At 52.5% G+C, this 115,343-nt stretch carries 109 protein-coding genes (1 of these 109 running past the window's edge); 74 read left to right on the plus strand and 35 right to left on the minus strand.

The window, feature by feature from the left end:
* Positions 1 to 1,775 precede the first annotated feature (1,775 nt).
* From MKJ04_RS07530 to MKJ04_RS07570, 9 genes are all read left to right on the plus strand, one after another.
* Positions 1,776 to 4,043, plus strand: a complete 2,268-nt coding sequence (locus tag MKJ04_RS07530; RefSeq protein ID WP_241640975.1) for a T9SS type A sorting domain-containing protein — start codon at positions 1,776 to 1,778, stop codon at positions 4,041 to 4,043.
* Positions 4,044 to 4,100: 57 nt separating this feature from the next.
* Entirely contained in the window at positions 4,101 to 5,390 is a 1,290-nt protein-coding gene (locus tag MKJ04_RS07535) for a plasmid pRiA4b ORF-3 family protein (protein ID WP_241640976.1), read from the plus strand.
* 47 nt (positions 5,391 to 5,437) lie between these two features.
* Entirely contained in the window at positions 5,438 to 5,848 is a 411-nt protein-coding gene (locus tag MKJ04_RS07540; RefSeq protein ID WP_241640977.1) for a hypothetical protein, read from the plus strand.
* 434 nt (positions 5,849 to 6,282) lie between these two features.
* Positions 6,283 to 7,134, plus strand: coding sequence for an ATP-binding cassette domain-containing protein (locus MKJ04_RS07545; RefSeq protein WP_241640978.1), 852 nt, complete (start codon positions 6,283 to 6,285; stop codon positions 7,132 to 7,134).
* Positions 7,124 to 7,318, plus strand: a complete 195-nt coding sequence (locus tag MKJ04_RS07550) for a hypothetical protein (protein WP_241640979.1) — start codon at positions 7,124 to 7,126, stop codon at positions 7,316 to 7,318. Before MKJ04_RS07545 ends, MKJ04_RS07550 begins: the two co-directional genes overlap by 11 nt.
* Positions 7,319 to 7,322: 4 nt before the next feature.
* Positions 7,323 to 8,060, plus strand: a complete 738-nt coding sequence (locus tag MKJ04_RS07555) for a hypothetical protein (protein WP_241640980.1) — start codon at positions 7,323 to 7,325, stop codon at positions 8,058 to 8,060.
* Between the two features lies 1 nt (position 8,061).
* A complete protein-coding gene (locus tag MKJ04_RS07560; protein ID WP_241640981.1) occupies positions 8,062 to 8,433 on the plus strand; it encodes a GntR family transcriptional regulator in 372 nt (123 codons plus the stop codon).
* A 43-nt stretch (positions 8,434 to 8,476) separates the two neighbouring features.
* Complete coding sequence (locus MKJ04_RS07565) at positions 8,477 to 8,644, plus strand: hypothetical protein (RefSeq protein WP_241640982.1); 168 nt, start codon at positions 8,477 to 8,479, stop codon at positions 8,642 to 8,644.
* A gap of 159 nt (positions 8,645 to 8,803) precedes the next feature.
* Positions 8,804 to 9,589, plus strand: a complete 786-nt coding sequence (locus MKJ04_RS07570) for a pentapeptide repeat-containing protein (protein WP_241640983.1) — start codon at positions 8,804 to 8,806, stop codon at positions 9,587 to 9,589.
* A gap of 171 nt (positions 9,590 to 9,760) precedes the next feature.
* Here MKJ04_RS07570 and MKJ04_RS07575 read toward each other — a convergent pair whose 3' ends face one another.
* The gene (locus MKJ04_RS07575; RefSeq protein WP_241640984.1) at positions 9,761 to 10,324 is read right to left on the minus strand and encodes a hypothetical protein; all 564 of its coding nucleotides are present in this window, start codon (positions 10,322 to 10,324) and stop codon (positions 9,761 to 9,763) included.
* 316 nt (positions 10,325 to 10,640) lie between these two features.
* Here MKJ04_RS07575 and MKJ04_RS07580 point away from each other — a divergent pair, with 316 nt between their 5' ends.
* The 6 genes from MKJ04_RS07580 (at position 10,641) to MKJ04_RS07605 (ending at position 16,757) form a co-directional block, all read left to right on the plus strand.
* On the plus strand, positions 10,641 to 11,366 hold the full coding sequence (locus MKJ04_RS07580) for an ABC transporter ATP-binding protein (protein WP_241640985.1): 726 nt from the start codon (positions 10,641 to 10,643) through the stop codon (positions 11,364 to 11,366).
* 44 nt (positions 11,367 to 11,410) lie between these two features.
* Positions 11,411 to 12,655: an ABC transporter permease gene (locus MKJ04_RS07585; protein WP_241640986.1), complete on the plus strand. Its 1,245-nt coding sequence runs from the start codon at positions 11,411 to 11,413 to the stop codon at positions 12,653 to 12,655.
* 205 nt (positions 12,656 to 12,860) lie between these two features.
* On the plus strand, positions 12,861 to 14,111 hold the full coding sequence (locus MKJ04_RS07590) for an ABC transporter permease (RefSeq protein ID WP_241640987.1): 1,251 nt from the start codon (positions 12,861 to 12,863) through the stop codon (positions 14,109 to 14,111).
* A 139-nt stretch (positions 14,112 to 14,250) separates the two neighbouring features.
* Positions 14,251 to 15,348 (plus strand): efflux RND transporter periplasmic adaptor subunit, encoded by a 1,098-nt coding sequence (locus MKJ04_RS07595; protein ID WP_241640988.1) that lies wholly within the window; start codon positions 14,251 to 14,253, stop codon positions 15,346 to 15,348.
* Positions 15,349 to 15,628: 280 nt separating this feature from the next.
* The gene (locus MKJ04_RS07600; RefSeq protein ID WP_241640989.1) at positions 15,629 to 16,132 is read left to right on the plus strand and encodes a CHRD domain-containing protein; all 504 of its coding nucleotides are present in this window, start codon (positions 15,629 to 15,631) and stop codon (positions 16,130 to 16,132) included.
* A 133-nt stretch (positions 16,133 to 16,265) separates the two neighbouring features.
* Positions 16,266 to 16,757, plus strand: a complete 492-nt coding sequence (locus tag MKJ04_RS07605) for a GNAT family N-acetyltransferase (RefSeq protein ID WP_241640990.1) — start codon at positions 16,266 to 16,268, stop codon at positions 16,755 to 16,757.
* Between the two features lie 157 nt (positions 16,758 to 16,914).
* Here MKJ04_RS07605 and MKJ04_RS07610 read toward each other — a convergent pair whose 3' ends face one another.
* Positions 16,915 to 17,475, minus strand: coding sequence for a DUF4864 domain-containing protein (locus MKJ04_RS07610; RefSeq protein ID WP_241640991.1), 561 nt, complete (start codon positions 17,473 to 17,475; stop codon positions 16,915 to 16,917).
* 137 nt (positions 17,476 to 17,612) lie between these two features.
* Between MKJ04_RS07610 and MKJ04_RS07615 the strand changes: the two genes are divergently transcribed.
* From MKJ04_RS07615 to MKJ04_RS07630, 4 genes are all read left to right on the plus strand, one after another.
* Entirely contained in the window at positions 17,613 to 18,404 is a 792-nt protein-coding gene (locus tag MKJ04_RS07615; RefSeq protein ID WP_241640992.1) for a phosphatase PAP2 family protein, read from the plus strand.
* 47 nt (positions 18,405 to 18,451) lie between these two features.
* Positions 18,452 to 19,714, plus strand: coding sequence for a zinc dependent phospholipase C family protein (locus MKJ04_RS07620; protein ID WP_241640993.1), 1,263 nt, complete (start codon positions 18,452 to 18,454; stop codon positions 19,712 to 19,714).
* Positions 19,715 to 19,954: 240 nt separating this feature from the next.
* Complete coding sequence (locus MKJ04_RS07625; protein WP_241640994.1) at positions 19,955 to 20,467, plus strand: hypothetical protein; 513 nt, start codon at positions 19,955 to 19,957, stop codon at positions 20,465 to 20,467.
* Positions 20,468 to 20,651: 184 nt separating this feature from the next.
* On the plus strand, positions 20,652 to 21,098 hold the full coding sequence (locus MKJ04_RS07630; protein WP_241640995.1) for a hypothetical protein: 447 nt from the start codon (positions 20,652 to 20,654) through the stop codon (positions 21,096 to 21,098).
* A 77-nt stretch (positions 21,099 to 21,175) separates the two neighbouring features.
* On the opposite strand, the gene MKJ04_RS07635 is transcribed toward MKJ04_RS07630, so the two are convergent.
* The 3 genes from MKJ04_RS07635 to MKJ04_RS07645 form a co-directional block, all read right to left on the minus strand.
* A complete protein-coding gene (locus MKJ04_RS07635; RefSeq protein ID WP_241640996.1) occupies positions 21,176 to 21,406 on the minus strand; it encodes a hypothetical protein in 231 nt (76 codons plus the stop codon).
* A 227-nt stretch (positions 21,407 to 21,633) separates the two neighbouring features.
* Complete coding sequence (locus tag MKJ04_RS07640) at positions 21,634 to 22,035, minus strand: hypothetical protein (protein ID WP_241640997.1); 402 nt, start codon at positions 22,033 to 22,035, stop codon at positions 21,634 to 21,636.
* Between the two features lie 258 nt (positions 22,036 to 22,293).
* A complete protein-coding gene (locus MKJ04_RS07645) occupies positions 22,294 to 22,515 on the minus strand; it encodes a hypothetical protein (protein ID WP_241640998.1) in 222 nt (73 codons plus the stop codon).
* 318 nt (positions 22,516 to 22,833) lie between these two features.
* On the opposite strand from MKJ04_RS07645, the gene carB reads away from it, so the two are divergent.
* The 6 genes from carB (at position 22,834) to MKJ04_RS07675 (ending at position 30,820) form a co-directional block, all read left to right on the plus strand.
* On the plus strand, positions 22,834 to 25,647 hold the full coding sequence (gene carB / locus MKJ04_RS07650) for a carbamoyl-phosphate synthase large subunit (protein WP_241640999.1): 2,814 nt from the start codon (positions 22,834 to 22,836) through the stop codon (positions 25,645 to 25,647).
* A 107-nt stretch (positions 25,648 to 25,754) separates the two neighbouring features.
* A complete protein-coding gene (locus tag MKJ04_RS07655) occupies positions 25,755 to 26,123 on the plus strand; it encodes an endonuclease domain-containing protein (RefSeq protein ID WP_241641000.1) in 369 nt (122 codons plus the stop codon).
* A gap of 165 nt (positions 26,124 to 26,288) precedes the next feature.
* Positions 26,289 to 26,567, plus strand: a complete 279-nt coding sequence (locus MKJ04_RS07660; RefSeq protein ID WP_241641001.1) for a DUF4834 family protein — start codon at positions 26,289 to 26,291, stop codon at positions 26,565 to 26,567.
* A gap of 44 nt (positions 26,568 to 26,611) precedes the next feature.
* Positions 26,612 to 29,056 carry a YfhO family protein gene (locus MKJ04_RS07665; protein WP_241641002.1) on the plus strand — a complete coding sequence of 815 codons (2,445 nt, stop codon included), beginning with the start codon at positions 26,612 to 26,614 and terminating at the stop codon, positions 29,054 to 29,056.
* Between the two features lie 89 nt (positions 29,057 to 29,145).
* Positions 29,146 to 30,045 carry a 1-aminocyclopropane-1-carboxylate deaminase/D-cysteine desulfhydrase gene (locus MKJ04_RS07670; RefSeq protein ID WP_241641003.1) on the plus strand — a complete coding sequence of 300 codons (900 nt, stop codon included), beginning with the start codon at positions 29,146 to 29,148 and terminating at the stop codon, positions 30,043 to 30,045.
* A gap of 139 nt (positions 30,046 to 30,184) precedes the next feature.
* A complete protein-coding gene (locus tag MKJ04_RS07675) occupies positions 30,185 to 30,820 on the plus strand; it encodes a DUF4230 domain-containing protein (RefSeq protein ID WP_241641004.1) in 636 nt (211 codons plus the stop codon).
* 314 nt (positions 30,821 to 31,134) lie between these two features.
* On the opposite strand, the gene MKJ04_RS07680 is transcribed toward MKJ04_RS07675, so the two are convergent.
* Positions 31,135 to 31,617: a regulatory protein RecX gene (locus tag MKJ04_RS07680; protein ID WP_241641005.1), complete on the minus strand. Its 483-nt coding sequence runs from the start codon at positions 31,615 to 31,617 to the stop codon at positions 31,135 to 31,137.
* A gap of 202 nt (positions 31,618 to 31,819) precedes the next feature.
* Between MKJ04_RS07680 and MKJ04_RS07685 the strand changes: the two genes are divergently transcribed.
* The 4 genes from MKJ04_RS07685 (at position 31,820) to MKJ04_RS07700 (ending at position 36,922) form a co-directional block, all read left to right on the plus strand.
* Complete coding sequence (locus tag MKJ04_RS07685) at positions 31,820 to 32,689, plus strand: DMT family transporter (RefSeq protein WP_241641006.1); 870 nt, start codon at positions 31,820 to 31,822, stop codon at positions 32,687 to 32,689.
* Positions 32,690 to 32,855: 166 nt separating this feature from the next.
* On the plus strand, positions 32,856 to 33,479 hold the full coding sequence (locus MKJ04_RS07690; protein ID WP_241641007.1) for a hypothetical protein: 624 nt from the start codon (positions 32,856 to 32,858) through the stop codon (positions 33,477 to 33,479).
* 191 nt (positions 33,480 to 33,670) lie between these two features.
* The gene (locus MKJ04_RS07695) at positions 33,671 to 36,259 is read left to right on the plus strand and encodes a DUF5686 and carboxypeptidase regulatory-like domain-containing protein (RefSeq protein WP_241641008.1); all 2,589 of its coding nucleotides are present in this window, start codon (positions 33,671 to 33,673) and stop codon (positions 36,257 to 36,259) included.
* 360 nt (positions 36,260 to 36,619) lie between these two features.
* Positions 36,620 to 36,922: a hypothetical protein gene (locus tag MKJ04_RS07700; protein WP_241641009.1), complete on the plus strand. Its 303-nt coding sequence runs from the start codon at positions 36,620 to 36,622 to the stop codon at positions 36,920 to 36,922.
* 94 nt (positions 36,923 to 37,016) lie between these two features.
* Here MKJ04_RS07700 and MKJ04_RS07705 read toward each other — a convergent pair whose 3' ends face one another.
* Entirely contained in the window at positions 37,017 to 37,967 is a 951-nt protein-coding gene (locus MKJ04_RS07705; RefSeq protein ID WP_241641010.1) for an EamA family transporter, read from the minus strand.
* A gap of 144 nt (positions 37,968 to 38,111) precedes the next feature.
* Here MKJ04_RS07705 and MKJ04_RS07710 point away from each other — a divergent pair, with 144 nt between their 5' ends.
* The 6 genes from MKJ04_RS07710 (at position 38,112) to MKJ04_RS07735 (ending at position 49,908) form a co-directional block, all read left to right on the plus strand.
* On the plus strand, positions 38,112 to 38,915 hold the full coding sequence (locus MKJ04_RS07710) for a hypothetical protein (protein ID WP_241641011.1): 804 nt from the start codon (positions 38,112 to 38,114) through the stop codon (positions 38,913 to 38,915).
* A gap of 57 nt (positions 38,916 to 38,972) precedes the next feature.
* Positions 38,973 to 41,429, plus strand: coding sequence for a bifunctional UDP-N-acetylmuramoyl-tripeptide:D-alanyl-D-alanine ligase/alanine racemase (locus MKJ04_RS07715; RefSeq protein WP_241641012.1), 2,457 nt, complete (start codon positions 38,973 to 38,975; stop codon positions 41,427 to 41,429).
* 467 nt (positions 41,430 to 41,896) lie between these two features.
* Positions 41,897 to 42,148, plus strand: coding sequence for a ferrous iron transport protein A (locus tag MKJ04_RS07720; protein WP_241641013.1), 252 nt, complete (start codon positions 41,897 to 41,899; stop codon positions 42,146 to 42,148).
* A gap of 12 nt (positions 42,149 to 42,160) precedes the next feature.
* Complete coding sequence (feoB, locus tag MKJ04_RS07725) at positions 42,161 to 44,317, plus strand: ferrous iron transport protein B (protein WP_241641014.1); 2,157 nt, start codon at positions 42,161 to 42,163, stop codon at positions 44,315 to 44,317.
* Between the two features lie 917 nt (positions 44,318 to 45,234).
* Positions 45,235 to 48,447, plus strand: coding sequence for a SusC/RagA family TonB-linked outer membrane protein (locus MKJ04_RS07730; protein ID WP_241641015.1), 3,213 nt, complete (start codon positions 45,235 to 45,237; stop codon positions 48,445 to 48,447).
* A 36-nt stretch (positions 48,448 to 48,483) separates the two neighbouring features.
* Complete coding sequence (locus MKJ04_RS07735) at positions 48,484 to 49,908, plus strand: SusD/RagB family nutrient-binding outer membrane lipoprotein (protein ID WP_241641016.1); 1,425 nt, start codon at positions 48,484 to 48,486, stop codon at positions 49,906 to 49,908.
* 197 nt (positions 49,909 to 50,105) lie between these two features.
* On the opposite strand, the gene MKJ04_RS07740 is transcribed toward MKJ04_RS07735, so the two are convergent.
* The 5 genes from MKJ04_RS07740 to MKJ04_RS07760 form a co-directional block, all read right to left on the minus strand.
* The gene (locus MKJ04_RS07740) at positions 50,106 to 50,822 is read right to left on the minus strand and encodes an SAM-dependent methyltransferase (protein ID WP_241641017.1); all 717 of its coding nucleotides are present in this window, start codon (positions 50,820 to 50,822) and stop codon (positions 50,106 to 50,108) included.
* 111 nt (positions 50,823 to 50,933) lie between these two features.
* Positions 50,934 to 51,704, minus strand: coding sequence for an alpha/beta fold hydrolase (locus MKJ04_RS07745; protein WP_241641018.1), 771 nt, complete (start codon positions 51,702 to 51,704; stop codon positions 50,934 to 50,936).
* A 100-nt stretch (positions 51,705 to 51,804) separates the two neighbouring features.
* Entirely contained in the window at positions 51,805 to 52,854 is a 1,050-nt protein-coding gene (gene selD / locus MKJ04_RS07750) for a selenide, water dikinase SelD (protein WP_241641019.1), read from the minus strand.
* 4 nt (positions 52,855 to 52,858) lie between these two features.
* Complete coding sequence (gene mnmH, locus MKJ04_RS07755) at positions 52,859 to 53,887, minus strand: tRNA 2-selenouridine(34) synthase MnmH (RefSeq protein WP_241641020.1); 1,029 nt, start codon at positions 53,885 to 53,887, stop codon at positions 52,859 to 52,861.
* Positions 53,888 to 53,890: 3 nt separating this feature from the next.
* Positions 53,891 to 54,604 (minus strand): pyridoxine 5'-phosphate synthase, encoded by a 714-nt coding sequence (locus MKJ04_RS07760; protein WP_241641021.1) that lies wholly within the window; start codon positions 54,602 to 54,604, stop codon positions 53,891 to 53,893.
* Positions 54,605 to 54,776: 172 nt separating this feature from the next.
* On the opposite strand from MKJ04_RS07760, the gene MKJ04_RS07765 reads away from it, so the two are divergent.
* The 14 genes from MKJ04_RS07765 to MKJ04_RS07830 all read left to right on the plus strand — a co-directional run bounded on the left by MKJ04_RS07765 (position 54,777) and on the right by MKJ04_RS07830 (position 68,145).
* Complete coding sequence (locus tag MKJ04_RS07765) at positions 54,777 to 55,238, plus strand: GatB/YqeY domain-containing protein (protein WP_241641022.1); 462 nt, start codon at positions 54,777 to 54,779, stop codon at positions 55,236 to 55,238.
* A 127-nt stretch (positions 55,239 to 55,365) separates the two neighbouring features.
* Positions 55,366 to 55,884 (plus strand): CvpA family protein, encoded by a 519-nt coding sequence (locus MKJ04_RS07770; RefSeq protein ID WP_241641023.1) that lies wholly within the window; start codon positions 55,366 to 55,368, stop codon positions 55,882 to 55,884.
* 199 nt (positions 55,885 to 56,083) lie between these two features.
* The gene (locus MKJ04_RS07775) at positions 56,084 to 56,653 is read left to right on the plus strand and encodes an anthranilate synthase component II (RefSeq protein WP_241641024.1); all 570 of its coding nucleotides are present in this window, start codon (positions 56,084 to 56,086) and stop codon (positions 56,651 to 56,653) included.
* A 51-nt stretch (positions 56,654 to 56,704) separates the two neighbouring features.
* Positions 56,705 to 57,481 (plus strand): alpha/beta fold hydrolase, encoded by a 777-nt coding sequence (locus tag MKJ04_RS07780; protein WP_241641025.1) that lies wholly within the window; start codon positions 56,705 to 56,707, stop codon positions 57,479 to 57,481.
* On the plus strand, positions 57,478 to 58,143 hold the full coding sequence (locus MKJ04_RS07785) for a CBS domain-containing protein (RefSeq protein WP_241641026.1): 666 nt from the start codon (positions 57,478 to 57,480) through the stop codon (positions 58,141 to 58,143). Before MKJ04_RS07780 ends, MKJ04_RS07785 begins: the two co-directional genes overlap by 4 nt.
* 12 nt (positions 58,144 to 58,155) lie before the next feature.
* Positions 58,156 to 59,544 (plus strand): BamA/TamA family outer membrane protein, encoded by a 1,389-nt coding sequence (locus tag MKJ04_RS07790; protein WP_241641027.1) that lies wholly within the window; start codon positions 58,156 to 58,158, stop codon positions 59,542 to 59,544.
* A gap of 10 nt (positions 59,545 to 59,554) precedes the next feature.
* On the plus strand, positions 59,555 to 60,442 hold the full coding sequence (locus MKJ04_RS07795) for an NAD kinase (protein ID WP_241641028.1): 888 nt from the start codon (positions 59,555 to 59,557) through the stop codon (positions 60,440 to 60,442).
* A 115-nt stretch (positions 60,443 to 60,557) separates the two neighbouring features.
* The gene (locus tag MKJ04_RS07800) at positions 60,558 to 61,553 is read left to right on the plus strand and encodes a DUF6089 family protein (protein WP_241641029.1); all 996 of its coding nucleotides are present in this window, start codon (positions 60,558 to 60,560) and stop codon (positions 61,551 to 61,553) included.
* A 48-nt stretch (positions 61,554 to 61,601) separates the two neighbouring features.
* Positions 61,602 to 62,417, plus strand: a complete 816-nt coding sequence (locus MKJ04_RS07805) for a DUF6089 family protein (protein WP_241641030.1) — start codon at positions 61,602 to 61,604, stop codon at positions 62,415 to 62,417.
* Positions 62,418 to 62,476: 59 nt separating this feature from the next.
* Positions 62,477 to 63,220, plus strand: coding sequence for an isoprenyl transferase (locus MKJ04_RS07810; protein ID WP_241641031.1), 744 nt, complete (start codon positions 62,477 to 62,479; stop codon positions 63,218 to 63,220).
* An 11-nt stretch (positions 63,221 to 63,231) separates the two neighbouring features.
* Complete coding sequence (gene bamA / locus MKJ04_RS07815) at positions 63,232 to 65,715, plus strand: outer membrane protein assembly factor BamA (protein ID WP_241641032.1); 2,484 nt, start codon at positions 63,232 to 63,234, stop codon at positions 65,713 to 65,715.
* Positions 65,716 to 65,730: 15 nt separating this feature from the next.
* Positions 65,731 to 66,393 carry an OmpH family outer membrane protein gene (locus MKJ04_RS07820; RefSeq protein ID WP_241641033.1) on the plus strand — a complete coding sequence of 221 codons (663 nt, stop codon included), beginning with the start codon at positions 65,731 to 65,733 and terminating at the stop codon, positions 66,391 to 66,393.
* 32 nt (positions 66,394 to 66,425) lie between these two features.
* The gene (locus MKJ04_RS07825) at positions 66,426 to 67,034 is read left to right on the plus strand and encodes an OmpH family outer membrane protein (RefSeq protein WP_241641034.1); all 609 of its coding nucleotides are present in this window, start codon (positions 66,426 to 66,428) and stop codon (positions 67,032 to 67,034) included.
* A gap of 76 nt (positions 67,035 to 67,110) precedes the next feature.
* A complete protein-coding gene (locus MKJ04_RS07830; protein ID WP_241641035.1) occupies positions 67,111 to 68,145 on the plus strand; it encodes an RluA family pseudouridine synthase in 1,035 nt (344 codons plus the stop codon).
* A 177-nt stretch (positions 68,146 to 68,322) separates the two neighbouring features.
* Here MKJ04_RS07830 and MKJ04_RS07835 read toward each other — a convergent pair whose 3' ends face one another.
* The 8 genes from MKJ04_RS07835 to mazG form a co-directional block, all read right to left on the minus strand.
* Positions 68,323 to 69,954: a tetratricopeptide repeat protein gene (locus tag MKJ04_RS07835; protein ID WP_241641036.1), complete on the minus strand. Its 1,632-nt coding sequence runs from the start codon at positions 69,952 to 69,954 to the stop codon at positions 68,323 to 68,325.
* A gap of 57 nt (positions 69,955 to 70,011) precedes the next feature.
* On the minus strand, positions 70,012 to 70,956 hold the full coding sequence (locus MKJ04_RS07840) for a PstS family phosphate ABC transporter substrate-binding protein (RefSeq protein WP_245402619.1): 945 nt from the start codon (positions 70,954 to 70,956) through the stop codon (positions 70,012 to 70,014).
* Positions 70,946 to 71,206 (minus strand): hypothetical protein, encoded by a 261-nt coding sequence (locus MKJ04_RS07845; protein ID WP_241641038.1) that lies wholly within the window; start codon positions 71,204 to 71,206, stop codon positions 70,946 to 70,948. Before MKJ04_RS07845 ends, MKJ04_RS07840 begins: the two co-directional genes overlap by 11 nt.
* A gap of 300 nt (positions 71,207 to 71,506) precedes the next feature.
* Positions 71,507 to 72,331 carry an energy transducer TonB gene (locus MKJ04_RS07850; RefSeq protein WP_241641039.1) on the minus strand — a complete coding sequence of 275 codons (825 nt, stop codon included), beginning with the start codon at positions 72,329 to 72,331 and terminating at the stop codon, positions 71,507 to 71,509.
* Positions 72,332 to 72,334: 3 nt separating this feature from the next.
* The gene (locus tag MKJ04_RS07855) at positions 72,335 to 72,862 is read right to left on the minus strand and encodes an ExbD/TolR family protein (RefSeq protein WP_241641040.1); all 528 of its coding nucleotides are present in this window, start codon (positions 72,860 to 72,862) and stop codon (positions 72,335 to 72,337) included.
* Positions 72,863 to 72,881: 19 nt separating this feature from the next.
* On the minus strand, positions 72,882 to 73,487 hold the full coding sequence (locus tag MKJ04_RS07860; RefSeq protein ID WP_241641041.1) for an ExbD/TolR family protein: 606 nt from the start codon (positions 73,485 to 73,487) through the stop codon (positions 72,882 to 72,884).
* A 21-nt stretch (positions 73,488 to 73,508) separates the two neighbouring features.
* The gene (locus tag MKJ04_RS07865) at positions 73,509 to 74,375 is read right to left on the minus strand and encodes a MotA/TolQ/ExbB proton channel family protein (protein ID WP_241641042.1); all 867 of its coding nucleotides are present in this window, start codon (positions 74,373 to 74,375) and stop codon (positions 73,509 to 73,511) included.
* Positions 74,376 to 74,898: 523 nt separating this feature from the next.
* Positions 74,899 to 75,708 (minus strand): nucleoside triphosphate pyrophosphohydrolase, encoded by an 810-nt coding sequence (mazG, locus tag MKJ04_RS07870; protein WP_241641043.1) that lies wholly within the window; start codon positions 75,706 to 75,708, stop codon positions 74,899 to 74,901.
* 368 nt (positions 75,709 to 76,076) lie between these two features.
* On the opposite strand from mazG, the gene glmM reads away from it, so the two are divergent.
* The 3 genes from glmM (at position 76,077) to MKJ04_RS07885 (ending at position 79,422) form a co-directional block, all read left to right on the plus strand.
* Positions 76,077 to 77,468, plus strand: a complete 1,392-nt coding sequence (glmM, locus tag MKJ04_RS07875; protein WP_241641044.1) for a phosphoglucosamine mutase — start codon at positions 76,077 to 76,079, stop codon at positions 77,466 to 77,468.
* Between the two features lie 146 nt (positions 77,469 to 77,614).
* Complete coding sequence (locus tag MKJ04_RS07880; RefSeq protein WP_241641045.1) at positions 77,615 to 78,754, plus strand: cysteine desulfurase family protein; 1,140 nt, start codon at positions 77,615 to 77,617, stop codon at positions 78,752 to 78,754.
* 86 nt (positions 78,755 to 78,840) lie between these two features.
* Positions 78,841 to 79,422 carry a TIGR00730 family Rossman fold protein gene (locus MKJ04_RS07885; RefSeq protein WP_241641046.1) on the plus strand — a complete coding sequence of 194 codons (582 nt, stop codon included), beginning with the start codon at positions 78,841 to 78,843 and terminating at the stop codon, positions 79,420 to 79,422.
* A gap of 185 nt (positions 79,423 to 79,607) precedes the next feature.
* On the opposite strand, the gene hemH is transcribed toward MKJ04_RS07885, so the two are convergent.
* On the minus strand, positions 79,608 to 80,636 hold the full coding sequence (gene hemH, locus MKJ04_RS07890) for a ferrochelatase (protein WP_241641047.1): 1,029 nt from the start codon (positions 80,634 to 80,636) through the stop codon (positions 79,608 to 79,610).
* A gap of 330 nt (positions 80,637 to 80,966) precedes the next feature.
* Between hemH and era the strand changes: the two genes are divergently transcribed.
* The 6 genes from era to MKJ04_RS07920 all read left to right on the plus strand — a co-directional run bounded on the left by era (position 80,967) and on the right by MKJ04_RS07920 (position 84,679).
* Positions 80,967 to 81,854, plus strand: coding sequence for a GTPase Era (gene era, locus MKJ04_RS07895; protein WP_241641048.1), 888 nt, complete (start codon positions 80,967 to 80,969; stop codon positions 81,852 to 81,854).
* A 236-nt stretch (positions 81,855 to 82,090) separates the two neighbouring features.
* Positions 82,091 to 83,401 (plus strand): ribosome biogenesis GTPase Der, encoded by a 1,311-nt coding sequence (gene der, locus MKJ04_RS07900; protein WP_241641049.1) that lies wholly within the window; start codon positions 82,091 to 82,093, stop codon positions 83,399 to 83,401.
* 69 nt (positions 83,402 to 83,470) lie between these two features.
* Positions 83,471 to 83,680, plus strand: coding sequence for a hypothetical protein (locus MKJ04_RS07905; protein WP_241641050.1), 210 nt, complete (start codon positions 83,471 to 83,473; stop codon positions 83,678 to 83,680).
* Between the two features lie 214 nt (positions 83,681 to 83,894).
* Entirely contained in the window at positions 83,895 to 84,086 is a 192-nt protein-coding gene (locus MKJ04_RS07910; RefSeq protein WP_241641051.1) for a hypothetical protein, read from the plus strand.
* A gap of 60 nt (positions 84,087 to 84,146) precedes the next feature.
* On the plus strand, positions 84,147 to 84,329 hold the full coding sequence (locus MKJ04_RS07915) for a hypothetical protein (RefSeq protein ID WP_241641052.1): 183 nt from the start codon (positions 84,147 to 84,149) through the stop codon (positions 84,327 to 84,329).
* 197 nt (positions 84,330 to 84,526) lie between these two features.
* Positions 84,527 to 84,679 carry a hypothetical protein gene (locus MKJ04_RS07920; protein WP_241641053.1) on the plus strand — a complete coding sequence of 51 codons (153 nt, stop codon included), beginning with the start codon at positions 84,527 to 84,529 and terminating at the stop codon, positions 84,677 to 84,679.
* A gap of 54 nt (positions 84,680 to 84,733) precedes the next feature.
* Here the strand turns inward: MKJ04_RS07920 and MKJ04_RS07925 are convergent, their stop codons facing one another.
* Complete coding sequence (locus tag MKJ04_RS07925) at positions 84,734 to 85,303, minus strand: hypothetical protein (RefSeq protein ID WP_241641054.1); 570 nt, start codon at positions 85,301 to 85,303, stop codon at positions 84,734 to 84,736.
* 241 nt (positions 85,304 to 85,544) lie between these two features.
* On the opposite strand from MKJ04_RS07925, the gene MKJ04_RS07930 reads away from it, so the two are divergent.
* Positions 85,545 to 86,624, plus strand: a complete 1,080-nt coding sequence (locus MKJ04_RS07930) for a hypothetical protein (RefSeq protein ID WP_241641055.1) — start codon at positions 85,545 to 85,547, stop codon at positions 86,622 to 86,624.
* A gap of 93 nt (positions 86,625 to 86,717) precedes the next feature.
* Here the strand turns inward: MKJ04_RS07930 and murQ are convergent, their stop codons facing one another.
* From murQ to MKJ04_RS07950, 4 genes are all read right to left on the minus strand, one after another.
* Positions 86,718 to 87,533, minus strand: a complete 816-nt coding sequence (gene murQ / locus MKJ04_RS07935; protein ID WP_410896813.1) for an N-acetylmuramic acid 6-phosphate etherase — start codon at positions 87,531 to 87,533, stop codon at positions 86,718 to 86,720.
* A 117-nt stretch (positions 87,534 to 87,650) separates the two neighbouring features.
* Positions 87,651 to 88,514, minus strand: coding sequence for a hypothetical protein (locus MKJ04_RS07940; protein ID WP_241641056.1), 864 nt, complete (start codon positions 88,512 to 88,514; stop codon positions 87,651 to 87,653).
* A gap of 68 nt (positions 88,515 to 88,582) precedes the next feature.
* Complete coding sequence (locus MKJ04_RS07945) at positions 88,583 to 88,846, minus strand: cytochrome b5 domain-containing protein (RefSeq protein WP_241641057.1); 264 nt, start codon at positions 88,844 to 88,846, stop codon at positions 88,583 to 88,585.
* Between the two features lie 124 nt (positions 88,847 to 88,970).
* Positions 88,971 to 90,134, minus strand: coding sequence for a formimidoylglutamase (locus MKJ04_RS07950; RefSeq protein WP_241641058.1), 1,164 nt, complete (start codon positions 90,132 to 90,134; stop codon positions 88,971 to 88,973).
* A 252-nt stretch (positions 90,135 to 90,386) separates the two neighbouring features.
* On the opposite strand from MKJ04_RS07950, the gene MKJ04_RS07955 reads away from it, so the two are divergent.
* The 9 genes from MKJ04_RS07955 (at position 90,387) to MKJ04_RS07995 (ending at position 100,915) form a co-directional block, all read left to right on the plus strand.
* Positions 90,387 to 92,147 carry an AMP-dependent synthetase/ligase gene (locus MKJ04_RS07955; protein ID WP_241641059.1) on the plus strand — a complete coding sequence of 587 codons (1,761 nt, stop codon included), beginning with the start codon at positions 90,387 to 90,389 and terminating at the stop codon, positions 92,145 to 92,147.
* A 12-nt stretch (positions 92,148 to 92,159) separates the two neighbouring features.
* Positions 92,160 to 92,819, plus strand: coding sequence for a hypothetical protein (locus MKJ04_RS07960; RefSeq protein ID WP_241641060.1), 660 nt, complete (start codon positions 92,160 to 92,162; stop codon positions 92,817 to 92,819).
* Positions 92,820 to 93,062: 243 nt separating this feature from the next.
* Positions 93,063 to 93,497, plus strand: coding sequence for a MarR family winged helix-turn-helix transcriptional regulator (locus tag MKJ04_RS07965; RefSeq protein ID WP_241641061.1), 435 nt, complete (start codon positions 93,063 to 93,065; stop codon positions 93,495 to 93,497).
* Positions 93,498 to 93,520: 23 nt separating this feature from the next.
* Positions 93,521 to 95,923 carry a 3-hydroxyacyl-CoA dehydrogenase/enoyl-CoA hydratase family protein gene (locus MKJ04_RS07970; RefSeq protein ID WP_241641062.1) on the plus strand — a complete coding sequence of 801 codons (2,403 nt, stop codon included), beginning with the start codon at positions 93,521 to 93,523 and terminating at the stop codon, positions 95,921 to 95,923.
* A 123-nt stretch (positions 95,924 to 96,046) separates the two neighbouring features.
* Positions 96,047 to 96,343, plus strand: coding sequence for a GIY-YIG nuclease family protein (locus MKJ04_RS07975; protein WP_241641063.1), 297 nt, complete (start codon positions 96,047 to 96,049; stop codon positions 96,341 to 96,343).
* A gap of 249 nt (positions 96,344 to 96,592) precedes the next feature.
* On the plus strand, positions 96,593 to 97,771 hold the full coding sequence (locus tag MKJ04_RS07980) for an acetyl-CoA C-acyltransferase (protein WP_241641064.1): 1,179 nt from the start codon (positions 96,593 to 96,595) through the stop codon (positions 97,769 to 97,771).
* A gap of 36 nt (positions 97,772 to 97,807) precedes the next feature.
* A complete protein-coding gene (locus tag MKJ04_RS07985) occupies positions 97,808 to 98,167 on the plus strand; it encodes a four helix bundle protein (RefSeq protein ID WP_241641065.1) in 360 nt (119 codons plus the stop codon).
* A 57-nt stretch (positions 98,168 to 98,224) separates the two neighbouring features.
* The gene (locus MKJ04_RS07990; protein WP_241641066.1) at positions 98,225 to 100,018 is read left to right on the plus strand and encodes an acyl-CoA dehydrogenase family protein; all 1,794 of its coding nucleotides are present in this window, start codon (positions 98,225 to 98,227) and stop codon (positions 100,016 to 100,018) included.
* A gap of 156 nt (positions 100,019 to 100,174) precedes the next feature.
* A complete protein-coding gene (locus MKJ04_RS07995) occupies positions 100,175 to 100,915 on the plus strand; it encodes a glycosyltransferase family 2 protein (RefSeq protein ID WP_241641067.1) in 741 nt (246 codons plus the stop codon).
* Here MKJ04_RS07995 and MKJ04_RS08000 read toward each other — a convergent pair.
* Entirely contained in the window at positions 100,907 to 102,406 is a 1,500-nt protein-coding gene (locus tag MKJ04_RS08000; RefSeq protein WP_241641068.1) for a hypothetical protein, read from the minus strand. The two genes, MKJ04_RS07995 and MKJ04_RS08000, sit on opposite strands and share 9 nt — an antisense overlap.
* A 242-nt stretch (positions 102,407 to 102,648) precedes the next feature.
* On the opposite strand from MKJ04_RS08000, the gene MKJ04_RS08005 reads away from it, so the two are divergent.
* Complete coding sequence (locus MKJ04_RS08005) at positions 102,649 to 102,849, plus strand: hypothetical protein (RefSeq protein WP_241641069.1); 201 nt, start codon at positions 102,649 to 102,651, stop codon at positions 102,847 to 102,849.
* Positions 102,850 to 102,979: 130 nt separating this feature from the next.
* On the opposite strand, the gene recG is transcribed toward MKJ04_RS08005, so the two are convergent.
* The 7 genes from recG to mutY all read right to left on the minus strand — a co-directional run bounded on the left by recG (position 102,980) and on the right by mutY (position 109,703).
* Positions 102,980 to 105,079, minus strand: a complete 2,100-nt coding sequence (recG, locus tag MKJ04_RS08010; protein ID WP_241641070.1) for an ATP-dependent DNA helicase RecG — start codon at positions 105,077 to 105,079, stop codon at positions 102,980 to 102,982.
* 292 nt (positions 105,080 to 105,371) lie between these two features.
* The gene (locus MKJ04_RS08015; protein ID WP_241641071.1) at positions 105,372 to 105,692 is read right to left on the minus strand and encodes a type II toxin-antitoxin system PemK/MazF family toxin; all 321 of its coding nucleotides are present in this window, start codon (positions 105,690 to 105,692) and stop codon (positions 105,372 to 105,374) included.
* Complete coding sequence (locus MKJ04_RS08020) at positions 105,689 to 105,916, minus strand: hypothetical protein (protein WP_241641072.1); 228 nt, start codon at positions 105,914 to 105,916, stop codon at positions 105,689 to 105,691. The genes MKJ04_RS08015 and MKJ04_RS08020 overlap by 4 nt, the downstream gene beginning before the upstream one ends.
* A 111-nt stretch (positions 105,917 to 106,027) precedes the next feature.
* Entirely contained in the window at positions 106,028 to 106,651 is a 624-nt protein-coding gene (gene gldD, locus MKJ04_RS08025; RefSeq protein ID WP_410896814.1) for a gliding motility lipoprotein GldD, read from the minus strand.
* Positions 106,611 to 107,981, minus strand: coding sequence for a gliding motility-associated protein GldE (gene gldE / locus MKJ04_RS08030; RefSeq protein WP_241641073.1), 1,371 nt, complete (start codon positions 107,979 to 107,981; stop codon positions 106,611 to 106,613). Before gldE ends, gldD begins: the two co-directional genes overlap by 41 nt.
* Before the next feature lie 26 nt (positions 107,982 to 108,007).
* A complete protein-coding gene (locus tag MKJ04_RS08035) occupies positions 108,008 to 108,505 on the minus strand; it encodes a single-stranded DNA-binding protein (protein WP_241641074.1) in 498 nt (165 codons plus the stop codon).
* A 106-nt stretch (positions 108,506 to 108,611) separates the two neighbouring features.
* Entirely contained in the window at positions 108,612 to 109,703 is a 1,092-nt protein-coding gene (gene mutY / locus MKJ04_RS08040; RefSeq protein ID WP_241641075.1) for an A/G-specific adenine glycosylase, read from the minus strand.
* 336 nt (positions 109,704 to 110,039) lie between these two features.
* On the opposite strand from mutY, the gene MKJ04_RS08045 reads away from it, so the two are divergent.
* The 3 genes from MKJ04_RS08045 (at position 110,040) to MKJ04_RS08055 (ending at position 113,080) form a co-directional block, all read left to right on the plus strand.
* Complete coding sequence (locus MKJ04_RS08045; RefSeq protein WP_161889059.1) at positions 110,040 to 110,345, plus strand: HU family DNA-binding protein; 306 nt, start codon at positions 110,040 to 110,042, stop codon at positions 110,343 to 110,345.
* A gap of 63 nt (positions 110,346 to 110,408) precedes the next feature.
* Entirely contained in the window at positions 110,409 to 111,269 is an 861-nt protein-coding gene (locus MKJ04_RS08050) for a tetratricopeptide repeat protein (RefSeq protein WP_241641076.1), read from the plus strand.
* 215 nt (positions 111,270 to 111,484) lie between these two features.
* The gene (locus MKJ04_RS08055) at positions 111,485 to 113,080 is read left to right on the plus strand and encodes a ribonuclease E/G (RefSeq protein WP_241641077.1); all 1,596 of its coding nucleotides are present in this window, start codon (positions 111,485 to 111,487) and stop codon (positions 113,078 to 113,080) included.
* Between the two features lie 81 nt (positions 113,081 to 113,161).
* On the opposite strand, the gene MKJ04_RS08060 is transcribed toward MKJ04_RS08055, so the two are convergent.
* On the minus strand, positions 113,162 to 113,833 hold the full coding sequence (locus tag MKJ04_RS08060) for a porin family protein (RefSeq protein ID WP_241641078.1): 672 nt from the start codon (positions 113,831 to 113,833) through the stop codon (positions 113,162 to 113,164).
* 74 nt (positions 113,834 to 113,907) lie between these two features.
* Between MKJ04_RS08060 and gldB the strand changes: the two genes are divergently transcribed.
* Positions 113,908 to 114,909 (plus strand): gliding motility lipoprotein GldB, encoded by a 1,002-nt coding sequence (gldB, locus tag MKJ04_RS08065; RefSeq protein ID WP_241641079.1) that lies wholly within the window; start codon positions 113,908 to 113,910, stop codon positions 114,907 to 114,909.
* Between the two features lie 156 nt (positions 114,910 to 115,065).
* Positions 115,066 to 115,343, plus strand: the start of a protein-coding gene (locus MKJ04_RS08070) for a glycosyltransferase family 4 protein (protein ID WP_241641080.1). Its footprint extends 919 nt past the window's final position; 278 of the gene's 1,197 nt are visible here — the first part of the coding sequence; it begins with the start codon at positions 115,066 to 115,068; its stop codon lies beyond the right edge, outside the window.

Here is a 115,343-nt window from a genome sequence, read left to right on the forward strand (position 1 = left end):
ATTTTGGGCGCTGCCGATTGCTCAGTTTAAGATTGTTTAGTTTAGGTATTGGGACTTGCTAAGGAGCGACTAATTAAATATGTATATTAGAACTATTCTATTTAATCGTAGATTTAGGATTGAATTATTTAGCCTCTATGAAAACACGTTTACTCATACTGTTAATTCCTGTATTTGCTCTTTTGCAGCTAACTGCCTATGCGCAAGCGTGGCAATGGGTAAAACCAGGAGTAGCGTACACTAACTTAATCTCCGGCATTGATAATTCCAGACAACGGGTGATAGGTATAGAGGTGGATGTTTTAGGTAATTCTGTAGTGGCCGGAAACTTTGAATCCAGTACGCTTAATTTCTATCCCTTCACGCTATATGGCAGTTTTTCGGGGACCCCATTTTTAGTAAAGTATAGTAAATCTGGAATTCCGATTTGGGCAAGAAAGATTTCGAATTCTTCAGGGGTTGGCGGAAGGACATTGTCTGCTTTGACGACAGACAATAACGGGAATATTTATGTTGTTGGGTATTATAATGGGAGTATAGCTTTCTCTCCCTCCGTTACATTTCCTGACGCAACGTTAAATGGACCCAAAAAAAGCTTTTTTGCTAAATATGATAAAGATGGGAATGTGTTATGGGCTAGAAATCTTGGCGTGGGTGAAATCTATCCGTTAGCTATAACTAATACTGGTGATGAAGTTGTAATAACCGGAAAGTTTCAAGATACAGTCGAATTTGGTACGCAAACATTTAAAACTAATGATCTTGGAGATATCTTCTTAACTAAGTATGACTCAAGTGGCAACTTTAAGTGGGTAGAAGTTATAGCCGGTCAAGATATAGATTCAGGAGAAGATGTAAAAATCGATGGTAAAGGCAATATCTTTCTCGCAGGAGTTTTCTCGTGGCAGTTAGAGTTTGAAGACATTAGTTTATCATCCAATTTACCTAAATCACATTTTGTCAGCAAGTTTTCAGCAGGCGGTAAATTGCAATGGGCAAAGGTGTTTAATAGTAGTAACCATGAGAACTCAATTAGTACTGATAAAGCGGGGAATGTTTATCTCACAGGATCCTGTTCCAAGACTTTTAAAGTAGATGGTTTTGAAATAGTTAACAGAGGGGCGGATTACAGTACAAGTGATGTGTTCATCTCTAAGATCCATACAGATGGTAGTGTGGAATGGATTAAATCTTACGGCAGTTCAGCCAATGAGATTGGTGTAAGCATAGCGACTGACAATTACGGTGATTCTTTTGTATCAGGCTTTTTTAATAAGGAATTTAAGATCGAAGGAGATACTCTGAAAAATGTTCCGTCTACACAGTATGATTACAAATTTGATCTTTTTTTATTTAAAATAGACAGGAACGGTAATGTCAGATGGACAGCTTCTGCGAATTTAAACCTTTCTCAAGCATCCTTCGAGTATGTCAGAGGTTTGGGTATAAGTACGGATAAGGTGGGAAATGTGAACCTTTGCGGAGCGTATTCTAAAGTTGGTGTATTCGATACTACAGAGTTACCTAAAGCAAATTGCAATATTTTTACAGCAAGAATAGTTGATGCAGACTTTGTTCCTCCTGGCTCTGCCTTTATTCAAGGGAGTATTTTTGAAGACGTAAATGGAAACAAAGTCAGGGATGCCTTTGAACGGGGCATGTCTGATATAATTCTAAAAGCAGAACCTGGGCCCTACTACGCAATCTCGAATTCTCAGGGAAAATTTTTTATGGATGTAGAGCCCGGGGCATATACTGTTTCACAGGTTCTTCCTGTGAGCAGGACAAAGATCATTGATCAGGTATACCCTGGAGCTAATCAGTCCTTTACTACTGATATATCAGAGTCAGGCAAGTCCCAACACCTGAACTTTGCCAATCAGGTCAAAGAATGTTCTCAACTAACCGTTGATATCGCCGCTGATCGCCGCCGCCGCTGCTTCCGGAGCAAGACCACCGTTACGTATACCAACGAGGGCACAGCAGATGCCCAGGATGTGAAGATAAAGGTACTTTACCCCAAATACGTCGTGCCTATCAGCAGCGAGGTGCCCTGGACGGCGAAACGTGACTCGGCGCTGGTATTTGACATTGGCTTGGTGCGGGCAGGGGAGCGCAAAAGCTTTGTGATTACGGACTCGACTATATGCGGCAACGAAAGCATCCGGGGGCTGAGCCAATGCATCCAGGCCTTTATCACGCCTAAAAGCACCTGTGTTGTCCCGAGCGATAACCGGGCCTATGCCAGTGTGGCGGTGGCGGGCAGCATTACTAACCAGGAGCAAACGGTGACCTTTTCTATTGCCAACCAAGGCACCGAAGACATGAGCGACAGCACCTCCTATCGGGTATTTGCCAACGCTGCGCTGATCAAGGAGGGCAAGGTAATGCTAAGCCAGGGAGAGCACGTCACGTTAGAACTGCCTGCCCAATCCGTAACTTACCGCCTGGAGGCAGACCAGGTAGCAGACCACCCCGGCAAGAGCCGTCCCACGGCAAGTATTCAGCCGTCATCTGTTCCGGGAGGCGCGGATTCTATTGTAGTGCCCACGCCCATCGATGCTTTTTACCAGGATGATGCCGATGTCGATACAGATGTCTCCTGCCTAACCATCATAGACAGTTACGACCCAAACGACAAGCAGGTGAGTCCGCAGGGTATCACCAGCCGGAGGTATATAAAAGCCGAAGACGACCTGAAGTATCTCATCCGGTTTCAGAACACGGGCACAGACGTGGCCTACAACGTGGTGGTGGAAGACACCATCAGCGAGCACCTGGACATCTCCTCGCTTCGGATTGGCTCCGCGTCGCATCCGTTCACCTATACCGTGTCGGGCAAAGGCAGGCCCGTTGTTACGTTCACCTTCAAAAACATCAACCTCCCGGACGATAAAGCAGACGAGCCGGGGAGCCATGGCTATATAAAATTCTCCATCGCCCAGAACCCAAGTAACCCGGACGGAACAGTGATCCGCAACACCGCCTATAACTACTTTGACTATAACAGCCCGATTGCCACCAATGAAGTGGTGAATATAATTGGGGATACCGTGTTGGCCTCGCCGGTGCCCCTGGTGGTATACGAGTGCGGCAAAGACGAGCCAACCCCGGCACAGGCAGGCGCGGCCATACAGTTGTGCGAAACCAACCAGGCCGTGTTGCAGGCCAACCAGCCTGCCAAAGGCAGAGGCCGCTGGAAGCTGCTCAGCGGGCAGGCAACAATTGTTAACCCGGAAAGCCCAACCACTGCGCTACAAGATATCGGGTATGGCGAAACGCTGCTGGAATGGTCGGTCACCTTGTGCGAGGCGTCCTCCAGGAGCCAGCTGAAAGTTAACCGGTTTGCCCTGCCTCCCGCCCCCGGTATAACTATGCCCGACATCCAATGCGAGGGCGATCAGCTTTTGCCTGTCACGGCCGAGGGGAGTAACATTGCCTGGTATGAGGATGCGGCGAAGCAGCACAGGGTGTTTGCAGGCAACAGCTTTATACCCACGGTGTCTGCCACTACCACGTTCTATGCCACCCAGACAGTAAACGGCTGCGAGAGCCCGGTAAGTGCTGCCGTTGTGCGCATTCATCCCAACGAAGTGGCGGTAACCGCTACCAAGGATACGTTGATTGCGCCGCAGGCAGATAGCTACCAGTGGTTTTTCGAGGATCAGCCGCTAAAGGGAGAAACGAGCCAGAAACTGCTGGCCAGAAACACGGGCCCATACCGCGTGGCAACAGTCACCAACGGCTGCGAAGCGCAAAGCAAAAGCGTTATGCACGTGGTGCAGTTGCCCACATCCATACTCAAACTGAGCCCGAACCCTACGCAAGATGAACTATTGGTGGCATTTGTCTCGAACGCTATCGGGGAGGCGACCATTACTGTCAGGGATCAGTTGGGCAGGCGGGTCATGCGCGTTCAGGTCCGGAAAGCGCATACCGTTCTGGAGCAGCAGCTTGATATGGGATCGCTTGCGCCGGGTATGTATTTTCTGGATATCCGCATACAGCAGGAGGTATACAAGGCCAAACTGGTGAAGCTGTAACATTTCTGTGCGAATCCGCTTATAGGAAAATAGTGCTGTTATTTTAACCCCCTTGCGATGAACAAGATTATACTTCCTGAGCTTCCTGTCTTAGACGACTTCGATCTATACCTCACCTTCCTCCGGACAAACCAGCAGGTGTCCGTTACCGGGAGCAGCGCGCATCTGAAACAGGCAGACCTGTTCCGGCTGAACCCGGAGATGCACTTCCAGGCCGCTTGGGTGACCAATAAAAGCAGGCAGCCGCAGTACCCTTTGCTCGACTTCTTCTATCAGGTGGTGATCGCCGGTAAGCTGGCGCGGGTGCACCACGAGAAAAAAGGCGTATACCTGAAAGTGAATCCCGAGCAATTGGAGAAGTATGACCTGATGACGCGCACCGAACGCTACTTTTTTCTGCTGGAGACGTTGTGGTGCCACCTCAATTGGGAAGAGCTGACAGGTGCCCGGAGCCTGTTTTTTGCAGAATCAGTGTTTGAGTTGCTGGGCCTGATGGCGCTAAGCGATCCCGGACAGGAGCTGGAGGTGCAGGACAGATCGGTGCAGGTGCAGGCTGGCAAGCCGCCGCTTCATCTGTTTAGCCGGAAAGCGTATGAAGTGCTTTGGTTTCTGGGCTTTTTCGATCTGGTGCCAGACCACACGCTCACGAAGCGGCCCGAGAGCCATGAATTTCCATACCGAAAAATAGTAGCCCGCGAGTTGAGCCAGCACCTGGTGCCTGTGCTGCTGGAGCAACGGCCACTGGAAGCATGGAACCAGCCTTTTGACCAGGGGACTGATATGTTTGATGAATTGGAGAACATCTTCAACATGCTGCAGGACGTTGCAGGAGGAGAGGCAGAGGAGACGGAACCAGAGATGAGTAAACCGGATGAGCCTTTCATCGAAGCGTTTAAGCCCCTGTTTGCTCCTGAAGATCTGGAGGAGGATTTTTATAGCCAGCAGGAAACGTTTAAGGACGGTTGCTATACCCTTAAAGTGTCACTGTCCGGGAAGCTATACCGGACCATTGCCATCGGCGCCTCGGCCACGCTGGAAGAGCTGCACCTGGCTATTCAGCACTTCTATAAGTTCGACAACGACCATTTATATGCCTTCTACATGGATGGTAAAGAATGGTCGGACGCGGGCATATTTGACCGGCGCGGAGAACGAGGGCCGTTTGCAGATGAGGTACGGCTAGGCGAGCTGGATTTATATGAGGGCATGCGCTTTGTGTACCTCTTCGATTTTGGCGACTGCTGGCTTTTTGAGTTGTTGGTTCAGAAAATTGAACCGAACGTGCCCGTTACTGGTACGGCCACATTGGTGGAAGAAAAAGGGGATGCACCCGCCCAGTATCGGTAGGAGGATGAAGAAGAGGAGCAATAAGGCTCATAAAAAAACTTATACGAATGGCTAAAAAGAAATCCCCGAAAATGTGGCTGCCCACAACTGGCAAAGCTGTCAAGCCAAAAATAGCGGAGGCACAGAAGCAGCAGGTGGAGGCGCAGTGCCAGGTGCTCATCCAAATGAAAAAGCCCGAGTGGGTGCAGCCGCCAAACAGTGAGTGGGGCTACGTGAGCGATGTATATGGCAAGTGGTACCGCAGCTTCTTTTACTTCTGTGCCACCTATCGCTATGCGTCGCCAGATGCCATCCTGCCAGAGCGGGAGATGAAATTTGCCCGCCTGGAGTATGCTGGTGCCAACACGTTTCATCTGGCTTACTTTCGCCATACCGGACAGTGGTGGCAGGTGTTCGAAAGCCTCAGCCTGCAGGATTGCCTGGAGGAAGTGGAGAAAAACCCGATTTTCTGGCCCTAAAGCTAACAGTGCTCCTCATACCTCCAGACCTCACAGTGTCTGCAAGACCTGTGAGTGTCTGTGCTATACCGAAGCGGCTGTGCTATACCCAAGCGGCTATGCTTACCCAAGCGGCTATGCTTACCCAAGCGGCTGTGCTATACCGAAGCGGCTTAATTATTCCAGGAAACGCTCTGTTATACCTGAGAATTGCTCTTCATCATACCCCGTAGCCACTCCCATACTCCGAAGACACTCACTAGCATATCCCCAAAGAAGCTCTTCATCATACCCCAACATTCCATCCTTCCCAAAGACACTCACAGGTCTTGCAGACACTGTGAGGTCTTGAAGTTCTCTCGATGTAAAAAAATCTCAGGCATTAGTTGGCAATACGAAAACTATTTCTACATTTGTAGTGTACTATGTAACTAATACACTAAGCAAATGAGACTATGGTTGAGTTAAAGAACATTCACTTCAGGTATAAAAAGAAGAAGCCGCTCTTCGAGAACCTGAACCTGACCCTGCAGCCGGGGTTTATCTATGGTCTGCTGGGAAAAAACGGCGCGGGGAAATCCTCGCTCCTGAAGCACATCTCCGGGTTGCTATACCCCGACAGCGGCCAATGCTCGGTGTTTGGCTTCGATGCTTCGGCCCGAAAGCCTGCCATGCTGGAGGATATTTACCTGATCCCGGAGGAGTTTAACCTGCCGCCCATCAGCCTGCGCAGCTACGTGAAGACGAACGGCGTGTTCTACTCCCGGTTCAGTTACAACCAGCTGCAGGCGTACCTGGCGGAGTTCGAGCTGCCAGAGGACGCCAAACTCTCCACGCTGTCGTACGGGCAAAAGAAGAAGTTCCTGATTGCCTTCGGCTTGGCCACCAACGCCCGCCTGCTTATCATGGACGAGCCAACTAACGGCCTCGATATCCCGTCCAAGAGCCAGTTCCGCAAGATCATGGTGTCGGCGCTGGACGAGGAGAAGATTGTCGTGATTTCCACGCACCAGGTCCGCGACCTCGAAAACCTGATCGACAACGTGGTGGTGCTCGAGAACGGCAGCATCATCTTTAACCGCAACATAGCCGAGATCTCAGAGAAACTGGCCTTCGAACACGATGTGGCGGACATGCCTGCAGCAGAGGTGCTGTACGCTGAGGAAATGCGGGGCCGGAAAGCGGGCATCGTCAAGAACGCGGCGGGCCACGATGCGCGGGTAGATCTGGAGTTGCTGTTTAATGGCGTTATCCGGAACGCAGCCGGTATAAACGAACACTTTGCCAGTTACAAGTATGAGTACTAAACACACCGTGCGCCACCAACTGAAGCAGTTGGAGCTCTCCTTCAGCACTCCGCTAATTGCCATGGCAGCCCTTGCCTGTGCCATTCTGGTAGAGACAGAGCAGCTAAACTATACCTATCCGCTGGAATTGGTGCTGCAAGGCATTGTACACGATTCCGCTCTCCTAACCATTCTCGTAAAATAAAACCATGACTACAGAACTGAACCTGAAACGGCTGAGCTTCTTCTTGAGAAGGCAGCTATACCTGAACGTCAACACCATGTGGATCGCCATTGTGGCAGTCCTGGGCGTGCTGCTGATCGTTTCTGCGCTGTTTGCCTACTTTAACCCTGACCCCGACACCCTGCTGAATTTGCGCAATCTATACCTGGTGGTGTTCATGCTGGGGGGGTATATCTTCACCAGCAAGGTTTTCGACGAGATGCACGCCCCGCAGAAAAGCTATATGTTCCTGACGCTGCCTGTGTCGGCCGCCGAAAAGCTTCTGGCGGCCTGGTTTGTCACCTCGCCGGTATATGTGCTGGTGTTCGGGCTGATCATACTGCTGCTCTCTTTCTTCAGCTCCCTGGTGGCAGGCAACCTCGAGGCGTTTCCATACCTGTTCGACAAGAGTTTCTTTGTCGTGATACGGGTATACCTGGTTACGCAGGCCATCTTCGTGCTAGGGGCAACCGCTTTCCGGGGCAACAACTTCCTGAAAACGCTGCTGGCCCTGATCGTGGCGGCGCTCCTGATTAGTGCCTACACCGGAGGCCTTGGCTATCTGCTGTTCGGGCAAAGCAACTACCGGGGAGGCCCCAGCGACGAGTTTAAAGACACCGCAGAATATATCTTTACTAAAATCATCCCGATGCTGTTCTGGTGGCTGTTTGCGCCGTTCATGCTGTTGGTTTCTTATTTCAAACTAAAAGAAAGGCAGGTGTAAGATGGAATTCAGAGAGAACCAAGCCATATATCTACAGATCGCGAACCGCTTCTTCGAGAACATCCTCCAGAAGAAATGGGGCAGCGGCGACAAAGTACCCTCTATCCGCGACATGGCCGTGGAGTTTGAGGTGAACCCCAACACCACCATGCGCACCTTCAACTACCTGCAGGACAAAGGCATCATCTACAACAAGCGCGGCATTGGCTATTTCCTGGCCGACGACGGCTTTGAGAAAACCATCGCGATCAAAAGAGAGCAGTTTCTGGAGGAAGAGCTGCCGGTGTTCTTCAAAAACATGCAGCTGCTGGGCATCAAGCTCGACGACCTGAAGGCCTATATAAGTGCGAAGCCGGAGCTGAATGGCCATTGAGTGTGAAATTTATAAGTTATTTTAAAGCGCTAAAAACATGAACATGAGTAATAAACTTCTGCTGGGCCTTCTGCTGACGATCCTGGTATTTATAACCGTGATGCTCGGCACAGCTAGATTTTACGTTATGGAGGGGAAATTCAAACAGGAACATACGTCTCCCCCTGCCCCGCCTGCCGTGCCGGAGGCTCCTGCTGCCCCAGCGCTTTAATAAGCGTTTTTGGAAGTTCGTTTTGGAAGCAAAGCTTGCACATGCTTCAAAGAAACACTGCTGGTACAAGCGCCCTTTGCAATTTTTATCTCGCGCTCAGGCAACCTTTGCCCTTGCTTCCTTATCTATTAGGCGAACCTTCATTTAACCTATACAACTATGATGAGAAAAATACAGATGGTATGCGTGTTGCTGCTGTTTCCGCTGCTGACCTGGGCACAAACCAAAGTGAACGCCTCCGAGATAATCGAGAAGATGAACCGGGGCGAGGCCGTTTCTTACAAAAATGCAGAGATCGTGGGCAACCTCGACATGACGAAGCTGCAGAACATGAAACGCAAGAGCGGGAAGCAGGACACCGAAGCGTACATCAGCACCGTGACAGCCCCAGTTACTTTTGTGAACTGCACGTTCAGGGGCGATGTGCTGGCATATTATAGCCCAGACAACGGCGCGTCGGGCATGTTTAACAATACCAACCGAGTATATAATACCCATTTCGAGAAAGACGTGCTTTTTGAGAACTGCATGTTTGCGCAGAAAAGCGCCTTTAAGTATGCCGGGTTCAAAGGCAAGGCCTCTTTCCAAGGAAGCCGCTTTACAGAAGAGGCGCTGTTCAAGTATACCGATTTCTCCAAAGACGTGAACTTCAGCAATGTGCGTTTCGAGGAGGCGGCCAATTTCAAGTATGTTGATTTCCCGGATAAAGTGAGTTTTGCCGGCGCTACGTTTGCGGAAGAGGCAAACTTCAAATACACCAAGTTTCTGGAGGGCGCAGACTTTCAGGAAGCCCGTTTCGATGGCACGGCCAATTTCAAGTACGCCAAGATCTCAGACAGCTTTAACCTTCGCGGCACCGACTTCCGGGGCGGAGACGACTTTAAGTATACCCGGCTGAACGATAAATCCGTTTCGCTTTCTGGTTTACAGAGCAGGTATAAATAAGAGTATGTTTAAATTTCGTTTTTGGAAGCGAAAATTGTTCAGGAAGGGTTCTGGCGAAGCGTTTTTTGAGCCGCATAGCAGCGCTATGGGGTGATAAAAAGGCGAAGTCAGGTTCCTTTATGAACAATTTGCAGCCCAAAAGATGAATTTTAAACATGCTCTAAGGCCGTTTTACTCAACCAGCGATAGGATATGGACAAGCCCCTCGCTGGAGTCCAGGTCTTTCACGGGCGGCAGCGCCAGCCATTTTGCCCGCACCTCGTTTATAAAGGGCGTACCGATCACGGTGCCCTCGCTGTTCTTTTTCCTGGTAATCGCCGCGGCGAGGGCTATTTTCAGCACATTGGCTTTCACGCGCAGGGTATACCGGGCATAGCGGCCCGGGTGTATGTGCACATGCCTGCCCGGCACCACTCCCCAGCGCAGCACCCACGCCGAGGCATCTGAGAGCGGGAGCACGCGGTGGGCCGCCCCCGAACTGGCGATATACCGGCGATAGGCGTCGGGCTGCAGCAGGCCGTGCTCCTTTAAAAACTGGAGCACCTCCTCCGCTACCTGCGCTGCCGGCAGTGCCCCTATGTATAAATCCAGCTGTGAGCGGCCGATTGTTCGGAAAGCTGCCTTTAACTCGGCCTCCGGGGCATGTGTCCCGCGCTCCACAAACGCTTTTATATACCCCAGGTGGTGTTTCAGCGGATGAAAGAGGATCGGAGCCGGGAGATGTTCTGAAAACATAGAGGATATGCGCTACTGATGATTGAGGCAGAAGTTTGCGTGTCGAAATTTTGTGCCACTCAGGCAACCCTTCATTCTGTACCTGCATCTGTGTTTCTATAAGTCGATGGGGTATACCCATCACCTTCCAAACCCTGCGCCGGTGCTTATACCAAAATACCGGCTGCCAAATTCCGGATTCGTCGAGTCTGCTACGCTGTAGATCGATAAATTTCCGTTATAAGTATAAAGGAATAAAGTTTTTGTATAACATTCAGTACCTTGTATAACAAACTACCGTTATAAATAAGGACCGCCACCGAAAAAGCCGAAGCCTATGATCGAGCTGAACCACATTCATAAATATTACGCCGTGGGGCAAAACAAGCTGCATGTGCTGAAAGGAATCGACATGCAGGTGCGCGAGGGTGAGTTTGTGTCGATCATGGGCTCCTCTGGCTCCGGCAAGTCCACGCTGCTCAACATCCTGGGCATTCTCGACGATTATGAAGGCGGCGAATATACCCTGGCCGGCACCCGGATCAAGAACCTGTCGGCGGCAAAGGCGGCTTTTTACCGCAACAAGTTTCTGGGCTTCGTGTTCCAGTCGTTCAACCTGCTCTCGTTTAAAAACGCGATGGAAAACGTGGCGCTGCCGCTCTACTACCAGCAGGTAGGCCGCAAGCAACGCAACAAGCTGGCGCTGGAGTACCTCGACAAGGTGGGATTGAGAGACTGGGCCGAGCACTCGCCCAACGAACTGTCGGGGGGGCAAAAGCAGCGCGTGGCCATTGCCCGGGCGCTTATCTCGCAGCCCAAGCTCATCCTGGCCGACGAGCCGACCGGTGCCCTCGACACACAGACCTCCAACGAGGTGATGGAAATTTTCAAGGACGTGAACCGCAAGGGCATGACCGTGGTGATCGTGACGCACGAGAACGACATTGCCGACCAGACCCACCGCGTGATACGCCTGAGAGACGGCCTGATCGTGAACGATGACCACGGGCTGAGTACGGAGGCCGCACAGCCAGACAAGAGGACTGTGGCTACGGGCCATTAGCCCGCAAACACAAACCAGCCATCAACCATTTAACCACTCAGCAGATGTTCGACCTTGACAAATGGCAGGAGATATGGGGCACGATGCAGAAAAACAAGCTGCGTACGTTCCTGACAGCCTTCGGTGTGTTCTGGGGCATCTTTATGCTGGTGCTTTTGCTGGGCGCGGGCAAGGGGCTGGAGAATGGGGTATACAACCGCTTCGGCGACGGGGCCAAGAACAGCATCTACGTCTGGAGCGGCAAGACCGCAGTTGCCCACAAGGGTATGAAACCCGGCCGGGAGATAAAACTCACCAATGAAGACCTCAAAGCCATAAACCGCGAAGTCAGCGACCTGGACATGATGGCCCCCCGCAACCGCGTGTGGGGCGAGTATACCATCAACTACAAAAAGCAGAACGGCTCCTACCAGGTGTTCGGGGCACAGCCGGATTTTCTGGAGCTGAACGGCGAGCGCCCCAACCGCGGGCGCCTGCTCAATGAACTGGACGAGCAGGAAAAGCGCAAAGTGGTGGTGCTGGGCGAGCAGGTGGCGCAGGTGCTTTTCAAGGAACAGGACCCAGTGGGCGAGTACGTCAACATCCGGGGCATATATTTTAAGGTGGAGGGCACCTTTAAGGTGCGTGGCAACAACAGCGGCCGCCGCGAGGAGCGCGCCTATATCCCTTTCGCTACCCTGCAAGGCGCCTTCAACCAGCCAAACCAGGTGCAGATGATGCTGCTCACCTCCCAGAATGACGTTCCGGCCACAGAGATGGAAGACCGCCTGCGGAAGCTGCTGGCACAGCGGCACAAATTCTCGGAGGAAGACGACATGGCGCTCGGGGTGGAAAACACGGAGAAGGAATTTCTAAAAGTGATGGGCCTGTTCAGCGGCATCCGCATCTTCGTCTGGGTTGTGGGCATCGGCACGCTGATAGCGGGTATAGTAGGCGTGAGCAACATCATGCTGATCATCGTGAAGGAACGCACCCGCGAGATTGGCGTCCGGAAGGCGCTGGGTGCCACGCCCGCCTCCATCGTAAGCCTCATTTTACAGGAGTCGGTGGTGATCACGGCGTTCTCGGGCTATCTGGGGCTATTGGCCGGCACGGGGGTGCTGGCGCTGCTGGAGTATTTGCTGGTGTCGTCGGGGGCGGAGATGGCTTTCTTCGCCAACCCCGAGGTAGACCTGAGCGTGGCGCTGTCGGCTACGGTGGTGCTGGTGCTGTCCGGGGCGCTGGCCGGTTTGGTGCCTGCCCTGAAAGCCGCCAACATCAAACCCATTGAGGCACTGCGGGCGGATTGATTTTAATTATGAATGACGGAATACCTGATTTTTGAATGAGAGGTTGAGTGAGTTTTATACTTAGTAAATCTGAAGCTTTCGCCTTACAAGATATAACTAGAGAGCCGCTGTTGCTGCTTCAAAAATGAAGCGTTCATACCATTTTAATCAGTCACTCAACCACTCATTCAAAATTCAATAATCAGTTATTCAAAATTATGTATGCATGATCGACATCGATAAATGGCAGGAGATTTTCAACACCGTGAAGAAGCACAAGCTGCGCACGGCGCTGACCGCCTTTGGCGTGTTCTGGGGCATCTTTATGCTGGTGGTGTTGCTGGGTGCGGGCAAAGGGCTGGAAAACGGCATCACGAGTGAGTTTAACATTGCCAAGAACGCCGTCTTCGTCTGGACACAGCGGACCAGCGTGCCCTATATGGGACTGAAGGCCGGTCGGTTTGTCCAGATGACAAACGATGATGTGGCGGCCATCAGAGCCAACATCCCGGAGGTGGGCGTGGTGGCACCCAGCAACCAGCTGCGGGGCGATTTCACGGTGAACTACAAAGACAAGAGCTCTGCCTTCACAGTGAACGGCGAAACGCCCGATGTGCTTTTTGTGAAGCCGCTGCAAGTGACCTCCGGCCGTTTTGTGAACGAGATCGACATGCAGGAGAAGCGCAAAGTAGCCGTAGTGGGGCCGCGCGTGCTGGAGGTGCTGTTTCCGGGGGAGGAAAATCCGATCGGTAAGTACATCAGCATCCGGGGCAGTTATTTTCAGGTGGTGGGCACGTTTGAGCCGCAGGGCAAGGGCGAGGACATTGTGGAAGACGCCAAGGTGATTTACATACCGCATACCACCCTGCAGCAAACCTATAATCAGGTGAACCAGATCGGGTTTATGGCGCTCATACCTAAGCCCGGGGTGCCCGCTGAACTGATAGAGGAGAAAGTAAAGACCCTGCTAATGCAGCGCCATCAGGTAGCCCCCGAAGATGTGAAGGCCTTTGGCTCGGCAAACGTGGAGAAAGAGTTTCAGGATGTGCAGGGGCTGTTTGCCGGTATCGCCGGGTTTAGCTGGCTGGTGAGCATCGGCACCATCATCGCGGGCATCATCGGGGTGGGCAACATCATGCTGATTGTGGTGAAGGAGCGGACCAAGGAAATCGGGGTGCGCAAGGCCCTGGGCGCCACGCCGTGGTCTATCATCAGCCTGATTATACAGGAGTCTATCGTGATCACGGGCTTTGCCGGGTATATGGGGCTGCTGACGGGCACCGGTCTCATCGCCCTGATTGAGTACCTGATGCGCCGGTTCGATGTGCAGGCGGGCTTTTTCGGCATTCCGGAGGTAAACCTGGGCATCGCAGTGACGGCCACCGTGCTGCTGGTTTTCACGGGGGCTCTGGCTGGCCTCATACCGGCCACCAAAGCCGCCCGCGTCAACCCGGTGGTGGCGCTCCGCGACGAGTAGCGCGTTGCAATTTCCCTGTTGTCATCCTGAAAGGATCTTGTGGGCGTATCGCAACAGCATAACTTCCACAGAACCAGTGTTCTTCTGAATAAGAGGTATGCGAACTGATAAATGATACATGTTAATTGATGAATGAATTATGAAAAAGGTATTGCTAGGTGTTGTCGTGCTGGTGTTTTTAGGCTTGTCTGGGTGGCTCGCCTATTACTTCTATCAGAAAGCAAACACCGACCCTGTGGTATATAAAACGGAGGCTCCGTTCGAAACCGAGATTGTGAAGAAGACGGTGGCCACCGGCTCTATTGTGCCGCGCAAAGAGGTGCAGGTCAAATCGCAGGTGTCGGGTATAGTGGAGGAGCTGCACGTAGAGGCTGGCGAGATTGTGAAGAAGGGGCAATTGCTGGCCAAGATCAGGATCGTGCCCAACATGGTGAGCGTGAACAACGCCGAGACCAACCTGCAAACCGCGCGGCTCAACTTTGAGGAGGCCAAACGCGAACTGGCCCGCTACGATGAGCTGTATGCGCAGAAGGTCATCCCGGAGCAGGAATACCGCCGGTATAAAGCCGACTTCGCCCTGAAGCAGGAGGCGATGCAGGCCGCGGAAAACAACCTGCAACTGGTGCGCGAGGGCTCCTCCCGCAAAAGAGGGCAGCAGTCCTCCAACTTAGTCTACTCTACCATCGACGGTATGCTGCTGGATGTGCCGATCAAGGTCGGAACCTCTATCATCGAGCGCAACAACTTCAACGAGGGCACTACCATCGCCACCGTGGCCGACATGCGCAGCCTGGTGTTTGAGGGCAAGATTGATGAGTCGGAGGTGGGCAAGCTGAAAGAGAACATGGACCTGGTGCTGACTATCGGAGCCATCGAGGGCCGCACCTTCGACGCCAAGCTGGAGTATATCTCGCCGAAGGGCGTGGACGAGGAAGGCTCTATCAAGTTCCCGATTCGGGCGCAGGTGGTGCTGGACGAGAAGGATTTTATACGTGCCGGCTACAGCGCCAACGCCGACATCGTGCTCGACAAGCGCGACAAGGTGATGGCCATCAAGGAAAGCGTGCTGCAGTTCGACAAAGGCAAGCCGTATGTGGAGGTGGAAACTGCTCCCCAGCAATTTGAGAAACGCATGATCAAAACCGGTCTCTCAGACGGTATAAACATAGAGGTGGTATCGGGGTTGGATGAAAAAGAGAAAGTGAAAGTGCCCAATGTTGGCATCGCGCAAACATAAAACAAACTTAATGGTGATGCAGAGAAGCGGGTATAGCCCGCTTTTTTGTTGCCCTCTCACGATCAGTAGCCGCAGTTTATGCCGCTGGAAAACAGAGGGGTACAGGGGGAGTGCTGCCGTAGGGGGTATGCTTTCTGGTAAAATGTGCTTACGCCACCTTCTCATACCAGTTGAAGCCGGATTATACATGCTTCACGGAATAATCCGGTAGGGCACCTAACCATTGGAAAAGGGGATAGTAAGTATAATCAGCTATTTACTTACCTAAAAATCAATGACTATGAATGTGAAAAAAAGTTTACGCACACACAATTTACTGCTGGCAGTGCTGATGCTGCTGGGTACTGTTTTCATGACATCCTGCGAAAAGGATGATATTGACCTGGGCGACCTGCTTAAAGACGACAACTCGTGGAAAGGAGTGCAGCTGAAGGGGGCTAATGAGGTGCCGGCCGTGGACTCGGATGGCTATGGGTTGCTGAATGCCCATTACAACAGCAAAACAAAAATGCTCAAGTATGACTTCGTTTGGACACTGGGCAACCCCAGCGATACCACGGTGGCCATGCACTTCCATGGGCCAGCCACACCGACGATGAGTGCGGGGGTGAAAAGACCGGTTACCGGCTTTGCGGCCAACAGCTCCGGCGGATCTCATTCTGGTGCCGTTGGCCCACTGAGCGATGACGAAGAGAAGCAACTGCTAAACGGCCTGTGGTACTTTAACATCCACAGCAAAACGCATCCTTCCGGCGAACTGCGCGGGAATCTGCTCAAGAAGTAAGAAGCCTGACATGCGTCTAAACGATGCCCGCCACCCATGCAGCAGATTGCATGGGTGGCGGGCATCGTTTTTTGTGGCAGATGACAGAGAGGATGTATACCTTTGCGGTTATCCAAAAAAAAGCGCACCCGATATGCCACAGGAATACACCATGCCGTCGTCTATCCAGATCGTGGATTTCAACCCTTTTTACGCACAGGCCTTTTATGATCTGAACCACGAGTGGATCACGAAGTACTTTGTGATGGAGGAAGCCGATGAGAAGTCGTTGGGCGATCCGCAGAACTATATCATCAACAAAGGCGGCCATATCCTGATGGCGCTTTTTCATGGGGAGCCCGTGGGGGCCTGTGCCTTGCTGAAGGAGGACGAAGAGGTGTATGAACTGGCGAAGATGGCCGTGGCACCCCGCGCCCAGGGCCTTCACATCGGCAGGTTACTGGGCGAGCGGATTATCGAGAGAGCCAGACAGGCGGGTGCCCGCAAGGTATACCTCGTCTCGAACCGTAGGCTTACCACCGCGCTCAGCCTCTATACCCGCCTCGGCTTTGTGGAAGTGCCTATGCCTCCCAGCATTTACGAGCGCGCCGACATTAAAATGGAACTGGACCTGAAAGGAGAATAAAACGCCACTGCACAACCTCGGGGGTTTCATTTCAGGAGAATTTTGGGGCTGACATGGGTACTTGTTTATACCAATATCAATTGATTAGCATCCAGACTCTCTGATGGCGCAAGCGTCCGTTTGTGCCATATAAGAGGTTGTGTGTGTAAGGGGATTCCTAGGTGCGGCTTGTCAAAACTTCTTCCTCCTGCCGCGCAATCCCATCCGTCATCCAGCAGCCTTTGTACGTGCCTTTGCGCTGTTTCGAGAGGATAAACATGTAGGCGCCTTCCCGCCCATCGCGGCCCTCAATCACCACAAGCTGGTAGGCGGTGTTGCCCGTCACCACAAGCTGCCCCCTTTTGTAACTTTTAAAGTTAAGCATAGATTGGTATGCCGGCGCGCGCACCATCATCCGCAGATGCTCTACAGGGCCGATGTGTAGCTTGGTTTTTGGGGAGGAAAAATTAAACACCGTGATCACGCCGCTGTCGCTGCGGTCGTTTTGCTGCAGCGCCTGCAGTTGGATGTGCACCACCTGTTGCGGCGACATAGACTTGTCAGGTTTCAGGAAGGTCCATTTGGCCGAAGAACTGGCGATGGCGTCGGGCATCACATAGGCTGTGGACTGCCGGTCTTCCAGTACAGGCATGGCGGGGAACCGCACCCAGAACAGTACCAGGAGGAGGAGGCCCACCAGAAGCATCAGGAAGTCAAAGGCTTTGTCTTTACCCTTCATAAGAATATGTACTTTGGTTAGATAGGCAGGGTTGTGTTGTTTGCCGTATTTGAAGGGGGATTATCAGAAAGTGTACAAAAAAGTAATCCCCGAAAACAAAGCCGCGCCATACCGTATATGCTTGTTAGCCTCTTTCTATGAAAAACCCACTCTCTGGTTACGTCAAGCAAGCCATCGGCAAACTAAAGCATCAGCCGCTAGTGCGGCGGCTGCGGGAGCAATACCCCGGGCTGTGGCGGTTTCTGATGAACCGCTTCAACACCCGGGTTTTCCTCGGGTTGCCGTTCACGCTGATCTCGCTGGTATTTGTCCTCAACATCGCCCTGCTGTCCGAACTGACCGAGAGCGTGCTGGAGTCGGCATGGATCGTAACCCTGGACGAAACGTTTACAGGCCTGCTGTTTAAGGTGCGCTCGGAGGCGCTGAGCCAGGTGCTGTATGCGTTTACGCAGCTCGGGGAGCAGGAAACGGTGTTTATAGTGGGTGGGGTTGTGTCTGCCATCTTCCTTTACCGCCGCAACTTTGTGGCCCTCTTTGTTTTCTGGTTTACGCTGGCAGGGGTGGGCATCTCTACCCGCTACGGCAAGACTTTCTTCAGCCGCGAGCGCCCCTCTGAGGTGGCCTATTATGCCGTGGAGCATTTTTCATTTCCGAGCGGACACGCCACCACCGTGCTTGCCATGTATGGGCTGCTGGCCTATTTCCTGTACCGGCACTACCATACCCACCCGTGGCGGGAGCTGGTGCTGTGGCTGGCGGGCATCCTCATCGTCATCGTAGGCTTCAGCAGAATCTATTTGGGTGTGCACTTCCTGTCTGATGTGCTGGCCGGTTTCCTGCTTGGCGCGCTGTGGCTGCTGGTGGGCGTGAGCCTGATGGAGGTGATGATCTACGACAAAAAACGAAAAGCCAGGAGAAGGGAACAATAAGGGTGCATCTTTTCCGGGTATGCTCCGTATTTCATATATATAAATATATGGAATTGAAAATATATAAATACCTCGCTTGCCTGTCTCTCCTCCTGTGCCTGTTGGCTGGCGCAGCGCAGCAGGCATACAGTTACAGCGTCCTGACGCACCAGGCAGTGGTAGACGCCGCCTGGGAAGAGGGCCTGAAGGCGCTTTTGCTGAAGCGATATCCAAATGCCACCGAGGAGGAGTTGCGGCAGGCGCATGCCTATGCCTACGGTGGCTGCATCGTGCAGGACATGGGGTATTATCCTTTCGGCAACACCTTCTTCACAAACCTGACCCATTACGTGCGCAGCGGCGATTTTGTGCTCAACCTGATGCAAGCCTCCAAAACAGTGGACGAGTACGCGTTTTCGCTTGGGGCGCTGGCACATTTCAACGCCGACATTTACGGGCACCCAATTGGCACCAACCGCGCCGTGCCGCTGGTATACCCCAAAACAAAGGCAGCGCACGGCGACGTGGTGACCTATGCCGATGACCCGGTGGCGCACGTGAAAACAGAGTTCGGGTTTGATGTGCTGCAGGTAGCCCGCGGTAACTTCGCGCCACAGTCGTACCAGGATTTTATCGGCTTCAAGGTATCGAAAGACCTCCTGAAAGAAGCCTTTGAGACCACCTACGGACTGGAACTGAACGATGTGTTTTTAAACCTGCCGCTGGCCATCGGGAGCTATAGGTATACCATTCGCAACGTGTTTCCGGAGCTGACGAAAGCGGCCTGGATGGCCAAGAAGTCGGAGATACAGGCGGCAAAACCGGGCATAACGCGGCGCAAGTTCGTCTATCGGATGAACCGGGCCGAGTTCCACAAGCACTGGGGCCGTGAGTATGAGCGCCCGGGCATTTTTGCCCGGCTGGCCTCCTGGGTGATCAGGGTGCTCCCCAAAATTGGCCCGCTGCGCCCCCTTGCCTTTAAGCCCCCCACGCCAGAGGCCGAAGCGTTTTTCCTGGAAAGCTTTAACATGACCGTAGATAATTATAGTGCCATGCTGAAACAGATGCGGCGGCAAGACCTCACCCTGAAAAACCTGCAACTCGACACGGGCCTGCCAACGGCACCCGGCGAGTATACCCTGACGGATGAGACTTACGCTGAACTGCTTAAGAAACTCGCCAAGTCGGACTTCAAGCTTCTCACGCCCGAACTGCAAACCGATATACTCCGGTTTTACAAGAAAGCCAAGCCGCCCCGCTCCGGCAAAGACGCTGAAGACGGGGAAAAAATGCAGGAGCATCTGGCGCAACTGAAGGCTGCGCAGTTCTAAGTACCCGGCATCCTGTTTTTGTACTGATTTTATATAGCGAAAGTGATACAATGCCAGCCCCGCCCGCTGCACGGCTCACACGACACTACGTTGGCATTGACGTAAAAAAGTAGCTTCAGGTGTAACTATATCCCTTCGTTATCGATAAAACAATGTATGGTCTTTGCTGACCCGGGAAATGAATCCTGGATGGGGGCAAGGGCCATAAAATTGTATTTTAATTTTAATCAGACGAAAACCATGGAAAATAACACGAATAATAACACGAATAATAAATCACAGGCAACCCCTCAGCATCAAAGTCAGGGCAACTCAACACCCGGCAGTGCCTCCACATCGGCTAGCCATACCTCTGCGCAGGGCAACAGCACCTCACAGCGCAGCATGAGCACAAACAACTCTGCCTCCACAGGCAGCACCAATAGCCAGTCGGCCCAGGGAACAGGCAGCCAGCACCAGCAGGCCACTTCGGGCAAAGACAGCATGAAAAACATACAGGACAAGCTGCAGGAGTACTCAAGACCAATCGCGAAGAAAATCAACAGCCTCTCTACCACCCAAAAGGTAGTGGGCGGATCGTTGCTGGCACTGGGTGCCGGCTGGCTGGCCCTGGGGTCGAGCAACAAAAACAAGATCAAGGCAAAAACCAACGCGCTTACGTCTTCTGCAAAAGAAAAAATAAGCGCAAAGAAGAACGATAAATCCTTCGGCAGGTCGAGCGGAAGCTCTGCCGTGGATGCAAGAGTAAAATAAGCACATTGCTGCATACCTAACAGCGGCACTTCTAAGAGAGCCGGGCTATAGCTAGTCCGGCTCTCTTTTTTTGCCAGCCTTCGGCAGAAATGTGTGCCTCCAACATTGCGTGCAACCTTATGGGCCACTACGGGCTATACATGGGTATTCATTCATCTATTAAATAACCGAAACACTTATCCCAATGAACGATATACTAAAAGCTTTTGCAGGTGGCCTGGCTGGTGCCTGCGTCGTGACGGCAGTGCACGAAACAGTGAGGCGCGTGAACCCCAATGCGCCACGTATGGATGTGCTGGGCATGCGCTCTATCTCGAAGCTGATGCAGAAGGCCGACCTTACACCGCCACAGGATGACAAAAAGCTGCATGCCTGGGCGCTGGTCGGCGATATCATCTCCAACTCTTTATACTATAGCCTGTCTGGCACGGGCAATAGCGCCTGGTGGCGCGGGTCTGTGTTAGGGGCTGCTGCAGGGGCGGGGGCCGTGTTGCTGCCCGGCCCGCTGGGATTAGGCGAGGAGCCAAGCAACAAAACCACCGAGACGCAGGTGCTGGCCGTGGGGTATTACCTGCTGGGGGGCTTGGTGGCCGCCGCTGTAGGGTATGCCCTCAGCAACGACAAAGAGTAAGCACTGCTGAAACAGCGAGGGGGAGACGCCATTACGGTGCCTCCCCCTCGCTGTTTCAGCGGTGCTTGGTTGCCAGCCTACTGGTTGTCTGTCTGCTGTTCGGCGTCCATGCTATTGTTCGTGTCTGCCGTGTCCAGTGGGCTCACGTTTTCTTCAGTCACGGTGCCTCCCTGCGGGTCGTTCAGCTTTCCGTCAACCTCGTTGGTGGTGGTTTGGGTGTCAACTCCGGTCGTGTTCTCGCTGGAGCAACCCGCCAGGCTCATGCTCAGCAATGCGCCTGAGATCAGGAATGCATATGTCTTTTTCATCGTTTTCTTTTTTAGAGGTTAAATTTCTGATTCCTGTTGTACGGCGCGCGCGCAGATTTTGATAGGATGCCGTTTGCAAAAGCTGCCTTTCTGATGGAGGTATAAATTTGCGGAAAAGCGGTGGGCCTCTCGTCGGATACCGTTATATGCCGGGATGTGTCTGGCGAAGTTGGAACAGTGGGAACGCAGCCTCCTTTTTAGAGGTATGGAGGAAAAGATGAGTTGGGTCAGGCTTCCACAGAAACCAGCCACTCGTATGCCGAGGTAAGGTCTTCGAACACCTGTGTTTTGAAGGGAAGCGGATACTGCCTGTTGTTCAGGAAGAGGTGCAACTGTGCTGACGCCTGCTCGTCAAAACTGTTGATGATGGCAAAGCGCTTGAGAGGAAGCTTGGCAAAGCACCTTATGTATTCGTGCATCGACCACTCAATGTCTTCCGGGGAGAGCGGGGGCAGGAGACGCCGGTCTGAAATGGCAAAGGGTATGCGCATCTTCTGGATGTAGCTGGAGGTGTTGGTCACCGCCTCGCGATACTGCTGACTACTGCAGCCACCATACCATTGGCTTACCAGCACGTGGTGCGCCGCGTAGTATTCGAGGTGCAAATATTCAGAGTCGAATAAAGTCATAAGCTGCAGCTTTTTAGGTATTTACATATACTAATATTACTAAGAAGCATGTAAATAACAAAGGCTTTAACTCATTTTAGAGGCCTGTCTATCTGCGATAAATAGCCATTGAGCCTGAAAATCATTAAACCGGTAAGCGTTTTTCGTGCTTTTTCGTAAAAGCCATGGCCCAATACAATGCCCAAGCGGCAGCCCACAAGCACCTGCTTGCCCGGGCTGCCGCTTGGGCATTGTATCAGAAGTAAACGTGTCGGCGGGCTATTTGGTGCGCAGCGTGTTAGCGTTGCTGCCGTCCAGCTCCCGGGTGTCTTCCTCTTTTTTGGCGGCCACGTTCCCGGCTTCCTCCTTGCCCTCAAAGCCGGTTTCCAGTATATCCGTCTCTTCTTTTTTATGGCCGGTCAGCGGCTCCGGGTTCTCCTCGGGCAGTCGCTTGCTCTCATCCGCGTTTGTGATGATGTCCTCGTCTTTTGGTGTATCCATGGGGTTCTTGCGTTAAGTTTCAGTTTGTGTTTACGGAATCAAGGCGATTTGAGTGCTATTTTGGAGGAAGCGCGAACCTCCGGGCAGGGTATAAAAAGGCGGTATGCACAGCTCCAGCGCATGGCATGGCCGTGAATTTACAGTCAGCTGGCATATTTTGGAGGGGCAGATGGAGGGTATAGCGCCTAAAAGGCATTAAAACACCCGTAGTTTTATTAAATTTGCAAAAATTGAGTTGATTTTCAGATAGCAAGATATTCTTTTTGCCTCCTTTAATATTTAGCCCTAACTTTGGGCAATTTATACATACCGACCGAAATGCCTAAAGACTCCAGTATCAAATCCGTTCTTATTATTGGTTCCGGCCCCATCATCATCGGCCAGGCCTGCGAATTCGACTATGCCGGCTCTCAAGCCGCCCGCTCGCTGCGCGAGGAGGGAATAGAGGTAACGCTAATCAACTCCAACCCGGCCACGATTATGACGGACCCGGTGACGGCAGACAACGTGTACCTGAAGCCGTTGGAAAAGAAGTATATCATCGAGATTCTGGAGAAACACCAGATTGATGCGGTGCTGCCAACCATGGGCGGACAGACGGCCCTGAACCTTGCGATTGACTGCGAGAAGGCCGGTATCTGGAAAAAGTACGGCGTGCGCATGATCGGCGTGGATATCAAAGCCATCGAAACGACAGAAGACCGCGAGCAGTTCCGCCTGAAAATGCTGGAACTGGACGTGAATGTGTGCAGAGGCGAAACGGCCACCTCTTTCCTGGAAGGCAAGGAGATTGCGCAGGAAATCGGCTTCCCGCTTGTAATCCGCCCTTCGTTTACGCTCGGTGGATTCGGTGGTGGCTTCGTGCATACCCCGGAGGAATTCGACGCGGCCCTGACGCGCGGGTTGCATGCCTCGCCTACGCACGAAGTGCTGGTGGAGCAAAGCATCCTGGGCTGGAAAGAGTATGAGTTGGAGTTGCTGCGCGACAACGTGGGCAACGTCATCATCATCTGCTCGATCGAGAACTTCGACCCGATGGGCATCCATACCGGCGACTCTATCACGGTGGCGCCAGCCATGACGCTGCCCGATACGGTATACCAAAGAATGCGTGACCTGGCCATCAAAATGATGAACGGCATCGGGCAGTTCGCAGGTGGCTGTAACGTGCAGTTCTCCGTGAGCCCGGATGATGACACCATCATCGCCATCGAGATCAACCCGCGCGTGTCGCGCTCATCAGCGCTTGCCTCTAAGGCCACTGGTTACCCGATCGCGAAGATCGCCGCCAAACTGGCCATCGGCTATAACCTGGACGAGCTGAAAAACGCCATCACCAAAACAACCTCTGCTTACTTTGAGCCTGCGCTGGACTATGTGATCGTGAAGATACCGCGCTGGAACTTCGACAAGTTCCCGGGCGCTGACCGCAAGCTTGGCCTGCAGATGAAATCGGTGGGTGAGGTAATGGGCATCGGGCGCACCTTCCAGGAAGCGCTGCAGAAGGCCTGCCAGAGTTTGGAGATCAAGCGCAACGGCATTGGCGCAGACGGCAAAGAGAAGACGAACTACGACGAACTGATCGACAGCCTGACAAACGCCAGCTGGAACCGCCTGTTCAGTATAAAAGACTCTATGCGCATCGGTATCCCGACCAGCACCATCCAGAACATCACCAAGATCGATCCGTGGTTCCTGGCCCAGATCGAGGAATTGGATATGTTGGAGAAGGAAATAGAGAAGTTCAACCTGTCGAACATACCAACTGAACTGCTGCGCGAGGCGAAAGTGAAAGGCTACGCCGACCGCCAGATAGCGCACCTGCTGCGTTGCAAGGAAAGCGAAGTGCACAGCGTGCGCACAGAGCTGGGCATTAAGCGCGTGTATAAAATGGTGGATACCTGCGCGGCCGAGTTTGAGGCGAGCACGCCATACTATTACAGCACCTTCGACGGCGAGAACGAGAGCATCGTTTCGGACAAGAAGAAGGTCGTGGTGCTGGGTTCCGGTCCGAACCGTATCGGACAGGGCATCGAGTTCGACTACAGCTGTGTGCACGGGGTGTTGGCTGCCAAAGAGTGCGGCTACGAGACCATCATGATCAACTGCAACCCGGAGACGGTTTCAACGGACTTCGACATCTCGGACAAGCTGTACTTTGAGCCGGTGTTTTGGGAGCATATCTATGACATCATCCTGCACGAGAAGCCGGAAGGCGTGATTGTGCAGCTGGGTGGCCAGACAGCCCTGAAACTGGCCGAGAAACTGGAGCGCTTCGGCATCAAGATTTTCGGAACCAGCTACCAGGCACTGGACCTGGCCGAGGACCGCGGCTCGTTCTCATCGCTGCTCCGCGACCTGGACATTCCATACCCTCCGTTTGCCGTGATCGAGACGGCGGAGGAGGCGCTGCAACTGAGCAAGGAACTGAAGTTTCCGCTGCTGGTGCGCCCAAGCTACGTGCTGGGTGGCCAGAACATGAAGATTGTGATCAACAACAAAGAGTTGGAGTCGCATGTGATCGACCTGCTGAAAGACCACCCAGGCAACAAGGTGCTGCTCGACCACTTCCTCGACAACGCGATTGAGGCCGAGGCCGACGCGATCTGCGATGGAGAGGATGTGCACATCTGCGGAATCATGGAGCACATCGAGCCTGCCGGTATACACTCCGGCGACTCCTACGCCGTGCTGCCGCCCTTCGACCTGAGCGAGAAAGTACTTGCCCAGATTGAGGAATACACCAAAAAGATCGCGGTGGCGCTCCGCACGGTGGGTGTGATCAACATTCAGTTCGCCATCAAGAACGAAACGGTATACATCATCGAGGCCAACCCACGCGCCTCGCGTACGTTCCCGTTCATCGCGAAGGCATACCGCGAGCCATACATCAACTACGCCACCAAGATCATGCTGGGCGAGAAGAAGGTGAAGGACTTTACCTTTAACCCCTACAAGCACGGGTATGCCATCAAGGTGCCGGTGTTCTCCTACAACAAGTTCCCGGAAGTGAACAAGGAGCTGGGCCCTGAGATGAAATCCACGGGTGAGGCCATCTACTTCATTGATGACCTTCAGGACGATTACTTCACTCAGGTTTACTCAGAGCGGAATTTATACCTTAGTAAGTAAGGTGCCAATTTTGACCCCTCCCAAGCCCTCCCCTAAAAACAGGGGAGGGCTTTTTTTATTGGGAACAGCCTTGCCGTTTGTTTGTGTTATGAGGCAAACCTAGCATCATGCGGAAAGATCAGTTACACAGTTTGCCTGCTTTAAGGCAAGAGCGTGCTTTGCTGCGGAGCAATCAAACTCCGGCGGAAGAAGAACTTTGGCACTTGCTGCGTAAGCACAGGCTCGGTGGGCAGAAGTTCAGGCGGCAGCATAGCATTGGCAACTACATCGTGGACTTTTATTGTGCAACAGAAAAGCTAATAATTGTGGTGGACGGCGCTGTGCATGACACAGCTGAAGCCATAGCCAATGATGAAGTTAGAGACGAGACCTTGGAACACCTGGGCTATAAAGTTATCCGCATTAGAAACGGAGAGGTTTTTAACGAACCTCAAGCAGTACTGAAAAGAATAGCCGCTGGATTCAGGAAAGCCTAAAATACCCCCGCCTGTTTTTAGGAGGGGGCAGGGGGAGGCGAAATTTATTATCTTTGCGCTACCCATCTCAAGGCCAACAGAACAAAAAACAAGGCAGAAGAGTTGGTATAAGGAATAGGTACTGTTTTTGCAGTGACCACGTTACGTAAGAAAGCATTTCATTAGATGATCAAATACATATTAACCACAATCCTTATTATATACCTCATCCGGCTGGTCGCGCCTTTTTTGTTCAGGTGGCTGCTGGCGATGTTCGTGAAGAAAAGCATCCGCAACGGTACCTTTTTTAACATGAACCCCAACCAGCAACAGCAGGCCCGCCCTAACGGAAGCCAGCAAAACGGCAAGCCCCGCGGCGAGGTGAAGATCGACTACATCCCGGAGCAGCCCGAGCGCAAGGATTTCAACGGCGGGGAGTACGTCGATTATGAAGAAGTGAAATAAAACTGTTAACTTTCAATCTCTATATTCTGAGGTTTTTGAAAGATATGACAACCAGTTCCTTCCATTTCAGGCGTGATGTGCTTCCGCATCTCATTGCTGTTCTGATTTTCCTGATCCTGACAGCGGCGTATTTCTCGCCCGTTCTCTTTGAAGACAAAGGCCTGGCCCAGCACGACATCCTGCAGTTTAAGGGTGGGGCCAAAGAAATACAGGACTACCGCGCCGCCACCGGCGAAGAGGCACTCTGGACAAACTCTATGTTCGGGGGCATGCCCGCCTATCTCATCCAAACCCACTTTCCCGGCGATTGGTCCGGCTATATCCATTCCATCCTGACGTTTAACCTGCCAGCCCTGGCCGGTAATATCTTTATTGCGCTGATCTGCGCCTACATCCTGCTGGTGGCCATGGGTATGAGTTCGTGGCTTGCCGTAGTGGGGGCTATGGCCTTTGCTTTTACTTCCTACAACATCATTATACTGGAGGCCGGGCACAACACCAAGTCGCTGACCATCGCCTATATACCGATGGTGCTGGGCGGACTGATTTACGCGCTGCGCCGCAACCTCTGGATCGGGGCGGCCCTGTTTGCGGTCGGCCTGACGATGAACCTGCACTTCAACCACCTGCAGATGACCTATTACATGCTGCTGCTGGTGCTGATCTTCGGTATAGTGGAGGTGGTTTATGCCATCAAGCATGGCTCTTTAGCGGAGTTACTGAAGCGTGGTGCCCTGTTGCTGGCGGCAGCCATTCTGGCCATAGGCGTTAACTTTGGCCGACTGTCCACTACCGCTGAGTATAGCAAGTACAGCATCCGGGGTAAATCGGAGCTCACGCAGCCGAACAGCAACCAGGAGGTTGGCTCTGGCCTGGACCGTGATTACGCCTTTAACTGGAGCTACGGCATCAGCGAAACCATGACCCTGCTGATTCCGAATTTCTATGGCGGCAGCTCCAGCGCTTCTCTGGATAAAGACTCCGAAACCTATAAGGCCTTCCTGAACATGGGCGTGCCAGCAGGGCAGGCCGAGCAGATCGTGGAGCAGGGCCTGCCAATGTACTGGGGCGCACAGCCCATGACGAGCGGGCCGGTATACGTGGGAGCCATTATATGCTTCCTGTTTGTGCTGGGGCTTTTCATCGTGAACCGCCGCTGGACCAGCTGGCTGGTAGCCGGTACCATCCTTTCTATTGTGCTGGCCTGGGGCAAGAACTTCGAGGCCTTCAACTATTTCATGTTCGATTACTTCCCGCTCTACAACAAGTTCAGAGCGGTTGCCTCGGCCCTGGTGATCGCCCAGATCACGATGCCGTTCCTGGCTATTCTGGCGCTTTGGAAATTACTGCGCGAGCGTGAGGAAATCAAGGACCTGGACAAGAAACTGCTGATTGCGGGAGGTATAACCGCAGGCATCTGCCTGTTGGTATGGCTGTTTGCGGGCAGCGCCAGCTTTGTGTCTGCCACCGACCAGCAGCTGATTCAGGCGCAGTTCCCGATTGACGCCATCCGTGCCGACCGCGAGGGACTGATGCGGGCAGACGCGTTCCGCTCGCTGGTGTTTATCGTGCTGGCGGTGGGTTTGCTCTACTTCTATCTCAAAAACAAACTGTCCTCTACAGTGGCCATTGCCGGTATAGGTGCGCTGATCCTCGTGGACCTTTGGACAGTAGACAAGCGCTACCTCAACAACAACGACTTTCAGGCACAGGTAGAGGCGAATTTCTTCCAGCCAACGCCTGCCGACCAGCTGATCCTGCAGGACAAAGACCTGAGTTACCGCGTTATCAACCTGCCCAACCCGTTCAACGACGCCCGTACCTCATACTACCACAAGTCCATCGGAGGGTACCACGGGGCCAAGCTGCGCCGTTACCAGGATGTGATCGACCGCCATATCTCCCAGAACAACCTGGAGGTATACCGCATGCTGAACACGCGTTACGCCATTACCGGCGATCCGAAACAGCCGGTGCAGCGTGTGCCAGGAGCCCTGGGCAACGCCTGGTTTGTGGAGGAAGTGAAGCCGGTGCAGTCGCCGGACGAGGAGCTGGATGCCCTGACCATGTTTGATGCCGGAGCAACAGCCGTGGTGGATGTGACCAAATTCCCGGTGGAGCGACGCAATTACGTTGCGGATATCGGCACCATCAAATTAACTGAGTACAAGCCAAACTACCTGAAATACGAGTATACCGCCAAGGATGAGGCTCTGGTAGTGTTCTCTGAGATTTATTATGCCGACGGTTGGCAGGCATACCTCGACGGGCAGCCGGTAGACCATTTCCGCGCCGATTATATTCTGAGAGCGATGGAAGTGCCGGAGGGCAAGCATACCATCGAGTTTAAGTTTGCGCCAAAAGTGTATGCCATCGGCGACACCGTATCGCTGGTATCCTCTATTTTACTAATACTCGTTACCATAGGCGCTATCTGGTATGGCGTAAAGAAAACGCGTACTGAGGTGCAGATCGTAGAGAAAGTCTAGGGCTAGTTCCGAGTTATGGGTTCCGAGTTCTGAGTTTAGCATGTATACACATAGCCCCGGCGTATCGCTGGGGCTTCTTTTTTAGACCTATGGAAGCACCCCTGCAACAACTGTCGGACCCTTTGCTGGACGCGCATGGAGTGGAACTGTGGGTAAAGCGTGAGGACCTGCTGCACCCGACAATCTCGGGGAATAAATGGCGCAAGCTGAAGTATAACCTACAAGAGGCAACGCGACAGGGGCACCATACCCTGCTTACGTTTGGCGGGGCCTATTCCAATCACATCGCGGCCACTGCGGCGGCGGGGCAGGAGTTCGGTTTTGATACGATTGGCGTTATCCGAGGGGAAGAGCATCTGCCGCTCAACCCGACACTGCAATTCGCTATCTCCTGTGGTATGCAACTCCAGTACATTTCCCGGGAACAGTACCGCCAGAAAGACGAACCGGCCTTTCTGCAGGAGTTATCGGAGCAGTACAGCAAGCCTTACATCATACCCGAGGGCGGCACCAACAATCTGGCCGTGCAAGGCTGCACCGAGATCATACAGGACATCAACCAAGACTATGACTACATCTGCTGCGCGGCAGGCACGGGCGGCACGGCGGCAGGAATTATAGCCGGATTAAAAGGAGAGAAGCAGGTGCTGGTTTTTCCGGCCCTGAAAGGCGGCGACTTCCTGCAGAAAGAGATTCAGGAGCTTATTTATACCTACTGCGGGCAGGAGTTTAGTAACGGGCACCTGATTACCGATTATCATTTCGGTGGCTATGCGAAAATCAAACCCGAGTTAATGGCGTTCATGCAGGCCTTTCAGGAACAGCACCACATCCCGTTGGAGCCCATTTATACCGGCAAAATGCTCTTCGGCCTTTTCGACCTCATCCGGCAGGGCTATTTCCCCAAAGGCAGCCACATCGTGGCCATCCATACCGGCGGCTTGCAGGGCAACGCCGGCTTTAAGCAGCGCTTGGGGGTAGAGGTTTAGCTGGGTGCCCATCACAGACGGTGTGGCCAAACCAGTACATTTATGAAAAGGATATATGTAACTTATTGGGCATGATTCATGTTGACATAGCATAAAAATAATATACATTCCCACGCATTTTAAACTTACTCCCTCACACATGCCCTTACTCCGTTTCCTGTTCAAACTTCTCCCCTGGATTCTCATTCTGCTGGCCGGTGTTTTCCTGTGGCGTATTTTCGGAAACTTCTTTACTAAGCCGGAAGAGAAGAAGGAGCCGGAGGTAGTCGTGAACTTTAACACCGTGCTGACGTCAGTGGAGGACCTGGGCAAGATGGAGTTGGTGCGCTATAATTTCAGGGATGTGGTGGAGTATGAGAAGTCTGTTTCCCGGTTTGTACCCAATTCTAAACTGGTGCTGATCGTGTCGGGGGAGGCGGTGGGCTGTGTGGACTTCGCCAAAATAACGCAGGCCGATATCCGGTTTCAGGGAGATACGCTGGTGCAGGTGGCCTTGCCTGCCCCCGAGATATGCTATTACAAGGTAGACCACAGCAAGTCCAAGGTGTTCAGCAAGGAGAATACGTATTTTCAGGATGCGGAATTGGTGGAGGAGGGGTATAAGTACGCGGAGCAGAACGTAAAAAAAGCCGCCCTCAACTCCGGCATCCTGCGCCAAACTACCGAAAACGCAGAGCGCATCCTGAAGCCGATGTTGGAAGAGATCACCGGCCGCCGCGTGGTGCTGGTGCCGCAACGCCGCATCCAAAACCCGCAGCCGCCGAGGAAGCGGTAGTTGCTTGCTGGTTGTTGCTGGGCTTTGCTGGTGGTTTGGCGTTTGGCTAGCTTTTATCCAACCACCCCCTGCCCCTCCTTGTCTAAGAAGGGGAGTCTGCTGTTGCCACGGCAAGCCATATGTTCTATAGCTGCTGTTTAATAGTTAGGGTAAACCAGCAATAGCTATAATTATACTCTATAAGCTTTACAGAAGGAGGTATAGAACTCCCTCTCCTGTTTTTAGGAGAGGGCTGGGGAGAGGTAAAACTCCCCGCCTTGGACAAGGAGGGGGCAGGGGGTGGTTTGACCCGGTATTTACACTTTCCCCAGCACCTACTCTTCCAGTCCCTTCAACGCATCCTGCACCAGGTCACCCTCATACCCCTTGCTCATCAGGAAATAGGTTAGCTTTTGGCGGCGGGTGAAGGGGTTCTTTTCTTTTTCAGTGGCGTTTTTCTTCTCCAGCAGGTTCAGTAGGTTCTCTTCGTATACCTCCGGGTCTATTTCTTTCATACCTTGCTTGATGCAGTAATCGGAGATGCCTTTGCTTTTGAGGCCTTGGGTTATCTTGCGGCGGCCCCATTTTTTCAGGGCGTACTTGCCGCGCACGTAGCTTTGCGCGTAGCGTTCCTCGTCCAGTAGCTTCTCCTGGCCCAGGCGCACAATCAGTTCTTCCACATCGTCCGGTTCAAGGCCATAGGAAAAAAGTTTTGTGCGCACTTCCTGCTGCGTGCGCTCCTGGTAGGCACAGTAAGCCGCCACCTTAATCAAGGCTTCCTTGGGGGTATAAAACCGCTGTTTCTTTTGTCGCTCCAAATCTCTACTCTTTCTTTTTAGCTAAACATGCTGCCACGGCACAAGGTTCTGAGGCGGCTAAGTTAGGCAAAGGCCCTATTGCAACGCGGCCAAATTACTTTTCCGCAGAAGCCGGTAGGCATTCCCGCTATTATACTGTCAAAAGTAGCAATCACGCAGCAAAACCACGACCTTCGCAGCTTTAATCAAACTGAAAGCCAAGATGCTGACGAAAGGAGTGAAGTACATGCTGCTGTCTACGCTTTTCTTCTCGCTGATGAACGTCTGCGTGAAGTTGGTGGCGCACATTCCGGCGGCGGAGGTGATCCTGTTCCGGTCCGTTATTTCGCTCGTGATCAGCTATGCCTATTTGCGGCGGGCAAACGTGAGCGTGTGGGGCCACAACAAGGTATGGTTGGTGGCGCGAGGGGTAGCCGGGGCCTCAGCGCTGATCCTGTTTTTCAACACGCTGCAGCATATTCCGCTGGCCACGGCAGCTACGGTGCAGTACATGTCGCCTATTTTTTCGGCGGTGCTGGGGCTTTTTATCGTGAAGGAGCGGGTGCGGCCCTGGCAGTGGGCGTTTTTCCTGCTCTCGTTTGCGGGCGTGCTGGTGATTGAGGGCGTGGAAACCAGTGTGGATACCTTTTACCTGTGGGTCGGGGTGCTGAGTTCTGTGTTTACGGGCCTCGCTTACGCCATCGTGCGCAAACTCAACACGCAGGAGCATCCCCTGGTCATCATCTTTTACTTTCCGCTGGTTGCGCTGCCGGCGGTGGGCCTTTACGCGCTGTTCCATTGGGTGCAGCCCGAGGGCTGGGACTGGGCACTGCTGCTGCTGGTGGGCTTGCTCACGCAGTTGGGGCAGTATTACATGACGATGTCGTACCAATCCGAAGAAATCTCAAAAGTGGCCAACCTCAACTACATCGGAATCATTTATGCCCTGTTCCTGGGGTATGCGCTTTTCGGAGAGCTGTTTCATGCGGGCGCCTATGCCGGTATGGGACTGGTACTGCTGGGCGTGGTGCTGAACATGCGGTACAAAAACCGGCTGGCGAAGCGGGAGGCACTACATCAGCGAGCACACTAATTTTTACATTTTATAAGAATCTACTATATAGTATATTCGGCAATTCAATTACGGTTATCGGCACAACGGTTGTTGGCTAAACGTAATAAGGTACGCATATCTATAAGTTAGGCTAAATAAGCGTTACTGAACCAAAATAAATCAACCATAGAGATACTACCCTTATATGAAAACAAATCTACTTTACCTGCTTTCCTTTGCGGCAGCACTGACCCTCACAGGCTGCCCAGACCCTGTTTGTTTTAATCCTGAACCTGTCTACTCCTTCGCTGTTACTGCTCACTTCACTCCTGAGCAGGACAGTATACAGGTAGGTGACACACTTTACTTAATCTCTGAGTTTCCTTCTACTATGAGACCTGTAGGAGGTCAGGAAGCGGTTGTTTATACTAACTCCACTGGTATAGGAAATACACTTGGGGTTTTAGAACTCACACCTAATAAAAGTACGCTTGATGCTGTCTACAGCTTTGACTACTTTAATGTTGATGGCATGATATATAATTCCAAGAAAATACCAACACCCGAGCGAGCGCAGCAAATTCGGTATAAAGAAGAAGGAGAAAAGTATATTCTAAAAGTGGGTATCATACCGAAAAAAAGAGGGACCTATTCATTAATCATAGGAAGCGGTCTCAGCAATGGCAGGAGGACAGGCGATGAATGCAGTAAAGCTTCTTTCTCAACTTCACTTACTAACACTGATTATCATCAATACCTTTATGAGAGTTGGTGGGGAGAACCTGTAAGTCCAGAACCTGATTACCGTTACCTTTTCAAAGTGTATTAAAGTTGCATAGGCTGCCAGTAGGTTCTTATGCATGTGAAAATATTACTCAGCCTAACCATGCCTATAATTTAGCTTCGCCACATTATAGGCAAGTCCGTTAATCTCCCCCTCACTTAAACGTTCTAGCCCATTTTCTGCGTTATAAAATTACTACTGAAACGAGCCTAATATATACCCTTTCCACATATCCCATGCGCCACTTTTACCTGTTCTTGCTGCTTTTGCTACCTGCCGTCACGATGGCCGGGGTGCTGCATGGGCGTATCACCAATGAGAATGGGCAGGGGCTTCCGTTTGCCAGCATCTACATCAAGGAAACTGCCAGCGGCACTGCCTCCAACGACGAAGGGCTTTACCAACTGCAACTCCGCCCCGGCACCTATGCCCTCGAGTTTAAGTATGTCGGCTACCGCGCCCGCTTCGAGACGGTGACGGTGGGCGAGGGCAGCCAGGAACTGAACGTGCAGCTACAGCCCGAAATCCTGAACCTAAAAGAGGTGGTGGTGCGGGCCGCCGATGAAGACCCGGCCTACGGCATCATGCGCAAGGCCATCCGGCTGCGCAAGTACCACCAGAACGAGGTGAACGCCTGGCGCGCGCGGGTATACATGAAAGGCGTGTACCGCCTGGACAAAGTGCCGCCCAAGGTGCTGGGTATAAAAGTGGTGGACGTGGACACGGGCATTGTATACCTGTCGGAGTCGGTGTCGGAGCTGAGCTTTAAGAAGCCTAACAAGATAAACGAGCGCATGATCTCGAGCAAGGTGAGCGGCCAGAAGAAAGGCTTCAGCTTTAACCAGGCCTCCGAGATGAGCATCAGCTTTTACGATAACCTGCTGAAGGTGGAGGGCCTGAGCGAGCGCGGCTTCGTGTCGCCGCTGGCCAGCAACGCGCTGTTCTACTACCGCTTCGAGTACCTGGGCACGTTTCAGGAAAGCGGCCGCACCATCAACAAGATAAAAGTTATACCCAGGCGCAAGAACGACCCTGTGTTTTCGGGCAATATCTACATCGTAGACGACAGCTGGCGCATCCACAGCACCGACCTGATGCTGACCAAAGCCTCGGGCATCGAGTTTGTGGACTGGATACGGGTGCGGCAGGTATACGCCCCGGTGGCCGAGCAGGTATGGATGCCGGTGTCGCAGCGCTTCAGCTTCGAGGCGGCGGGCCTGGGCTTTAAGGGCGGCGGCTACGCGATGGGGGTATACTCGAACTACAAAGTGCAGCCCGCCTATGCCCGGCCTCCGAAGCTGGAGGAAGTAGAACCGGAGCCAAGCGAAGAAGCAGTCGTGGCCGTTGCGCCTCCCAAGAAAGAGAAATTCAGGCTGGTCAAGCCAAAGGAGGCAGACCCGGAGGCGCAGCAACCGATTGTAGACGAGCAGCTGTTCAGCAAGGAGGTACTGGTGGTGGAGAAGGAGGCCAACGAGCGCGACGCGGCGTACTGGGCATCCGTGCGGCCGGTGCCGCTCACGCAGGAAGAGGTAACGGACTACCATAAAAAAGACAGCCTGGAGGTCATCAAAAAATCCCGCCCCTACCAGGACTCGCTGGACCGCGTGCGCAACAAGCCTTCGTTTGGCAGCTTCCTGGTGGGGGGGTATACCTACTCTAATTCCTTTAAACGCCAATTCTATGGTATAAACCCGCTGCTGAGCGTAACGGGCGGTCCGAGCATTTTGCAGTATAACACCGTGGAAGGTATGGTGGCCGATGTGCGGCTGGAGTATACCAAACGCTTCGAAGACCGTACCCGCTACGAGATTGCGCCTTCGGTGCGCTACGGCTTTTCGAACGAGAAACTGAATGCCAAACTGCGCCTGACGTATAATTTCAACCCGATTGATAACAGCACCATTTCGGTGGAGGGAGGCCGGTATGTGGAGCAAATCAGCAGCGTGGAGCCCATTTCGCCTTTTGTGAACACACTGTATACCCTGCTGGCCGAACGTAACTACATGAAACTCTACCAGCGTGATTTCGGCCGCCTGACATACCGCGGCGAGCCCTGGAACGGCGTGTTCCTGAATGGCTGGCTAGACTACGCGCACCGCATGCCGCTGCAAAACACCGCCGACTTCAGCTTTCGGAAGGGTATGGATGAGGTAACGAGTCGCTTTACCTCCAACGTGCCGGTAAATGCCGAACTGCCCGACGCTTCCTTCCCGGAGCACGACGCCCTGACCCTGACGCTGAGCGTGAGCTACCGGCCCGGGCAGGAGTACATCACCCGCCCCGACAACAAGATAAACCTCGGCTCCAAATACCCCACCTTCTCCCTCGGTTACCGCACTGGCATCAACGCCCTGGGCAGCGATGTGGCCTTCCAGACTGCAGCCCTCCGCATAAGCGACGATATGAGCTTTGGGTTACTGGGCCGCAGCAAATACAGCGTAACCGGCGGCACGTTCTGGGGCAGAAAGAAAATGTCTTTGATCGATTACAAGCACTTCAACGGCAACCGCACGCTGTTTGCCGGGGTATACGAGGGCTTCCAACTGCTGGACTACTTCCGCTACAGCACCAACAACAGCTATCTGGAGGGGCATTACGAACATCATTTCAATGGCTTCCTATTCAACAAGATCCCACTGTTCCGCAAGCTGAAGTGGCAGGAAGTGTTTAGCCTGAACTACCTGCAAACCCAGCAATCGCGCAACTACCTGGAGCTCGGCCTCGGCATCGAGCATATCTTCAAAGTCATCCGCGTCGATTTCGTCACCTCTTTCCAGGAAGGCAACAAAGCCAGAACCGGGATAACGGTTGGGGTTGGGTTTTAGGGGAATCACAGGATTCTGGTGCAGATTGTATCCAACCACCCCCAGCCCCCTCCTTGTCTAAGGCGGGGAGTTTTTCTTGCTTCATTCTCCGCTATAACTTTTAGCTCAGCTTTTTTCTTTATGGAGGTATAAATTAAGGTGCAGTTTGTAAATAAACTCTTCTCCAGAAGCTACAACACATAGCGTTTTAAAACCAACAGCAGACTCCCCTCCTGGGGGTAGGGGCCCTCGAAAAAGACAAGGAGGGGCAGGGGGTGGTTGGACCACTCATAACTCAGAACTCGCGACTCAGAACTCCCACATATAACCTATTAGCGTGCAGACCGTTAAAAATAGCGCAATAACCAATAAAAACTGACTATGAAAAAAGCATCAAATATAATGAAAACAGGTATAGCCGTAGCGTTTGCGGCGGTAACAGGCTTTGGCTGTAACGGCGAGCGCCCCGCAACGAACCCAACCGACGACACCAGCACCTCTGAGGCGATTGTGGACATGACAGACGCCGAGCACCTGAACGAGCCGCGCCCGTCAGCCATTGGTGATACCGCCGTGACCGAGGAGCAGGCAAACCAGTTCGGAGACATGAACTCCAACGTAGACACCACCGCCCGCAAGCTGCACAAGCTGGATATGGAGAGGCAGAAAAGAGAGAAACAGTAAGTTTCTTCGGCAATCAGCGCGATCTCTGGTTGCTTCAAGAGTATATAAAAATCAGTAAAGATAGCCCCGGCAGTTACAACTGCCGGGGCTATCTTTATTTTACCACGGCGGTAGTGCCCACAGGAGGTATAACCAGGCCGTTGCCGTCTTTTTTGCGGCCCTTCAGGTTCAGGTTATAGATGATCACCGAAATGAAGATAATAAGGTAGGCCAGCAGTTGGGTAGGGGTAGTTTTCTCGCCGAAATACAAAAAAGCCATCATGAAGTTGATGATCGGGTTGATGTACATCAGGATGCCGATCGTGCCCGAGGTCAGCTCTTTCAGGGCGAACAGGTTCAGGAAAAGCGGCAGCACCGTGAACCCGGCGCTCAGCAACGCGATGTTCAGGAAAAAGTGCGTGTCCAGTGCCAGGTGGCTGTCTCCTTTGAAATAGGTATAGAACGGTGCCAGCAGCGCAAAAGAGAGTAGCAGTTGCAGCGTGAGCAGCACTATTTTGTCGTAGGCCCGCAGGAGGCGTTGCGTGATCAGGTAAAAGGCATAGCTCAGCCCGATCAGCAGGCTGAACAGCAGGCTCGAAAGCTCGCCCGAGCCCACCAGCACACAACTCAGGCCACTCAGCCCGATGGCCAGCCACTGGTTGGCCCGGAGCTCCTCCTTCAGCAGCAGGAAGCCCAGCACCGCCGTCAGGATAGGACAGAGGAGGTAGGAGAAAGAGCCCGTCTGGATGTTGATGTGGTTGATGACGTAGATAAACGCGAGCCAGTTGACGGTAAGCAGCAGGCCGCCCAGGAAGGTATACAGCGCGAAAAGTTTCTTCTCTCGGGGCACGGCGCTTTTCACCTGCGCAATGGTTTCCTGCAGCTGCCTGCGCCGGAACAGCAGCAGGATCAGCAGCAGCAACACCACCGACAGCGCCACCCGGAACGACAGAATCTGCCCGCTAGGGTATGCCGCCAGCGCCTTCAGCGGAAAAGGAATGAAGCCCCAGATGACGAAAGCCGCGATGCCGGCGGTATAGTATGGTTTGGTGTTCGGTGTTTCCATAGAAGAAGTACGCTGAAAAAGTGCGCAAAAGTAAGGAATTCCCTCAGAAACGAAGCTTGTCTGAGGTACAATTCAGGAGATGTTTTAAACAGATGATTATTATGTATTAAAATATGATTATCTTGTATTATAAATCCTTCCTCTATGAAAACAAATTCCTGCTTACCTCGCCTTACTGGTCTGCTTCTCCTTTTTGTCCTGTTGTGCAGTAACAGGGCGTATGCGCAACAGCAGCAAACCACTTCTGCTGACGACCTTAAAAGGTTTGATTGGGACTTCAGCGCAGACATGAAGTTTCTCTTTAACTCAAACTATGGGCAAGGGGATGTCTTGCTTCGCAAAAACAAGGAAAAACGCCTTAAGACGTGGGGGATGCGCTACACCGCCTTCCGGTACCGTTTACAGTTCAATCATCAAAAGACTACTTCAGACGCACTTGATGACCTATTATCATCCGAAGAGGTGACATCAGGCAACTACAGCATGCTATACTACAGTGACAAAACGCTACAGTCTACCAACCTGAAACTTTCTGTTGGGTACGAGTGGCAGCAGTACTTTGGGCGGTTTATGGTGCATTATGGCAGTGACCTGCAGCTCAGCCGCAGTGTAGAAGAGCGCGAATATTCACTTTACCTCCGCAAGCAAGATGACGTTGAATCGAAAATGTACAAAGACGCATCTAAAAAGAAGTCTACTTCGCTGGGCATTGCCTTGGCGCCTGTTTTGGGTGCGCGTTACTTTTTACATCCCAGGATTTCTGTTACAGCGGAAACGCAACTAAATATCAGCCGCTCCTCAACAGACTATACGGTCACTCCGTCTGAATTGGGTAATCACAACTTTTATTACTATGACCCATATGCAGGAAACAGCAGAGATAAGACTACTTCCCTGCAATACACCCCGGTTTCGTTCTTAGGGATTACGCTTCACTTGGGCAAATAAGGCCGTTTCTCATTCTAGCGCAGGTTGTTTAAATTTGGGCTAGATAAACGCCGTGCCATGCTTGACTTTAACCAGTTATATACTGTTTTTGGGGGGGGACTGCTGCAGCTCGCACAGCCCCTGCCCATCATCCACCTGCTCACCGACAGTCGCAAGCTCTCGCAGCCGGCGGGCACGCTGTTTTTTGCCATCCGGGGGAGGTATAACGACGGGCATAAGTACCTGCATCAGTTATACCTGCAGGGCGTGCGGCAGTTTGTGGTGGAACAGGGCGATGCAGCCGAACTGAGGCAACGCTATCCGGAGGCGAACCTCCTGCAGGTGCCCGATAGCCTGGCGGCGCTGCAGCAATTGGCGGCATGGCATCGGTCCAGGTTTCAGATTCCGGTGGTGGGCATTACGGGCAGCAACGGCAAAACGATCGTGAAGGAATGGCTCGCGCAACTGCTCAGTCCTGACGAGTTGACCGTGAAGAGCCCGCGCAGCTACAACTCGCAGCTGGGTGTGCCGCTGAGCGTGTGGCAAATGGACCAGAACCATACCTTCGCCATCTTTGAGGCAGGCATCTCGCAGCCCGGCGAAATGGAGAAGCTGCAGCGCGTGATACAGCCCACGCTGGGCATTTTCACCAACATCGGCAGTGCCCACGACGAAGGCTTTGCCTCGCACCAGCAGAAAGTAGCCGAGAAGCTGCAGCTGTTTAAAGGCGTAGACCTGCTTTTCTATTGCGCTGACCATACCCTGGTGCACGAGGCCGTACAGGCGGAGGGTATAAAAAGCTTCACCTGGTCGCGCACCCAGGCAGCGGATGTGACCATTTCAGGGACGTCCACGGTAGGCCACAAAACGATCATCGTGTTTAAGTGGCAGGGCCGGAAGGAGCGCCTGGCCATTCCGTTTACCGATGAGGCCTCGGTGGAGAATGCCCTGCACTGCGTGGCCTTTCTGCTATACCGCAACCTGCCGCTCTCCGAGATTCAGGACCGGCTGGACCGCCTGCACCCGGTGGCCATGCGCCTCGAGATGAAAGAGGCTATCAACAGTTGCTACCTCATCGACGATACCTACAACAACGACCTCGCCGGTCTGGCCATCGCCCTCGACCTGCTGATGAACCAACCACAGCGCGGCCGTCATACCGTCATCCTTTCTGATCTGCTGGAATCGGGTTTGCCCGAGGAAAAGCTATACCGGCAAGTGGCGGAACTGGTGCAGGCGCGGGGTGTGGAGCGGCTCATCGCCATCGGCGAGAAAGTCAGCAGGTATAGCAGCCTGTTTTCGGTGCCCACCGAGTTTTATACCTCCACCGCAGATTTCCTGGCGCAGTTTCAGCCGGCACAGTTCCGGAACGAGTTGATCCTGGTGAAGGGGGCGCGCGTGTTTGAGTTCGAGAAGATCGTGCAGGCCTTTCAGCAAAAAGTGCACGGCACGGTGCTGGAGGTGAACCTGGATGCGCTGGTGCATAACCTGAACTATTACCGCTCCAAGCTGGCCCCGGACGTGCGCCTGATGGTGATGGTGAAAGCCTTTGCCTATGGCAGCGGTAGCTTCGAGGTGGCCAACCTGCTACAGTTCCACCGCGTGGACTACCTGGCTGTGGCCTACGCCGACGAAGGCGTGATGCTGCGCGAGAACGGCATCACTTTGCCGATTATGGTGATGAACCCCTCGCCGGACAGCTTTGCCAAACTCCGGCAGTATACCCTGGAACCGGAAATATACTCGGCAGAGCAGTTGGAAGCTTTTGTTAGCTCACTGGAGAAGGGTGCTCCTTCCAAAATTCACCTGAAACTGGACACGGGCATGCACCGGCTCGGTTTTACGGCAGAGGATTTTGACGCGCTTTTCATACTCCTGCAGCAGCACCCACAGGTGCAGGTGGTCAGTGCCTTCAGCCATCTGGCCGGGGCGGATGAGGCCGTGCACAACGATTTCTCGCAGCAGCAAATTAGCCAGTTCAGGGGTATGGCAGCTGAGGTGGAGGCGCGTTTGGGGTATAGCGTCATCAAGCATATCCTGAACTCGGCGGGCATTGTGCGCTTCCCGGAGCACCAACTGGACATGGTGCGCCTGGGCATTGGCATTTACGGTGTAGAAGCGACAGGCACGGCGCAGGAGGCCTTGCGACCGGTCAGCACGCTCAAAACCACGGTATCGCAGGTGAAGCAGATTAAGCAGGGCGAAACAGTAGGGTATAGCCGGAAGGGTATGGCTGCCTCCGATACCACCATCGCCACCATCGCCATTGGCTACGCCGACGGCTACGACCGCCGCTTCAGCAACGGCGTCGGGCATGTGCTTATCCATGGGCAGCGCTGCCCGCTCATCGGCAACGTGTGCATGGACATGTGCATGGTAGATGTAACCGGCCTGCCCGTAAAAGCGGGCGACGAAGCCATTGTGTTTGGGCCACGGCTCACGCTGGTAGAGCTCGCCAAAAGTATCGGCACCATACCCTATGAGCTGCTCACCAACGTCAGCAGTAGGGTAAAGCGAATCTTCTATGCGGAGTAGTCTTTGATTGTTGGATAGTTATCCAATCACCTTACTTGTAATGACCTCTCATAACCTGTACTGACCTCACAGCGTGCGCAGCTCCTGTGAGTGTCTATGTTTCGTTAAGTGTCTACATTTTGTTGAGCATCTACATTTTATTGCGTGTCTGCATCAACAAATGTCTGTATCAAGGTTGTATGATTTCACAACAAGCAAGGCGTTTCAAGAAGATGGACCATGTAAGCCTTCCCTGACCGGTAAAATAGGAGATATTCTGTCGAGGGTTCTGCTTCAGGTGGAAAAGCGCAAAACGGGTAGTGTTTCAAAAGCAGGCTATCCTTCTCCTATGTATTTATACCCCGCTAATTCCCTCATTCCCAAATAACAACATCTCCTCAGCCCCAAATCCTGAATTCTTTTGCTTTAAACCTGAACACCTTGTAACTTGCGGTTGTTTATAAACAGTCTAAATAAAAACAAGAGAGGTGCGAAAAACGGTAGAAGAGCAGGAGGGCCAAAAGAGCGTGCGCGACCTGAAGATAGGGGAGCAAGGCATTATTTGCTGCCTCAAAGACCCCGAAATGGGCTTAAAACTGCTTGAGATGGGCTGTATACCGGGCACACCGGTAAAAATGAACAGCCGCGCCCCCTTTGGCGACCCCATCACGATCATCGTGAATAATTATACCCTCTCCCTGCGTTTAGACGAAGCCGAGACCATATTGCTCAAGCAGTAGTAAAATTCATACATGACTGTCGTAACTACCCAACCTGACATATCACAGGTCGAGCGGCCTCCCTTGCAGCCTGCGGTGGCCAAAATTGCCCTGATTGGCAACCCAAACTCAGGGAAAACCTCCCTGTTTAACCAGCTGACTGGCCTCAACCAGAAGGTGGGCAACTTCCCGGGTGTTACGGTAGACAAGAAAACAGGCTACAGCCAGCTTACGCCCAAATTAAAGGCCCAGATCATCGACCTGCCGGGCACCTACAGTTTATACCCCAAGTCGCTGGACGAGCGCGTGATCATCGACCTGCTCTACGACCCTCAGTCAGCCCATTACCCAGACCTTGTGATTGTCACCGCCGACGCCTCGAACCTGAAGCGCAACCTACTGCTTTTTTCGCAGCTGGCGGACCTGCAGATTCCGGCGGTGCTGGCCCTCAACATGGTGGACGTGGCCGAGCAGGAAGGGGTAAAGATTGACATACCTGCCCTGCACAAGGAACTGGGCGTGCCGGTTATACCCATGAATGCCCGCAAAGGGGTAGGGGTGGCCGCCCTGAAAATAGTGATGACGCAGCAACTGGAGCCCACCAAGACCACCTTTTTCGAGGTGCCCGCGGAATTACAGCCATTGCTGCAAAATATAAAGTCCAGGTTTGGGCTAAAGAACGATTACCTCGCGCTGCAATACGCGCATCATAATAAGAGTCTAAAATTCCTTGGGGAGGAGGACGTGGCGTGGCTGGATGAACAACTGGAAAAAGCCGACTTCCATTCCAATGCGCTGCAGGCCGACGAGACCATCGCCCGCTACACCCGCATCAACGGCATGCTGCTGGACGTGGTTCGCGTGGAGAAGGCCGAGACAAACGAGAAGTTCAGCAACCGCCTCGACCAGATTCTGACGCACAGGGTGTTTGGCTACCTGATTTTCTTCACCATACTGTTTCTTATCTTCCAGGCCATCTTTGCCTGGGCCAGCTACCCGATGGACCTCATCGACCTGGGCATCGCTAACCTGAACAGCCTGATCCAACAGAACTTTGAGGGCCCGCTGGTGAACCTGCTGACCGAGGGCGTGATTGCCGGACTGGGCGGCGTGCTGATCTTCGTGCCCCAGATTGCCATCCTCTTTGCCTTTATCGCCATTCTGGAGGAAACCGGCTATATGGCCCGCGTAACTTTTATGATGGACAAGATCATGCGCAAGTTCGGGCTGAACGGCAAGAGCGTCGTGCCGCTCATATCCGGGGTGGCCTGCGCCGTGCCGGCAGTGATGTCGGCGCGCACGATTGAGAACTGGAAAGACCGGATGATCACGATCTTCGTGACGCCGCTGATGAGTTGCTCTGCCCGCATACCGGTATATACCGTGCTGATCGCGCTGGTGGTGCCGGATAAATACTACCTCGGGTTCCTGAATTTACAGGGCCTGGTGCTGATGGGGCTGTATGTGATCGGCTTCCTGGCTGCCATATTCTCGGCCCTGTTGCTCAAAACGATCCTGAAAGCCCGTGAGCGCAGTTACTTTATCATGGAGTTCCCGGTATACAAGATGCCGCGCTGGAAAAACGTGGGCATGACAATCCTGGAAAAATCGAAGGCGTTTGTGTTTGAGGCCGGAAAGGTGATTGTGGCCGTGTCGATCATCCTGTGGGTACTGGCCTCCTATGGCCCCGGCAACAATTTTGAGCAAGCCCGGGTGCAGGCACTAGCCGAGGCCCAGGCGCAAAACCTGACGGAGGTGCAGACCGAGAACCTGATTGCCTCGCACCAGTTGGAGTCATCTTACGCGGGGCTGGTCGGCCGCGCCATCGAGCCCGCCATCCGGCCACTGGGCTACGACTGGAAGATCGGTATCGCTCTGCTTACCTCCTTCGCCGCCCGCGAAGTGTTCGTCGGCACTATCTCCACAATCTACAGCATCGGTGAGGAAGAGAACGTAAGCACGATCAAGGAGAAGCTGATGGCAGAGAAAGACGCCAACGGAGACCCCTTCTTTACACCAGCCCGCGCATTTTCCCTCATGATCTTTTACCTGTTCGCGATGCAGTGCGTGAGCACGCTGGCCATCGTGCGCCGCGAAACCAAAAGCTGGACCTGGCCCATGGCGCAGCTGCTCTACATGAGCGGCCTCGCCTACGTAATGGCCTTTATCACCTACCAGATCTTCAGCTGATTTTTCCTTCCATTCGTCTACTCCACCCCCCCGCTTCTGCAAGTGCAGTGGCCCAGGCTACCCTGTAGCATCCAACTGCGTAATGGCTTTTATGTATGAAGGTCTTAAGCCGATAGCGCTATAGTATGCATAACTACCTAACATTGGGGAAAGATAATTATTAGATGCATATATAGGATGTTATATATGATTGCATGAGTGCAAGTATCAAATTTTTATTTCAGCAAATTAATCACGCATACTTGGTATCACTCTTTTATCGCTTTACTATTAAAGTTGTAACAAATGACACTGTTTAATAGTAATTTATTTATGAACTCAGGTGAAATTTATTTTTACTTAAATGAGGGAAAAGTATTTTATAAAACAACTAAGAAAAATTGGTGTGATTTGCAATGCTTTAGGGCTTTGAGGCTTATCGAACCCAAAGAAAATGTTATGCATAAGCACCTTACTTATTTGTTAATAAACAATAAATTAGGTAAACTTGGTGTAAAATGATTTAAAAGCACTTTTATACATGAAGAAAACTTTACTGTTAACCTCTTCCTATCAAAGTCAACGTAACCTTTTCTCCGTTATCAAATGCCCTTTCTCTTAGGAGGAGTTGGGCCTGACTGCCAGTGTATGTGCAGGCATACAAGCCGGATTAGCGGCTGTATCTGTGCAATCCCCTCGCTGTAGTCTTTAGCTTTACACAACCGAATACTTTAAGGAACGACTGAATTTTATATAGCATCATTGAAGTATTCTTAATCTAGTTTAGTGCATATTTTCAGTATGTAGTCGCGGATGCCGCTTTTATCTGACACCGCAATTTATTACTACTGTAGACTCCCCTGTCGGGCCAGCCATAGGCTTGTTTCAACTGCATTTTATACGCTAATTTTTCACTCACACTTCAAACAACCAACACAATGAAGAAAATTTTATTGTTAACCTTCTTTCTGGTTTCAGTCCTGCTGCAGCAGGCGATGGCCCAGAGCAGAACAGTAACAGGCGCTGTTACTGACCAGGCGACAGGACAACCCTTGCCTGGTGTTGCGGTTATTGTAAAAGGAACGACTGTAGGTACCACAACAGGCGCTGATGGTGTTTACTCTATAGCGGTTCCGGCAGATAAAAATACGCTAATGTATCGTTTTATCGGCTATACCACCGTAGAGCGAGCGATCGGGAACGCTTCTACTCTAGATGTATCCCTGTCTACGGATACTAAGTTACTTGATGAGGTAGTGGTGACCGCGCTTGGTATTGAGCGTAACAGAAACGAGTTAGCTTACTCTGCGCAGCAGGTAAGCGGGGACCAAATTACCCGTACCAGAAGCAGTGACTTTGTTAATACATTGTCTGGTAAAGTTGCCGGTCTGGACATCAGAACGAACAATACCATGGGCGGCTCTACAAACGTGGTTATCCGTGGTTATTCTTCTATCACAGGCAACAACCAGGCACTGTTTGTAATTGATGGTGTGCCGGTAAGTAATGCGAACAACAATACTGCAAATCAGCAAACTGGTAGAACCGGAACTGACTTTGGTAACGCTGCAGCTGACTTGAATCCGGACAACATTGAGTCTGTGAACGTGCTTAAAGGTGCGGCTGCAACAGCGCTTTATGGGTCGCGTGCAGCAAATGGTGTTGTAATGATCACTACCAAGAAGGGTAAAAAGAATAGCCTGAGTGTTAATGTAAACAGCGGCGTTACCTGGAGCAGCATTGACAAGAGCACTTTCGTAAAATACCAGAATGAGTATGGTGGAGGCTATTTCCAAGGTTTCCGTACTGCTAAAGATCTAGGTAGTGGAGAAGCCCCTGTTGTGAGATTTCAGGATGACGCTTCTTACGGACCTAAGTTTGACCCTAGCCTGATGGTATATCAGTGGGATGCAATTGACCCATTCTCGCCAAACTTTGGCAAGACAAGGCCTTGGGTTACTGCTGAGAATGACCCTAGTACTTTCTATGAGACAGGTGTTAATTCTAACCAAAGTATAGTAGTTAGTGGCGGTGGAGAAAACACTACGTTCAATGTAGGGTATACCCGCAACGACATTAAAGGTAACCTTCCGAACAGTACCATTGATAAAGACCTTTTCAACTTTAACGGTACTTTCGATGCCACAGAGAAACTAAAAGTAACCGCATCTGCTAACTATGCCCGCACAGTAGGTGTAGGCCGATATGGTACCGGTTATAACGGCCGTAACCCTAACCAGCAGTTCAGGCAGTGGTGGCAAACCAACGTGGATATCAGAGAGCAGGAAGAAGCTTACCACAGAAATGAGCAGAACGTTACCTGGAACTGGAACAGCTCAAACACAGGCCCAATCTACTCGGATAACCCTTACTGGTCAAGATTCCAGAACTTCTCCAACGATAGCAGAGATAATTTCTATGGCTATGCAACCGCCAACTATAAGTTTACAGACTGGTTCAGTGTGATGGGTAGAGCCGCTATTAACACAACTGCGGATATGCAGGAGGAGCGTGTTGCAATAGGGAGTGCGTCGTTGAGCGAATACGCGAGATATAACAGAAGCTTTAACGAGTCTAACTTTGACCTTTTGTTAAATTTCAACAAGGCCATCAACGCGGATATCAGCTTCAACGGTTTATTAGGCTCTAACCTGCGCAGGGATCGTACTAGCGCTATCAGAGCGAGCACAAACGGTGGACTTGTTGTTCCTGGCTTATACTCTCTGTCAAACTCAAAGAACCCTATAAATGCGCCAATAGAAGAATTTGAGCGCAGAGGCGTTGATGGTATTTTCGCTAACGCAAACTTCGGTTACAAAGAGACAATGTATGTTGAGCTTTCTGCACGTCAGGACAAATCAACCACATTGCCTACAAACAATAACTCATACTTCTACCCAGCTGCGGCTGCTAACTTCGTTTTCTCAAATGTAATCGAAACGCCGTGGTTATCACATGGTAAGGTGAGAGTAAACTATGCAGAGGTAGGTAACGATGCACCGGCATTGAGCTTATATGATGTATATGACAAGCCTACTGGTTTTGGTTCTATTCCAATTTTCTCGCTTCCGAACACAAAGAATAACGGTGATTTGAAGTCTGAAAGACAGAAAAGCTTAGAAGCAGGTATAGAGGCCGACTTCTTTAATAGCTTATTCGGGTTTGACTTTACATGGTATAAATCTAACACAGTAGACCAGATTGTGCCTGTAAGCACATCCTCTGCAAGCGGTTACACACAGCGATTCGTGAATGCCGGTGAAGTGCAAAACAAAGGTATCGAGATATCTGCCTTTGCCACCCCGGTCCAAACAGGAGATTTCACCTGGAACATGAACATTAACTTCTCGCGCAACAGAAATGAGGTAGTGAGCCTGTATGAAGACGTGAAGAACTTAACCATAGCTTCTTTCCAAGGCGGTGTGTCTCTTAACGCAGCAGTAGGCGAGCCATACGGTGTTATCAGAGGTACTGACTTTGTGTACACAAATGGCCAGAAAACGGTGAACTCTGATGGTTACTACATGCGATCATCCAGATCTGACGTTGTTATTGGCAATCCGAACCCTGACTGGATGGGTGGGTTCAACAACACGCTTACTTATAAAGGAGCTTCATTAGGCTTCTTAATCGACGTACGCCACGGTGGTGATGTCTTCTCACTAGATCAGTGGTACGGTGAGGCAACCGGTTTATACGATCACACTGCAGGCTTAAACGCAAAAGGCAACCCTTCTCGTCTTCCTGTGTCTGAAGGTGGTGGTGTATTGCTGCCTGGTGTGAAAGAAGATGGAACACCTAACGATGTATATGCAGAGAACCAGGATGGAGACGGCATGACTCCGTATGGCTACGCTGCTGATAATTATGCAGGTGCACCAAGAGCGGCATATGTATTTGACGGTAGCTTTGTGAAGCTAAGAGAAGTTGCGCTTACGTATGCTTTGCCGGAGTCTATTGTCGGTAACTTAGGGGCCATCAAAGGCGTTGATCTGCAACTGATTGGCCGTAACCTGTGGATCATCCATAAGAACATGGAATATTCTGACCCGGAAGAAGGGTTGAGCTCAGGAAACGCAGCCAGAGGGTATCAGAGTGGTGCGTATCCCGCTATTAAGACTTACGGATTCAACGTTAAGTTAAATTTCTAGTTTATTAGGGAATTTTAAATTGTAAATTATCAGAAAATGAAGAAACTTCTTATATGCTTATTCTCGCTGGTGTTTATGGCATCATGCGTAGATGACCTGGAAGACTATAATATAGACCAGAAGCGAGCGACGACCGTTCCTGCTGCTACCCTGTTTACAGGTGCAGTGAAGAACCTGACAGATGTGCTAACTACGCCAAACGTTAACACCAACAATTACAGATTTTATGTGCAGCATTGGACCTCAACCCAGTATCTGGATGAGCCAAGGTATAACATGACATCACGTCTGATTCCTCAGAACGTATGGCAGACGCTTTACCGCGATGTGCTTAACGACTTAAAGGAGTCTAAAAGACTCGTGATGGCAGATAAAGTAACTGCTGAGAATGTTAAAAAGAATCAGTTGGCGCAAATAGAGATCATGGAAGTTTACGCCTGGTCGGTGCTGGTGAATACTTTTGGTGATGTTCCTTATACTGAGGCGCTTGATCCAACCAACTCTCTGCCTGTTTACGATGATGCGCAAACAGTATACAACTCTATCCTTGGTCGTCTCAACACTGCGTTGGGACAGATCGACCCGGCAGTGCTTGGGTTTAAAGAAGGAGATGTGCTGTACACGGGCAATATGGCGAAGTGGGTGAAATTCGGTAATTCACTGAAGCTGAAGCTAGGTATGGTTATCGCTGACGTTGACCAGGCACAGGCTAAAACGCTTGTGGAAGCTGCAGCGCCTAATGTGTTTACAAGCAACGCTGACAACGCAGCCTTTCGTTATTTGAGTTCTACACCAAATAATAACCCTATTTCTTCCAACGTGAAGGGAGCGCTTACAAGCAGAGAGGACTTTGTAGCTGCAAACACACTGGTTGATGTAATGAATAACCTGTCCGATCCGAGAAGACCGTTTTACTTCTCAACAATAGAAGGGAAATTTGTAGGTGGGCAATACGGCTACACTAATGACTATGCAAAAACGTCAACAGTGAGCACTAAGTTAGCTGACCCTACTTTTGAGGCATTGCTAATGGATTATGCTGAGGTTGAATTTCTGCTTGCTGAAGCTGTTGAAAGAGGTTTTTCTGTTACAGGCACTGCAATGGAGCACTACAACAACGGCATTACAGCTTCGATCATATACTGGGGTGGTTCAGCAACCGATGCTGTGGCGTATATAGCGCAACCAGATGTAAACTACCTTACGGCTCCAGGTGAATGGAGACAGAAAATCGGTAAGCAGGAGTGGATCGCGCTTTATAACCGCGGCTACGATGCATGGCTGACATGGAGAAGATTGGATTCGCCAAACTTGTTACCTCCAGTAGAAGGGCTGATTGTGCCGACAAGATTGATTTATCCAATCAATGAGCAAACGCTAAACGGCGCAAACCGAAGTGCAGCTGCCGCAGCGATTGGTAGTGATGAAAGCAGCACGAAACTCTTCTGGGACGTTAGATAATCACTCTAGCGACTGAAGTAGTATACGATCAATAATACTTCAATAGTATGCATCACGAAAAAGGCTCCCGGATTCCGGGAGCCTTTTCTGTTATATATGACTGAGGATAAATTGTGAAGGCTGTACTTTGCTCCCGCACCGTTGCCTATAATGGCGGCAACTGCGCAAAAGCATGGTGTATATAAGGTGCAGCAGCGTTACTTGTAGATCAGAAAGACTGCGGGTTGCTTGTGTATGTCCGGGAGCTTGCCGCGCCATTGCTGGATGGTTTTGGTCTGGATGAACTCATGCGTGGGCGAGGTGATGTTGGCCGCAATGCACAGCCGGGTATCGGGGTGCAGCGTCTGGAGGAGGTCTTCCAGCAGCTTGTTGTTGCGGTAAGGCGTTTCCATGAAGATCTGGGTCTGGTCGCGCTGCTGCATCTCTTTCTCCAGCGTGCGGAGCGCCTGGATGCGGTCGCGCTTCTCGATGGGGAGGTAGCCGTGGAAGGCGAACTGCTGGCCACTGAAGCCGCTGGCCATCAGGCTGAGCAGGATGGCCGACGGGCCGGCAAACGGTACTACCCGGATGTCCTTCTGGTGCGCGACCTTTACTACCTCCGCGCCAGGGTCCGCCACACCCGGGCAACCCGCCTCCGATATGATGCCGGCGTCTTTGCCAGCGTCCAGCAAAGGCTTGAGTGATGCCTGCACCTGGGCTGGCGTGGCGTCCTTATCTATCTGCACGAAAATTAGCTGCTCAATCACCAGTTCGGGGCAGATGCTTTTCACGTAGCGGCGGGCAGTGCGCAGGTTTTCCACGATAAAATACTGGAGGTGCCGCACGGTATCCACCACCTGTGGCGAGATAACCTTGTCTGCCGTGTCATCGGCCAGAACCGTAGGGATCAGGTATAAAGTGCCGGTCTTTTTCATGGGGCAAAGGTAAGGCTTTGTGCAGGATTACGGTTCATACCGGTGGGAGGGTATAAAACAAAAACTGCCACAGCTGTGAGCCGCGGCAGTTTTATACGGGAAGCTGGCGAATCAGTCGGTGTTCAGGAAAGTAGTCACCAGGTCATATACCTCGTCTGGGGCCTGCGCGTGTACCCAGTGGCCCGCGTCGGGTATGGTTTCTATCTCCACCAGGGTAAACAGGCGCTCGATGCTGCCATACATATCCTCCGGCTTGATATAACCGGATTTCCCGCCTTTAATAAACAGCGTGTGCTTTTTAAACGGCACGTCGGCAGTGATGGCGCCCGCAATTTCCTCATAATTATTGGCAAGGGCATCAAGGTTCATGCGCCAGGCAAAGCCGTTGTTTTCGGTGCGGTACAGGTTCTTCATCAGGAAGAGGCGCACGTCTGTCTCCTTAATGTGCTTGGCCAACTGTTTGTCGATCTCGCTCCGGCTTGTCACGCCATCCAGCTTCACCGATTTCAGCGCATCGATGATCTCGTCGTGGTGCGGCGGGTATGCCTTTGGGGCAATGTCCACTACAATCAGTTTGGTGATGCGGGTAGGGTATTTCAGGGCATACTTCATCGCCACTTTCCCGCCCATGGAATGGCCCATAATGGCTGGGGTTGGTATACCCAGTTCGTCCACCAGTTCCAGCACGTCGTCGGCCATCAGGTCGTAGGTATGCTCCTCGGAATGTGGCGAGCGACCGTGGTTGCGAAGGTCTACCAGAAATACGTTGTAGTGCTCGGCAAAGCGATTCGCCAGCGTCTGCCAGTTGTCCAGGGTGCCAAACAAACCGTGCAAGATCAGCAGCGGCTGGCCGTGGCCCATTTCCTTATAGTGTAGTTTCATATCGTCAGGGAGTGATAATCAAATAAATAAGATACAGTTTTCAGCTTACGAAGAAACATAAAAGAGCGACAGACTTAACGAACCCATCGCTGCTGATGTGTTAAATCACCTTAATCAGCTTCTCTCCGTCGCGCTCCTTCAGCACGCCGAGCGGCTCGAGTTTCAGCCCGTTCTTCTCAAAAACAGCCAGCACTTCGTCGCGGCCGGCGGGGTCTACGGCTACCAGCAGGCCGCCGCTGGTTTGCGGGTCGCAGAGGAGGTATTTCTGTTCCGGGGTAAGTTCAGCCAGTTTGTGGCCGTAGCTGTCGAAGTTGCGGTGGGTGCCGCCCGGTATGGCGTTCTGTGCCATATACTCCAGCGCCTCTGGCAGTGCCGGCACTTTGCCGAAATACACTTCAGCGCTGAGGTTGCTGCCCTCGCACATCTCGGAGAGGTGCCCCATCAGCCCGAAACCCGTTACATCGGTCATGGCCTTTACCTGCGGCAGCAGCCCGAGTTCAGCCCCGATCTTGTTCAGTTGCATCATCTGCTGCGGGGCCAGCTGCGCATGCTCCGGCTTCAGGATGCCTTTTTTCTGCGCCGTAGTGAGCATGCCCACGCCAAGCGGCTTGGTCAGGTATAGTTCGCAGCCGGCGGTGGCGGTGTCGTTCTGCTTCAGGTTTTTGATATCCACCATACCCGTCACGGCCAGGCCGAAGATGGGCTCCGGGCTGTCGATGCTGTGGCCGCCCGCCAGTGGTATACCTGCCTCGTGGCAGATGCTGCGGCTACCCTCAATCACGCGCTTGGCTACCTCAGGCGCCAGCTTGTCTATCGGCCAGCCCAGCACGGCAATGGCCATCATCGGCGTGCCGCCCATGGCGTACACATCCGAAATGGCGTTGGCCGAGGCAATGCGACCAAAGTCGTAGGCGTCATCCACGATCGGCATAAAAAAGTCGGTGGTGCTGATCACGGCGCGGCCCTGGCCAATATCATACACGGCGGCATCGTCGCGGGAGCTGTTGCCAACCAGCAGGCTCTTGTTTTCGGGGTAACTGATGTCGGTGTGCAGAATGGCGTCCAGCACTTTAGGGGATATTTTACAGCCGCAACCAGCACCATGGCTGTATTGTGTCAATCGTATTTGTTCTTCAGGTGTATCTTTCATGAGATTAAATTAAATGGTGTTGTTTGGCAAGCGCCACTACGCGCTGTGCATTTTCTGCGGCATCCAGACTGTCGAGCGGCAGTGGCACTACCTGCTTTTTCCGGTCCAGTTCATAGGCGTAGGTCTTGTCGTAATAGGTAAGGGCGATCTCCACCATCTTCTCCATATCGCCAGTAGCAATGGCGTCCAGGGCTTCTTTCGTAGCCAGGCCACCCAGGCGTTTCTTTATTTTGAGGATGGAAGTCTCCAGGAGTTCTTTGTCGGTTTGGCAGTATTCCTCGGCCAGCTTTTGCACGCGCAGTTGCTTGGGCAGTTCCAGCATAATCAGCGGCGATTCCTGCATTCGGTCGTAGAGCGGCTTGGGCAGCACGATGCGCCCGATGGTAATGCTCTCGTCCTCGAGCCATACCGGTTGCTGTTCGCTCAGGCGCAGTAGCTCCATACCCAGCAGGTTCTCGAAATGCTCGGTGCTGGGTTGTTCAGGCATACCGATGCTGCCAAAGGCAGAGCCCTTGTGGTTGGCAATGCCCTCCAGGTCCACGGTTTGCTGGCCGAGTTGCTGCAGATGGGGGAGCAGGTCAGTTTTGCCGCTGCCCGTCAGGCCGCCGATCATCAGGAAGGGGCGTGGCTTCTGAAACTGCTCCTGCATCAGGTGGCGGTATTTTTTATACCCCCCCTCCAGCAGGTGCACGTTATAGCCCGAGAAGCTGAGCAGCCAGGCCATGGCCCCGCTGCGCATGCCGCCGCGCCAGCAGTGCACCAGCAGCTCTTTGTCTTTGGCCAGTTTCCCGGCCTTCTTCACAAACGCTGACATCTTCGGGCCGAACAGGTCCAGGCCCATCAGCACGGCCGGGTCGTGGCCCTGCTTTTTATAGGCCGTGCCAATAATGGCGCGTTGCTCATCATCAAAAATAGGGAAGGAGTGTGCCTGCGGAATGTGGCCGACCGCATACTCTTTGGGCGCGCGCACGTCCAGCACAGGCAAATGTGCTGCTTTCTGGATAAATTCTTCGATCGATAGGGTATGCAGCATAGGCTATTTTAACTGGCGCAGGTATAGCTGGATAGTGTTCTCCAGCCCATAGTACAACGCGTCGCAAATAAGGGCGTGGCCAATACTGACCTCGGCCAGCGCTGGCAGGTTGTTTTTCAGGTATTTCAGGTTGTCGAGGTCCAGGTCGTGGCCGGCGTTAATGCCCAGGCCAAGCGCATTCGCTTTTTCCGCAGCCAGTATGTAGGGTGCCAGCGCCTGCTCCGGGTTTGCATGGTAGTTTTTGGCGTAGGCCTCGGTATACAGCTCAATGCGGTCTGTGCCTACTGCAGCGGCGCCTTCTACCATGCTAACGTCAGGGTCAACAAAAATCGAGACGCGCATACCTTCCGCTTTCAGCTCCCGGATGGTATGGGTCAGGAAGTCTTTGTGCGTGATCGTGTCCCAGCCGGCGTTGGAGGTGATGGCGTCGGGCGCGTCGGGCACCAGCGTTACCTGCTCGGGCCTCACGTCCTTCACCAGCTTGATGAAATCCGGAGTCGGGTTGCCTTCGATGTTAAATTCCGTGGTCACGATTTCCTTCAGGTCATATACGTCCTGGTAGCGGATGTGGCGCTCATCGGGGCGCGGGTGCACCGTGATGCCCTGCGCGCCGAACCGCTCGCAGTCCTTGGCTACCTGCACAACATTTGGCCTGTCGCCGCCACGGGCGTTCCGTAGCGTGGCTATTTTGTTTATATTTACACTCAGTTTCGTCATGAATATATAAATTTGATCGGAAGCGCTGTTTCCTGCCGCTGTATACGAATGACTAAATTAATGGAATTTTGTTTAACATGCCTGCCTATAGCTACGGGCAAGGCAGCGTATACACGAAGACCTGCGGTATAAACCGCTTTGACCAAACCATAAAACTCTAGCAAAAAAGACTATGACATTAAAAGAACGCATCGACGCTGACATAAAGCAAGCCATGCTGGCCAAAGAAAAAGGCCGTTTGCAGGCACTCAGAAGCATAAAATCACAGATCCTGCTGGCCGAAACCGAGAAAAGCGGTACTGAGGGCATCTCCACCGACACCGAGATGAAGCTTCTGACCAAGGCTGCCAAGCAGCGCCGCGATTCTGCCGCACTGTACGCCCAGCAGGGCCGCACCGACCTGGAAGAAGTAGAGCTGGCCGAACTGGCCGTGATCGAGGAGTACCTGCCGAAGCAGCTGGACGAGGGCGACCTGCGCGCGCGCCTGCTGGAAATCATTCAGCGGGTGGGTGCCACCGGCCCGTCTGACATGGGCAAGGTGATGGGCATCGCCTCCAAAGAGCTGGCCGGCCTGGCCGACGGCAGAGCCGTTTCCTCGGCAGTGGGCAGCCTGCTGAACAATACCGATTTTTAATGTATAAACTAATGCTTTGGAGCTCCTGAGCGGAGGTGGCTCCAAAGCACTTGTTTAAGATTTAGCAGGAGCGTTAACTTAGTGAAAGGCTAACGTCTTGTGTCTGACATCTTACGTCTGAAACTACATGAGCACGTTTGATTTTTTCCTGGCAATCCCGATTGCGTACGGTGCCTTTCAGGGCTTCCGGAAAGGCCTCCTGCTGGAACTGGTGTCGTTGGTGGCGCTGGTGCTGGCCATACTGGGCGGACTGAAGCTGCTGGATACGGCACTGCCGATGATGGAGGGTATGGTGGGCGACGCGCACGGGCTGCTGCCTTACGTCACGTTCCTGATCGTGTTCGTGGGCATCATCCTGCTGATTCACCTGGGGGGGCTGATGCTCAAAAAAGTCATCGACTTCACGCCCTTCGGTTTCTTCGATAACTTCCTGGGAGGTATACTGGGCGCACTTAAGTGGTGCGTGGCCCTGAGCCTTCTGCTGTACGTGTCGGAAATGGCCGGCATCAGCGTGTCGAAGGAGACGGCCGCCGCCTCGATGGTATACCCCGTGGTGCTCAAAACCACCCCGTACGCCCTCGACATCCTGAGCTATGTGCTCCCCTTCGTGAAATCCCTGATCACTTCGCTCAAGCATCATTTTTAGCAGTCAGAAGGTTTGGAAGTGAGAGGGGGTATAAAGTTGAAAAGACAGGTATGAAATAACCATAAGTTGGCGATGGCTGCGGGCAGTGTCTACAGCCATATATGATTTCTGCTGCGGCAGATGCATGCTGCGATACTCATGCTGTTTCCAAAATTTTAACTTTCTAATTCTCTCACTTCCAAACTTTCTAACTTCTCAGATGCTTTTGCTGCTCGACAACTTCGACTCGTTCACTTACAACCTGGTGGACTACTTCGGGCAACTGGGGGTGGCGGCAAAAGTGGTGCGGAACGACGTGCCGCTGGAAGAGATACAGCAGTTGCCGGTAGAGGCCATCGTGCTCTCGCCGGGGCCGGGCGTGCCACAAGCGGCAGGGTCTTTGCTGCGTGTTATTGAGCATTATCATGCCAGGGTGCCCATGCTGGGCATCTGTCTGGGGCATCAGGCCCTGGGCGAGTTCTTCGGGGCCACGCTGGCAAAAGGCATCCGGCCCATGCACGGCAAAATCTCCGAGATCATTTGCGAGACAGACCCGATATTTGCGGGGATGCCATCCATCACGCAGGTGGTGCGGTATCATTCGTTAGTGCTGCACCGCACACCCGAATGCATTCTTCCGCTGGCACATACGCCCGAAGGCGAACTGATGGCATTCCGGCACAAAGAACTGCCGCTGTATGCGCTGCAGTTTCACCCGGAGGCCGCATTAACGACATATGGTTTGCACATGCTCCGAAATTGGCTTACTATTGCTAATATTGCACCGTGAATTGACCGTATCCCGCAGGAATACGTTTCTTTCAAAAAGTTTTGACGCCACATGGATCTACAAATCAAGCAACAAGGGGATTTCCAATACATAGACGAAGGAGAAGGTGAGGTGCTACTGCTGCTACACGGGCTTTTTGGTGCCCTGAGCAACTGGAACGGTGTGGTAGACCATTTCTCCAAAAACTACCGCGTTGTTATCCCGCTGATGCCTATTTATGAGATGGCGCTGCACAAGGCCGGGGTGCCGGGGCTGGTCGCCTTTGTGGAGGACTTCGTGAAGCTGAAGAAACTGAAAGATCTGACCCTGCTGGGCAACTCGCTGGGTGGGCACGTGGGGCTAGTGTATACCCTGAAGAACGCTGCGATGGTGCAGCGCCTGGTGCTTACGGGCAGCTCAGGCCTGTTCGAGGATTCGATGGGCGGCTCTTTCCCGAAGCGCGGCAATTACCAGTATGTGGAGGAACGCGTGGGCTATACCTTCTACAACCCGAAAACGGCCACCAAAGAACTGGTGGACGAGGTGTTCGCCATCACCAACAGCAATGCCAAGTGCCTGCGCATTATTGCCATCGCCAAGTCGGCGCAGCGCCATAATATGGCCAAGGATATCACAAACATCAAGGTGCCGACGTTGTTAATTTGGGGACTGAACGATACGATCACCCCGCCCCTGGTAGGCCACGAGTTTAACAGGCTTATCGAAGGCTCTGAGCTGTATTTCATCGATAAGTGCGGGCATGCCCCGATGATGGAACATCCGGAGAAGTTTAACAGTATCCTTGAAAAGTATTTAGTCCGTACACCTATAACCACGCCAGCAACATGATTGCAGAAGAACTCATCAACCAAATGATTCCGCCGCTGAAGCTCTACGATACCGTAGACAAGGCTTTGCGATGGATGGATGAGTTCCGTGTGAATGAACTGCCCGTGGTGAGCAACCGCAAGTACATAGGGCTGGCCACCGAGCCGCGCCTGATCGAGCTCACTGAGCGCAGCCAGCCGCTGAAAGAGCTGGAACTGGAGCATCAGGACGTGCACGTGGTCCAGCACCAGCACTTTTACGACGTGATGGAGGCGGCCATCAAGAACAAAATCCAGGTGGTGCCTGTGCTGGACGAGGAGCAGGAGTATATCGGCATCATCACGATAAACGACACGCTTGCGGCCTTTGGGCAGATGTCGGCGTTGCAGGGGCAGGGCAGCATTCTGGTGCTCTCGATGCCCGAGCGCGACTACTCGCTGAGCCAGATCAGCCGCCTGATTGAAGAGGAGAACGTAAAAATCCTGAGTGCCTATGTGGCGCAGGACGAAATGGACCCTTACAAGATAAAGCTCACGCTCAAGCTCAACACCACCGACCCAACCCGTATCATCGCCACGCTGGAGCGCTTCGAGTACCGCATCACAGCCCAGTTCAACGACGGCCACGACAACGACGTGGGCCGCGACCGCCTGGACATGCTCCTGAAATACCTCGATATCTAAGCCCGCGCGGTCATGCCACTGCGTGTCTCTCTCTTTTTTTTCTTTTTGTTGATTTTTGCCGCCGCCAGGGCCCAGCCATGCGATGGCCCCCAGGCTGTGCTGGCCGGTGTGACGCTGGAGGGCAACGAGGTCACCAAAGATCAGGTGCTGTTGCGCGAGCTTACTTTTGCCCCCGGCGATACGGTAAACGCAGCAGATCTGGAGCCGCTACTGGAGGAAAACCGGAAGCGGATCTACAACTTGCGCCTGTTCCATAAGGTGGCCTATACCTATACCTGTGCTGCGGGCCTGGTGCAGGTAACGTATCAGGTGCTGGAGCGATTTTATACCTACCCCGTGCTGATTCTCGACTTCGCTGACCGGAACTTTAACGCCTGGCTCGAGAAAAAAGACTGGAGCCGCATAGACTATGGGGCCAGCCTGGTGCGCCGCAACTTCAGGGGCCGCAACGAGGAGGTGCGGCTGCGGGTGCAGCGGGGCTTTAACAAGCGGCTGGAGTTTTCGTATCGTGTCCCTTACATTAGCAGGAGGTATAACCTTGGCGCCGAGGTGGGCGTGGCCGACTACCGGAGCCGCACCGTCAGCTATACCAATGACGGCAACAGGCAGCGTTTCTTTGAGCAGGAGGAAGGCCTGCCGATCAGGCGCACGGCTTTGTCTGCCGGCCTCGTGCACCGGCAGAGCGTGCAGCGGCAGGAAGGGTTGCGGCTCTCATACCACCACGAGCGCATCTCGGGGGCGGTGACGGAGCTGAACCCGGCATTTTACGGCAGTGATCTGGGGCGGCGCAACTACCTTCGCACAGAACTGTATAAAGTGGTGAACCTGCGCAACTACTTTGCATACCCCCTCTCGGGCAGTTATCTTGAGGTTGGGGCTGCGCAAACGCTTTTCCTGCAGAACTCAGGCACGCCCTATACCATCCTGCGGGGCAAGTACGTCCGATATACCAGGTTCCTGGAGAAGTACTCGTACATGGCCGGGGGCGAGGCGCAGCTGCGGCTGGCCGGGCGGCATGCCTTCGCCGACAATTACGCGCTGGGCTTCCGGTCGCTGGTGCGGGGGTATGAGCTGTATGTGGTGGGGGGGCAGCACTATGGGCTGTTTAAGCAGGGCATCACCCGCGAGCTGTTGGAGATAGAGGGCATCCGGCTGAAATTTATCCGGAACCCTAAATTTAATACGATACCTTTGTCTTTATACCTCAATGCCTTTACAGATGCGGGTTACGTGGTGGATCGCGTGTACGAGGAGGGCAACCCGCTGACCAACAGTCTGCTGGTAGGGGGCGGGATGGGGCTGCACGCCGTCACGTTTTATGATATCGTGCTGCGGATGGAGTACACGCTCAACAAAGAAGGCGACAGAGGGTTCTATTTTAGCACCAGTTTTCCCTTTTGATAAAAAAACTATGAGAATAGCCATACTCGGAAAACCTTTCAACGATACCATCGCGCCCTTTATCCAGACGCTGTTTGATGAGCTGCAGCGGCGGAAAGCAGAGCTTTTCCTTGTAGAGCAGTTTCAGCTTTTCCTCAAAAACACCATCAACCTGCCTACCGGCATCCAGACCTTCCGCCGTGGCGAGCTGCTGGAGGAGGTGGACGTGGTGCTGAGCATCGGGGGCGACGGCACCCTGCTGGACACCGTGACCTACGTGGGTAAGCAGCAGCTTCCGATCCTGGGTATAAACACCGGCCGGCTGGGCTTTCTGGCCACCATCCCCTACGACAGCATCAACGTTGCCCTGGACGCATTGTACCAAGGCCACTATACCCTGGATGACCGCGCGCTGATACGGGTAGATTCCGATCAGGAGATTTTTGATGGCATTAACTTCGGATTAAATGAGTTTAGCGTATTAAAACGCGATTCCTCGGCTATGATTGTGGTGCACACGTATATAGACGGGGAATATTTGAACTCTTACTGGGCGGATGGCCTGGTGGTGGCCACCCCCACGGGCTCTACCGGATACTCCCTGAGTTGCGGCGGGCCTCTGGTGCTGCCCCAAACGAATAACTTCGTAATTTCGCCGGTCTGTCCGCATAACCTGAACGTCAGGCCGATGATTGTCTCAGACAGAAGCGTGATTTCCTTTGAGGTAGAGGGGCGCAGCAGCACTTACCTCGCCTCCCTCGATTCGCGCTCCACCGCCGTTGACATGAATGTGCAGTTGGCCGTCCGGCGCGAGAACTTTGCCGCCCGGCTGATCAAGTTGCATCAGGTCAATTTCCTGTCTACTTTGCGCAGTAAACTCAACTGGGGCTTAGATAAAAGGAATGATAGTCTAAAGTAATATTAAATATATATAATATAATTTCCTAAATTCAGTTTTATCACTATTTTTGTCTCAGCTTAAGTTGGGCTAGTCATTACCAGCTGAAATACCATCTATTAGATACTGTTTCGTCATGAAGAAATTTTGTACCCTTGTTGTATTATTTATTTTTACCCTTACCCTTGCCGCCACCGATGCCGACGCACAGCGCTTTACGAAGCGGAAGCGCTACGGCTCTGTGGGCGTGACGCTGGCCGCTGCAAACTACTTCGGTGACATTGTGCCAGCTCCAGACTTCACAAGCTTCCGTTTCAAATCTACCCGCCCGGATGTGGGGATTAACTATACCTACCGATTTGCCCCGCGCGTGTCCTTCAGGACCTCCTTTAACTGGATGCGCATTATGGGCGACGACAGACTGAGCGCCTCTGTGGACGAGGGCGAAAACGCGCCGCGTTTCAAAAGAAACCTCTCGTTCCGCAACGACATAAAAGAGTTGAGTGCTGTAGCCGTTTTCGACTTGTTTGAGAACCGCAACTACTATCGCCGCCGCCCTGATTTCGTTCCTTACGGTTTCCTGGGAGTGGCTGTGTTGCACCACAACCCAAAGGCCTATTATGTAAATGGCTCCCGCGACGGGCTCAATGCGGCCAACGATATCCCGACAGGCTGGTATGAATTGCAGCCCCTGGGCACCGAAGGCCAGTACGCCTCTAATGCCAGCGATTACCCCAAGCCTTACAGCCGAGTGCAGATTGCCATCCCTTTTGGAATCGGGGTGCGGTATAAGATAGACAGAAACCTGGACCTGAGCCTGGAGGTGGGCTGGAGAAAAACGTTTACGGATTACCTGGACGATGCCAGCTCGTCGTTCGCCTCTAAGGCAGACATTCTGAACGGCGGAGGCTCCAACCCAAAGGCCGCCACCATCCTGTCAGACAGAAGCGCGGAGGCCGGTTTTGCCACTACGCAGGACCCAAGCGGGACGGTGTATGATATCGTACCAGGCTATGGCACCTCAGCAAATAAAAAAAGAGGCAACAATTCTGACGATGATTGGTATATCACCACTGGTATAACCCTTAATTATATTTTGGCACCGCAGATTAGAAGTCCTAAGTTCAGATAATAGAACGGGCCCCACTGCGTTGTTCAACTGAACTCCGCGAACACTTACATGGCATTAAAGAATATCACAGGTACACTCCTTATTTGTTTCGCATTACAAATAGGGAGTGTTTTTTTTAGCTCCGCATCGTTTGCACAGCGCGTAACCCCTGTAACTACCTCCGAGATTGGCGTAGGTATAGGAGGGGCAAACTACAAAGGCGAACTCGCGCCAAACTACCGCTTCCTGAATAACCAGCCGGCGCTCACCGTCTTTTACCGCCGCGACATGTCTAACGCCATCACGCTCCGGGGCGGGCTGATGGGGAGCCACCGCATCGTGGATGACAACACGCTGAGCGACGAAGCCTATGCCGACGAGCGGCCATACCATGCCTACCGAAGGGCCGAAGCCCGGTTAAGCCTGTTTGAGGTTTCCGGCGTGATGGAGTATAACTTCCTCGATTATTACGATCTCTCGCAAAAGGTCCGGATCTCGCCCTACGTGTTCGTGGGAGTGGCAGGGCTTCTTTATAATGTCAAGCTTTCATCGGCCAACCCCGCTCTGGGAAAACTGGCGTCTGCCCCTGGCGCAGCTGACGGAGGCGTGCTATCCAAGCCCTACGACACCAACATTACTGTAGCCATACCGTTTGGGGTGGGGGTGAAGTATGCCCTGAGCAAGCATTGGAACCTGGGCCTGGAGTTCGGCGCCCGCAAGCTGCTCACCGACCGGCTCGACTACCTGTCGGAAGAGGAACCCAAGCACCTTGCCAACCCACACGACAAGGACTGGTATTTCTACAACGGCGTGAGCATATCCTACACCTTTTATCGCACAAACTGCCCCCCTGTGTATAAGAATAAAGCCGGTCTCCTAGATTAAGTTGCAATGTTCCACAAATTTGTGATGGTTTTTGTAACTTGCGGGGAAATTGTGTTTTAATGAATCTTAAGGAGAACGTAAACTTAGGCAATTTACCGAGGCACATCGCCGTTATAATGGACGGCAATGGGCGTTGGGCGAAGCAAAGAGGTGGGCTGCGGATATTTGGGCACCAGAATGCGATCAAGGCGGTGCGCGACACAGTGGAGGGCGCTGCAGAGCTTGGCGTGGAATACCTGACCCTCTATGCTTTCTCTACCGAAAACTGGTCCCGGCCTATGGCGGAGGTTACAGCCTTGATGACATTGCTGGTATCTACCATACGCAAGGAAACCGCCACACTCAACAAGAACAACATCCGGCTGCAAACGATCGGAGATACCGAAAGCTTGCCAAAAGCCTGCCAGCGGGAACTGATGGAGGCCATCGAGCTGACCAAACAAAACGCGGGCATGACGCTGGTGCTGGCGCTCAGCTATAGCGGCCGCTGGGACATAACGCAGGCCATGCAGCAGGTGGCAACGGAGGTGGCGCAAGGAAAGCTCCAGGCCAGTGCCATAAACGAGGCCACGGTGGCAGACCGCCTGTCCACAGCGGGCATTCCGGATCCTGAGCTGCTTATCCGCACGAGCGGCGAACAACGCATCAGTAACTTTCTGCTGTGGCAATTAGCATATACCGAACTTTACATCACAGAGTTGCTTTGGCCTGACTTCAGGAAAGAGCACTTGTATGAGGCAATAATTTCTTACCAGCGCCGGGAGCGGCGTTTCGGGAAGACAAGTGAACAAATAATCAAGTGATAAGAATACCAATGACAAGATGTATATGGGTGCTTGTGCTGCTGCTGTTATCGGCGGGTGCTGCCTCTTCTCAAGTTCTAAACAAACCTGCTCAGGGCGCAGTAGATTACGCACAGCCAAAGCAATACCGCATCGGCGGTATTTCGGTAACGGGTGCAAAGTTTCTGGAGCCGATGGCGCTTATCTCGGTAATTGGTCTGAAGGAGGGAGATGAGATCACGGTGCCCGGAGAGGATATCAGCCGCGCCATCCAAAAACTATGGCAGCAGGGCATTCTGGGCGATGTGGAGGTTTTTGCCCGCCCCGAGGGAGGCCTGATCTTCCTGACGTTTGACCTGAAAGAGCGTCCCCGCCTGTCTGACTTCCGCTTTTCGGGTATAAATAAGACACAGTCAGATGCGCTCCGTACCAAAGTGCCGCTGCAGCGTGGCCGCATCGTGACAGACGCCGTGCTGAACAGCACACGCAACGTGATTCGCAACTACTACCTGGAGAAGAGTTACCTGAACGCCAAGATCAACATCACGCAGCGACCGGACTCTACCTTGCCCAACAGTGTCGTGCTCAACATCCATGTGGACAAAGGCAACAAAGTGAAAATCGCAGAGATCGAATTTGTGGGGAACGAGGCATTCGCGGACAAAAAGCTGAAGAAGCAACTCAAGAAAACCAAAGAGAAGAAAATCTACAAAATATTCACCTCCTCTAAGTTCAACCAGACGGAATACGATGCCGACAAGCAGCACCTGCTGGACTTCTACAGCAAAGAGGGGTATCGGGACGCCACCATTGTTTCTGACTCCGTGTACAGGATTAGCGACGACAGGCTGGGCGTGCGGATTACGGTAGATGAAGGCAGGCGCTACTATTTCCGGAACATTACCTGGGAAGGCAATTACCTGTATGAGGACGCTTACCTGTCCAGAGTGCTGGGTATAACCAAGGGTGACGTGTATAACCAGCAGGAACTGGACAAGCGCCTCAATTATAACCCGACGGGGGGAGTAGACGTTTCGGCGCTATACCAGAACGACGGTTATCTGTTCTCTAGAATAGAGCCGGTAGAAGTGCATGTGGAGGGCGACTCGATTGACCTGGAGATGCGCGTGACGGAAGGGCCGCAGGCAACCATCAACAAAATCACGGTTACAGGCAACGACAAAACCAGCGACCACGTGATTCTTCGCGAGATTCGGACACTGCCTGGCCAGAAGTATAGCCGCGATGACCTGATCAGGACCAGAAACGAACTGGCTGCCTTAGGCTACTTCGACCCGGAAACCATTGGCCTGAACCCCATCCCGAATGAGGCAGACGGCACAGTGGACATCAACTACAGCGTGGTGGAGCGCCCCAATGACCAGATCAGCTTGTCTGGCGGCTGGGGAGGTGTGCTCGGTGCCGTGGGTACCGTGGGACTTACGCTCAACAACTTCTCCACCCGTAAGATGCTCGACCTTTCCGAATGGAGACCGGTGCCAACCGGCGACGGGCAGCGCCTTTCTCTGAACATACAGGCAAACGGCCGGCTGTATCAGTCATACTCCCTGTCGTTTACAGAGCCATGGCTGGGAGGCCGTAAGGCAAACTCCCTGACTGTAAGCCTTTTCAAGACGGTTAGAAGATTCTCGCTCTCAACAGATGCAAATGCACAGAGCCTGAACGTGGACGGAGCATCTATCAGCTTGGGCAGACGCCTGAACTGGCCAGACAACTTCTTCTTCATGAATCACTCGCTGTCTTATAACCGCTATAACCTGAACAACTTCCCACTGGCGGAAGGTTTTTCTGATGGCGTATCAAACAGTGTATCCTTTACCAACACGCTGGGCCGCTCTAGTATAGATAATCCTACCTTCCCGAGAAGGGGCTCTTCGTTTACATTGAGCCTGAACGTGACACCGCCATACTCGCTTTTGTCAGACCGAAAGGATCAGTTTGAATACATTGAGTTTAACAAGTGGATGTTCGACGCATCCTACTTCCTAAACCTGGCAGGGAATTTGGTGTTGAACACCCGCGCGCACTTTGGCTTCCTGGGCACTTACAGCAACAACACTACCGTGGGGCCATTTGAGCGCTTCAAGCTGGGTGGTACGGGCTTAGGAGGCGGTAACTACTTCGTGGGTACAGAATATGTCGGCTTGCGCGGTTACGAAGAGGCAAAAGTCGTGAATTCCACGGACAGCTATCTGAACTCAGCAGGGGGTATCGCCTATAACAAGTTTGTGTTTGAGGCCCGCCAGTTGATCTCGCCGAACCCTGCAGCCACCATTTATGGTCTGGCGTTTTTGGAGGCGGGCAATAACTACGGGTCTTTTGACCAGTACAACCCGTTCAAGCTATACCGTTCAGCAGGTGTGGGTGCCAGGATCTTTATGTCGGCCTTCGGTTTGCTCGGGTTTGACTATGCCTGGAGGCTGGACACACTGCCGGGTGGCTTGGACGACAAGCGAGGCATGTTCCACTTCGTGATCGGGCAGCAGATACGTTAACCGCAAGGAATTTGTATGAGGAAGTTTTTGTTCATCTTTATAACGGGCTTTTTGCTGGCATCTGTTTCGCATGCTCAGAAGATTGGCTATATTGACTCGAATTTTATCCTGAGCAAGATGCCGGCTTACAACAAAGTGCAGCAGGAGATGGATAAATACGCTTCGGCCTGGCAAAAGGAGATTGAGCAGTTGCAGCAAGAGTCAGACAAACTGAAACAGGATTACAGGGCCGAGGAAGTGCTGCTGACAGAGCAGATGAAGAAAAAGCGGCAAATCGAAATAGCCAAGAAAGAGGCCGAGCTGCACGATTATCAGCAGAAGGTTTTTGGGTATGAAGGAATGATGTTTAAGCGCCGTCAGGAACTGATGCGGCCCATACAGGATGAGGTATTCGAAGCCGTCGAAAAGGTGTCCAAATCCAAAGGAGTGCAGATGATGTTCGATAAGTCCGGCGACCTGGTGATGATTTATACCAACCCGGTGCACGATTATACAGAGTATGTGCTCGAATCGCTGGGGTTAGCCTCGGAGCGGCAGAACCAGCAGGGGCAAACGCCCGCAAACAGCGCGGTGGACGACCCCGGGAATCTGCCGGACGTAGGGGCGGAAGAGCCGCAGGAAACGCAACCAACGCAGCAACCAGCAAAAAAAGAGACTAAGAAGAAGCCTAACAACTAAACCTAATATATTATTAATCAACCGAACCAACGATGAACAAGATTAAAACACTAGTAGTAGCGTTCTTACTGATCAGCTTTGCGTCTTTTGCACAGAGCAACGACCAGCCGCTTAAGATTGGTTATACTAACGTAGAATACATCTTGCTGCAAATGCCAGAGAGCAAGCAGATAGAGTCTGAGCTTAAGACCCACAGCACGCAGCTCGAAAGCCAATTGAAGACAAAATACGCTGAGTATGAGTCGAAGCTGCAGGCTTACGAAAAAGGAGCCGCTACCATGGACAAAGTAGTGCGCGACGATAAAGAGAAGGAACTGATGACCCTGAACAACTCTATACAGGAGTTTCAGCGAAGCGCACAGTCTTCTTTGCAGCAGAAGGAAAAGTCGCTTGTTGATCCGGTGATCGGCAAGATTGACCAGGCCATCAAAGAAGTGCGCGTTGAGAATGGGTATACCTACATCATCAGCAACCAAGCACTGCTTGCAGGCCCTGAAGATGGCGACATCTCTCCGCTTGTGCTGAAGAAATTGGGCGTAGACCCAGCCAAGGCGCAGCAAACAACTGAGCCTGCTGCCACCAAGCCTGCTGCCACAACTACTCCAGCAAAGCCAACAACCACCAAGAAGAAGAACAAATAAGCATCCTTCTTTCATATAACTGGAAAGCCGTTGTGTATACTTCGGCTTTCTTTTTTTTACCTTTATATATTTTCCCTTGGCAGAGTATCTTGAACCGGAAGAAAACACTGAAGACTCCGATGAGTTGTATGAACACCATCGGATAGTAGTGGACAAAAGGCAGGCCCTGTTGCGCATCGATAAGTTTTTAATGGATCGCCTGCCCAATGTAACGCGCAACAAGCTGCAGGAGGCCATACGGTCTGAGTCGGTGCAGGTAAACCAAAAGCCCGTAAAGGTCAGCTATAAGGTAAAGCCACAGGACATCATCACGATCATTCTGGCAGAGCCTCCCCGCGACACAGACGTTGTGCCGGAGGATATCCCGCTTACCTTTGTGTATGAGGATGAGGAACTGCTGCTGGTAAACAAAGAGCCAGGTATGGTGGTGCACCCGGCGTACAACAACTGGACGGGCACACTAGTGAATGCGCTCACGTTTTACCTCCAGAACCTGCCCACTACCCGACACGGGGAGGGCAGACCGGGGCTCGTACACCGGATCGACAAAGATACCTCAGGGCTTCTGGTTATCGCGAAGACAGATTACAGCATGGCCTATCTGGCAAAGCAGTTCTTTGACCATACCATAGAACGCACCTATTACGCGCTGGTATGGGGAGTGCCCAAAGAGGAGCAAGGCACTATTACAGGGCATGTTGGCCGTAGTGTGAAGGACAGAAGGGTAATGTCGGTCTACCCAGACGGCACGTATGGCAAGCACGCCGTGACACATTACAAGGTATTGCGCAACTTTAAGTACGTGTCGCTGGTGCAGTGTAACCTCGAGACTGGCCGTACCCACCAGATACGCGCCCATATGAAGTATTTGGGGCATCCGCTGTTTTCGGATGCCATGTATGGCGGAGACAAAATATTGAGTGGCTCGCCTAATGGCTCTTACAAGTCTTTTGTGGAGAATGCCTTCAAACTTATGCCACGCCAGGCCTTGCATGCCAAGTCGCTTGGCTTCAAGCATCCCATCTCAAAAGAAGTCATCCAGTTCGATTCAGAACTGCCTGAAGATTTTGCCGCTGTCCTGGCCAAGTGGGAATTATATGAAGGCCAGTAAAACGCCTTAAGGAAACTGATTAGGTCAAATTCTGCTGGAGCTAATCATGTATGGAAACAGAAGCTGCAAGCTTGTACCAGCGAAAGCTTACGTTTTTATTCCAGATTACTTTATAGCTACAAACAAAAAGCCCCATTTCTATATAGAATGGGGCTTTTGTCTGCTTAAGTGCTTTTCCTATTTCCTTTTGGCTGATTTTCCAATTTCGTTTAGCGCAGCAGCTGCCTGTGGGTTTTCTGGATCAAGGTTTTTAACTTCCTGCCAGTGCTTCACAGCATTATCTCTTTCACCTTTCAAGTAAAAATAATAGCCTAAGTAAGAGTTGGCTTCGATCAGATCTCTCTTATACTTGTCTTTTTCAGTACCGGCTATTTTGATAAATTCCTCGTAGTATGGTTTTGCCAGTCCTTGTGTGGTTTCTGGATCCTGGCTGGCTTGAGCACGTGCTCTCCAAAGGTGACCGTAAGCATACGTTGGGTTTGTAGAGGTAACTTTCCCGTACGTTTCGTCAGCTTTCTTGAAAAACTCGTTAGCTGCCGCAGTTTCTTTCGCCGCTGCTTTTTCTTCACCAGCCATCATATAGATGTTACCCATGTAGTAGTAATCGGCATTGCTAGGTTCCGCGTTTTTGCGCTTGCGCTCATACACTTCGATAGCCTTGTCATACTGGTTGTTCTGGGCATACGCATTGGCCAGGTCGGCATAAAGCTCCACATTCTCCTCGTTCATCTGGAGTGCTTTCTCCATGTTCACGATTGCTTTCTCAGGCTGCTTGTTCTTGTTCAGGATGCGGCCATAATACTCATAATCCTCAGCGATGAGCTTGTTAGGATCTGCTTTTTGCATATACGTGTCAATCGCCTCCAATGCTTTCTCAGGTTGGTTCAACTCCAAATAAGAGTAAGCTCGCAAACGATTCATCGTTGTATTGTCAGGCTGCTTCTGAAGTACTTGCTCAGCTTCTGTAAGCGCCTTGTCGTAATTTTTAGTCAGGAACAGGAAAGAAGCGTACTTGGCACGTGTCTCAGGCGTGTCTTCTGCCATATCCACGTATTTCTGGAATGTAGAAAGTGCTCTGTCGTACTGACCAGCGAAGTAATACAACTCGCCAAGATCACGGTAGGCAGGTGCATAGTTAGGGTTGATCTCGATCGCCTTTGTAAAAGCCGCCTCAGCTTCGTTGTAGTTTCGGGAGCTGGTATAAAGCTGACCCTTACGCAGATACACTTTTGCGAAGGTATCGTCCAACTGAATAGCACGGTCATATGCCGTCATGGCCTCGCCACCATTCTTCTGGAGCAAATACGCATCACCCATTACCAGATAAGTTAAAGGGTTTTTAGTATCGCGCTCAACTGCTTTCTTCGAATACTCTATTGCCTTTGTAGCGCCGTTCTCTCCTTGGCTAAGGTAAGATTCAGCTAGCATTGTCAGCACAAAAGCGTCTTTAGATTTGCTATACTTTAACGCTTGCTCAAAGTGCTCTTGTGCCTTGGGCATGTTACCGCGCTCCATTTCAATCTTACCTAAACCCACATAGTTAATGGCAGATTTCCTGTTCTGCGCTATCCCTTGGTTAAAGTAAAAAGCTGCAGAGTCAAGTTTTTGTGTATTGAGGTATATGTTACCAAGTGCGAAGTAAGCATTGTCAGCTTTTCTGTCGCCTAGCTGCTTCTTATAGATAGATTTAGCCTCTTCGTAACGCTCTAATTCAACAGCTTTTCTACCAGCGTCTCCTGATTGAGCAAAGGCTGCTGTGGCAGGGAAAGCGGCCGCCATTAGGGCAATATACTTCCATTTATTCGTCATCTGTATTAAAGTTTAGTTGTGTTTTAAGTTTTAATGAGGTGCCCGTATTGGCAGAAATTAATTCCGTAGTCCGATAACGCGCACTGGCATGGTGGCAGGCACAAGCCCTGATTTTAGAAAAATGCGTTGTCCCTGATCTCCGCCAATGAACGATGCAAAACCTGTGCCAAGACCTGTTCGCCCCTCTGTACTGATCACGTAAAGAAAACGCCGTAATGGGTATGCTTCCTGTGCTATGTAGGCCTGGTAAGGCTGAAAAAAGCTTCCGGTTGTAGTCGGAGCCGGGTCAGCACTTATACCCAATACCTTTATATTTTTAAGGAAACCTACTACTGTAGAGTCATCAAAGTCGCTGATCCAGTTTACGCCAATCACACCGATTGCATTCTTGTTCTGGGCCACATACTCGATCAGGGCTTCATGAGACTTCGCTGCGAATGTATTTGCAGGAAGCTTCTGGTCTACAGTCAACGAATCTCGTACGTATCGCGCGGTACTTGAGTTGTTATTATCAAACACAATTGTGATCTCTCCCAGTTCGGAGGTCTCGTCCAGCTCCTTCCAACTCTTTGTTTTTCCTGCAAACACGCTTTTAACTTCAGCCATCGTCAGGAGGGTATCCGCGTTGCTGGGGTTCGTGATAAGGGCAATAGCGTCAATGGCAATCTTGGTTGTGCGCGGGATGAGCTTGTGCTCTTCGAAGGATGCCACCTCACTTGGCGTCAGTTCCCTGGACAAGATCACAATTCTGGTGCTGTCATTAAGGAATTCCTTAATCACCTCACCCTCCGGCTTGTAAGCTGCATTTACATGAGCCTGGTCATATATGCCTTCGAAAGTGTCTACCTGAGATTTTATAATCGGTTGAAAGGATTCATCTACACTGATGTTCACGTTTCCTGAGGTCGGGGTGCTTAGTGCGGTGTCCGAGGTATTCCCTCCACAAGCTTGTAAGACCAGTATGGTTATAGCCAAAGCTATCCAGTGTGCTCTACTCTTCATATCGGTTATTTTTATTGCGTGTGTTACTTTGGTATACCCTTATAAACCTTACGACACCATATAAGATTAAGATTCCGCCAAGCATATACCGGAACTCTTTGCCCACACTCAATTGCAAGCTGTCTCCTGCAAACATGATGAACAAGCCCAGCGCCACGTAAACGAGCGTCATTAGTAAACCAAAGATGCGGGCAAACTTATTATAAAAGCTCGCCTGCGGGTCAGTTTCATTTCTTTTGGGTTTCAGCATGTTCGGATTCTCAGATGAGCATATGATTTAACCCTTAAAAATAAACCTATTAGCCATAAAAAGAAAGTACATGCCAACAAAACTGACATAGTGCGCATTCCTTTGACGTATGGCATTTCATCCTTTGGTAGCCTGGGCTTTGTTTAGCTCGACGTTTTGGTGGAGTATAAGTCTTATGATATGAGTTATCCGGCTAATTTGCTTGAAGGGGCCTTATTAGAAAACGTGAGCAACTGGGGTATAAAAAGAGCCCAATCGGCAACATGCTGATTGGGCTCTTCTATTAACCTAAGAAAGGTTTTACTTGATTGTGTAACGCACAGGCAGTGTGTAGCGCACAGGTACGGCTCTACCGTTCTGCTTGCCAGGAGTCCACTTTGGCATTGTTTTCACAACACGCATTGCTTCTTCGTCAGTACCTCCTCCAAGTTTTTTGATTACCTGGATTTCAGATATCTCGCCTGTCTTGCTTACTACGAAAGACAAAACTACGATACCCTCGATACCGGCACGCTGTGCTGCTGCAGGGTAGCGGATGTTCTTACCCAGATATTTAAGCATCTCTGTCTCTCCACCAGGGAAAGACGGCATCTGCTCTACATAGGTATAAGGTTTCTCCTCAACCACTTCTGCTACAACATTGCTCGTTCCGTCAAGGCCACTCAAATCAGGCGGGGCGTTCTTAACGCCTTCCACAGTTTTTAATGCTGCCTCAGCTTCCTGAAGCTCCTCCACATCCGGAATCTCTTCCTCTTCCACAACCTCGTTGTCACGCTTTACAATCGGCGGGGTATACTTTACAGTAGCCTGCACGGGTGGCGGTGGCGGTGGAAGATCTGGTGGCGGCGGCGGTGGCGGCGGCGTGGCCTCATCAATTGGTGGTGGTGGCGCCAGGTCTACTTCGGTTATGATACGTTCAACCACCTGTTCCTCTTCTTCGCTTGCAAGCATGCGAGCTATCAGCGGAATGCTGATAAACAAAAGGAACAAAGCCGTGGCAATAATAGCGGCCTTTGTAATGTGGTTGTTGTACAGTCGGCGAAGTAGGTAGGCACCGTATGCTTTGTTTCGTCCTTCAAAGACGATGTCGTCAAGCGATGCTTTAGCTGCTAAGTTACTGTCCATGGTTTATTCTCCTAATTTTGATTCTACCAATTTTTTGTCGTTGTCGGCAATATCGACAAGCGCAAATTTCTTAGTATCAGTGATTTTTAACTCATCCAGTATGTCTACCACGTTCTTGTAGCGCGACTTCTCCATAGGCTTGATCATAACGGTCATCTTGTCATTGGATTTCACCTTGGGTGATACCAATACCTTTCTGATGCCGTTTGCCGAGTAGTCCGTTTCTATCAGTTCCGGGTTTTCAGCAGGGTCGCCAAGTCCGAAATAATAGTATAAGTGGTCGTCCTCGCCAAGGATTATCGTCATTGCATTACTTGCCTTCAGAGCAATCTGCTCTTCTTCAGTGTCAGGCTTCACAGGCATGTTAATCTCCATGGTCTGTGGCTTGCTGAACGTAGTGGTAAGCATGAAGAACGTGAGCAGGAGGAAGGCTAAGTCTACCATTGGTGTCATGTCCAGGTGGACAGACATTTTTTTGGCTCTTTTTTTCCCTCCTTTACCGGAGTCAGCTTTTTCTTGGATTTCTGCCATCGTCTTATCTCCTTTTAAATTATAAGTTGCTTGGCCTTGCCTCCATGTCCGTGATCAGGTTAAACCTGTTCACTTTCTTGTCCTGAAGGATTTGAATAACGCGCTGGATGGTTTTGTAACTCACATCATTGTCTCCTTTGATGGCAATTACAACCTGTGGGTTTGTCAGACGCGTCTGCAGCACCCAGTCACCCAGTTCGTTAGACGTAGAGTCAATCGGAATACCAGGCTGGTTTACATTCTTTCTGGAGTTGGGTTCCATCGCCAGGTAAGACTTCAGCTGGTTTACCGGCACGCCAAAGTTAGTAAGCAGCGTGAAGGTCTTTGTTTCTTCTTCGTTAAAGTTGACACCGTATTTGCCCGACATCTTGCTAAGTAACGCTTCCTTTGTTTGCTGACCATCCACCCCGAAAAACACCCGGTCGTTGTTGTCGACTGTAATGGTGATTACGTTGATTTCTGGCAGTTTTATCTCCGATACAGAAGAGGGGGTATCCACTACCACAGACTCTTCAGGAGCAAACTTTGTTGTTAGCATAAAGAAAGTAACCAGCAAGAAGGCAAGGTCCACCATGGGCGTCATGTCCAGGGAAGGCTTTGTTCTTTTTACTTTTACTTTAGGCATATTCTTTCGTTAAGCGGTGAACTATACAGTTTGGGTTTTCACAGGAGCAGTGTCATGCTGAGCCGCGAAAGTAGAGATGATGCTGAAACCGGCCTCATCAATGCTATACGTAAGCTCATCGATTTTGCTTGTGAAATAGTTGTACGCTACGATAGCCAGGGCAGAACCTGTAATACCGAGTGCCGTGTTAATCAAGGCCTCAGAGATACCGTTTGCCAGACCAACTGCATCCGGAGCACCACCTTGTGCAAGGGCCGCGAATGCCTTAATCATACCAAGTACTGTACCAATCAAACCTACCAGTGTAGAGATAGAGGCGATAGTAGAGATAATTACCAGGTTCTTCTCAAGCATAGGCAGTTCCAGCGAAGTTGATTCCTCAATTTCTTTCTGGATAGCGGCCACTTTCTCAGCTTTAAGAAGCTCCGGCTCGTTCAGCATCTCCTTGTACTTCAGCAAACCTGACTTCACCACGTTGGCCACAGAGCCTTTCTGCGCATCGCAGGCAGCAATAGCGCCGTTGATGTCACGCTGGTTCAGTTTGGCAGAGATCGTTCTCACGAAACCAGCTACGCTTTTGTTCCCTTTGGCCTTGCTGATTGTCAGGGCACGCTCGATAGAGAAGATGAATACCATTAATACTAGAGACATCAGGATAGGTACTACCCAGCCTCCTTTGTATACAATGCCAAGGTAGTTGCCTGGAAGCGGATGGCTGTTCGGGTCGTTGCCTTCGAAGTTGCCAGGGTTACCCAGTACATACATATAGATAAGCACACAAGCTATAATAGCAAGCGGAATAACAACGCTTGCGAAAATACTCCCTACAGGGCTGGCCTTTTTCTCTACATTAGCATTCTTGTTCACTACTGCAGTCTTTTTTTCCATTTTCTTAAAAGTTTAAAGTTTAGCTGTTTGTGTTGTAATAAATTGTTTGGTAAATGTAAAATGTAATTCGTTTAGTTTTAGTTCTTTGTTGAATTCGCAATTTCTGTTTTTTCTCAAACTTTCAAATCTGTCGTGGCCGGCATTTTATGAAAATATCTCATAGAGCCTCTTTGGCACCCTAATTTAAGCTTTTCTACTTTTAAATTCCTAATGTTAGCGTTGCTTCCGGCCAAAAAAGATGCTTGCAGGGAGCTGAATTAAAGTTTATACTTCAAACCAGAATGAAGGCACGCAAGACACTAACGGTACAAGCCTATTTGAGAGCAGTATCCAGAGCATGTATAAATTTAAGCTATAAATTGCTGATACATAGGCGGATAATGTTTTCAGGCTAACACCAGCGTCCCGGAAAAAGGTTGCATGTGCAGTAAACTTATTAAGCTAAAACGATTTTGTCTGTAACGGCTTCACAGAAAAAAGTGGGTTAAACATAGCAATTAATTCTAACAGATTGTATGCATGCCTAACGATTTTTTGCCTTGTTCCAGTAAAAGTCCATCTCGTTCAGCGTCATGTCCTGTAGATTTTTACCGTCTTTCCCTGATTCTGTCTCCAGGAATTGAAATCGGCTTATAAACTTTAGGTTGGTGCGCTCAAGTGCCTCTTCAGGGTTTATTCCAGCAAAACGCGCGAAATTAATCAGCGAGAACAGCAGGTCTCCAAACTCGGCGTTTGCCTTCTCCTGATCGATAGTGGCCCCTTTCGGTACATTGAACTCAGCCTCAAACTCGCTTAGTTCCTCCTGCACTTTCTCCCATACCTGTGCTTTGTCGTCCCAGTCGAACCCCGCGCCGCGTGCCTTTTCCTGTATGCGCATCGCCTTTACCAGTGCCGGCAATGAGGAGGGTACGCCACCCAGCACAGATTTGTTCCCTTCTTTCAGCTTCAGCCTTTCCCAGTTTTGCTTTACCTCCTCCTCTGTGTCGGCCTTGGTGTCTCCATATATATGTGGGTGCCTGAATACTAGCTTATCGCATTGCGCCTGCAGCACGTCTGCCAAATCAAAGGCATTTTGCTCGGAAGCTATCTTTGCGTAGAACACCAGGTGCAGCATCACATCCCCTAATTCCTTTTTAATCTCAGGCATGTCTGCCTTCAGAATGGCGTCGGAGAGCTCATACGTCTCTTCAATAGTGAGATGGCGCAGACTTTCAAGGGTTTGCTTCCGGTCCCAGGGGCACTTCTCACGCAAATCATCCATCACATCCAGCAGCCGATTAAAAGCCTCTAGCTGCCTGCCGCGGGGGCTGTCGTCAAAATTCATGGTGCTCATAACATCAAATATACGAAAGTTTGCGAACAGCTTGCTATCATCCGCTGCTTCGTTTTGTCATTCTAAAGCAGGGAAAGATGCTAAGATGTATGTACAAAGCAGTTTAGTTTAAGCTGGAAATATAAATAAATTGCTCGAAATATGTATTTTAATATTGCCAATGCTTCGTTTTAAATAGCAAGTGTATATCGGACGCTATAATTTATGGAGGTATAGATACGAGAATGCGTGAAAAAAGAGACCCGCTGGCAAGGTGCGAGGAGGAGAAGGCCAAAGGGAAACTTGCTGTACAAGGGAAGTATTCCGCAGTTAAAAATTCTTTTAGAATAACGAAATTACTACTTTTGCCTAAGTAAAAACCTTAACAAGTGGCTTTAATAAAATCAATCTCAGGAATACGTGGAACGATAGGCGGACAGGCAGGTGAAGGTCTCACGCCTGTCGACGTTGTTAAGTTCGCAGCAGCATACGGCACATGGGTGCAACAGACAACCGGCATAAACACGATTGTTGTTGGCCGCGATGCCCGCATCTCTGGCGAAATGGTGAACAAACTGGTGTGCGCTACGCTGCAAGGCCTCGGCATCGACGTTATTGATGTTGGGCTGTCTACCACGCCCACCGTGGAAATGGCAGTTCCGGCCAAGAAAGCTGGCGGCGGGATCATCCTTACGGCCAGCCACAACCCAAAGCAGTGGAACGCGCTGAAGCTGCTGAACCAGAAGGGGGAGTTTATCTCGGACGAAGAAGGCAAACTGGTGCTGGACATTGCCGAAAAGGAAAGCTTTGTGTTTGCGCAGGTAACCAGCCTGGGTAAGTACCGGCAAACCGACACAGCCCTGAAAAAGCACATCCAGGCGATTCTGGCGCTGCCCTTGGTAGATGTTGAGGCCATCCGCGCCAAAAACTTCAGCGTTGTGGTGGATGCCGTAAACTCAAGCGGCGGTTTTGCCGTGCCGATGCTATTAGAGGCGCTTGGCGTGAAGAAGATAGAAAAGCTGTTCTGCGAGCCAGACGGCAACTTTGCCCATAACCCGGAGCCGCTGCCAGAGAACCTGCGCGAGATATCCAAAATTATGGAGAAGGGCAAGTTCGACCTGGGCATTGTGGTGGACCCGGATGTGGACCGCCTGGCGCTGGTAAACGAAGACGGCAGTATGTTTGGCGAGGAGTATACCTTGGTGGCGGTGGCCGACTATGTGCTGAAGCACCAGAAAGGCAATACCGTGTCGAACCTGTCCTCGACCAGGGCATTGCGCGACGTGACCGAGAAGGCCGGAGGCGAGTATGCCGCCGCTGCTGTGGGCGAGGTGAACGTGGTGAACATGATGAAAGCCAAGCAAGCGGTTATCGGTGGTGAGGGCAACGGGGGGATTATCTACCCTGAGCTGCACTATGGTCGCGACGCCCTGGTTGGCATCGCCTTGTTTTTGACGCACCTGGCTAATTCCGGAACAAGTATGACGCGCCTGCGCTCCTCTTACCCGAATTACTATATCTCAAAAAACAAGATCGAGCTAACCCCGGACGTGGACGTGGACCATGTGTTGCAGCAGGTGCAGGAGCGCTATGCCAAGCAGCCCGTTAACACCATAGACGGGGTTAAGATAGAATTCGGCAAAGAGTGGGTACACCTGCGCAAATCCAACACAGAGCCCATTATCCGTATCTATGCCGAGTCAGACAGCAACGCGACGGCTGAGCACCTGGCCAATAAAATCATCGCCGACATTAAAGAGATCATCTCTGTAAAAGCATAAGGGATCCTATGTGTTGTTGCCATACATAACTATTGCAGCTCTACAAGTTGCGCCAGCGGACACAGGTGATTCCTGCCCTTGGCGCAACTTTTTTTTATACTCCTGCAGTTCTGTAAGGAGTGAGTCAGAATACTAAGCTTAATTATATGCGTGTTTATTTAGATAATGCCGCCACCACGCCGCTCGACAAGGAGGTCTTTGACGCGATGGCCCCATTCATGCTGGAGCATTATGGCAATCCTTCTTCTATCCACTCGCACGGGCGCGAGGTGAGGGCGGCGATTGAGAAAGCGCGACGAACGGTGGCCACGCTGCTGAACACATCCCCGGCAGAGATTTTCTTTACCTCAGGGGGCACCGAGGCCGATAACATGGCCCTTGTCTGTACCTGCCACTCGTTGGGTATAAAGCGCGCCATTACCTCTAAACTGGAGCACCACGCCGTGCTGCACACGATGGAACTGCTGGAGAAACAGGGAGTAGAGGTGCTGTATCTGCGCCACGACGAGCGCGGCAACCTGGACCTGGACCACCTCGATGAGCTGCTGGCCGGCCAGCCGCAAACGCTGGTGTCGGTGATGCACGCCAACAACGAGATCGGTAACCTGAACGATGTGGAGGGAATCGGGCGCATCTGCAAAACGCACAATGCCATTTTCCACTCGGATACCGTGCAGACGATGGGCCACTACAAGCATGACCTGCAAACGCTGGGCGCTAACTTTATTGTAGGCTCCGCGCACAAGTTCCACGGGCCGAAAGGTGTCGGGTTCCTGTACTGCGATGCGGGCGTGAAGATACAGCCGCTGATACAGGGCGGGGCGCAGGAGCGCAACATGCGCGGCGGCACCGAAAACGTATACGGCATCATCGGTCTGGCCAAAGCCATGGAGATTGCCTACCGCGACATGGAGGAGCATACCCGCCATATACAGGGCCTGAAAGACAGGATGATCAGCAAGCTGAAGGAGCAGATGGACGACATTAGCTTTAACGGCATGTCGGAGTTTGGCGACAGAAGCCTTTATACCGTGCTGAACACCAGTTTGCCAGCCTCTGACATCAACGAGATGCTGCTCTTCAGCATGGATATAAATAAAGTGTCTGTATCGGGCGGCAGCGCCTGCAGCAGCGGGGCCAACACTGGTTCGCATGTGCTGCGTGCGCTGGGCTGCGATCCGGAGCGGGGGTCTGTGCGTTTCTCGTTCAGCAAATACAACACTCCCGAAGAAATTGACTTTGCCGCCGAGACACTGGCGAAGCTATATAAAAATGTGCCAGCCTGATCAGTTAGTCGCATGTAGCAGAAAGGCTTCAGCAGCAATATTGAAGCCTTTTCTTTAGATCATGCTCATACCATATAAAATCATACATGGAAAGTATAGCCGTATTCTGCGGAGCCAACGAAGGACAGGGCGAAGCATATAAAAAATCAGCCGCTGCCTTGGGTAGTTTGATGGCCGCCCAAAACGTAGTCCTTGTGTTTGGGGGTGGGAAAGTAGGCCTGATGGGCACCATTGCCGATGCCGTGCTGGCCGGCGGCGGCAATGCCGTTGGTGTGATTCCGCAGAGCCTGGTGGCCAGGGAAGTGGCGCATACCGGCCTGACAGAGCAGCACGTGGTGGAGACCATGCACGAGCGCAAAGCCCTGATGGCGACGCGTGCGGATGCCTTCGTGGCCATGCCCGGCGGCTTCGGCACCCTGGACGAAATCAATGAGATTATCACGTGGAACCAGCTCGGCATTATCCGGAAGCCAGTGGCGTTTTATAACGTGAATGGCTACTTCAACCACTTTCTCCAGATGATCAACCACGGTGTGGCCGAGGGATTTATCAAGCCCGCATACCGCGACAGCCTGATTGTGGAGGAAGACCCCGAGAAACTGCTGAAAAAACTATCCAGTGCAGTTGCCGCCATGACTGACACGGGCGTGGATTTTGACAGAATCTAACCGGTTGCTGATTGTCCGTTTAAGGGTAAGTTTGAAAGAGTGGTAAGCCTATCAGTTAAGGGAGGCAGTTCATATCTAAAGCAACCGTAGCTGGCCGCCATTATACGTGCCAGAAGTAATTATAAAAAAGAGACGTCCCAGTCATGTGAACCGGGGCGTCTCTTTTTTATACCTTGTGACAGGCTTTAATTATTCAGAATCATCTCTTTCACCGCGTCAACCCACATCGGTTCCGCGTTCAGGCTCTCTACTAGCTGCCACTTCTCGCCGCCAGCCTCCAGAAACATCTCCTTAAATTCGGAGCCAACCTCTATCGTTGTTTCCAGGCAGTCGGCTACGAACGCGGGGCTGTAGGCCAGCACCTTTTTTATACCCTTGGCCGGCAGTTCCTGCAAAATCACATCGGTATAAGGCTTCAGCCACGGGTCTTTGCCGAGTCTGGACTGGAAAGATACGGTATACTGGTCTTCGCGCAGGCCTAACTCAGCGGCCAACAACCGGGAGGTGGCAAAGCAGGAAGCGCGGTAGCAATACTTGTTGCGTTTGTTGTAAGTGTTGCAGCAAGCGCCCAACTGGCAGTAGCCGTTGTCGCTGCCTTTCAGGATATGGCGCTCGGGCACACCGTGGTAACTGAACACCACAAAGTCATAATCTTCTTTGGCCATGTGGCGTTTGCCCAGTTCCGCAAACGTCTTGATAAATCCCGGGTCGTCGCAGAAGCTGGAGATGAAGCTGATGCTCGGGATCACCCACCAGTCCTTCACAATCTCCATCACTTTGTCCTGCACCGAACCTGTGGAGGCGGAGGCATACTGCGGAAACAGCGGCAGCACGATAATGCGCTCCACGCTCTGCTCGCGCAGCTCCTCCAAAGCACTCTTGATGCTCGGGCTCTGGTAGCGCATCCCGAAGGCCACGTGGTAGCGGTCGCCTAAAGAGGCCTGCAGCTTTTGCTTCAGGTCGAGGCCGTGGTATAAAAGCGGGGAGCCGCGCTCGGTCCAAAGCTGCTTGTAGATCTTGGCCGACTTTGGCGCTCTGAACGGGGCAATGATGCCGTTGATCAGGGCGTAGCGCGCCGGCGCAGGTATGTCGATCACGCGCTTGTCCAGCAGGAACTCACGGAGGTATTTTCTTACGTCAGGTGTGTTTGGCGTGTCTGGGGTGCCTAGGTTCACCAGCAGCACACCGATTTTACCAGTAGCTTTTTTGCTCATGGAAGGTATAAATGCTTATCGGTTGCAAAGATACAAAGTATAATAGTTTCTTTTTGATGACAAAGATCATTTGCATGCCATCAAAGTTATGCTTCTGTGAAAGCGGCGCGCGCGCAAATTGTTCAGGCTATTTTTAAGGCCGCCTCTGTTTATTCTATCCTTCTCCCTCCGCTGGTGCGAGCTTGCAGCCTTATCCCATATATAAATACAAAAGCACAAACTGCAAGCCCGCACCAGCAGGGTGTCTTCAAGCCTCATTCACAATAATTTACACATTCTACCGCCGTCTCGTAAAAAAGAAGTAATTTTGCAACCTCAAATTTAAAGAGTATGGCCGAAGTAGCACATAAAGCGGGTTTTGTAAGTATTGTGGGCAAGCCCAACGTGGGCAAGTCCACGCTGATGAACGCGTTGGTGGGCGAGAAGCTTTCCATCATCACCTCAAAGGCACAAACCACGCGGCATCGCATCATGGGTATCCTGAACGGGGATGATTTCCAGATCGTGTATTCTGACACGCCGGGCATCATCAAGCCGCAGTATGCCCTGCACGAGTCGATGATGAGCTTTGTGCGCACCTCGCTCGAGGACGCCGACGTGATCCTGTTCGTGACGGACATCTATGAGACCCACGACGAGGAAGACGTGATCAAGCGGCTGCAGTACGCAGAGGTGCCGGTGTTGCTGCTCATCAACAAAATAGACCAGACGACGGAAGAGGAGCTGCACCAGAAAGTGGCCTATTGGGAGGAGAAGATGAAGCCGACCGAGATATTGCCTATCTCGGCGCTGCATGGTTTCGGGCTGGAGCATCTGTTCGCGCGCCTGCTACATTACCTGCCGGAGCACCCGCCATACTTCCCGAAAGACGAACTGACCGACAAGCCGGAGCGTTTCTTCGTGTCGGAGATGATCCGCGAGAAGATCTTCCTTAACTATAAAAAGGAGATTCCATACAGCTGCGAGGTGGTGGTAGAGGAGTTTAAGGAGGAGGAGACCATTATCCGCATCCGGGCCGAGATCAGCGTGGAGCGCCGTAGCCAGAAAGGCATCGTGATCGGTAACAAAGGCGAGGCGCTGAAGCGGGTAGGCACACAGGCCCGTTTGGACATGGAGCAGTTTTTCCAGAAAAAGATTTTCCTTGATTTGTATGTGCGCGTGAACGAAAACTGGCGAACCGACCAAAAGCTGCTTCGGCGCTTCGGTTACAGCGAGTAAGTAGGCGCACAGCATAAAGGGTATGATTCCACTTTGTCCTTTGAGCTGCAAAGGAATGCTTTTGAAACCTGACTTTAGCTATTTCTCAGTACGTAGCCCCGGCTATGCACCTCGAAATGAGCTTGGTCAGAACTCAAAATCACTCCTCTTCGCTATCAAAAACAAAGCTCAATCATACCCTAAAGCTTCGGGGCAAGGCGCTCCGGGGGCACTTTAACTATTTTTATACCTTAATAATGTCGAACATTATTGCCATTGTAGGTCGCCCGAACGTGGGCAAGTCTACCTTATTTAACCGCCTGATCGGTCATCGGAAGGCCATCATGGACAACGAAAGCGGCGTTACCCGCGACAGAAGCTACGGACACGGCGAGTGGACGGGCAAGTACTTTACCGTGATCGATACCGGAGGCTATGTACATGGCTCCGAGGACATCTTCGAGGAAGAGATTAACAAGCAGGTGGAGATAGCGCTCCGCGAGGCCGACGTGATCCTGTTTATGGTGGACGTGGACGCTGGCCTGACAGGGCTGGACGAGGAGTTCGCCAACGTGTTGCGCCGCTCCAAAAAGCCGATTTATATCGTGGCCAACAAGGCCGATACCACTGCCCGCGCCAACCAGATGGGCGAATTCTACTCGCTGGGTATAGGGGAAGAGATCTTCCCGGTATCCTCGCAGAACGGCTCCGGAACGGGCGAGTTGCTGGATGCTGTTGTGCAACATTTTGAGAACGAAGGCGTGGAAGACCCGGATGCGGGTATCCCGAAAATAGCCGTGTTGGGTCGCCCGAACGTGGGCAAGTCGTCTTTTGTGAACCTGCTGCTTGGCGAGGAACGCAACATTGTGACAGACCAGGCCGGCACCACCCGCGATGCCATCCATACCCGCTACAATGCTTTCGGCAAAGAGTTTATCATCGTGGACACGGCCGGTTTGCGCCGCAAGAGCAAAGTAAGCGAAGATATTGAGTTCTACTCGGTGATGCGCTCTGTGCGTGCCCTCGAGGACGCTGATGTTTGTATCGTGATGCTGGACGCCACCCGTGGCATCGAGTCGCAGGACGTGAACATTATCGCGCTCGCCGAGAAGAACCGCAAAGGCATCGTGATTCTGGTGAACAAGTGGGACCTGGTGGAGAAAGACACCCATACCACCAAGCAGTTTGAGGAGGCGATCCTGGACCGTATCGCCCCGATCAAGTACGTGCCGGTTGTTTTCACCTCGGTGGTAACGAAGCAGCGTATCCTGAAGGCGGTGGAGAAGGCGATGGACGTGTATGACATGAAGACGCGCAAAATCCCAACCTCCAAGCTCAACGACCTGCTGTTGCCGGACATCGACCGGTATCCGCCGCCGGCCATCAAAGGCAAGCTGGTGAAAATCAAGTACGTGACGCAGCTGCCGACGCACAACCCGACGTTTGCGTTCTTCTGTAACCTGCCGCAGTACATCAAAGAGTCGTACTTGCGTTACCTCGAAAACAGGCTGCGCGATCACTTCGGGTTCGAGGGCGTTCCGATCAACCTTGTTTTTAGGAAAAAATAAATTTCATTTTGGTTGAAGGCGCAGATATAGCAGTATATTTGCGCCTCCAATTATAAACACATAAATATTATGAAAAAGGTATACGGTTTACTTTTCGTTGCTGGTTTGTTCGCTTTCGCATCTTGCAGCAATGCAAACGAGACTGCCTCTGAGATTGAGACTACTGAAACTATGGAAGAAGCTCCAGCTATGGAAGAAGCTCCGGCTATGGAAGAAGCGGTTGACAGCACTGCGATGCCAGTTGACTCAGTTGAGGCTCCAACTGACGCAGCACATTAATCTCAGCCACGCTGAAATGCTCCTGGCTGAAACCAGGCTATCCGAAAGGCACCTCACACGGGTGCCTTTCGGTGTTTTTATATATTTTTTGCAAACTATATTTAAAAGACTGTCGTATTGTTCGGCATGCCATCCCTTTAAATAGGCGGTGGTATAAATCAGTGCTCTTTATGGAGGCTGGTGGAAAATGTGTTTCACATAAAACCTTAATATCATGAAAAAAGTAGCCTACGTATTTGCACTCGCGGGTGCATTCAGTTTTGCCTCTTGTGATTCTCCTGCCGAAGAAAGAGCGGAGGAGCGTGAGGAAAACCTAGAGGAAATGGAAGACCGCGCCGAAGAAAGAGCGGAAGACATGGATGATATGGACCACATGGACATGGACACTACCGCCGTTATAGAGTAATCGGGCAGACGTTAACTAAAATAACCATACCACATACATTTAAAACTAAGTAATCAGATTATGAGAAAGCCAATATACATGATGATGACAGCTGGCCTGTTATCTTTTGCCGCAACTTCTTGCGACTCCAAGACCGAAAACAAAGCTGAGGAAGTCGGCGAAGATATGGAGCATGGAGCTGAGCACGCAGGCGACGAAATAGAAGATGCCGCTGAAGAGGTAGAAGAGGAAGTAGAGCATTAGTAGAAGTTGGCTCGTAAAAACAGCAGCGGCTGCCCTTAAAAAAGGGCAGCCGCTGCTGTTTTTACGAGGCCTTTCTGTACGGTTACCATATATGCGGGCATCTGCTGCTGCTTTTGCCTGCAATGGCCGTATAAGGCATGAAAACCACGTTGCGTAACGCGCGCAGCGGTGGTATGGTCACGATAAAAGACAAGGCTATGAAAAAAACGATGTATATGCTGCTGGCTACAGGGCTATTGACATTTTCCGGATGCGCATCCACTGAAAAAACCGTGGAGGATACCGCCGAAGAGGTAGAGGATGAAGTGGAGGATGCTGCCGACGAGGTGGAGGATGAAGTAGATCGATAACACAATCAGAAGAGGGAGGCCAGCCACTGCAGGTTTCCCTCTTCTGATTTTCAGCTAGGCCCCAAGCCGCTTCTGAATCAGGCTGTTTACAAGGGCATACAAACGCTTTGGGGTAAGGGTACGCCACGGGATATCGTCCAGGTGGCCGCCAAAGTTGATGTAATAGTCCAGGCTATAGTTTTTCATCTCGCTTATTACAAATTCCTGGAAGCCCAGCGCGGCAATCCACCCGTCCTCAATATCCTCAAACCACTCCTCGTAATAGGCGTCGTCGGAGCCGTGGAAATTAAACACGTTCTCGCCAACGATGATATACCGGTAAATTCCCTCCTGCACGAGCGGGTCGATGATGTTGCGCTTCAGGTGCATGATGTCGTTGTGCAGCGCGTCGTTCCACTCCCCGATAAACTCAATGGTGGTAAAGCCCAGTTCATAGTCGGTATAAAGGATTTTGATGAAGAGCGTCTCCGAGTCGATATCGTCCCATTGCGGGTGTATGTAGTACCCATAGATGGTGTTGGTGTATTGGGTGAGGCTGTACTCGGCCCCATACAGCGGCGAGCGGGGGTCGTCAGAAGCCGAATAGTTGTCAAGCCAGTTATAAAATGGTTCGATGGTGTGCATAACAAGTCAATGGTGATGGAACGTGCCGTTTTGCTTCATTTACTGCAAAGGATGCCACAAAGTTGAGGATTCTACCGGTCTTTTGCCTCCTGATTATCGCGTTTTTTAGTCTTCTTGCAAGCTGCCGTGGTGGCCTGCGCCTCAAACTTATGCCTGCGTCGGAACTGTTTTGAGGGGAAGCATGGTATTGAAAGCAGAAATACTTTTCTTGTCCTCCGGGATAAACAGACTAAATTTGCTCATGCTCAACACTCCGATACATACGATGGCCTGCTCCGGGCGTGCCTTTACTTATAGCTGCCTGCTTGTGCCGGCCTTTTTGATTTTGTTTGCATTGGCCGCCCGGGCTGAAGGGCCGGACTATACCCTCGCCTATCACCCGGTTGTGCAGGAGGCGGAGGCAGGTATACTGGCCGGAGACTATGCCCAGGCGCTGGACACGTACCGCAAAGCCTTTGCGGCGGTGCCCCTGCCCTTTGCCAAAGACTACTACAATGCAGCCGTATGCGCCTGGAAGCTGAATGACACCAAACAGACTCTCGACTATCTGGAGCAGCTGGTGCTGAAGGGGGTGAGCTTGCCGTATCTGGAGCGGCAGCAAGTGTTCGACTCGCTTCGCACCACCCGGAAGTGGAAAAAGTTTGTCCGCAGGTACCCCAAGCGTCGGCGCAAGTTCGAAGAATCGCTGAACAAGGAACTGCGTGCCGACCTGGACGAACTGTATGCCCGCGACCAGTATTTCAGGGAGGCGGCGGGAGGGTGGCGCGTGCACGGCGACACGATCCGAAAGATAGAGGCTGCCAACGTAGCGCACCTACTGGCCTGGACTGAGCAGTATGGCTATCCGGGCGAAAACCTGATTGGCGTGGCAGACACCCTGGAGCAACTGCCCCGCTTCAGCATCGTGATTCAGCGCCAGACCAAAGCCCGGAAGGGGTATGATTTTACCGCTCTCCTGACCAAGGCAGTGCAGGAGGGGCGCATGGCTCCGCAGCCAGTCGCCTACCTGCTAGACCAACAGGCTGGCCGAAACATGTATGGCTCCAAGGCTTTTGTGAAGGTAAGCTGTAGCAAGTGCCCGGAAGACGAGCAACAACCGCGCTTTATGGTGGAGAAGATGAGCGACAGCGATGTAGACCGGATAAATGAAAACCGGAAAGCTTTGGGGCTGGAGCCACTGGAGGAGTATAAAAAGAAGGTGCTATTCGGTTTGCAACAGGAGGAGTTCAGGCTCGCCTACGACTGGTCGGTAAAACAGTATGTCGTGCCAAGCCGGGAAGCTGCAAACATACTCATGGAAGGCCTGACCTCGGCGGAGTAACCTACACAGAATAGATTATACATAAGGAAGCCGGACTTTCTTGGTCCGGCTTCCTTATATTTTGATGTATAGCGGTATAAAACAAGGTTGGCGTTAGGTGCCGCTGTTATTGCCAAATGCCTCCATGGCCGCACGCACACTGCCGAATTTCTTCAGCAAAGCCCCAGCCTCCGTGTTTGTGAGGTTAAGCTCTTCCATCAGCATGCGTATGCCCCTGTCTACCAGCTTGTGATTCGAGAGTTGCATGTCCACCATTTTGTTGCCTTTCACGCGGCCCAGGCGCACCATGGTGGCCGTTGTGAGCATGTTTAGCGCCAGCTTTTGGGCTGTGCCAGCCTTCATGCGGGTGCTGCCCGTCACAAACTCAGGCCCGGTAACCACTTCCACAGGATAGTCTGCCTCTGCAGCAACGGCACTGCCGGCATTGCAAACGACACAGCCAGTGGCGATGCCGTGCCTGCGGCAGGCCTGTAAGCCCCCGATCACGTAAGGCGTTCGGCCAGAGGCCGCAATGCCCACCACAATGTCGCTGTCCGAGATGTTGTGCGCCTGCAGGTCTTTCCATGCCTGGCTGGGGTCATCCTCGGCAAACTCCACGGCCTTGCGTATGGCGCTGTCGCCTCCGGCAATTATACCCACTACCATACCGTGCGGCACACCATACGTAGGCGGGCACTCCGAGGCATCCACCACACCCAGCCTGCCGCTGGTTCCCGCCCCGATATAAAATAGCCTGCCTCCCTTTTCCAGTCTCTCGGCAGTGGCCTTTACCAGCGCCTCCAACTGCGGGATAGCCTTCGCTACTGCCTGTGGCACGGTTTGGTCTTCTTTGTTGATGTTCTGCAACAGCTCCAGCACACTCATTTGCTCCAGGCTATTGTAATTAGAGGCTGACTCAGTGGTAGACAAAATAGTTTTTGGGTTATGCGTGATACAGTATGAATAGGGTATGAATAGGGAAGAAGGGCCTCGTGGAGAGGATATGGCACCCGACTGTGCCATACCCTTTCCACGAGGCCCGGTATACTAGTTCCCCTGGGTCTGTGCCAATAGCTCCTGGTGGTAGGCGATCAGGCCTTCGCTTGGGCTCGTGATCACGGTGCCGATGTGCGCGCCGTATTTTTTAGCCACCTGGTGCAGTGTTTCGGAGAAATGGAAGGCGATAGAGCCTACAAAGTTCACCGGCACCTCCGTAAAGCCTTTGTACTTGCATACGTGGCGCTCAAAAAACTCATCGAAGTTCTGGTATATCATCGCATGTATAACCGGGTCCTTGCGCTTGTCGCTCATGAACTTGGCGAAGGTCGCCAGGTAGGTGCTGGGCATATCGGAGTAATACACGGCATCCAGAATACCGTCTTTGGTCAGGTGATACCGGTTCTTCAGCGATGTTGCCAGTTCTTCCGGCAGCTCGCGGTACAGGTAAGCCCTGATCAGCATTTTGCCCAGGTAAGCCCCGCTGCCCTCGTCTCCCATCAGGAAACCGAGCGACGGCACGTTGTCCACAATGTTTTTGCCGTCATAAAGGCAGGAGTTGGAGCCAGTGCCCAGAATGCAGGCCACGCCCGGCTTGTGTCCGCAAAGTGCGCGCGCGGCGCCCAGCAGGTCGTGATCTACGTGTATTTCGCTGGCAGGGAAAGCCTTGGCCAGTGCCTGCTCCACGCGCAGGTTACGGTCTGGCGAGCTGCAGCCTGCCCCGTAGTAATAGATGATGGACGGGCTCTTTTCCTTTAGGTCAGGGAGAAGTTCGGCCTCTATGATGCTGGATATCTGAATGGACTCTAAGTACTGCGGGTTGATGCCCGCCGTGAATATCTGTTCATGTACGCCTGTGGCGTCCATCATGCGCCAGTCAGTTTTGGTTGAGCCGCTGTCAGCTATTAATATCATGCTCTTGTTATATTTTGATTAAATAATTTTCTGCTTCTAAGTTAACATTTTTTACGGACTGGCATCCCTTATGGCGCACCATTCCTGTAAACGGAGTTTTTAACGCGCCCTACGGCGTCAAACTTGTCGAAGACATGCTCCGTGTGCGGGGCCTCGCGCAACTCCTCCGTCAGGTCCTGGCCAGCCCAGTGCTCGTAGTGCTGCCCCTTGCGCCAAAGCCGCGATTTGCGCACATCATAGATCACACCTTTATATGCCACCCATATCTCATCTCGGTCCTGCCCGTTGCGGGAGGCCAGTTGCTGCAGGGTATATTCTGGTAAGTTGCTCAAAAGGTATCGGTTAGCGAGGTGTCGGTTAACGGGCCAAAGAACAGGCGCAGAGACGCAAATAAGCTCTTTGCGCGCCTGTGCATACTGCCTGTCCGGAATTCATAAGCCATAAATTTTTCATGCCTTACCCGATGCGTGCCTGTGTCAGAATCCAGCGGTTGGGCACCTCGCCCTCAATGGCCTTCAGGTAATCCTCGTAGCTGCAGGGCACAATGCGGCTGCCTTTTTCGCTGTTGAGCGGCTCCACCTCCAGCCACCATTTCTCCCCGCCTTTGCTCTTGTAAAAGGTCATGCGGTCCGGGCTGTCGCTGTTAAAGGCCACGGCGTATTTCGTGAACTGCCTGCCGCTGAAGTCCAGCTCTTTTTTGCGGTGGTAAAAGCCCTCCACAAAATACCAGATCATCGTCGCGATGGTCATGGCGCCGAGCTGGTGCTCGTCCAGCTCGGGGTCATACTCATAGATGCCCAGCGACGTCAGGTTGTCGTTGAGGCCGGCGTACCAGCAAAGCTGGCAGGCTTCCTCGCCCGTAAGGCCGAACGGGTTTGCCGGCTGGTAGCCAGGCGCATCCTGGTGGCGGATCGCCGAGACGTCAAACGTGAGCAGGTCGGCAATGCGCACCACGGGCTCCATCTCCTGCACGTTCTGGTGCACTTCGCCCACGCGGTATGCCTCGAAGTGCAGTTTTTCCATGGTGGCCATCACCTCGGGCTCCACCAGGTACGACTGGTAGGCAATCTGGCCCAGGCTGAAGAGGTAGTTGGGCTCGTGCATCAGGATCTGGCGCAGCTGCTTTTTGTTAGGCGTTGCGTCTGTGTCCTCGGTCATGTCTACGCTGCTGTCGATAGTCACCATGTTCACCACGCGCTCCAGGTGCTCATACCCCAGGTACTGGCCATACTCCAGGTCCTGCGACCCGCCGATGATCACGGGGATGGTGTTGTGCGAGATCAGCACCTCCACAATCTCCTTCAGGCGCAGGTACGTGTCGTCGAGCGTGATGCCGGGGCGCAGGTTGCCCAGGTCTACCAGGCGGCAGCGCCCGGCCCCCTTGGTCAGGCTGTACAGGCGCTGGCGCACAGCACGCGCCGCGGAGTTGGCCGCTGTTTGAGCCGGCGCATCCTCGTTGCGGCCCCTTACCTCGCTCACGCCCAGCAGGGCGATGTCGGCGCTCCGCCAATCCGGGAACTTGCTCACAAAGCGGCTGATGAAAAAGCCCATCGTGCGCGGCTTGTTCAGCGTGGCGTACACATCCTCGTTTAGCGGCTCAAAAAAGATTGACAGATTCATACGGTTTCGTCTGTAAAAATCAAAAATACTTAAATTTTAGATTTCTGTAGGGTGGCTGCCTTTCTATCCGGAAATTAAATTCAGAACGCCAAGTATAAGTTGGCGCAAATATTTCGGCTTTTGCCGTGCGGGATTTCAAAAAAAGAGTTAAAATGCATGTAGAATGCGCATAATGCAGGTGTCGGAACACAGTTCTAGGGCTAAACCCGGCATTTTTTCAGATATTCAGGCGGCACGCTAAAAAACCACAGCATGAACATTTCCCGAATCATAGACCTCTTACCCTATCAGCAGCAGCACTACCCGCAACCAGACTGCCTCGCTGCCAAAGTGAACGGCGTCTGGCAGAAATACAGCACCCAGGAGGTGCAGGAGTATGCCGACAAGATCAGCCTTGGCCTGCTGCGGCTGGGCATCGGCAAAAATGACAAGGTCGCCATCATATCGTTTAACCGCCCGGAGTGGGTGCTGGTCGACTTTGGGATTCAGCAGATCGGGGCCATCAGCGTGCCCATGTACCCGACAATCACGGCCGAGGACTACCGCTATATTTTCGCTGACGCGGAGGTGAAAGCCATCTTTGTGGCCGACAGCAACCTGTATAACAAAGTAAATGCCGCAACCGATGGTATAGAGGGCATTGTGGCCGTGTATACCTTCGACGAGATTGCGGGTGCCACGCACTGGAAGGAGGTGCTGGACCTGGGCAAAGGAAGCGATGTGGCGGAGTTGGAGCCCCTGCGTGCCGCCGTTACGCCCGAAGACATCCTGACCATTATTTATACCTCCGGCACCACGGGCAACCCAAAGGGCGTGATGCTAACGCACAGCAACCTGGTGAGCAATGTGCAGGGCACGGTGCCCTATGTGCCCGTCAACCAGGATCACCGGGCGCTGAGCTTCCTGCCGCTCTGCCATATTTTTGAGCGCATGCTGCTGTATTTATACATGCGGATGGGGGTGTCGATTTATTATGCCGAGAGCATTGAGCGCGTGGCCGATAACCTGAAGGAGGTAAAGCCCCACGTGTTCACCACGGTGCCCCGCCTGCTCGAAAAAATTTACGACAAGATTGTGGCCAAGGGCCTGGAGCTGACCGGTGTGAAGCGCCAGCTTTTTTTCTGGGCGTTGGAGCTTGGCCTGAAGTACGACACGCAGAAAGACCAGGGCTGGTGGTATAACCAGCAGCTGGCCCTGGCAAACAAGCTCATCTTCAGTAAGTGGCGCGAAGCGCTGGGCGGAAACGTGATCGCCATCGTGTCGGGTGGGGCCGCGCTGCAGCCGCGCCTGGCCCGTGTCTTCTGGTCGGCCCACATCCGCGTGATGGAGGGGTATGGCCTGACAGAGACCTCGCCGGTGATATCGGTGAACCGCGCGGAGCCGGAGAACAACATGATCGGGACGGTGGGTATGGCCGTGGACATGGTGGAGATAAAGATCGCGGAAGACGGCGAGATCCTGACGCGCGGCCCGCACGTGATGAAGGGCTACTACAAAAAGCCTGAGCTGACGGCGGAGGTCATCGACAAAGACAACTGGTTCCATACCGGCGACATCGGCGAGATGATCGAGGGCAAGTACCTCAAGATAACGGACCGAAAAAAGGAGATGTTCAAAACCTCCGGCGGCAAGTACGTGGCACCACAGCCCATCGAGAACAAGCTGAAAGAATCAGTGGTGATTGAGCAGGTGATGGTGGTGGGCGCAGGCGAGAAATACGCCGCCGCCCTGATCGTGCCCTCTTTTATGGGGCTGCAGGACTGGGCCCAGCACAAGGGCATCCCATACACCTCCGATGAGGAGATGATCAACAACCCGGACGTGATTGACAAGTTCAAGCGCGAGCTGGAGAAGGCGAACGAGGGTTTGGCGCAGTACGAGACAATCAAGAAGTTTAAGCTCATCCCGAACATGTGGACCGTGGAGACCGGAGAGCTCACGCCTACCCTGAAAGTGAAGCGCAAAGCCATCAGCACCAACTACAGGGACATAATCGAGAGCATGTACCGGTAAAAGACGACACGGATGCGGACCGCTAAAATCTCTTTGTATATAAAAACTGGCCTGGCAGCCAGCTGTATGGTCGTTCTTTTCTCTGTTGCGGCTGCCGCACAGGGCTTTGAGGGGAAAATCACCTATAAGGCCTCTTATAAAGGGAAATCAACCGCTGTGTCCGATAATGAGTTTGCCTTTATGATGGGCACCAGGCAAGTGTGCTTCTATAAGGAAGGGAACTACAAGTCGGTGATGAACGGTGCGCTGTTTCAATGGCAGCTGTATACAAGCAGCGACAACAGGTTCTACAACAAAATGGCGAACTCTGAGGCCGTGTACTGGACGGACGCCAGCGAGAACAGCGATGAGGTTTTGGCGGCCGTCGTCAACAAAGGGGTGGCTGAGATCTTGGGCTATCCCTGCGACGAGCTTGTCCTGACATGCAAATCCGGGCTGCAGAAGTATTATTTTAATGCAGGGTTCCCGTTAAACCCGGCCCTGTTTGAAGGGCATAAGTTAGGAAACTGGTTTGCATACCTCTCCAGGGCCAAGGCCATACCCCTGAAAACTGTCGTGGAGAGCGAGCAACTGGTCTACGAGATTGTGGCCGTGGACATAAAGCCCCTGCAGCTCGATCAGGAGTTGTTTACGGTTCCTGAAAACACGGACGTTGTGAAGAGTACTTTCTGATTTACACAGCACACAGTTGTCGCAGAAAAGCGCAGAAACCCCCGAAGCAGCAACAGCCACCTCTCCTTGCCAAGGTCTGAGCATCGCGGATATATCAGGCTGCTCACCAAAATTTTCCCAAATCCTATAGCCTACCGGCCAGAATCCCGTACAAAATTATGCATGCAGCTGAATAATTTTACGCAAAGTAGTATGCAAGCATAACATATTTTTAGTATATTTGGTAGACATCAATGTAAATGCATGAAGCCCGAAGAAACTGTAGACTATAACTTTAAAGTATGTTGGCATGCCATTTCGCGTATGTATAACAACGAGGCGGCCAAGGCAGACATCACCACGTCGGTCGGGTTTGTCCTCCTGAACATCAACCAGGAAACCGGGACGCCCGCCACCAAGATCGCCCCGTTGCTGGGCCTGGAGGCCCGCAGCCTTACCCGCATCCTGAAGAGCATGGAGGAGCAGGAGCTTATCTACAAAGAGTCTGACCCGTACGACAAGCGCCTGGTGCGCATCTTCCTGACGGAGAAAGGCCTACAGAAGAAGGAGTTTTCGCGGCAGGTGGTAAAGCAGTTTAACAAGCGCGTGCGCGAGGAGCTGCCCCAGCACGAACTGGATGTGTTCTTTAAAGTTTGCGTGCGCATACAGGGCATGATCGAGAATAAAGAGGTTTTTTAACCATAGACAACTAGAGATAATCTATGAAAAGGATAATCAAAAAAGTAGCAGTGCTGGGTTCGGGGGTAATGGGCTCCCGGATTGCCTGCCACTTCGCCAACATCGGGGTGCAGGTGCTGCTGCTCGACATCGTACCAAAAGAGCTGTTGCCGGCCGAGGAGAAAAAGGGGCTGACGCTGGAGAGCAAGGCCGTGCGCAACCGCAACGCCGACAGCCACCTGCAGGCAGCCATCAATGCCAACCCGTCTCCGCTGTACCGCAAGGCAGACGCGCGCCTGATCAAAACGGGCAACTTTGAGGACGACATGCCGGGCATTGCCACCGCCGACTGGACCATTGAGGTGGTGGTGGAGAACCTGAAGATAAAGAAACTGGTGTATGACCAGGTGGAGAAGCACCGCAAGCCGGGCACGCTCATCTCATCCAACACCTCGGGCATCCCGATTCATATGATGCTGGACGGCCGCTCCGAGGATTTCAGAAAGCATTTCTGCGGCACGCACTTCTTTAACCCGCCGCGTTACCTCAAACTCCTGGAAATCATCCCGACCCCGGAAACGGACAAAGAGGTGGTAGACTTCCTGATGCACTACGGCGATTTATACCTGGGCAAGACTACCGTGCTCGCCAAAGACACGCCTGCCTTTATCGCGAACCGCGTGGGTATCTACGGCATCATGCAGACGCTGGCCGCCATGGAGAAAACAGGCCTGACCATAGACGAGGTGGACCGAATCACGGGCCCAATCGTGGGACGTCCGAAGTCGGCCACGTTCCGCACGCTGGATGTTGTGGGCCTGGACACCACCGTGAACGTGGCCAATGGCTTGTACCAGGCAGGAGAGAGCGACGAGTCGCGCGACTTGTTCCAGATACCCGGCTATGTGCAGAAGATGGTGGAAAACAAGTGGCTCGGCGACAAGACCGGCCAGGGCTTTTACAAGAAAACCAAAGACGCCAAAGGCAAAACCGAAATCCTGACGCTGGACCTGAACACGATGGAGTACGGGCCGAAGCAGAAAGTGAAATTCCAGAGTCTGGAAGCCCTGAAGCCCATCGACGACCTGAAGAAGCGCATCAAGGTTTTCTCGCAACAGAAAGACAAGGCTGCCCAGTTCTTCAACGAGACCCTGTTTGGCCTGTTCCAGTACGTGTCCAACCGTATTCCGGAGATATCAGACGAGCTGTACCGCATCGACGATGCCCTTCGTGCCGGCTTTGGCTGGGAACTGGGTCCGTTCGAGTACTGGGATGCCATCGGTGCCCGCGAAGGCGTGCAGCGCATGGTAGAGAATGGGTATAAACCGGCCGCCTGGGTAGAGGAAATGCTGGAGAGCGGCAAAGAATCCTTCTATGTGGTAGAGAACGGCCAGCGCCGCTATTACGACATCCAGAGCAAGGAATACAAAGCCATACCGGGTGCCGAGAACTTCATTATACTCAATAACCTGCGCGGCGACAAAACAGTGTGGAAGAACACAGGGGCCACGCTGACCGATATCGGAGACGGTATCCTGAACGTGGAGTTCCATACCAAGATGAACACCATTGGCGGTGATGTGATCGCGGGCTTGAACAAAGGTATCGAGATTGCGGAGAAGGAGTTCCGGGGTATGGTTGTCGCCAACGACGGCGCCAACTTCTCGGCGGGTGCCAACATCGGCCTGGTATACATGTATGCCCTGGAGCAGGAGTATGATGAGATCAACTTCATGATCAAGCAGTTTCAGGACACGATGATGCGCATGCGCTACTCCGCCATACCGGTGGTGGGCGCGCCGCACGGCCTGTCATTGGGCGGTGGCTGCGAGCTGAACCTGCACTGCGACCACGTGCAGGCGGCAGCCGAGACCTATATGGGCCTGGTGGAGTTTGGCGTTGGCCTGATACCGGGCGGCGGCGGCACCAAAGAGCTGACCATGCGCGCGGCCGATATGTATGCCGACGGTGACATTGAGTACAACGACCTGAAAAACGTGTTCCTGACCATCGGTATGGCCAAGGTGTCTACCTCCGCGAAAGAGGCGATTGACCTGGGGTATATGCGCAAGAGCGACGGCATCACGATCAACAGCAACCGCCTGATAGCGGATGCGAAGGCGCAGGCCATTCTGCTGGCCGATGCCGGGTATACCAGGCCGGTGCAGCGCACCAACATCAAAGTGCAGGGCAAAGGTGCCCTGGGTATGTTCCTGACGGGTGCGAATGCTATGTATACCGGCCGCTACATCTCGGAGCACGATAAGAAAATCTCGGAAAAGCTGGCCTACGTGATGTGCGGTGGCGACTTGTCGGCCCCAACGGAGGTAAGCGAGCAGTACCTGCTCGACCTGGAGCGTGAGGCGTTCCTGTCGCTTACCGCAGAGCGCAAGACGCTGGAGCGCATCCAGAGCATCCTGACCACAGGCAAGCCACTGCGGAATTAAATATGATGAACATGAAGTAGCGGGCAAAAGGCCTGCTACTTCATGTTCACTTGTTCTTTGTCATCCAGAAAGGATCTTGGTGGAAAAAGAGGGCCCCTACCCCCGTGAGGTTAAGCCTTAGCTATGAAGAGCCACAACTACTTTGTTTATATCATTAGTAACCCAGGCAAAACAGTACTCTACGTTGGTGTTACAAATGATTTGGCAGTGAGGTCAGAGCAGCATAGAGAAAACCGTGGCAAACCAGAGACATTTGCCGGCCGCTACTATTGTTATAAACTGTTGTATTCTGAGCGTTATACCTATATACAGCATGCCATAGAGCGGGAGAAGGAGCTGAAGTTACTAAGCCGGGAACAGAAAATGGAGCTCATTAAAAGTGGAAATCCATACTTGCTCTTCCTGAAGGTTAATGACTAAATTATCCTTTATCTCCCAGCGACCAAGATCTTTACAAGATGACAAATAGTGATGGCACAAAGTATAAGTTTACTCTTGCCGTCATCTGTAAGTCACAAACTCAACCTTGTCATTCTGAAAAAAACATGGTGTGAGAGGTGTAGCGGGAATAATTGCAAAGAGCTTCTGCTAACTATAGGGCTTAACAAATGACAAAATTGAGTAGAAAGTATAGCTGATAGTATAAACTACAATTAAGCAATTAAAGAAATGAGCAATGCATATATCGTCGCCGGGTTTCGTAGCGCAGTGGGCAAAGCGCCCCGCGGGATGTTCCGGTTCACCAGACCCGATGACCTGGCAGCCGACGTCATCAAACAAGTATTGGCCACTGTGCCCGCCCTCGACCCTGCGCGCGTAGATGACCTGATTGTGGGCAATGCCGTGCCGGAGGCGGAACAAGGGCTGCAGATCGGGCGGATGATCTCGCTGCTGGCCTTGCCGATGTCGGTGAGTGGCATGACGGTGAACCGCTACTGTGGGTCCGGGTTAGAGACCATCGCCATTGCCGCCAACCGCATCCAGGCCGGTATGGCCGATTGCATCGTGGCAGGCGGCACCGAGTCGATGTCGATGGTGCCGACGGCTGGATGGAAAACCGCACCCAACTATAAGATCGCGAGCAAGCACCCGGACTGGTATCTGAGCATGGGCCTGACGGCCGAGGCTGTCGCGACGGATTACAAAGTTTCACGTGAAGACCAGGACGCGTTTGCCTTCAGGTCGCACCAGAAAGCGCTGAACGCGATTGAGAAAGGCTACTTCAAGGATCAGATTGTGCCTATCACGATAGAAGAGACCTACCTGGACGAACAGGGCAAGAAGAAAACCAGAACCTATGTAGCGGATACGGACGAAGGGCCGCGCGCCGACACCTCTATGGAGGCCCTGGCGAAGCTACGGCCTGTGTTTGCGGCCGGAGGCACCGTGACGGCCGGTAACTCTTCCCAAACGTCTGACGGAGCCGCTTTCGTTATCGTGATGAGCGAGCGCATGGTGAAGGAACTGAACCTGGAGCCAATCGCGCGGATGATCAGCTACGGCACGGGCGGTGTGGATCCGCGCATCATGGGTATGGGCCCCATCGCGGCGGTGCCGAAGGCGCTGAAGCAAGCGGGCATGACCCTGAACGATATCGACCTGATTGAGATGAATGAGGCTTTCGCGGCGCAGTCCATCGCCGTGATGCGCCACCTGGAGTTCGACCCGGACAAGCTGAACATCAACGGAGGCGCGATTGCATTAGGTCACCCGCTGGGTTGCTCCGGTGCCAAGCTCTCCGTGCAGCTTTTTAGCGACCTGCGCCGCACGGGCGGCAAGCACGGCATAGTGACGGCCTGCGTGGGCGGCGGACAGGGTGTAGCCGGTGTGTTTGAACTTTTAAAATAGACGCTGGACGTTAGATTTTAGACACAAGACTTTCGGATGCACAATTTTAAAGAATTGATTATTTGGAAAGAGGCCATGGAAGTAGCTAAAGTTGTTTATCAGGCCTCCGCCCAGTTTCCGGCAAATGAAAAATTTGGTTTTACTTCTCAAATAAACAGGTCTGCGGTATCCATACCCTCTAACATAGCTGAAGGGGCGGGAAGAGGTTCTAACAAAGAGTTTATACAGTTCCTGAATATTGCGTTAGGTTCTGCATTTGAGCTAGAAACACAGTTGTTATTAGCCAACTCGTTTGGGTTTATGAATGACTTAAAGCTTAAAGAACTGGTAGAGCGACTGCAAAAGATTCAGCGAATGATTGACGGCTTTAAGAAAAGATTAAAAAGTGTTGACTAAGCATAAGTCTGAAATCTTGTGTCTTATGTCTTGTGTCCAAAAAAGATAAACGAAAAAATGGAAAACGACAAAAATAAAACCGCTACTATCCAGGGAGGCGAGTTCCTCATTAAAGAGACTGACCCACAGGACGTGTTCATCCCTGCGGATTTCAACGAAGAGCAGCGCATGATGGCGCAGACGTGCCAGGACTTTGTGCGCGACGAGGTATGGCCCTTGCTCGACCGCCTCGACAACCACGAGGAAGGCCTGATGGAGAGCCTGATGAAGAAGGCCGGGGAACTCGGGCTGTTCGCGGTGTCGATACCGGAGCAGTACGGTGGCCTGAACATGGACTTTAACACCTCGCTGCTGGTAACAGAGTCGGTGGGCGGCGGCCATTCGTTTCCGGTTGCTTTTGCAGCGCATACGGGTATCGGTACGTTGCCTATCCTGTATTTCGGCACGGAGGAGCAGAAGAACAAATACATCCCGAAGCTGGTGAGCGGCGAGTGGATGTCGGCCTACTGCCTGACCGAGCCGGGCTCCGGCTCCGACGCGCTTGCGGCCAAAACGAAGGCCGTGCTGAATGAGGCGGGCACGCACTACATCCTCAACGGCCAGAAAATGTGGATCACCAACGCGGGCTTTGCCGATGTGTTTGTAGTATTCGCGCAGGTGGACGGCGATAAGTTCACGGGCTTTATCGTGGAGAAGGGCTACCCGGGGCTGAGCCTGGGCAACGAAGAGCACAAGATGGGTATAAAAGGCTCCTCCACGCGGCAGGTATTCTTTTCAGACTGTGAGGTGCCGAAAGAGAACGTGCTGGGAGAAATCGGCAAAGGCCACCTGATCGCGTTCAACATCCTGAACATCGGGCGCATCAAGCTGTGCGCAGCCACGCTGGGCGCCTCCAAAAAGGTGGCTGACCTGTCGGTGAAGTATGCCAACGAGCGCCATCAATTTAAGCTGCCCATTGCCAAGTTCGGAGCCATCAAACACAAGTTGGCTGAGCAGGCCATCCGGATTTATGCCGTGGAATCGGCGCAGTACCGCGCTGGTATGGATATTTTCCGCAAAGAGCAGGAACTGCTGGCAGCCGGGAAAGACGAGAACGAAGCGCTGCTGGGCGCCGCCCGTGAGTTTGCCGTGGAGTGCGCCATGCTGAAGGTAGAAGGCTCTGAGGTGCTGGACTTTGTGGTGGACGAGGGCGTGCAGATTTACGGGGGGTATGGCTTCTCGGCCGATTACCCCATGGACCGCTCCTACCGCGATTCCCGCATCAACCGCATTTTTGAGGGCACCAACGAGATCAACCGCATGCTCACCGTGGACATGATCCTGAAGAAAGCCATGAGCGGGGAACTTGACCTGATGGGCCCGGCACAGGCCGTGCAAGGAGAGCTGATGGCAATCCCTGACTTCGGCGCTGAAGAGGAGGGTTTGTTTGCCGCTGAGCACAAGGCAGTCCGGAACCTGAAGAAAGCCATACTGATGGTAGCCGGCACGGCGGTGCAGAAGTATATGAACTCGCTGGCCAAAGAGCAGGAAATCCTGATGAACATTGCGGATATGGCCATCAAAACCTATGTGGCAGAATCGACGCTGCTGCGCGTAGAGAAACTGGTAGCCCAGAAAGGCGAGGAAGCCGTGGCCAATCAGATCGACATTGTGCGCGTGGTGATGAACGATGCCGTGGACACAGCCTTTATCGCGGGCAAAGACGCCATCGCTGCCATGACGGAGGGAGATGAGCAGCGCCTGATGTTCATGGGCCTGAAGCGCTTCACCAAAAAAGACCTGTATAACACCAAAGAGGCCCGCCGGCGCATTGCCGCCGCCATGATCGAGGCCAATGAGTACGTGTACTAATTTCTGACTACTTATAGTTCTGAAAGGCTGCTTCCGCTGGGGGTAGCCTTTTTTTGTGGGCATCAGGTATTTTTCTGCGGCCATTGGTCCTGAATATTTGGCGAAGGGAGGCAAGTATGATTTCTCCCTTTGAGAGGAGCGTATACCCTCCGAGCCATGAACGTTACCTGCCTGATTCCTTTTTACAACGAAAGGGCGCGCATTGCGTCCGTTTTGCGGGTTGTCACCAAGATCAGGCAGCTAAGCCAGGTGCTTTGCGTGGATGATGGCTCCACAGACGGCACGGCGGCTTACCTGCGGCAGCACTGGCCACAGGTGCAGGTGGTGGGGCTGACACATAACCGGGGCAAGGCGGCTGCCATCGCGCATGCGCTGCCATTTGTGAAAAACGAGACGCTGCTGCTGATGGATGCGGACCTGCAAGGGCTTCGGAGCGATGAAGTAGAGGTCGCTATTGGGGCGCTGCACACGCTGCCAGCCATCGACATGATCATCCTGCGGCGCATCAACTCGCCCTGGTTCGTCCGGTGGTACCGCAGCGATGTGCTGCTGTCGGGGGAGCGCCTCCTCCGAAAATCAGATTTGGAGCAAGCGATGCTGCAGCCGGTGCAGCGCTACCAACTGGAGGTAGGGATAAACCGCTACATGCTGCGCCACAAAAAAGTAGTGTGCTGGATGCCGCTGTCGGCCCGGAACACTTACAAGGTAGACAAACTGGGTGTGCTGGATGGCTCCAGAAAAGAGTTCAGGATGTATGTCGAGATTGTGGCTTTTGTGGGGTTTGCGCACATGCTCCTGCAATTGGCATCCTTCACCAAGCCGCTATACCCCCGGCAGGTTCGGGCTGCTGCAAACCGCCGTCGGCTGGATATGCCAATGAGGAGGAGCCTATTTTAACTGAACCCGGATCAGCCGCAGGCCATCGGCCTTGCGGTGTGGCCGCACCACCGCCACCAGATCCTGCCCGCCGAGCCAGGTGGTAAAGTCTTTCACATAGGCCAGTTCCTTGTCGTTTGCCACGTTTATACCCAGGGCTTTTGGGGCAGCGGCAGCGCCTGTCCGGGTGTTAATCTGGCGGAGGTACAGGTCATTTTTCCCGTCAAGCTCTTCCTGCGTCAGCAGGTGCAGGGTGTTGCCATCCAGGTGGGCGCTGTACGAGATACCGGAGAAGGCGTCTTCGGCAGGGGCCTGCTGGTGCTTCATCAACACTGCGTTCCAGGCCGTGTTCATAAACTCGTCGTAGGCAAACAAGTGCAGTTCGTCCGCGAAGTAGGGGGCGTCCTTGCCGCCGCCGGTGTATTTTTTCTCGGCGATCACCACCAGCTTCTGCTCCGGGGTCAGCACAAGGTCCGTCAGGTAGATGTCTTCCAGCCGGGACGGCTTGCCGCCGCCGCGCTTGTCGAGGGTGTTTACCTTTGCCAGATACTCCGGCGTAAACATGATCTCCTCGGCGAACACCATGTCTTCCGCCCCGAAATCGAACTTCACGGCCTTCAGGCTGTAGTAGTTGCCCGACGCCTCGTCTGCCGTCAGCACCGCGCCATAAAGCTCGCCGTTGGGCATCAGCGCAAGCTTCGAGTCGATGATGTATACCTTCTGGCCATCGAAGGTGCCGCCCACCAGCACCGACATGACGCGGGCATCTTTGCTGCCCGGGGTATACTGCCGCGTGGTCAGGCGCTTCATGTTGTCTGATAGCAGGCTGATGAACTGCTCGCCGCTCGGGCTCACCTGCACATCCGCAGAGAGGATGGCAGGCACGTCCTGCAGGTTATACTGGGTGTCCTGGAGTTTCTGGAGCGTGCCGTCATACAGTGTTCCGCTGATATCCCTGATCTGGTGGCGACCATCGGTGTGGTAGCGATAGGCGAGGAGCCTGCCGCCATCCGCCGAGACGGCGACACTTGCCCGGCGGCTTTCGGCAGGGGCCTCCAGCAGCAGCGCGCTTTCCTGCATTTTGCCAGAGCCCAGGTTTATCCGCTGGCCATACAGTTGCTGCATGCCCTGGCCATTGTCCGGGCGGTGGGTTACGAGCAGCACGGCCTCCGGGCTTGCCGCAAAGGCCTCTATCGTTTCTGATTCTGTCAGCTTTATCTCAGCGGTCCACAGCTTTTTCAGGTCGGCGGTATACTTCTCCACGGCGTAGGCGTTGGGGGCACTGCGGCGCAGCGTCACAAAGGCATTGGGGCCAGCCAGGAGTGTTTTGTGCGGCACCCGCTGGCTATAGCGCTGCTGGCCCTGGTCGGGTATATAATCTATTGCAACGGAGGCCTTTGTTTTGGACTGGGCCTGCAACATGGCGGGCTGCCACAGGCACAACAACACGGCTGGTAGCAGCAGGCTTTTTTTCAGGGAAAGCAGAGGACGGGTTTTAGAAGTATACATCATGGGCAGCTACAGATGGCTGATGGAAGCTAAGACGAATGTTTCGCGTGGAACCGAAGTGGCGGCGCTGCATCCGGCAAGGTTGTAACGATGCCGTGCGCCAGAAAGATATAACGCCCCGCATATTCGTTGGCTATAAAAAAAAGGAGGTAACAAAAGCATAATCTGTCTATTCACATAATAAACGGAGCCCGTCGTAACTTGTGGAATCTTCTGTAGTAAACCCTACCATACCTAACGCTACTATGAAGTTTCTACTTAAAATTACCATTTTCCTGGCACTGATTCTGATTAGCAAATATGCGAAGGAAGATGCGAACACAACTTCATCGCCTATCGAAAACCGACCTGCCACCACTGTTTTTACCATCTATAAGCCAACCGGCGACGTAACCCACAGACAGGACGAAGGGATAGATGCACCCGAAGTGCAAACCATTTACTAATGCTTGCATCAGCGGCTGCCTGACTTGCCTGAAGCAACCGCTCCTTAGCCCACAGCCTATTGGTAGCCTGGGCCTTTATGGGTATGATTCCTGTTGGGCACAGTAGCCCCCCTGAATGGCTATGGCAGTGTTAACTGATGCGGCTCCAGTTGACGGCTTTCGTGCTAAGCGACTGAATGTGCTGCCGGATATTGAGGTTCTGGGGCTGGTCTAATAGAGGGTCCTCGCTGAGCACGCGTTGCGCCGCCGCCCGTGCCTCCTGCAAAATGGGGGCATCCTTGGCCAGGTCCGAGATCAGCAGGTCTAATACGCCGCTCTGCTGTGTGCCCATCAAATCGCCGGGGCCGCGCAGCTTCAGGTCGATGTCGGCAATCTCGAAGCCGTTGTTGGTGCGCACCATCGTTTCCAGCCTCGTTTTGCTATCTTTGCTGAGTTTATACCCCGTCATGAGCACGCAGTAGCTTTGCTCGGCGCCACGGCCCACGCGGCCGCGCAGCTGGTGCAGCTGCGACAGCCCAAACCGCTCGGCGCTCTCAATCACCATCACCGACGCGTTCGGCACATTCACGCCGACCTCTATCACCGTGGTGGCCACCATGATCTGCGTCTCGTGCCGCACAAAGCGTTGCATCTCGTAGTCTTTGTCCTGCGACTTCATCTTGCCATGCACCATGCTCACTTTATACTCCGGAAAGGCGCGCTTCACGCTCTCATACCCATCCATCAGGTCTTTGTAGTTCTCCATCTGCTCCGACTCCTCAATGAGGGGGTACACGATGTATACCTGCCGCCCAAGCTTGATCTCGTCGCGGATAAACTGGAACACGCGCAGGCGGTGCGAATCGAAGCGGTGCACCGTCACGATCTCTTTTCTACCGGCTGGCATCTCGTCAATCACTGACACGTCCAGGTCGCCATACAAGGTCATGGCCAGGGTGCGGGGGATGGGCGTCGCCGTCATGACGAGCACGTGCGGAATGATGCGCGGGTTTTTGCGCCAAAGCTTCGAGCGCTGTTCCACCCCGAAGCGGTGCTGCTCGTCCACGATGCACAGGCCCAGGTTCTGGAACTGCACCACGTCTTCCAACAGGGCATGCGTACCCACGATCATCTTCATGTCGCCGGACCGGAGCTGCTCGTGTAATACCTTTCGGTCTTTGGCTTTAGTGGACCCGGTGAGCTTGCCCAGGTTTATACCCAGGCTATCGGCGAATTTCTTCAGGCCCACATAATGCTGGTCGGCCAGGATCTCGGTGGGGGCCATTAGCACCGACTGCGCCCCGTTATCCGCTGCAATCAGCATTGTGATGAAGGCCACGATGGTCTTGCCGGAGCCCACGTCGCCCTGCAGCAGGCGGTTCATTTGCTTGCCCGCGTTCAGGTCTTTGTAAATCTCTTTCACCACGCGCTTCTGGGCGTTGGTCAGGTCGAAAGTCAGGTGGTTTTTGTAGAACTCGTTGAGTGTGGGCACCTGATTAAACACCTGGCCCTGCAGGTCGGCTTTGCGCACGAGCTTTTGCCGGAACAGGCGCAGCTGTATATAAAACAGCTCCTCGAACTTCAGCCGAAAAGTAGCCGCCTTATACTTCTCCCCCGACTCCGGGAAGTGGATGTGCAGCAGTGCGTTCCGCTTGTCCATCAGCTTGTAATAGTCGATCAGCTCCTCCGACAGCGACTCCTGCACATTGGGCAGGGCCACCTTTAGCAGGTTCTCCATCATCTTGCCGATCACCTTGCTGTCGATGCGGCAGGCCTTCAGCTTCTCGGTGGTATGGTATACCGGCTGCAGGAAGGACATGGTCTGCTTCTCCTCACTCAGTTCCTCCAACTCCGGGTGCGCCATGTTAAACCGGCCGTTGAAGGAGGTGGGCTTGCCGAACACAATGTAGTCGGTATGGTTCTTCAGCGTTTTCTGCATCCACTTCACGCCCTTAAACCATACCAGTTCAAGTTGGTCGCCATTCTCGTCAACCAGCGTGGCGGCAAGGCGCATTTTCCTCCCTTCGCCGATCACCTCTTTGCCCCGGATGCGGCCGCGCACCTGCACGTATGGCATGCTCTCGTCGAGCTCCGCAATCTTGTAGAACTGGGTGCGGTCGAGGTAGCGGAAAGGGTAATGCTGGATGAGGTCGCCGTAGGTGAAGATCTGCAGCTCTTTCTGCAGCAGCTCCGCCCGCATCGGCCCCACGCCCTTCAGGAACTCTATTTTGGTATGGAAGAAGTTGCTCACGCGTTGGCTTGCTTTCAGGGTTTAGGTATGGCCGGTATAAAAACAAAAATAAGCAAAAGCCCCGACAGGTGTAAATCCTGACGGGGCTTTCTATGATGTAGAGTTGTTCGTAAAAACAACAAACCTCACAGTGTCCGAAGGTCCTGTGAGTGTTTTGCCAGCTACGGGGCCACGGCTTCATCAGCTACAGGGGCACCAGACACTCACAGGTTTTGCAAACACTGTGAGGTCTTATATACTGCGTCTCATAAAATCTTTTGGCCTTACTGTGGGGGATGAGTGGTATGTTTTATCATGCTAACTGTAGCAATTGTATTAGATTTTGATTTAGCTGCAGTAGCTCAACGTCAGCAAGGCTGCCCAGCTTACCAAGCGCTAAGGTCCTCTCAACTGTAGCAATTTTACTTATCCTGATTAAAGAGGGTTTTTTTAAGCCATTTTCACCGGAAGGTGTAAGAGGCACGTCATATTTCTCTTGCCATCTGATTTGAGAAGTTATAAAAGCCACTGTAATGTCTCTCTCGGATGCAATCAGAACTGCGGCGGGTCTGTTTTTTTGACCAGTTAGGTCAGTAAAAGGAAACGGAATAAGTACGATATCTCCTTTTTTCACTGATACTTTTCTTTTAAGTCATCTTCAGAATACAAATCTTCATCCTCTTCTAGAAAGTTGAAAACCTGAGACTCTGAGGCCAAATGTTGTATTCCTTCCGTTAGCATGCTGTCTTCTACTTTGCTCAGCAGAAATTCAGTGAAGTCAGAAACTTCCTTCAACTTCTGCTCCGGCAGCTTCGAAAGGTTTTCCAATGTCTTCTGTATAAGCAGTTGCCGCGTCATAAATTTGGTTTTATCATATTAAACGTAGTTTAACGGATACGGATTAGAGCATCGGCTACAGGGCACCAGACACTCACAGGTTTTGTAAACGCTGTGAGGTCTTCGGGATACTTACTTCTTTTCTTGCCACTTCAGTGTGTTCAGCAGATGCACGATGTCCTTTTTCACGAACTCGATCACGGGGGCCAGCGAGTCGTTTTGGGTGGCAGTCCGGAAGTAGAGGGCGCCGCGCAGAAAATGCTGCGTCGAGTCGGTCACGTAAAACTGAAACTGGCTGGGCACTTCACCCTCCAACTCAAAAACGGCGGCCACATCGCCGGCAGGCGTCTTTATCTGCGACTCCTCGATGGCGTATGCCTTTATCTGGTGCTTTGCCGTAAGCTTGCGCGCGTCTTCCACCAGATCGTTCAGCATCTTCTGGCTGTTGTTGATGTCCTTGTAGGTGAGCTGCACATTGGCTCCGAGGCTGGGGTAGATGATGTTGATCCAGTGCGGCTGCGCGATGCCGGAGGAGTCGGGGCGCACTTTGGCGTACTGTGAGAACTCGAAGGTATAGGGGTGGCTGTCCTGTAGGGGCTGGTAGGCAGCTTCTGGCAGGTCGATGCGGTTATACCCTTTTGGCTTAGGCGTATACTCCGACTCACAGGCCACCATGGCGGTTGCCAGGCAGAAGCCTAAAAATAGCTGAAGTTTATTAACTGACCTTCTGGAAGTGCTCTTTTTTATTTGCGACATTTATCTTAACTCTTTTCACACGCTTAAAGTCCGCCGACTCCACTGTAAAGTGGAACCTGCCGTATGCAACCTCCTCGCCCACGCGCGGAATGCGGGAGAACATAGCCAACAGCAGCCCGGCAACCGTTTCGTTCTCGCCTTTCACCTCATTGAAGGTATCAAAAGGCGCCTCCACTACTTTGCAGAAGTCGTGGAGCGAGGTCTTGCCGTCAAATATAAACGTATTTTCGTCGAGTTGGGAATAGATGATGTCATCGTCGTCGTCATACTCATCATTTATCTCGCCCACAATCTCCTCCACAATGTCCTCGAGGGTTAGCAAGCCGGACGCGGCCCCAAACTCGTTGACCACGATGGCCATGTGCACATGCTTTTCCTTAAAATCCTTGAACAACTCGGGGATGCGCCTGGTCTCCTGCACGAAGAAAGGAGAGCGCACCAAACGCTGCCAGTTAAAGTCCGCGCCTTCGTGCAGGTGCGGGAGCAGGTCTTTGATGTATAAGATGCCCTCAATCTTGTCGGTGCCGGAGGTATAAACCGGTACCCGGGAGAAGCCCCACTGCACGATCAGGGGCAGCAGTTCCGGTAGGGTCATGGTAGTGCTGAAGGCGTTTATGTCCATGCGCGGGCGCATGATCTGCTTTACGGTAATAGAGCCGAAGTTTACCACCCCGCGCAGGATGCGGCGTTCCTCCGGCGATGTCTCGTCGTTGGTTAGGGCCACGTCGAGGCTGTGGTGCAGGTCCTCGATGGTATGGTTGTAGCCTTTCATGCGGTAGTTTTTCTCGATATGGTCGCTGATGGACATCAGGAACCAGGAGAGCGGACTAAGCGGGGCCTCCAGGCGGTCCAGCACGGCAGCGGTGCGGCTCGTGATTTGCAAGCGCCTTTTCTGCACGTATACCTTTGGCAGCACCTCGCCGCAAAAGACAATGAAAAAAGTGGCAAACAGCATACAGGCCGCCGTCACGCCCGCGGGCAAGGCCATGGTGCCAAACACCTGCCAGGCCACGTACGCAAACAGCGTGATGATGCTCACGTTGATGCCGTTGTTGAGAATAAGGATGGTGGTGAGGAGCTTGCGCGGGTTTTGCAGCAGCTGGTACACGCGTTGTTCAGCCGGCAATTTGCTGTTCTGGCACTGCGCCAGTTCCCGCTCCGATAGAGAGAAAAAAGCTGCCTCCGCCCCCGAAGTGAGGGCAGAGAGCAGCAAGAGGATAAAGCCGGCCAAAATGGCGGCCAAGTATTCAAACCTGAGTTGGGTAAGCGAACTTTCCAGGATCTGGAGCAAACCGTAACTCAAGGGGTCTCCGGAATCTATACTTTCCAAAATTGGTGCATTAGGTGGAACATGGGTTAGAACGGCAAGTCGTCAGGCTCATCGTTCTGCTGGAAGCTGGACGCGCCGCCACTGCCGCCGTAACTACTGCTGCCTGAAGAGGAAGCTGCGGGTGAAGGAGAGGCAGATGCGGAAGACGCCTGATACTGGCCACCGCCACTGCTGCTATTATCGTCGCCAGTAGGGCGACCACCCAGCATGGTCATGTTGTCGGCAACAATCTCGGTGCTGTAGCGCTGGATGCCTTCCTTGTCCTGGTAATTGTTAGTTCTGAGCTTCCCTTCGATATAGACTGGGTTGCCCTTCTTGAGGTACTTCTCGGCCACCTCGGCCAGGCCCCGCCATACCACGATGTTGTGCCACTCGGTGCGCTCCTGGCGCTGGCCACTTTTGTCCTTGAAGGTCTCGGAGGTGGCGATAGGGAAGCGGGCTACCGATACGCCGCCTTCCAAATGACGTACTTCCGGGTCTTTGCCCAGGTTTCCGATCAAAATCACTTTGTTTACACTTGCCATGCTTTTTAGATAATATAAAATGAATTGGGCTACTCCAGCAACCAAGCTGGAGGAAATATGGCTTACTGAAACGAATAATGCTTTTTCCCGCACAAAAGTTTCAGCCCTATAAATATACTAAAATCTTCGCATTCTGCAAATAGCTGTTGATAAGAATTGGCTTCGGTAATTCCTCGATTTCTTTTACGGAATAAAGGGCCAGCCGGGCCTCCTGGAGTACTTTTTCCGGCAGCGGGGCCTTGAGGTGTATGCGGTAGAAGCGTGCCGTTATTCGCTGATGGCTCAACAGGTGCCTGTAATCTTTTGCGGGGGGTTGAAGTTGTGCCGTGTCCAGTGTCAGCCCAGCGTGCTGCAACTCGGGGACGAGGGCCTCCAGCGGCAGGTCTTTGTGAGCGCTCTCATACAGGTAAAAGTCGTACAGCCCCTGCCAGATGTCGCCTTCCAATCGCTTGCGCATATAAAACCTGCCTGCATGCTCCAGTACGAGGTAATGAAAATAGCGCGGCCGCGCGGCTTTTGCCTTTGCCTTCACCGGAAGCTCCTGCACCATGCCATGGGTAAAGGCGAAGCAGCTTTGCTGCAGCGGGCAGAAAAGGCAGTCGGGCATGACGGGGGTGCACTGGATGGCCCCAAACTCCATGATGGCCTGGTTATACCTGTCTGGGGCGTCGGCAGGCACCAGCGTGTCGGCCAGTTGCTGGAACACCTTACGCGAGGCGGGGGCTGCGATGTCGTCGGAGAGGCCGAACACGCGGGCCAGCACCCGAAACACGTTGCCATCCAGCACGGCCACCTGCTCTTTAAAAGCGAAGGCGGCGATGGCGGCGGCGGTATAGCTGCCGACCCCCTTCAGCCTGAGCAGCCCGGCATAGTTGTTGGGGAAGTGGCCACCCAAGTCATCCGTCACTATTTTGGCCGTGTGGTGCATGTTGCGCGCCCTGGAGTAGTAGCCCAGGCCCTGCCAGAGGCGCAGCACCTCGTCTTGGGGGGCTGCGGCCAGTTGCTGCACGGTAGGGTATGTGTCCACGAACTTCTGGTAATAGGGCAGGCCCTGGGCCACGCGTGTCTGCTGCAGAATCACCTCCGACAGCCAGATGCGGTATGGGTCGGTGGTGTCGCGCCAGGGCAGGTCGCGTTTGTGGCGGCCGTACCACTGCAGGAGGGTATGGGGGAAGGATGCGTGCGCCGGGGGGGCCATGGCGGAGGTATAAATTAGACGGTTTTAAGATGCGATAACAAGTCAAATTACGCGAATGTTTACCGGTGGTGCAACAACGTTGAAAATCGAGTGCAATTGAAATATAACGCGGCACGCCCGCGTTAAGGGGGCGTGCGGGAGGCGGGGCGATGCGAAATCCGGCCTTTGCCGGGGCTAACGCTGTGCATATGAGGCAGTAATAAATTACAGGGAATGCTTTTACTTGTCGAAAAGTAAAACTACCTTTGTGCCCCGAAAATCAGTAAGTGGACGGCTAAGCTGATAGTAAATAGTTGATAGCTAACTTATTATTTAAATTTATAAAAATCTAAGAAAGTGACTAAAGCAGAAGTAATATCAGAAGTTGCTGATAAAACAGGGATCGACAAAGCAGATGTACAGGCCACAGTAGAGGCTTTTTTCAAGGTGGTAAAAGACTCTATGGCAGATGGGAATAACATCTACGTGAGAGGTTTTGGAAGCTTTGTAAACAAGAAGCGCGCGAAGAAAGTAGCCCGCAACATCTCCAAAAACACGTCAATTATCATTGACGAGCATTTTATACCAAGCTTCAAGCCGTCTAAGACCTTCATTCAGAAGATCAAAAACAGCAAAAAGATACAGGAGCTCACGCATTCTTAATTTTTTGTATCTTTGCTGCTCTGAACAGTTTTAAATTCTAGAAACAGCCCTTAGGTAAAAAGAATGTCACGGACACAAATATTGATTGTTGTTGCAGCCGTCGTGTTGGTCGCTGTCATGTTCTTTTTGCCTAAAGTGGTTGTAAACGAAGAGGATAAAGCTAACTTTGCCAAAGGCGGGGCGACGGAGGCGGGCCACTCGGAAGATGACGGCCATGACCACGGGGCAACCGCCGAAGGCGGCCCGGCAGACGCGCACATGACGGCCTCGCCGGAGCAGATGATGGAACTGGCCACAGCGCGCGCCAAATACAACAAAACCACCGACACCCAGGCCCGCATGCGCATTGCCTCCGAACTGGCAGCGGCGTATGCCACAGCCAGCAAGTACGACAGCGCCGGGTACTACTACCAGGTGGCCGCAGAAGCGCGCGGCGGCGAGAAGAGTTACAAAAAAGCCGGGGATGCCTACTATGAGGCGTTTACCTTCGCAGCCACGCAGGACCGCGCCGCTGAGTTAGGCGGCAAGGCCCGCGACATGTACGCGCAGGTGCTGAAGAACAATCCGTCGGACCTGGATGCCAAAACTAACGTGGCAATGACGTATATTGCCAGCACAAACCCGATGCAGGGGATTACGCTGCTTCGGGAGGTGATTGCCTCAGACCCGAACAACGAGAAGGCCCTGTTTAACCTGGGCATTCTCTCTATTCAGTCTGGGCAGCACGACAGGGCGGTAGAGCGCTTCCGGAAACTGGTGGAGGTAAACCCCAACCACGTGGAAGGAACCTTCTATTTGGCGGTGTCGTTGGCAAATACGGGGCAGAAGGAAGAGGCCAGGGCCCTGTTTACCAAGGTAAAAGGCCTCAGCAACGACCCTGCGCTGGCTGCATCCGTGGATGAGGAGCTGGCAAAGCTGAACTAACGAATTAAAGAAATCATTTATACCACAAAAAAACCAAGACTATGCCTTGCGGAAAGAAAAGAAAAAGACATAAAATTGCTACTCACAAGAGAAAGAAGCGCTTGAGAAAAAACAGACATAAGAAGAAGTAATTTCTTCTGCGTTTAGTAGGGCCCACTTTGCTATGCAAAAGTGGGCTTTGGTCTTATACATCCTAAATAACCATTTGAGAAAAATTGAGTAACGAACTGATTATCAATTCTACTCAGGATGGGGAACGCATCGCGCTTTTGCAGGATAAGCGCCTGGTAGAGTATCACTTCGAGTCGAAAGACACGGACTACATTGTAGGGGATATTTTTCTGGGCACTGTGAAGAAAGTGATGCCTGGCCTAAACGCTGCTTTTATCGATATTGGCTACCACAAAGATGCTTTTTTGCATTACCATGATCTGGGAGCGAATATAAAGACGCTTAACAAGTATGTTAAAGCAGCGCAGACACAGAAGAACGCTTCATCTAAACTCAACCAGTTTAAGTTTGAGCCCGAAATAGACAAGCTCGGCAAAATGGCTGACGTCCTGAAAAAAGGGCAGCAGCTGTTGGTGCAGATCGTAAAAGAGCCGATATCTACCAAGGGCCCACGCCTCTCCTGCGAAATTTCGCTGGCTGGCCGCTACCTGGTGCTCGTGCCGTTCTCAAACACGGTAAGCGTATCCAAGAAGATCGTCAGCAAGGAAGAGCGCACACGCCTGAAGCGACTGATCACCTCCATTAAGCCAGAGAACTTTGGCGTAATCATCAGGACGGTGGCAGAGGGCCGCGAAGTGGCAGAGCTCGACAGAGACCTGCGCAACATGGTCGCAAACTGGGAAGAGGGCTTTAAGACGCTCAGAATAGCAAAGCCAAACGACAAAGTCATCGGCGAGCTGAACCGTTCTTCCTCCATCTTGAGGGATTTATTAAACGAGAGCTTTGACAGCATAGTAGTCGACGAAACGACCCTCTATGACGACATCAAGGCATACATCAGTAGTATTGCGCCAGACAGGCTAAACATCCTGAAGCATTACACTGGTAAGACGAAAACCTTTGAACACTTTAACATCGAGAAACAGCTGAAGGCTGCTTTCGGCAAGACAGTGACCATACCGGGCGGCGGATACCTGGTAATTGAGCACACCGAAGCGCTGCATGTGGTGGATGTGAACAGTGGGAACAAATCCAATACCGAAACCGATCAGGAGGCAACCGCGCTGAACGTGAACATGATGGCAGCCAAAGAAGTGGCCCGCCAACTGCGCCTCCGGGATATAGGTGGTATCATTGTGATTGACTTCATTGACATGAAGTCGCCGGAAAACCGCCAGAAAGTATATGAGGTGGTAAAGGAGGAAATGAAGCGCGACCGGTCCCGGTCCACTGTTCTTCCCATCTCCAAGTTTGGCCTGATGCAGATTACCCGGCAGCGGGTGAGGCCAGAGCAAAACATTATTACCGGCGAAGTTTGCCCAACCTGCAACGGCACCGGTAAGATTACCGCCAGTATACTGGTGACAGATGAAATTGACGCAGCGGTAGACGACCTGCTGACCAGCCATAATCACAAAAGCCTGACGCTGTACCTGCATCCGTTTTTGTATAGCTATTATACAAAAGGCATGGTATCGAGGCAGATGAAATGGTTCTTCAAGTACTTTAAATGGGTTACGCTTGTAAAAGACACCTCCCTGGGCATCATGGACTTTAAAGTGATGGACGACCGGGGCGAAGAGATCGAGCTGCGCGCAACGCTTGCAGTGGATCCTGCTGTTGTGGCGGATGACGTTTAAAGACACTCTATACTAAAAAGCCCCTGCCAGATCTTAACTGGCAGGGGCTTTTGCTTTAAACAGGTATGGTATGGGGAAGTGTTAGAACTTCACGCCCACGTCAAGAGACACGCTGTTGTTCTTCAGGCCGATGTTTTTGTCGCCGAGCAGCTTCTCGTAATAGTCGTCGATATCCGTGAGGCCGCGGTGATAGGTGAGGCCGCCAAAAATCTTTGTGCTCTGGCCCATCTGGTACTCCACGCCACCGCCCAGCAGGGCGTCTGCCTCGAATATGTTGAAGCGCTTGAGCGCTTTGTCGCCGTCAATCACCTTTTTGCCATTTACCTGAGCGGCCACTTTGGTGTTCAGGGAGCCTCCCACCTGAAAGTAGGCGATGGTGCCCGGGGCCACTTCGTTGGTGAACAGTTTCAGGGTAACCGGAAGCTCAATATACTGCAGGGAGATGTCGTCTTTGCCCCGCGTGGTTACCGTGGAGCCGGAGCCGTCTTCGCGGGTATAGTTGTAGGATATCTCGCTACCTTTGCTGCGGTACAGCAGGCCGGTGCTGAAGGCATAGTTCTGGGCGAAAAAATAGTCGGCCACCACGCCCACACCCAGCCGCAAACTGCTGCTCTCTTTCTTAAAGTTATACCTGTCTTCGGCAATAAAACGGTTACCCGTGATGTTTGGAGACAGCATCAGGCCAATCTCAACCTGGGCCATTGCCGAGAATCCCAAGACGAGGAACAACGTCAGGAGTGTAAGTTTTTTCATAAGTATAGTTTAATTATGCTTCGTGTTACCCTAATACGACGGAACACCCTATTTTTGTACAAAGATACGCAACAATGTATTACAGATTTCTATTACTCGCCATACTTCTGCTCTCGTTCGGCTGCCAGAAGAAAGGCTGTGAGCTGCCGGATGGGATAGCAAAGATACCAGTGCGCGTCGAGATCGAACGCCTGGAAAAGCCATTTTTCTCGGCTGACGGCAGCGAGGGCATTGCCACGTTCCTGAAGCAAAACCCGCAGTTTGCCAGCCAGTACCTGCAAATCAGGAGCAGTGCCGTGGATAACCGCCTGGCCACTTCATTGAATGAGATCGCGGCAAACCCCTCGCTGGACACGCTGGTGCAGCAGGCCGGGAAGCGTTTCGGAGACATGCAGGCAGAACAGAAACAGCTGGAAACGGCGTTTAAGGTAGTGAAGTACAACTTCCCGGAGTTTGTGGAGCCGCAGGTGAAGACCTTTGTGACGGGGCTGGGCAGCCTGGGCAACGACATCTTTATCTCGGACAGCCTGCTGGTCTTTGGCCTGGATTACTTTATCGGGAAATCGGCCAGTTACCGCCCGCAGGTATATGAGTACATCCAGAGCCGGTATGAGCGCGAGAAAATGGTGCCCGCCGCCATGCTGCTGCTCTCTGACCGCTTCAACAAAACCAACCCCGCCGACAGAACCCTGCTGGCGGAGATGCTGAATATCGGCAAGGCATATTACTTTGTGCAGGCCGTGCTTCCCTGCGCCCCTGATTCTGTGATCATCAGTTACTCCGGGCAGCAGATCGCGGATGTGAACCGCAACGAAGGCCGTATCTGGGCACATTTTATCGAGAAGAGCCTGTTGTATGAGAAGAGCCCATTTGCGGTGAACAAGTACATTGGGGAGCGGCCCAGCACCCCCGAGATAGACGGTACAGCCCCCGGCCGCATTGGTGCCTGGGTTGGGTGGCAGATTGTGCGGAAGTATATGGAGCGCCACCCCGAGGTAACACTGCCCCAACTGATGGCCGAAACCGACTACGCCAAAATCTTTAATGAATCTAAATACAAGCCGAAGCGGCAGTAAAGTGGTTGATGGTTGATAATTGCTCATTGCTCATTGCTAGTTATATATAGAACCGCGAGCCTTTGATGCAGTTAATTCAGGAATCCTGCTCTAAACCAGCAACCAACCACCAATAACCGAACAAGATCAACCTGCAGCCAACCATCAGCAACTCACATGCACATTGCCGTTCTGAACCAGCACCACCAAAACCCTGACTGCCCCGCCACCTGCCGCCATTATACCTTTCTGGAGGAACTGGCGAAACGGCACCGGGTAAGCCTGGTGGCCAGCGACGGGTGGCGGCGCATGCGCCTCACCAAAAATTACCCGTGGGTGCCCAAAGGGGTAGAACTGCACGAGTGTAAGGTTGCCTATGCAAATAAAATGGGCATCGCGCTGCGCCTCAAATCCTTCGCGGGCTTTGCGGCCAGTGCCTTTAAGCAGGCCATGCA

The sequence above is a fragment of the Pontibacter sp. E15-1 genome (assembly GCF_022601975.1).
In the GTDB taxonomy this organism is placed as follows: Bacteria; Bacteroidota; Bacteroidia; order Cytophagales; family Hymenobacteraceae; genus Pontibacter.

Coding starts and splice junctions, on each gene's coding strand:
- MKJ04_RS07615 (WP_241640992.1), top strand. CDS start 17,613: ATGAAAAACCCACTCTCTGGTTACGTCAAGCAAGCCATCGGCAAACTA.
- MKJ04_RS07700 (WP_241641009.1), top strand. CDS start 36,620: ATGAAAAAAGCATCAAATATAATGAAAACAGGTATAGCCGTAGCGTTT.
- MKJ04_RS07940 (WP_241641056.1), bottom strand. CDS start 88,514: ATGATATTAATAGCTGACAGCGGCTCAACCAAAACTGACTGGCGCATG.
- MKJ04_RS08035 (WP_241641074.1), bottom strand. CDS start 108,505: ATGGCAAGTGTAAACAAAGTGATTTTGATCGGAAACCTGGGCAAAGAC.
- MKJ04_RS07960 (WP_241641060.1), top strand. CDS start 92,160: ATGCGGACCGCTAAAATCTCTTTGTATATAAAAACTGGCCTGGCAGCC.
- MKJ04_RS07645 (WP_241640998.1), bottom strand. CDS start 22,515: ATGGATACACCAAAAGACGAGGACATCATCACAAACGCGGATGAGAGC.
- MKJ04_RS07785 (WP_241641026.1), top strand. CDS start 57,478: ATGATTGCAGAAGAACTCATCAACCAAATGATTCCGCCGCTGAAGCTC.
- MKJ04_RS07790 (WP_241641027.1), top strand. CDS start 58,156: ATGCCACTGCGTGTCTCTCTCTTTTTTTTCTTTTTGTTGATTTTTGCC.
- MKJ04_RS07995 (WP_241641067.1), top strand. CDS start 100,175: ATGAACGTTACCTGCCTGATTCCTTTTTACAACGAAAGGGCGCGCATT.
- MKJ04_RS07625 (WP_241640994.1), top strand. CDS start 19,955: ATGGAAAATAACACGAATAATAACACGAATAATAAATCACAGGCAACC.
- MKJ04_RS07880 (WP_241641045.1), top strand. CDS start 77,615: ATGCGTGTTTATTTAGATAATGCCGCCACCACGCCGCTCGACAAGGAG.
- MKJ04_RS07560 (WP_241640981.1), top strand. CDS start 8,062: ATGGAATTCAGAGAGAACCAAGCCATATATCTACAGATCGCGAACCGC.
- MKJ04_RS07735 (WP_241641016.1), top strand. CDS start 48,484: ATGAAGAAACTTCTTATATGCTTATTCTCGCTGGTGTTTATGGCATCA.
- MKJ04_RS07805 (WP_241641030.1), top strand. CDS start 61,602: ATGGCATTAAAGAATATCACAGGTACACTCCTTATTTGTTTCGCATTA.
- MKJ04_RS07585 (WP_241640986.1), top strand. CDS start 11,411: ATGTTCGACCTTGACAAATGGCAGGAGATATGGGGCACGATGCAGAAA.
- MKJ04_RS07955 (WP_241641059.1), top strand. CDS start 90,387: ATGAACATTTCCCGAATCATAGACCTCTTACCCTATCAGCAGCAGCAC.
- MKJ04_RS07550 (WP_241640979.1), top strand. CDS start 7,124: ATGAGTACTAAACACACCGTGCGCCACCAACTGAAGCAGTTGGAGCTC.
- MKJ04_RS07535 (WP_241640976.1), top strand. CDS start 4,101: ATGAACAAGATTATACTTCCTGAGCTTCCTGTCTTAGACGACTTCGAT.
- MKJ04_RS07910 (WP_241641051.1), top strand. CDS start 83,895: ATGAAAAAAGTAGCCTACGTATTTGCACTCGCGGGTGCATTCAGTTTT.
- MKJ04_RS07670 (WP_241641003.1), top strand. CDS start 29,146: ATGGAAGCACCCCTGCAACAACTGTCGGACCCTTTGCTGGACGCGCAT.
- MKJ04_RS08000 (WP_241641068.1), bottom strand. CDS start 102,406: ATGATGTATACTTCTAAAACCCGTCCTCTGCTTTCCCTGAAAAAAAGC.
- MKJ04_RS07710 (WP_241641011.1), top strand. CDS start 38,112: ATGAAAACAAATTCCTGCTTACCTCGCCTTACTGGTCTGCTTCTCCTT.
- selD (WP_241641019.1), bottom strand. CDS start 52,854: ATGAAAGATACACCTGAAGAACAAATACGATTGACACAATACAGCCAT.
- bamA (WP_241641032.1), top strand. CDS start 63,232: ATGACAAGATGTATATGGGTGCTTGTGCTGCTGCTGTTATCGGCGGGT.
- MKJ04_RS07590 (WP_241640987.1), top strand. CDS start 12,861: ATGATCGACATCGATAAATGGCAGGAGATTTTCAACACCGTGAAGAAG.
- MKJ04_RS07800 (WP_241641029.1), top strand. CDS start 60,558: ATGAAGAAATTTTGTACCCTTGTTGTATTATTTATTTTTACCCTTACC.
- MKJ04_RS07795 (WP_241641028.1), top strand. CDS start 59,555: ATGAGAATAGCCATACTCGGAAAACCTTTCAACGATACCATCGCGCCC.
- MKJ04_RS07810 (WP_241641031.1), top strand. CDS start 62,477: ATGAATCTTAAGGAGAACGTAAACTTAGGCAATTTACCGAGGCACATC.
- MKJ04_RS07575 (WP_241640984.1), bottom strand. CDS start 10,324: ATGTTTTCAGAACATCTCCCGGCTCCGATCCTCTTTCATCCGCTGAAA.
- MKJ04_RS07715 (WP_241641012.1), top strand. CDS start 38,973: ATGCTTGACTTTAACCAGTTATATACTGTTTTTGGGGGGGGACTGCTG.
- MKJ04_RS07620 (WP_241640993.1), top strand. CDS start 18,452: ATGGAATTGAAAATATATAAATACCTCGCTTGCCTGTCTCTCCTCCTG.
- MKJ04_RS08020 (WP_241641072.1), bottom strand. CDS start 105,916: ATGACGCGGCAACTGCTTATACAGAAGACATTGGAAAACCTTTCGAAG.
- MKJ04_RS07675 (WP_241641004.1), top strand. CDS start 30,185: ATGCCCTTACTCCGTTTCCTGTTCAAACTTCTCCCCTGGATTCTCATT.
- MKJ04_RS07635 (WP_241640996.1), bottom strand. CDS start 21,406: ATGAAAAAGACATATGCATTCCTGATCTCAGGCGCATTGCTGAGCATG.
- MKJ04_RS07950 (WP_241641058.1), bottom strand. CDS start 90,134: ATGAATCTGTCAATCTTTTTTGAGCCGCTAAACGAGGATGTGTACGCC.
- MKJ04_RS07580 (WP_241640985.1), top strand. CDS start 10,641: ATGATCGAGCTGAACCACATTCATAAATATTACGCCGTGGGGCAAAAC.
- MKJ04_RS07660 (WP_241641001.1), top strand. CDS start 26,289: ATGATCAAATACATATTAACCACAATCCTTATTATATACCTCATCCGG.
- MKJ04_RS07925 (WP_241641054.1), bottom strand. CDS start 85,303: ATGCACACCATCGAACCATTTTATAACTGGCTTGACAACTATTCGGCT.
- MKJ04_RS07655 (WP_241641000.1), top strand. CDS start 25,755: ATGCGGAAAGATCAGTTACACAGTTTGCCTGCTTTAAGGCAAGAGCGT.
- MKJ04_RS07825 (WP_241641034.1), top strand. CDS start 66,426: ATGAACAAGATTAAAACACTAGTAGTAGCGTTCTTACTGATCAGCTTT.
- MKJ04_RS07565 (WP_241640982.1), top strand. CDS start 8,477: ATGAGTAATAAACTTCTGCTGGGCCTTCTGCTGACGATCCTGGTATTT.
- MKJ04_RS07840 (WP_245402619.1), bottom strand. CDS start 70,956: ATGAAGAGTAGAGCACACTGGATAGCTTTGGCTATAACCATACTGGTC.
- MKJ04_RS07835 (WP_241641036.1), bottom strand. CDS start 69,954: ATGACGAATAAATGGAAGTATATTGCCCTAATGGCGGCCGCTTTCCCT.
- MKJ04_RS07905 (WP_241641050.1), top strand. CDS start 83,471: ATGAAAAAGGTATACGGTTTACTTTTCGTTGCTGGTTTGTTCGCTTTC.
- MKJ04_RS07685 (WP_241641006.1), top strand. CDS start 31,820: ATGCTGACGAAAGGAGTGAAGTACATGCTGCTGTCTACGCTTTTCTTC.
- MKJ04_RS08060 (WP_241641078.1), bottom strand. CDS start 113,833: ATGAAAAAACTTACACTCCTGACGTTGTTCCTCGTCTTGGGATTCTCG.
- MKJ04_RS07980 (WP_241641064.1), top strand. CDS start 96,593: ATGAGCAATGCATATATCGTCGCCGGGTTTCGTAGCGCAGTGGGCAAA.
- MKJ04_RS07610 (WP_241640991.1), bottom strand. CDS start 17,475: ATGAAGGGTAAAGACAAAGCCTTTGACTTCCTGATGCTTCTGGTGGGC.
- MKJ04_RS07760 (WP_241641021.1), bottom strand. CDS start 54,604: ATGACGAAACTGAGTGTAAATATAAACAAAATAGCCACGCTACGGAAC.
- MKJ04_RS07545 (WP_241640978.1), top strand. CDS start 6,283: ATGGTTGAGTTAAAGAACATTCACTTCAGGTATAAAAAGAAGAAGCCG.
- MKJ04_RS07600 (WP_241640989.1), top strand. CDS start 15,629: ATGAATGTGAAAAAAAGTTTACGCACACACAATTTACTGCTGGCAGTG.
- MKJ04_RS07920 (WP_241641053.1), top strand. CDS start 84,527: ATGAAAAAAACGATGTATATGCTGCTGGCTACAGGGCTATTGACATTT.
- MKJ04_RS07770 (WP_241641023.1), top strand. CDS start 55,366: ATGAGCACGTTTGATTTTTTCCTGGCAATCCCGATTGCGTACGGTGCC.
- MKJ04_RS07765 (WP_241641022.1), top strand. CDS start 54,777: ATGACATTAAAAGAACGCATCGACGCTGACATAAAGCAAGCCATGCTG.
- hemH (WP_241641047.1), bottom strand. CDS start 80,636: ATGAGCAAAAAAGCTACTGGTAAAATCGGTGTGCTGCTGGTGAACCTA.
- MKJ04_RS07730 (WP_241641015.1), top strand. CDS start 45,235: ATGAAGAAAATTTTATTGTTAACCTTCTTTCTGGTTTCAGTCCTGCTG.
- MKJ04_RS07570 (WP_241640983.1), top strand. CDS start 8,804: ATGATGAGAAAAATACAGATGGTATGCGTGTTGCTGCTGTTTCCGCTG.
- MKJ04_RS08050 (WP_241641076.1), top strand. CDS start 110,409: ATGTCACGGACACAAATATTGATTGTTGTTGCAGCCGTCGTGTTGGTC.
- MKJ04_RS07865 (WP_241641042.1), bottom strand. CDS start 74,375: ATGGAAAAAAAGACTGCAGTAGTGAACAAGAATGCTAATGTAGAGAAA.
- MKJ04_RS07965 (WP_241641061.1), top strand. CDS start 93,063: ATGAAGCCCGAAGAAACTGTAGACTATAACTTTAAAGTATGTTGGCAT.
- MKJ04_RS07540 (WP_241640977.1), top strand. CDS start 5,438: ATGGCTAAAAAGAAATCCCCGAAAATGTGGCTGCCCACAACTGGCAAA.
- MKJ04_RS07990 (WP_241641066.1), top strand. CDS start 98,225: ATGGAAAACGACAAAAATAAAACCGCTACTATCCAGGGAGGCGAGTTC.
- gldB (WP_241641079.1), top strand. CDS start 113,908: ATGTATTACAGATTTCTATTACTCGCCATACTTCTGCTCTCGTTCGGC.
- MKJ04_RS08005 (WP_241641069.1), top strand. CDS start 102,649: ATGAAGTTTCTACTTAAAATTACCATTTTCCTGGCACTGATTCTGATT.
- gldD (WP_410896814.1), bottom strand. CDS start 106,651: ATGTCGCAAATAAAAAAGAGCACTTCCAGAAGGTCAGTTAATAAACTT.
- MKJ04_RS07665 (WP_241641002.1), top strand. CDS start 26,612: ATGACAACCAGTTCCTTCCATTTCAGGCGTGATGTGCTTCCGCATCTC.
- MKJ04_RS07855 (WP_241641040.1), bottom strand. CDS start 72,862: ATGGCAGAAATCCAAGAAAAAGCTGACTCCGGTAAAGGAGGGAAAAAA.
- MKJ04_RS07555 (WP_241640980.1), top strand. CDS start 7,323: ATGACTACAGAACTGAACCTGAAACGGCTGAGCTTCTTCTTGAGAAGG.
- MKJ04_RS07860 (WP_241641041.1), bottom strand. CDS start 73,487: ATGCCTAAAGTAAAAGTAAAAAGAACAAAGCCTTCCCTGGACATGACG.
- MKJ04_RS07930 (WP_241641055.1), top strand. CDS start 85,545: ATGCTCAACACTCCGATACATACGATGGCCTGCTCCGGGCGTGCCTTT.
- MKJ04_RS07850 (WP_241641039.1), bottom strand. CDS start 72,331: ATGGACAGTAACTTAGCAGCTAAAGCATCGCTTGACGACATCGTCTTT.
- MKJ04_RS07845 (WP_241641038.1), bottom strand. CDS start 71,206: ATGCTGAAACCCAAAAGAAATGAAACTGACCCGCAGGCGAGCTTTTAT.
- MKJ04_RS07605 (WP_241640990.1), top strand. CDS start 16,266: ATGCCACAGGAATACACCATGCCGTCGTCTATCCAGATCGTGGATTTC.
- MKJ04_RS07985 (WP_241641065.1), top strand. CDS start 97,808: ATGCACAATTTTAAAGAATTGATTATTTGGAAAGAGGCCATGGAAGTA.
- MKJ04_RS07640 (WP_241640997.1), bottom strand. CDS start 22,035: ATGACTTTATTCGACTCTGAATATTTGCACCTCGAATACTACGCGGCG.
- carB (WP_241640999.1), top strand. CDS start 22,834: ATGCCTAAAGACTCCAGTATCAAATCCGTTCTTATTATTGGTTCCGGC.
- MKJ04_RS07885 (WP_241641046.1), top strand. CDS start 78,841: ATGGAAAGTATAGCCGTATTCTGCGGAGCCAACGAAGGACAGGGCGAA.
- MKJ04_RS07740 (WP_241641017.1), bottom strand. CDS start 50,822: ATGAAAAAGACCGGCACTTTATACCTGATCCCTACGGTTCTGGCCGAT.
- mazG (WP_241641043.1), bottom strand. CDS start 75,708: ATGAGCACCATGAATTTTGACGACAGCCCCCGCGGCAGGCAGCTAGAG.
- mutY (WP_241641075.1), bottom strand. CDS start 109,703: ATGGCCCCCCCGGCGCACGCATCCTTCCCCCATACCCTCCTGCAGTGG.
- MKJ04_RS07705 (WP_241641010.1), bottom strand. CDS start 37,967: ATGGAAACACCGAACACCAAACCATACTATACCGCCGGCATCGCGGCT.
- MKJ04_RS07595 (WP_241640988.1), top strand. CDS start 14,251: ATGAAAAAGGTATTGCTAGGTGTTGTCGTGCTGGTGTTTTTAGGCTTG.
- MKJ04_RS07775 (WP_241641024.1), top strand. CDS start 56,084: ATGCTTTTGCTGCTCGACAACTTCGACTCGTTCACTTACAACCTGGTG.
- MKJ04_RS07975 (WP_241641063.1), top strand. CDS start 96,047: ATGAAGAGCCACAACTACTTTGTTTATATCATTAGTAACCCAGGCAAA.
- MKJ04_RS07970 (WP_241641062.1), top strand. CDS start 93,521: ATGAAAAGGATAATCAAAAAAGTAGCAGTGCTGGGTTCGGGGGTAATG.
- era (WP_241641048.1), top strand. CDS start 80,967: ATGGCCGAAGTAGCACATAAAGCGGGTTTTGTAAGTATTGTGGGCAAG.
- MKJ04_RS07690 (WP_241641007.1), top strand. CDS start 32,856: ATGAAAACAAATCTACTTTACCTGCTTTCCTTTGCGGCAGCACTGACC.
- mnmH (WP_241641020.1), bottom strand. CDS start 53,887: ATGCTGCATACCCTATCGATCGAAGAATTTATCCAGAAAGCAGCACAT.
- MKJ04_RS07820 (WP_241641033.1), top strand. CDS start 65,731: ATGAGGAAGTTTTTGTTCATCTTTATAACGGGCTTTTTGCTGGCATCT.
- MKJ04_RS07695 (WP_241641008.1), top strand. CDS start 33,671: ATGCGCCACTTTTACCTGTTCTTGCTGCTTTTGCTACCTGCCGTCACG.
- MKJ04_RS07780 (WP_241641025.1), top strand. CDS start 56,705: ATGGATCTACAAATCAAGCAACAAGGGGATTTCCAATACATAGACGAA.
- MKJ04_RS07745 (WP_241641018.1), bottom strand. CDS start 51,704: ATGAAACTACACTATAAGGAAATGGGCCACGGCCAGCCGCTGCTGATC.
- der (WP_241641049.1), top strand. CDS start 82,091: ATGTCGAACATTATTGCCATTGTAGGTCGCCCGAACGTGGGCAAGTCT.
- feoB (WP_241641014.1), top strand. CDS start 42,161: ATGACTGTCGTAACTACCCAACCTGACATATCACAGGTCGAGCGGCCT.
- MKJ04_RS07630 (WP_241640995.1), top strand. CDS start 20,652: ATGAACGATATACTAAAAGCTTTTGCAGGTGGCCTGGCTGGTGCCTGC.
- MKJ04_RS07915 (WP_241641052.1), top strand. CDS start 84,147: ATGAGAAAGCCAATATACATGATGATGACAGCTGGCCTGTTATCTTTT.